Origin of the sequence: Halopelagius longus, assembly GCF_900100875.1 — an archaeon.
Taxonomy (GTDB): domain Archaea; phylum Halobacteriota; class Halobacteria; order Halobacteriales; family Haloferacaceae; genus Halopelagius; species Halopelagius longus.
The window spans coordinates 837,643-951,616 of the sequence record NZ_FNKQ01000002.1 but is presented as its reverse complement, the minus strand read 5'-3'; the positions used below and the strand labels follow the sequence as shown (position 1 = coordinate 951,616).

Genomic DNA, 113,974 nt, shown 5'->3' with positions numbered 1-113,974 from the left:
GAGTTCGTCGTGGTCGCTGTCCGCGTCGAGCGCCCACGTCATCTCGGCGGCGGCTCTGACCCCCGAGAACCCCTCGGCGGCCGCGTCCGCGAGCGTCTCCTTCCAGAACTCCATCATCGCGTCGCAGTCGAACTCGCCGGCTCGACGGTACACCTCCCCTTCCGTGTGCACCGAGAGCGCCCCCGATTCGAGCGCGTCGTCGACGTCGACGCCGCGCTCTCGCATCGCGTCGAGCACCTCGTCTACGGTGTTGTCGTCGGCGACGTACACGCACCGCTCGCCCCGTTCGAGACCGTCTCGGACGAACGGGACGACCGCCGCGAACTGCTCGGCTCGGTCCTCGTAGACGAGTGCGAGGTGGTCGTTGTCCTCCGCTCCGTCGAGCGATTCGACGGGGCCGCGGAGTGCGGAACTCGACTGCGAAGGGCTGTATCTCCCCTCGAAAACGGGTGTCGTGCGCTGGTCGGTGTGGGTCGGTATCTGCTTACTCATTGGACATCCTTCGGCCGCCCGGCGCGTCCGAATGACTTTCTTGACTACGTGTACTCGCGGACGCCTGTTAACGTCAGGGTTACCGAGGATAACGGCGAGGGAGAACAGAACCGAGACGGCGCACCTCGAACCGGCCTCTCGCGGTCGCACACCGACGCTCCTCTCTCTCCGCAGTACCCTAACTCGTGTCCTCGTCCGAAATATTCAGTACGGATGCCGTACGACGGATAGTCACATTAGTTTTAGGACCGCCTAAAATCCGCCAGATTTACGTTGTTTTAGGCTGGCCTAAAACATGGCATGCGCAAGATTCGGCAGTACGAGCGGCAACTCGGGGAGACAGACACACCGAATCGCGGAGGTGACCCGTAGTGAGCTATCTCGAAGGGGGGAACGAACGGATACTCACACAGCAGGCAGAGCGCGAGTCCAGCGCGCGAACGTATCCGCGCCACCTCCCGTTGGCCATCCGCGAGGCTCACGGCGTGACCGTGACCGACATGGACGGAAACGAGTACTACGACTGCCTCGCGGGGGCCGGCACCCTCGCGCTCGGGCACAACCACCCGCGGGTCGTCGAGGCGATGGAGCGGACCCTGAACGCGGACCGGCCGCTCCACACACTCGACATCAGCACGCCCGCCAAGGAGCGGTTCGTCGATTCGCTGTTCGACAGTCTCCCGTCGGCGTTCGCCGACTCGGCGAAGGTTCAGTTCTGCAGTCCGGCGGGGACCGACGCCGTCGAAGCGGCACTGAAGCTCGTGAAGACGGCGACCGGAAACGGGAGCGTGCTGGGGTTTCAGGGGGCCTACCACGGGATGACGAGCGGCGCGCTCAGCTTGATGGGCGACACCGACGCCAAAGAGCCCATCTCCGGGGTGACGAGCGACGTTCACCACCTCCCGTACCCCTACGACTACCGCTGTCCCTTCGGCGTCGGCGGCGAGGAGGGGCACCGCATCGCGAGCCGGTACGTCGAAAACCTCCTCGACGACCCCGAGAGCGGCATCACCGAGCCCGCGGGGATGATTCTCGAACCGGTCCAAGGCGAGGCGGGCGCGGTGCCAGCGCCGGACGAGTGGCTCCGCGAGATGCGCCGCATCACCCGCGAGCGCGACATCCCCCTGATTTTAGACGAGATTCAGGCGGGGCTCGGTCGCACGGGCGAGTTGTACGCCTTCGAACACGCGGACATCACGCCCGACGTGGTCACCCTCTCGAAGGCCGTCGGGGGCGGCCTCCCGTTGGCGGTGGTCGTCTACGACGAGTCGCTCGACGTCTGGGAACCGGGCGCCCACGCCGGCACCTTCCGGGGGAACCAACTCGCGATGGCCGCCGGCGAGGCGACCATCGACTACGTCCTCGAACACGACCTCGACGACCGCGCCGCCGAGGTCGGTGCGCGCCTGCGCGAGCGCCTCGAATCCACCGCCGACCGATTCGACGCCGTCGGCGACGTTCGCGGTCGGGGTCTCATGCTCGGCGTCGAGTTCGTCGCCGAGGACGACGACTGGCGGGGGCCGGGCCCGCACGCGCCGGACGGCGACTTCGCCGAGGCGGTCCAAGCGGAGTGCTTCGAGCGCGGACTCATCATCGAACTCGGCGGGCGCGGGAGCGCCACCGCGCGCTTCCTCCCGCCGTTGATACTCTCCGAGGAACAGGCGGACGACGTGGCGGCTATCTTCGACGAGGCCGTCGCGGCCGTCGCCGACGGACGGCGCTCGACGCGGGAGGTGACCGCATGAGCGCCGACGAACTGTTCCTCGGGAGCGACGGAGGCGACGCGGCGTACCGCGAGGCGATGGGCCGGGCGGTCGATGCCGTCCTCGACTCGTTCGCCGACGGCGACGACCCCTACTCGGGAGCGTCGCCGGACGCCCTCGCCGCGCAGTTCGACGACCCCGTCGTCCCCGAGGACGGGCGGGGTCTCGACGCGGCGATAGACGAGGTGTCGGAGCGCGTTCTGGCCCACTCCGTCGGCACGTCGAACCCCCGGTGTGCGGCCCACCTCCAGTGCCCGCCGATGATTCCCGGACTGGTCGCGGAGGCTCTTTTGACCGCGACGAACCAGTCGCTCGACTCCTTCGACCAAGCGCCCGCCGCGACGGTTCTCGAAGAGCGAGTCGTCGGCGCGCTCTGCGACCTGTTCGGCCTCCCGTCGGGCGCGGACGGCGTCTTCACGAGCGGCGGCACCCAGTCGAACTTTCAGGCCCTGCTTCTCGCCCGCGACCGCCACTGCGACCGGCGCTTCGGTCGGAACGTGCAGGCCGACGGCCTCCCGGCGGACGCCGAATCGCTCCGCATCCTCTGCTCTGAGGAGGCGCACTTCACCGGGAAGCAGGCCGCACACCACCTCGGACTCGGGGAACGTGCGGTGGTCACCGTCCCGACCGACGACGACCGCCGGATGGACCCGGACGCGCTCGATTCGACGCTCGCCGAACTCGACGACCGGGACGCCGACCCGTTCGCCCTCGTCGGCACCGCGGGGACCACCGACTTCGGCAGCGTCGACCCCCTCGCGGCCCTCGCCGACCGGGCCGCCGAGCGCGACCTGTGGTTCCACGTGGACGCGGCCTACGGCGGCGCCCTCGCCGTGAGCGACGACCACGGCCACCTCATCGACGGAATCGAGCGGGCCGACTCCGTCGCCGTCGACTTCCACAAGCTGTTCTACCAACCCATCAGTTGCGGGGCGTTCCTGCTCCGCGACGGCGACGACTTCGAGTGGATGGCCCGCAACGCCGCGTACCTCAACCCCGAAGAACACGACGAGGCCGGCGTCCCGAACCTCGTCGCGAAGTCGGTCCAGACGACGCGCCGCTTCGACGCCTTGAAACCCTACGTCGCGTTCCGCGCCCTCGGACGGAGCGGGCTCGCGACTCTCGTCGACCGGACCCTCGAACTGGCCGACGAGGCCGCGGAACTCGTGGCCGCGGCCGACGACTTCGAACTGCTGGCCGAGCCGACGCTGAACGCCGTCGTCTTCCGCTACCGGCCGCGGGAGGGGATGGACGACGCGGCCGTGAGTCGGCTGAACGCCGCAGTTCGGAGCGAACTCCTCCGAGACGGCCGCGCGGTCGTAGCGCGCACCGATGTCGGCGGAGTGACGAGCCTGAAGTTCACGCTCCTGAATCCGACCGCGACGCTCGACGACGTCGCCGCGATGCTCGACGCCGTCCGGGACTGCGGATCCGACGTCGCCGCCGAACGGGGGGTGGCGGCGTGAGCCTCGGCACCGAACGGCGCGAGGACAGCGACGTGGACCCGTCGGACCGAGCCGACGCCGCCACCGTCCACGCCTTCCTCAACTGCTACCTGCGCGAGACGGGCGACTACGACGTCGTCGGGACGGCCGTCGGCGGCGTCGAACCCGGCCCCGACGGACTCCTCCGGAAGACGCTCTCGGCGCAGGACATCGAACTGCTCGCTCCGCTCGCGCACCGTTCGCCGACCGAGCGCCACCTGTTCGAGACGCCCGTTCGCTACCGGTTCGCGGGCGGGACGGCGCACCCGGCCGACGCGGCCACGCTCGCGTCGCTCGTGGTGAAGGACCTCTCCCTCGCGAGCGACGGCGACGCCGTCCCGGACGAACTGTTGGAGCGCGTCCTCCGAAGCAAGCGGAGCGTCGAGTCGTTCGTCGCGGCGCGTAAGGGCGACGCGGAGCGACTCTACGCCGAACGGCTCTCGTTCCGCGACGCCGAGCAAGCGCTCGTCTTCGGCCACCACCGCCACCCGACGCCGAAGAGCCGGCGGGGCATCGCGGCGCGGAACCGGGCGACGTACGCGCCGGAACTGCGCGGGTCGTTCCCGCTGTACTACTTCCGGGCGACGCCGGACCTCGTCTCGGCGGACTCGGCGCTCGACCGGAGCGCCGCGGCGTGGGTGAAAGACGCCCTCCGCGAGGACCCGGCGGTGTCCGAGTCGTTCGTCGCCGAACACGTCGAGAGCGAGGACGCGCTCCTGCCCGTCCACCCGTGGCAGGCGGAGTATCTCCTCGAACGGGACCGCGTTCGGAACCGCCTCGGCGACGGACTCGAACACTTCGGAGCCGTCGGCCGGGAGTTCTACCCGACCACGTCGGTCCGGACGCTCTACAGCGAGGACGCTCCGTTCATGGTGAAGTCGTCGCTGAACGTGCAGATAACGAACTCCGTCCGGACGAACAAGCGCCCGGAACTCGAACGCGGCGTCGCCGTCGCCGAACTGCTCGACACCGACTTCGGCGACGAACTCGACGCGGCGTTCCCGGACTTCGACGTCGTGCGCGACCCCGCGTACCTCGCGCTCGACGTCGGCGACGGAGCCGAGTCCGGGTTGGAGACGGTTCTGCGGGCCAACCCGTTCCGAGGCGACGCCGCGGCGAACGCGACGCCGCTGGTCTCGCTCTGTCAGGACGCCGTCACCGGACGCTCGCGCCTCGGCCGACTCGTCGAGGCCATCGCCGACCGGGAGGGTCGGTCGACGGAGGCGGTGAGCGCGGAGTGGTTCCGCCGCTACCTCCGGATATCGGTCCGCCCCGTCGTCTGGCTCTACCTCGTGCAGGGGGTCGGCGTCGAGGCCCACCAGCAGAACTCCGTGCTCACCCTCGACGACGAGGGGTACCCCGCGGAGTTCCGCTACCGCGACAATCAGGGCTTCTACTTCCCCGAGTCGGTCTACCCCGAAGTCGAGGAGTACCTGCCGGGCGTCGGCGAACGCGCCGACACCGTCTGTGCGGACGCCGTCGCCGACGAGCGACTCCGCTACTACGTGATTCTCAACAACGCCCTCGGCGTCGTCAACGCGTTCGGCGCCGCCGGCCTCGTCGGGGAGCGACGCCTGCTCGGACTCCTCCGCGACGAACTCGAACGGGCGCGCGAACGGTACGACCGCCCCTCCTCGACGTTCCTCGACCCCCTCTTGGAGTCGCCGACCGTCCCCTGCAAGGCGAACCTGCTCACTCGCTTCCGGGGGTTGGACGAACTGGAGAACGACCTCGAAAACCAGTCCGTCTACGCGGACGTGAAGAACCCGCTCGTCACCGAACTCGACAGATGACAGGCCCAGACGCGACAATCTCGGCGGCGTACGACTACCAGACGTACGACAGAAGCATCGAGAAGACGATTTCGTTCCGTCGGGCCTCGCTGGAGCGCGACCTCGGCCGCCTCCACGCGTGGCTCGGGAGCGACCACGTGAAGCCGTACTGGCAGCTCGACCTGCCGTTGCCGGCGTTCCGCGACCGCCTCGCGGAGAAACTCGCGGACGACCACCTCACCCCCTACGTCGGCTGTCTCGACCACGTTCCGATGAGCTACTGGGAGTGCTACTGGGCGGCCGACGACGACGTGGCGAACCACTACGACGCCGACCCGGCCGACAGAGGGATCCACCTGCTCATCGGCCCCGAGGAGTACCTCGGAAACGGGTACGCGCTTCCGCTGATGCGGGCGGTCGTCGCCATGCAGTTCCGCCACCCCGAGACGGACCGCGTGATCGCGGAACCGGACGCCCGAAACGACCGCGTCGTCCGCGTCTTCGAGAAGTGCGGATTCGAACCGCGGACGGAGTTCTACTTCGAGGAAGCCGAGAAGGACGCCCTACTTTTGGTCTGCGACCGCGACCGGTTCGAGTCAGACGTGCTCGCGGACCCGACGACGGCGCGGACGCGGGGGGTGAGCGCCGAATGACCGACGACGCCTACGACGTGGTCGGCGTCGGTCTCGGCCCGTTCAACCTCGGCCTCGCGGCCATGCTGGACGGCGTCGAGGAGGACGTCGACGCCGCCTTCCTCGAACGCGACGCCGAGTTCAACTGGCACGAGGGCATGCTGTTGGAGGGGACGACGCTCGAAGTACCGTTCCTCGCGGACCTGGTGACGCTCGCGGACCCGACGAACCCCCACAGCTACCTCAACTACCTCAGGGAGACGGGCCGCATCTACGAGTTCTACTTCTACGAGACGTTCCAGATCCCCCGGCGGGAGTACAACGACTACCTCCGGTGGGTCGTCGCGAACCTCGACACCTGTCGGTTCGGTCGCGAGGTCACCGAGGTTCGGTGGGACGACGACCGCGACCACTACGTCGTCGCCGCGCGCCACCCCGACACCGGCGAACGGTTCGAGTACCGCGGCGAGAACCTCGCTCTCGGCATCGGCTCCCGGCCGACGATTCCCGAACACCTCCGGGGCCACCCCGAGGAGGACGTGTTCCACACGGCGACGTACCGCCACCACCGCGACCGAGCGCTGGAGGCGGAGTCGGTCACCGTCGTCGGGTCGGGACAGAGCGCCGCCGAGGTGTTCTACGACCTGCTCGAACGCCAGTCGGACCACGGCTACCGCCTCGATTGGTTGACCCGGTCGGACGGATTCTTCCCGATGGAGTACTCGAAACTCGGCCTCCAGCACTTCACGCCCGAGTACGACCGGTACGTCTACGACCTCCCGCAGGCGGTCAAAGACGACCTCATCCCGAATCAGGACCTGCTGTACAAGGGCGTCGACCCGGAGACGAGCGCCGAGATATACGACCTGCTCTACCGGCGCTCCATCGGCGACAGAGAACCCGACGTGGGTCTCTTCGCCATGACGGAGGTGCGGGATATCGAGTCGGTCGGCGGGGCGTACGCGCTCGACTGCCACCAGTGGCAGGTCGAGGAGTCGTTCGTCCACGAGAGCGACGTCGTCGTCCTCGGGACGGGCTACGAACGGCCCGTCCCGGACTTTCTCGAACCGCTCTCCGACGCCATCGGCTGGGACGAACGGGGCCGGTACGAGGTGACCGAGGACCACCGCCTGGAGATAGACGTGCCGGGGGACGTGTTCCTCCAGAACGCCGAACTCCACACCCACGGCGTCGGCGTCCCGGACCTCGGCCTCGGCTGTTACCGCAACGCGAAGTTCGTCAACCGGTTGGTCGGACGCGAGGCCTACCCCGAGGACACGGACACGGTGTATCAGGACTTCTCCGTCGAACAGTTCGTCGAACGCGCGCCCGGCGCCTCCCGCGAACGCGGGAGCGAACCGACCTCCACACCGACACAGGACGATTAACATGAATCCCAACGACCCGACGCTTCAGGACGCACTGGACGCAGACGTCTGGGAGACGGTCGAACGCCGCCTCCTGACGAAGATGCTCGAAGAGTTCGCCTACGAGGAGATAGTCGCGCCGCGGAAGGTGGACGCCGGCGACGAGCGGTCCACCTACCGCTTCGAACTCGGCGAGGCGGCGTACCGCTTCGAGGCCGAAGAGCGGATGATGGACAGCCTCCACGTCTACGGTGAGACCGTCGAACGCCGCGCGGACGACGAATGGGTGGAACTCGGCGACCCGCTCACCCTCCTGCGCGATATCGGCGCGACGACCGACCTCGACGGTCTCACCGAGGGCAACCTCGTCCGCGAGTACAAGCGAACCCTGCTCGCGGACGCGCACATCGAGGCCCGTCGGCGGGATCGAGAGGAGTTCGACCCGCTGGCACTCGACTACGCCCGCCTCGAAGGCGAGATGGACGGCCACCCGTGGATAACGTACAACAAGGGCCGCCTCGGGTGGGGCTACGACGACTACAAGCGGTACGCCCCGGAGCGGAAAGACCCCGTGACGCTCTCGTGGGTCGCCGTACGGAAGGAGAAGGCGACGTTCGTCGCTACCGAGGACGTCGAGCACGATTCGCTCGTGCGGAGCGAACTCGGCGACCGCTACGGGGAGTTCCGCGATAGACTCGACGCGCGGGGCCTCGACCCGGACGACTACTACCTCATGCCGGTCCACGACTGGCAGTGGGACAACAGCATCGTCCCCCTGTTCGCCGACGACATCGCCGCCGACGACATCGTCCCCCTCGGCGACGGCCCCGACGAGTACCTCCCTCAGCAGTCGGTGCGCACCTTCGTCAACGTCGACGACGACGAGAAACACCACGTGAAGGTGCCGATGCGCATCCTCAACACGCTCGTCTGGCGGGGGCTACCAGGCGAACGGACGGAACTCGCCCCGACGGTCACCGAGTACATCAAGGGCATCTACGAGCGAGACGAGTTCCTCCAAGAACAGGGGCTCGTCCTCCCGGGCGAGATAGCCGGCATCAACTACGACCACTCGGACTTCACCGACATCGACGGCTCGCCCTACCAGTACCACGAACTGATGGGCGTCGTCTGGCGGGAGTCCATCTACTCCTTCCTCGAAGACGACGAGCGGGCGATAACGCTCTCCTCGTTGATGCACGTCGACGGCGAGGGCGAACCCTACCTCTCGCGCCTCGTCGAGCGGTCCGGGCTCACGCTCGACGAGTGGCTGGCGGAGTTCTTCGACACGGTGCTCCCGCCGCTCCTGCACTTCCTCTACCGATACGGCACGGTGTTCTCCCCGCACGGGCAGAACACCATCCTCGTCGTCGAGGACGGAGTTCCGACGCGCCTCGCGGTGAAGGACTTCGTGGACGACGTGAACGTCAGCGACCGACCGCTCCCCGAACTGGAGGCGCTCCCCGACGAGATGCACGACGTGCTGCGGAAGGAACCCCCGGAGGGGCTCTGTCAGTTCGTGTTCTGCGGGCTGTTCGTCTGCGTCCTCAGGTACGTCGCGGATATCCTCGAAGAGCACGAAGGCTACCCCGAAGCGGAGTTCTGGGCGCACGCGCGGACGGCCATCCTCGACTACCAGGCGCAGTTCCCCGAACTCGAAGAGCGGTTCGAGCTGTTCGACCTGCTCCAACCGGAGTTCACGAAGCTCAGCCTCAACCGCAACCGCATCTTCGACTACGGCTACGACGACGCACCCGGCCGCCCGCACGCCTCGGAGCACGGTACCGTCGCGAACGCGCTCCACGAAGTCGCGGCGGAACGCCCCGACGACGCGAAGCGCCCGAACCCCGCCGACGACTGACGGGACGACGAGACGTCCCACGCGGCGGCTTCCGGCGGGAATGAGAGTGCGACTCGCGATGCCCTTTTCACCGATGCAGGCCTTCATCGAGGTGATGAATCAAACCCGGATCCGACTCTCGCCCCCCGTACGAACCGACGGTCGGACCGTGCCGACGGTTTCCGGGCGTCTGACGGGAGCGGGGTGGAGATGAGCAAGTACATCTCGAACCGAACCGACCGGCGCGACGCGCCCGCGCCCGGCAACGACTCCGGCGTCCTCCGGTCGAGCGCCGGCCTTTGCGGCCCCGCACGTTCCGTCGAGGAGTCGGACAACGCCGACCACTTCGCGCTCGTCTACGAGGACCGAGACGAGCAGTTCGAGACGGTCGTCCCCTTCGTCCGGGAGGGAATCGAAGCCGGCGAGCGCTGTCTGTACATCGCCGACGACAACTCCCGGGACGAGGTAGTCGCCGCGTTGCGGGACGGCGGCGTGGACGTGGACGCCGCGTTCGAGTCGGGGCAACTGTCGATTCGCACCGTCGAGGAGACGTACCTCCGCGGCGGCGAGTTCAACCTCAACGCGGTGCGGACCCTCCTCCGCACCGCGATGGAGGAGGGACTCACCGAGTACGAGGGGTTCCGCGTCACCGCCGAGGAGACGTGGCTCGTCGGCGACGAAGGGATGCAGGAGGCGTTCATGTCGTGCGAAGCGCACATCAACGAACTCCTCGACGAGCGAGCGATGGCGCTCTGTCAGTACGACCGCGGGAAACTCCCCCCGGCGGTCATCGAGGACGTCATCGAGACGCACCCGCTTCTCGTCTACGACAACACCGTCTGCCGCAACGTCTACTACACCCCGCCCGAGGAGTACTTCGGTCCCGAGCGACCCGAACGGGACAACGAGCGGAAACTGCAGACGCTCGTGGACCGAACCACCGCGAAGATAGCGCTCGAAACCCGCGAGCGGTACCAGCGCAGACTGTACGAGACGTTGGCCGACCCCGACGCGACGTTCGAGACGAAGATTCAGCGCCTCCTCCGACTCGGCCGCGAGCGGTTCGGCCTCGAAATCGGCTACTTCACGCGAACGCAGGAGACCACGTTCGAAATCGTCGAAGCGGTCGGCGACCACGACCTCATCGCGACGGGCGTCACGGACTCGCTGTGCGATACGTACTGCGAGAAGCTACTCGCGTCGCCCGGCCCCGTCTCCGTGGCGGACGCCGCCGACGTGGGATGGACGGACGACCCCGCCTACGAGCGGTTCGGGCTCGACGCGTTCTTCGCGACGACGGTTCGGGTGGGGGGAAGCGAGTACGGAACCCTCTGTTTCGCCTCCGAGACGCCGCGGGAACGCCCGTACACCGACGCCGAGCGAACGTTCCTCAACCTGATGGGCCAGTGGCTCGGCTACGAGTTAGAGCGACGGCACCGCGAGCAGTACCTCCGCGAGAGCTACGAGATAACCTCGGACCCGGCGCTCGACTTCGAGGAGAAGTTAGGGGCGCTGTTCGACCTCGGGTGCGAGCAGTTCGGCCTCGAACTCGGTGCGATGGCCAAGGTCGACCCCGACGAGAACCGGTTCGAAGTCGAGTACGTCAGCGGCGACCACGAGCACTTCGCGCCCGGCGTCGAACTTCCGCTGTCGGAGACGTACTGCACGGCGGCCGTCGACGCCGGCGGCGTCGAGAGCGTCGAAGAGCCCGTCGAAGCCGGGTACGACGACATCTCCGTCTACGAGGAGTTCGACGTGGAGGCGTACCTCGGAACGTACATCGAAGTCGAGGGCGACGACGACAGGACGTTCTTCTTCGTCTCCGAGCGCTCGCGGGACTCGCCGTTCACCGAGGACGACCGCACGTTCCAGCGACTGATGGGCCAGTGGGTGAAGTACGAACTCGAACGCCGGCAACGCGAGGAGTTCCTGCGACGGAGCTACGAGATAACCTCGGACCCGACGCTCTCGTTCGACGAGAAAGTCGAGCGGTTGCTCGAGATGGGCTGTGACTGGTTCGACCTCGAGATGGGCGGCCTCAATCACCTCCCGGCGTGGGACGGGGAGTTCCGGTTGGAGAGGGGCGTCGGCCTCGGCGTCGACGACGACGAGGTGCTGTGGGCCGACCCGGGGGACGGCTGTTTCTGTCGACGAACCATCGAGACGGACGCCCCCGTCTGCGTGGCGGACGTGCGAGAAACCGACTGGACCGAGGACCCGGTCTACCGAGAACTCCAGATGCAGAGCTACTTCGGCACAAAGGTGACGAGCGGTACTGCGCCGTACGGGACGCTCTGGTTCGGCGGGACGGAACCCCGCGACCGGGAGTTCTCCGACGTCGAGCGCACGCTCTTAGACATGATCGGCCAGTGGGTGAGCTACGAACTCGAACGCGAACAGCGCGAGCACTACCAACAGCGGTTGTGCGAGATAATGGCCGAACCCGACCGCTCGTTCGACGAGAAACTGCAGGACCTCTTCGAGTTGGGCTGTGAGCGCTTCGACCTCGAACTCGGCGGACTGGCCCGCGTCGACCCGACGACCGACACGTTCGAGGTGGACGCCGTCAGCGGCGACCACGAGCACCTCACGCCCGGCGCGAAGGCTCCGCTCTCGGAGACGTACTGTCAACTGACCGTCGAGGGCGGAAGAACCGCGGACCTCACCGACCCGGAGAACTACGGCTACGGGAGCTCCCTCGCTCACGATGTGTTCGGCGTCGAGACGTACCTCGGCACGCACATCGACCTCGACAACGAACCCGACCGGACGTTCTTCTTCGTCTCGTCTGAGCCCCGCGACCGGGAGTTCACGGAGGCCGAACGGACGTTCCACCACCTCATGGGCGAGTGGGTGAAGTACGAACTCGAACAGAGACAGCGCGAACGGGCACTCAAAGACTCGAACGAGCGCTTAGAGCAGTTCGCCTACGCGGCGTCGCACGACTTACAGGAACCCTTGCGGATGGTCACGAGCTACCTCCGGTTGCTCGAAAAGCGCTACGAGGACGCCCTCGACGAGGACGGCGAGGAGTTCCTCGAATACGCCGTCGACGGAGCCGAGCGGATGCGGAAGATGATAGACTGCCTCCTCGAGTACTCCCGCATCGAGACGCGCGGCGACCCCTTCGAACCGGTCGCGTTGGACGCGGTGCTCGACGACGTCCGCGAGGACCTCCAGATTCAAATCGAGGAGACGGACGCCGACATCGCCGCCGACCGACTCCCCACCGTCGTGGGCGACGCCAGCCAACTCCGTCAGGTGTTCCAGAACCTACTGGAGAACGCCATCACCTACAGCGGCGACGAACCGCCGCGGATTCACGTCGGTGCCGAACGGCGTGGGCAAGAGTTCGTGATATCGGTCCGCGACGAGGGCATCGGCATCGAACCGAAGAACCAAGACCGCGTGTTCGACGTGTTCGACCGGCTGCACAGCCGAGACGAGTACGAGGGTACCGGAATCGGGTTAGCGCTCTGTCAGCGAATCGTCGAGCGACACGGCGGCGACATCTGGGTCGACTCGGAACTCGGCGAGGGGTCGACGTTCTCCTTTACCCTCCCCGTGCCGGAGGAGGAGTGAGGACGCCCCGCCGCGGACTCACTCGGCGCTCCCGACCGAAGACGGCAACAGCGAGTCGAACACTTTCCTCTCGGCCGTTCGGAGGTGTTGATAGAACGTGGGCGGAGAGACGCCGAGCGTCTCGGCCATCTCCTGACCGGACGCCTCGCGGGGCCACTCGAAGAACCCCGCGTGGTAGGCGGCGCGGAGGGCGGCGCGTTGGCGGTCGGTCAACCCCTCGGCGAACGTCTCGTGGACGCGTTCGGCGTCGCGGTCCCCCGGTTCGACCTGCTTTCGCGTCACCATCTCCGCGGCCGGATAGCCGTCGCGGACGACTTCGATGAGTCGGCGCGCGTCGACGCTCGGAGAGATGTGTAGCGTCAGGTTCAGCGTCCCGTCCTCGAAGGCGGCCTCCTCGATCGACCCGCCGAGGGACGCGAGCGTCGAGAGTATCGGCGGGTCCGAGAGGCGTATCTCGAAGCGGCCGTCCTCGCGGAACGTCACCTCGTTCCAGTGGCCGTGCGCGTCGACGAACGCCGACACCGCGTCGGCCGCGCCCTCCTCGGTCCCGTAGAGGAGGTACTCGCCGTCCTTCAGGGGGACCGTCTCGTCGAGCGTGAACCGGCCGTCGGTCGAGACGTCGTAGCCGTCGAGGATGGCCGGAATGCGGAACTTGAGTTCGACGACTTCGTTGCTCATCAGCGCACGCTTGCGTTCGACGGCGGCGATGGCGTGGCCGACGATCTCGCCGAGTTGGGCGATGACCGCCCGCTCTTCCCCCTCGAACGCCCGCGGTCGGGCGGCGTAGACGTTCAACACCCCGTACACCGTGTCCTCGTGGACGACGGGTATCGCGGCCGAGGAGTGAAAGCCGTGTCTCTCGGCGGTGTCGTGCCACGGTTCGTACTGCGGGTCGTTCTGGACGTTCTGGAGGGTCTGGACCTCGCCGGTCCGAAGCACCTCGCTCGTGGGGTCCTCGCCGCGTTCGTCGCCCGGACCGACGGGCGCGGCGTCCCCGTCGAGGAACCCGTCGACGCCGGCCTCGGTTCGGAGACTCACCGTCTGAGAGGGGAGGTTGATGTCGCCTATCCACGCGAACAGGTACGAGTCCGTGTCGGCGAGGCGTTCACAGACGGTCTGCTCTATCTCCTCGCGGGTGGACTGCTCGATGACCGCCTCCGTCGTCTCCCGGACGACTTCGTTGAGACTGTTGAGGGCGGCGAGTCGGTCGGTGTCGCGTTCGCGTTCGAGTTCGTTGCCTACCCAGTTGCTGAGGACGTCGATGAACGTCACCTCCCAGTCGGAGAACTTCTCGGCGCGCGCGTCCATATCGTAGAAGCAGAACGTGCCGTACACCTCGCCGTCGACGAACACCGGCGCGCCGAGGTAACAGGAGATGCCCCACTCGGCGTTCCCCGCCCGGTCGGCCAGTTCGGGGGCGTCCTCGTCGACGTCCCGGAGGACGAGCGTTCGTTCGGTTTCGACGACGCGTTCGCAGTTCGTCGCCGACAGCGGTATCGAGTCGCCCACCCGCAGGTCGGCCTCCGACGGCGCGTCTATCGCCTCGAAGACGTACTCGTCGTCCTGCACCCGCGAGAGGGTCGCGTAGTCGGTTCCCACCGTCTTCCGGACGACGCTCAGCAGGCTGTCGATTCGCTCCGAGAGCGAAAGCGAGGGGTCCGCGATGATCTCGTACGCGTCGCGCAGCGTCCGTTCGCGTTCCTGCAGTTCCGTCCGGCGGGTGACCAACTCCCGTTCGTACGCCCGGCGGTTGATGGCCGTCGCGAGGATGTTCGCCACCGACCGGACGAAGTTCACGTCGTGTTCCGAAAAGCGGTTTTCGTCCGTGTCGTACGTGCCGAGGACGCCCCACGGTTCGGCGAGGGACCCGACGACGACGCTTATTCCGCTCTCGACGCCGTGGTCCGTGAGGAGGGACGGACCGTCGAATCGCGGTTCGGCGTCGAGGTCCTCCACGACGACGGGTCGATCCGACGTCAGCGTGTACGCCGCCTGCGACCCCTCTTCGACGGCCGAGAGCGTCGAACCGACGGCCTCCTCCTCCCACCCGACGCCGTGACTGAGGCGCAGTTCGTCGGCGTCGGCGTCGAAGTCGAGGACGGCGCAGTAGTCGTTGTCGAGCGTTTCGGCGACGAGAGCGGCCGCTTCGGAGACGAGGTCGTCGAGTTCCACCTCTCCGAGCGCTCGCTGTCCGAAGTCGGTTATCACCTCCTGTTGGCGGACCCGTCGCCGGAGTTCGCGCTTCTGCCGTATCCGCTCGGTCGCGTCCTCGACGATGCCGACGATTCGGAAGTCGTCGCCGTCCTCGCCGCCGACCGCGACCCCGCGGGCGTGAAGCCACCGAACCGTCCCGTCGGGGCGGACGATTCGGTACTCCGCCTCGTAGTCCTCCTCGGGGAGGTCGGTGTACGCCTCCCGAACCTGCTCTCTGTCCTCCGGATGGACCGCATCGAGGAAACTGAGGCCGTCCTCGTACAGGCTCTCTCGGTCGCGGCCCCACACCTCCTCGTACGCCGGGTTGACGTAGAGAAACTCCGTCGGGTCCTCGGCGGTCATCCAGACGACTTCCTCTAAGTTCTCCGCGAGCGTCCGGAACTTCTTCTCGCTGTCGCGGAGGTCCGACTCCATCTCCTTGCGTTCGGTCACGTCGCGGACGATTCCGGTGAAGTAGCGCTCGCCGTCGTGTTCGTACTCGCTGAACGAAATCGCCAGCGGAATCTCGCTCCCGTCGGCGCGGACGCCGGGGAGTTCGAGGTAGTCCCAATCGAGGTGGCGTTCGCCCGAATCGAGGTAGCGACGGACGGCGGTTCGGTGCACGTCAGACAGTCGGTCGGGCATCAGTTTCGTCAGCGACTCGCCCACGAGTTCCGTCGGTTCGTAGCCGAACACGTCTTCGACAGCCGAGTTCACGTCTCGGACGACGCTCCGTTCGTCCACCGTCACGATGACGTCCGACGCCGTCCGCGCGAGCGTCTCGTACTGTTCGAGTTCGCGTTCGCGGACCTTCCGTTCGGTCACGTCGCGGAAGTACACCGAGAGACCGGTCTCGGAGGGGTAGACGTTGGCCTCGACCCAGAAGTCCAGTCGGTCGTAGTACACCTCGTAACTCGTCGGCGTCTGCGTTTCGAGCGCGTCGTGGAAACTCTCCCACGCCTCCGTCTCCGTCGCCGAGGGGAACACGTCCCAGACGCTCTCGCCGAGCAGTTCCGCCTCGGAGTGTCGGAGCAGTTCCTCGGCGCGTTCGTTGACGTGCGTGAAGCGGAACTCCTCGTCGACGGCGTAGAACGCGTCGTCGATTCGCTCGAACACCTCGTCGATCTGCCGTTCGAAACGCCGGCTCTCGGCTTTCACCTCCGAGATGTCGGTTATCAACCCCTCGACGAGGACCGCCCCGCCGGACTCGCTCGCGGCGACGTGTCCGCGCTCCGACACCCAGCGCACGTCGCCCGCGGCCGTCAGAATCCGATACTGCACCGAGAAGCGCCCGTCGCCGTCGAGTCCAGCCCGGACCGCTTGGCGCACGTCGGCGGCGTCCTCGGGGTGGAGAACGTCGTCTTCCCAACTAACTGCGCCGGAGCGTATCGACTCCGCGGTGTGTCCGGTCAGACGCTCGCACTCCCCGCCGACGAACTCGACCGGTCGATCCGGTTCGTCCCGCCACCGGTAGACGACGCCCGGGAGATCGTCGACGAGTGCGGCGAGATCGTCGGTTCCGTCGTCGGTCCGCGGACGCCACCAGACCCGTCCCTTCGCTCCCACCTTCTTCGTGCCGAGGAACCCCCCGTCGGCCAACTTCTCCAGTCGGGCGTAGGTGCTCCGACGAGAGACGTCGAGGTGCCCCGTCACCTCGGCCGTCGTCATCGGCTCCCCGGGGTCTCCCCTCGACTCGAAGACGGCGAGAGTCTCCCGAAGAGCGTCGCTCAACGCGCCAGAAACCATATCCTGCGTAACGTCCCTTTCGTTCATTAACCCTCCGTTGTCGGAAGTAGGTATCGAAGACAGACATTCGTTCGAAGGTGAACGTATTCGACCGATAACATGACGGACCCGAACAGAATAAATCCGATAACTGACAGTTTATCGGCACGGAGTGACCTAACTCGTTAGGGGGTGCCGTTAACCGGGAAGAAGCACTCTTTCCGGTGTGAACGAGATGACGCGGAACGACGAGGAGGGAAGCCGATAATGGCCGTACCGACCCAGAGAATCACCGAGGAACTGATATCGCCCGCGGACCTCACCGAGGACGAGTACTACCGGCTCCTCTCGGACGAACGACGACGAATCGTCCTCCAGACGCTCACCGACCTCGAACTCCCCCTCTCCGTGAGCGAACTGGCCCGAGAAGTGGCCGAACGCGAAACGGAGTCCGACGCCGGCGCTTCCGTCCCCGAGATACGGAGCGTCGAAACCGACCTCCACCACGTCCACCTCCCCCTACTCGACGACCACGGAATCGTCGAGTACGACTGGCAGGCGAACCACATCCGACGGTCGTAGTCTCCCCTCGGCGGTGCGTCGCCGGGCGTCACCCGACGTGACCCCTCGCAGTCGGGTACCGACCCCCTCGTTTCTCCTCTCCTCCTCTCGTTCTCCGTCTTCCACGCGCCAGATAGTACGGAACGTAACGCCCAACCGTCGCTTCCCTTTCCTCGCAGTCCGTCCTTCTTCTCTCACCATCGGTTCGTCCTCCGTCATCGCCTCCTTCTCCCACGTCGGTCCGGCCACCGTCGCCGCCTCCTTCTCTCGGCGCTGACCCCTCCGCCGCCGTTTCACCCCCGTTGTCGCCCTCCCGGCGTTATCCGCCTCGTCCTCTCGTGTCCGCGCCCCTTACTCCGCCGAGTCGCGACGGTCTTCGGTCGGTAAAGCAGAACGTAGACGCCCGGTTCGGGGGACCCCCGGGCCGCCCGGCGAACAGTATCAGTTAACGGATCCTTTCGATCTATTTCGACCCGGCAGCCGCCTTCGTGCACGATTATGGAGTACCATAATTCTTCACAGACGGCGATCTGAGTGCCGTTATCTTTCGTTAAACAAGTTTACTCTGAACCGAGTAAGTTATATGCAGGGACGGCCTCGTATTGTTTGATGACTGGGACAAACTCGCTACGACTCGCTACGACGGGGGAAAGACGATGATTTGGCAGGACCTAATCTTCCTCGCCGGAAGCATATTCTCGCTGTTCGTGTTGGTGCCGGCCCTCCGCGACGCGACGACGAACATTCCGCTGGGCACCTCGTTGCCCTCCGCCACCATCGGCATCGTCTACGGGACGACGTTCTTCTCTCTCGGGATGACGATGTCCGCGGCGGGGTCGATACTCACGGGTCTCATGTGGAGCATCATCGCTATCCTCCGTTCGCCGCACCCCTTCGACGACGTTATCGGATCGAACGGCCACGGCCACGGCCAGCAAGCGACGCACTCGGCTCCGCAGAACGCGGACTGAACGTCTCTCACCCTCTGCGGTCTCTCGGTTCTTCCGGGCTCGCCGCGGGTATCTCTGCTCTCTTCGCTTTCCGTCTCTTTCTCTCTGCTCTCCTCTCTACGCTCTCGTTCTCTCGGCAGAAAGTCTCCGTTCGCGGACGACAGCCGAATTTATGCGGCCGTTATTTACACTGCCGTTCGGCCGTCGTCCGCCGCGCCGTCGTCGGGTCCGTCGGTCAACCACTCCGACAGGAGGGCGCGGGTTCGGTCGGAACGCAACGTCCCGATGTGGTTCGTCCACAACAGGACGTTCTCCGACGCGCCCTCGAGTTCCGGGCTCGTCGGGTCGCGCCAGTAGTAGTGGTCGTACGCGCCGCGAATCGTGTAGTACGTCACGTCGCCCGGCGTCTCGGTGCCGGCGTTCAACCGCTTGAGCGGATGGTTCGGTCGTTCGCGGTACCGGTAGCCGACGAAGCGACTCGGCCGCGCGTACTCGCCCAGCGTCTTCGGGTCCTCGTCGCCGCTACACACCGAGACGCCGTGGTTCGCTCCGGCGATCGAGACGACGGTATCGACCCACTCGTAGCGGTTCCGACGCTCCAACCAGTAGCGAACGCCCGTGACGCCGAGGCTGTGGGCGACTATCGAAACCGACTCCGAACCGGTGTACTCGCGCACGTTCCGGACGAACTCGTCGAGTTGGCTCGACATCTCGCGGTGCGTCGAACTCGGGTGCGCGAACGTTATCGCCCACAGTTCGTCGCCGGAGAACCCCTCGTCCAGAAGCGCTTCGGCGTGGTCCGTCCAGTCCTCGTGCGTTCGGCCGTTCCCGTGGACGAACACGACCGGACTGCGCGACGCCCCCGCGTCCGTGTCGAACCACTCGTGACCGCCGACGCCGCCGTACCGTCCGCGGGACGACCACGGGAGGCCCTCGTCGTCCGTCCGGCGCTCGCGGCGCTTCCGCTTTTTCCGTTCGCTCGGCGGATTTAACGCCTCCATAGCGTGGCTGAACATCCGCATCCCGAACGACGCGGTGTACAACGGAGCGACGGAGAGCCGATGTAACGGCGTCCCATCGGAACGTCGATGCCGGTCTTCGGATTTCACGGTGACTACTTGCGTCACGGCTATTTTTATTTTACTTAATACGAGTGTCAGTTGGTACTGACACTCACAGTGGTAAGGAATCACGTGCCGGGGAGAAAGAGACGCCGACGGACGGGAACCGCGGTCAGTACTCCGCCGGCGCGAGTTCGAGGAGTTCGTCCGCCAGTCGGCGCAGTTCGTCGCGTTCGGCGAGTTCGTTCGTCCACCGTTCCGGCACCGCGTCGACGCCGAACCGCGCGCCCGCGACGGCGCCCGTCACCGCGGCGACGGTGTCGGCGTCGTCGCCGTGGTTCACCGCCTCGACGACCGCCGCCTCGAAGGAGTCCGCCGAGAGTCCGTGGTACAGTCCGGATTCGAGCGTCGCCAACACGTACCCGCTGTATCCGAGCGTCTCCGGGTCGGTCTCCGCGGGGAGGCCCGCGACGCGCGTCCACAGTTCGTCGGGGACCGCACCGCTCCCGTCGACGAGCGCCAGCGATTCGCTGACGACGGACTCCGGATCGGACTCGTCGCAGACGAGGCGGCGAACCACCTCGTTCAACAAGGCGCATCCGGCGGTACACCGCGGGTCCGCGTGCGTAATTTCCGATGAGGCGCGACTCACCGCCGCGAGGACGCCCGGTTGGTCGCGGTACGCGAGTGCGTACGGCACGCAGCGCATCACGCTCCCGTTGCCGGCGTTGGCCCCTTCCGCGCGACTCTCCCAGACCTCCCGCCCGGCGTCCGACCACGCGACCCCCTCGCGGACCTGCGCGAGCGAGTCTGCGGTCATGAGGCCGACGTCGAACGGGCCGGACTGGAACCACTCGAGGAATCGCCGGGCCACGTCCTCGCCGTCGAACTCGCCGCGTTCGACCAGACTCCGGGCGATACACAGCGCCATCTCCGTGTCGTCCGTTATCGTCCCCGGGGGTCGGTCGTGGGTTCCGTATCCCTGCATCTCCGTCACGCGACCGTACTCCGACTCGATGCCCGCGGGCGTTCGGAACTCGACCGGTCTGCCGAGGGCGTCTCCGCACGCGAGGCCGAGGAGTGTCCCTCGCGCCCGCGAACGGACGGAGCAGTCCGTCATACGTCGCGTTCGGCTCCCGCGACACATCAACCCTCGGTCCGCCCGGTCCGACGGTCACGTTCGGACGACGAGCGTCGGTCCCGTTCGACGCACCGTTTTCCGCTCCCGACCGGTTCTAAACGTCGTAACGCCTAAGAGCGGAACAGCCATTAATTCGGGTAATGAACTCAAACGCGAACGTTCGAGCGCCCCCCTCTCCACGAACGTGGAGGTGGCACCGTGGGCGTTGAGATAAAGGAGTCCTCGGTCTCCGACGAGGAGTTCGAGGAGATGAAGCGGTTCGTGCGGGATTACCTCTCCGCGAGCGTCGAGAACGAAGACGACGGCGGCCGGATGCGCTGGTACCCCTGGCACAGTTCGGAGTACCGCTTCAACCACATCCTCAACGTCGTCGAACTCGCCTCGAAGATAGCCCGCCGCGAGGGTGCGGACGTGGACGTCGTCCGCGTCGCCGCCCTCTTTCACGACATCTCGAAGTTGGAGGCCGAACAGGAGGTCCACGCCGAAGAGGGCGCGCGCGTCGCCCGCGAGTATCTGGAGGCGCGCGCGGAGTTCCCCCAGTCGTTCGTCGAGCAGGTGTGCGACGTCGTCTCGACGCACTCGTATCAGGGTCCGTTGACGGACGTCTCCTTGGAGACGCGGTGTCTCATCGAGGCGGACATCCTCGATAAGGTGGGTGCCAACGGCACGGCGTTGATGCTCCTGCGGATGGGCTACGAGGCGCGCACCCACATGGAAGCCTCCGAGATGGTCGAACGCGTCCTCGAACGGGGGCGCGACGCCACGGACCGCATCGAGAGCGACGCCGCCGAGAGCATCGCCCACCAACGACTCAAGCGCGTCAAGTGGTTCCGCGAGTGGTTAGAGCAGGAGGTCCCCGGCATGGACCACGAGGAGTTCGGCGCCTGAGTCGGCCGAAGCGACCCCGACGAACCGATTTTTTCGGACCCGCAGTTCAGAGCGTGTCGAGTATCGAGAGCACCGACTCCTCGGCGTCGCGACCCGGGTCGTGTTCGGACCCGTCCCTGTCCGATCGGCGGTGTTCCTCGACGGTCCGGGCCATCGCCTCCTCGATCGGCGTCGAGTCCCACCCGAGGGCGGCGAGTTTGTTCGTATCGAGGACGTGCGGGTACTCCCGATAGAGGACGAAATCGTCCGGCGAGAGTCCGGCGGCGGCGAGTTCGCGTTCGCCCGCGTGGACGACTTCCACGTCCGTCCCCATCGCGTCGGCTATCGTTCGGACCGTCTCTTCGAGGGTGAGAACCCGCCTGTCGCCGACGTTGTACGCCTCGCCGGCCTCGCCCTCCTCGGCGACGACGCGCATCGCCGAGGCCACGTCCTCGACGTACGCGCGGTGCCAGATGTTCGTCCCGTCGCCGGGGACGACCACCCGGTCGTAGTTCTCGACGCGGTTCAGCCAGTAGTCGAGGCGTTCGGTGTAGTCGTACGGGCCGTAGACGATGGTGGGGCGGACGGACATCGCGTTCACGCCGCGCGTCGCCGCGTCGAACACCACCCTGTCGCCCTCGGCCTTCCGGGGGCCGTAACTCTCCGAGGAGTCGTCGGTCAACTGGTCGTCCGAACAGGGACACAGTTCCGTCACGCCCTCTCGCTTCGGAATCTCCTCTGCACCGTAGGCCGCACCGCTCGAAATGTACACGTACGCGTCCACGTCCGCGAAGATTTCCGTCGCGGAGACCACGTCTTTGGGCTGGTACGCCACGCAGTCGAAGACGGCGTCCGGTTCGGCGGCGGCCTTCGCCCGCCGGAGGGCGCCGTCGTCCTTCCTATCGCCCTCGATTCGCCGGACGCTCTCGTCCCCCTCGAAGGGGTTCTCGTGGTTGCCGCGGTTGAAGATGGTCACGTCGTAGCCGTTCTCTACGAGGTCGGAGACGAGGTGGCGACCGATGAAGCGGGTGCCGCCGACGACGAGTGCCGAGTCCATACCGTAGCCGAGGAGTGCGTCGGAGAAAAGCGTGGGAGATGCGGCGGCGGATTCCGGTAGCGGCGGTCACCGCGGGGCGCACGGGCGGAGAGCGCTCGGAGTCGCTCAGTCGTCGCTGGTCTGTGCGAGGCCGGTGTCGCCGTCGGCGGCGGCGGCCGTCGCGGACGCCGGCAGGTCGCGGCGCACGTCGGCCTCGGCGTTCTCGGCGATGACGTCGGCGTACGCGTCGGGCATCACCTTCACGAAGTCGCCCAGCACGTTCGCCCAGTCGTCGAGAAGCGCCGTCGCGCGGTCGCTGTCGGTGTACTCGACGTGGTTCTCCACGAGGCGGCGGAGCATCGCCTCGTCGCTCTCCTCCAGTTCCTCGGAGAGCGACACCATGCCGGTGTTGGCCTTCGCTTCGAGTTCGTCGTCGGGGTCGTAGACGTACGCGACGCCGCCGGACATCCCGGCGGCGAAGTTGCGCCCCGTCTCGCCGAGGACGGCGACGACGCCGCCGGTCATGTACTCACAGCCGTGGTCGCCGACGCCTTCGACGACGGCTTTCACGCCGGAGTTGCGGACGGCGAATCGCTCGCCCGCGACGCCGTTGACGTACGCCTCGCCCTGCGTCGCGCCGTAGAGGGCGACGTTGCCGATGAGGACGTTCTCGTCGGCGGCGTAGGCGGCGTCCTCGGGCGTCTTCACGACGATTCGACCGCCGGAGAGCCCCTTCCCGACGTAGTCGTTCGACGCGCCCGTGAGGCGCATCGTCACGCCGTTCGCGAGGAACGCGCCGAACGACTGCCCGGCGATGCCGGTGAACTCGCAGTCGACGGTGCCGTCCGCGAGGCCCTCGCCGCCGTACTCGTCGGAGATTCGGTTCGACAGCATCGCGCCGACGGCGCGGTCCACGTTCGAGACGTCCTCGCGTATCTGGACGGGTTCGCCGCGTTCGAGTGCGGGTCGCGCCTGCTCGATGAGTTTGTGGTCGAGTTGCGTCTCCAAGTCGGCGTGGGCCTGCTCTTCGGTCTTGTAGCGCGCGCCCTCTGCGGGTTCGGCGATGACCGACGCGAGGTCGAGGTGTTTCGCCTTCTCGTGGTCGGTCTCTCGCTGGCGGAGCAAAGAGGGGCGGCCGATCATCTCGTCCACCGTGCGGAAGCCGAGTTCGGCCATTATCTCGCGCAGTTCCTGCGCCATGAACGTCATGTAGTTGATGACGTGGTCGGGCTGGCCGGGGAAGCGCTTCCGGAGGTCCTCCCGTTGGGTGGCGACGCCGACCGGACAGGTGTTCTCGTGGCACTGGCGGGCCATCACGCAGCCGGAGGTGACGAGGGAGGCGGTCCCGAAGACGTACTCCTCGGCGCCCAGAAGCGCCGCCACGGCGATGTCGCGGCCGGTCTTCATGCCGCCGTCGGCGGTCACGCGGATGCGAGAGCGGAGGTTCGTCGCCCGCAGCATCTGGTTCGCCTCCGCGAGTCCGAGTTCCCACGGCAGGCCGGCGTTCTTGATGGACGTCTTCGGCGACGCGCCCGTCCCGCCGTCGTGGCCGGAGATGTGAACGACGTCCGCGTTCGCCTTCGCGACGCCCGCGGCGATGGTGCCGATTCCGGCCTCGGAGACGAGTTTCACGTTGATGTCGGCGTCCGGGTTCGCCGTCCTCAGGTCGTGGATGAGTTGCTTGAGGTCCTCGATGGAGTAGATGTCGTGGAGGGGCGGCGGCGAGATGAGGCCGACGCCCGGCGTCGCGTAGCGGACGTGCGCTATCATCTCGTTGACCTTCTTGCCGGGGAGGTGACCGCCCTCGCCGGGCTTCGACCCTTGCGCCATCTTGATCTGGAGTTCGTCGGCGCTGGAGAGGTAGTGGGAGGTGACGCCGAACCGGCCGGAGGCGACCTGTTTGACGTTACACTCCTTCTCCGTGCCGAACCGCTCCGGCGGTTCGCCGCCCTCGCCGGAGTTGGACTTCCCGCCGAGGCGGTTCATGGCGATGGAGTTGTTCTCGTGGGCCTCCGGCGACAGACTGCCCAGCGACATCGCGGCCGTCGAGAACCGCTCGACGATGTCCTCGACGGGTTCGACCTCTTCGACGGGAACCGGGTCGCGGTCGGAGTCGAACTCCAAGAGGCCGCGGAGCGTCTGCAGTTCCTCCGATTGGTCGTTGATGAGTTCGGCGAACTCCCGATACTTCTCGTAGTTGCCCGAGCGGACAGCCTGTTGGAGCGTCCCGACCGTCTTGGGGTTCCACTGGTGGTGGATGCCGTCGGAGCGGTGCTCGTACTCGCCGTGGCGTTCTAAGTCGGGGTCCGCGCCGAAGCCGACGGCGTGACGGGTGAGCGTGTCCTCCTCGATGACGTCGATACCGATGCCCTCGGTGCGAATCTCCGTCCCCTCGAAGTACTCGGCGACGAAGTCCGAATCGAGGCCGACGGCCTCGAAGATCTGTGCGCCCTGATAGGACTCCACGGTGGAGATGCCCATCTTGGCCATCGTCTTCAGCAGGCCGTCTTCGAGCGCTTTCTTGTACGCCGCGACGGCCTCGGACTCCTCGGCACCGTCGGGGCCGGCGACCAAGTCGCCGATGGTCTGGTAGGCGAGGTACGGGTTCACCGCGCCCGCGCCGTAGCCGACGAGGGTGGCGAGGTGGTGGACCTCGCGGGGGTCGCCCGACTCGACGACGAGTCCGGCGTGGTTCCGGAGGCCGTTCCGGACGAGACTGTGGTGGACCGCGCCCGTCGCCAGCAGACTCGGAATCGCGACGCGGTCCGGGCCGAGTTCGCGGTCCGAGAGGACGACGACGTTCGCCCCCTCTTCGATTGCCGCCTTCGCCTCCTCGCGGACGCGTTCGACGGCGTCGCGCATCTCCTCGTCCGTCTCGTAGGTGATGTCCACGACGGCCGAGGAGATGTCCTCGTCGTCGCCGAGGTTCTTGATCGCGTCCGTCTGGGCGTCCGTCAGGACGGGCGAGTCCAAGACGAGCTGTCTGGCGTGTTCCGGCGTCTCGTCTAAGAGGTTCCGCTGGTGGCCGAGTCGGGACTCCAAGGAGGTGACGAGTTCCTCGCGGATGTAGTCTAACGGCGGGTTCGTCACCTGCGCGAACAGCTGCTTGAAGTAGGTAAAGAGCGGCCGGTTGAAGTCCGAGAGGACGGAGAGCGGCGTGTCGTCGCCCATCGACCCGACGGGGTCTTTCCCGTCTTCCGCCATCGGCTTGATGAGGTGGTTCACCTGGTCGTGGGTGTAGCCGAACGCCGCCTGATGGGCGCGGAGGTGGTCCACCTCGCCGCGGGGTTCGTAGTCGTCATCTTCCGCGACGTCGTCGAGGTGTCTCTGTTCCTCCTCGACCCACTCGCCGTACTTCTCGTCGGTGAGGGAGTCGAACACCTCCTCGTCGGGGATGACGCGCCCCTCGACGGGGTCGGCCATGAACAGTTGCCCGGGTTGGAGGCGGCCGCGCTCCTCGATTTCGCTCGGGTCCGTATCGAGCGCGCCGACTTCCGAGGCCATGATGACTCGGTTGTCGGTGGTCACGTCGTAGCGACACGGGCGGAGGCCGTTGCGGTCGAGCACCGCCGCGACCCGGTCGCCGTCCGTCGCCGCCACGAGGGCGGGGCCGTCCCACGGTTCGACCAAGGAGGCGTGGTAGTCGTACCAGTCGCGCTTCTCTCGGGACATCGACTCGTCGCCGCGGTACGCCTCGGGGATGAGCATCCGCAGGACGTGCGGGAGTTCGCGGTCCGAGTGAAGCAGGAGTTCGACGGCGTTGTCTACTACCGCCGTGTCGGACTGGTCGGCCTTCGTGACGGGCTTGATGGTCTCTAAGTCGTCGCCGAACTCCGGGTGTTCGAGGTCCGTCTCCCGGGCGCGCATCCAGTTGATGTTGCCCCGGATGGTGTTTATCTCGCCGTTGTGGATGATGTGGCGGTACGGGTGCGCGAGGTGCCACGCCCCGAGCGTGTTCGTCGAGAAGCGCGCGTGGACGAGCGTCAGCGTCGTCTTCACGCGTTCGTCCGCGAGGTCGGGGTAGTATTCGAGCAGTTGGTCGCCCTTGAGCAAGCCCTTGTAGACGAGGGTCTTCCGCGAGAGCGAACAGACGTAGAAGCGGGCCGCGCCCGCCGACTCCAGTTCGCCGACGCGGTTCTCGGCCTCGCGGCGGGCGACGTACAGTTTCCGGTCGAACGTCTCGGCGTCCATCTCCGCGTCGGGACGGACGAACGCCTGCCAGACATCGGGTTCGGATTCGAGTGCGGTCTCGCCGAGCGAGGAGTTGTCCGTGGGGACGTTCCGCCAGTGGAACACCTCCAACCCGTGGGCTTCGAGCGAGCGCTCGAATATCGAGAACAGTCCCTCGCGCGCGGCGTCGTCCCGCGGCATGAACACCGAACCGACGGCGTACGTCTCCGGCAGGTCGGCCTCGACGACGGCCTCGAAGAACTCGTCGGGCCGTTGGATCATGATGCCGGCGCCGTCGCCGGTGTTCTCCTCGGCACCGGTCGTCCCGCGGTGTTCGAGGTTTGCTAACAGTTCTACACCGTCGACGACGGTCCGGTGGCTCCGACCGCCGTCGAGGTCGATGACGGCACCTACGCCGCAGTTCGAGCGCTGGTCGGTGGGGTCGGCGAGCCCCTCCGAAACGACAGGGGTGTCTCTCTGTGGCTTGGTCATGTGTGACGTGAAGTTTTACCCCCATAAGGCAGTTATCCTGAAAGCATAAGGGCAATATCAACACATATTATTCAATATAAGGTATTTCTACTTTACCGAATGTTCATCTAGGATACGCGGGTCGGGAGGGTATCTGTGAACGAACTGTGTACTCGGAACATGAATCGGAGGTGGACCGCAGTAGCGGCACTCGCACAGGCCCTCGTGTTCGGTATTTTTGTCTTCCGCTACGTCGAAGGCGAATCATCGTTGTTGGTTTCAGCCGTCGGTGTCGTCGCCTCGGCAATCGCTGCACTCTCGTTCGCGCTCAGTTATCGTCAACAGCGGAACGGAAAACCAACGTAGGAGGCTACGTATCGAGCGAATCTGCAGGCTGACGGAAGAGACCGAAAACGGGGCGAGCGTCGCTCAGTACGTCTTCGCGAAGTACGCAGTCTCGACGGCGTCGCCGTCGCAGATGGCGCAGGACTCGCCCTCGTGAATTTCGGCCTCCTCGTCGTCGAGGGGGACCATCACGATTTCGGCGGCTATCTGGTCTTTTATCTCGGCTTCGCAGTCCTCGTCGCCGCACCACGGCGCTTTCACGTACCCGCCGTGCTGTCCGATGGTGCCGAGGATGTCCGCGCGGGAGTCGGCCTCTCGAACGTTCGCTTCGAGGTTCTCCTCGGCCTTCGCGTACAGTTTCGCGTACACCTCGTCGAACTCCTCTCGGACCGTCTCGGCGACGTTCTCGCGGTCTATCTCCTTGCTCTCGCCGTCGGGGCGGTGGACGACGGTTATCACGTCGTCGTCCACCTCGTTCGGCCCGATCTCGAAGCGGACGGGGACGCCCTTCAGTTCCCACTCGTTGAACTTGAAGCCGGGATTGCGCTCGTCCCTGTCGTCCAGTTCGACGCGGACGCCCGCCTCCTCCAGTTCCTCGGTGATGCCCTCGGCGTACTCGAGCACTTTCTCCTTCGTGTCGGACTGCCAGATGGGGACGACGACGACCTGTTCGGGCGCGACGGTGTGCGGCAGGACGAGTCCTTGGTCGTCGGAGTGGGTCATGATGAGCGCACCCATCGACCGCCACGAGAGGCCCCACGAGGTGGTGTGGGCCACCTGACTCTCCTCGTCTTCGTCGGTGTAGGTGATGTCGAACGCCTCCGCGAAGGAGGTGCCGAGGTGGTGGGAGGTGCCGCTTTGGACGGACTTGCCGTCGGGCATCAACGCCTCCACCGTCGTCGTCGTGTCCGCGCCGGGGAACTTGTCGTGCTCCGGTTTCGCGCCCCGAAGGACGGGGATGGCGAGGAGGTCCTCGAAGACGGACTGGTACTGGTCGAGGCGGGTGAGCGTCTCCTCCCACGCGTCCTCCTCGGTGGCGTGGGCTGTGTGGCCCTCCTGCCAGAGGAACTCCTTCGTGCGGAAGAACGGCTTCGTCTCCGTCGCCTCCCACCGGACGACGGACGCCCACTGGTTCACGCGGAGGGGCAAGTCGCGGTGACTGCGCACCCACCGGGACATGTACGGCGCGATGATGGACTCGGAGGTGGGCCGGACGGCGAGGCGTTCCTCCAGTTCGTCGTGGCCCGCGTGGGTCACCCACGCGACTTCGGGGTCGAACCCCTCGACGATGTCCTTCTCCCGTTCGAGGTAGCTCTCGGGGATGAACATCGGGAAGTAGGCGTTCTGGACGCCGGTGTCCTTGAACATCCCGTCGAGGTAGCTTTGGATGCGCTCCCAGACGGCGTAGGCGCGCGGCCGCGTGACGATGAATCCGCTCATCCCCTCCGGGCCGTAGTTCGCCAAGTCCGCCTTCTGGACGACTTCGGCGTACCACTCGCCGGTGTTGTACTCCTTGGACTCGGTTATCCCGAGTTCCTGATCGTCGCTCATTACCCTCGCTTTGCCCCAGCGAACTCTTAAAGACCCCGAAGCGCCGGACTGCGGCGGCCCGTTCCGGGGACTCGCGGCCGTCCGTCGGCGACGCGCGCCGCGTTCGCGCCCGCCTCAGTCGCGTCGGACGGCGAACGGACTGTCGCCGTCTCGCCACGACCACCCCGGTAGCCGCGTCTGAAACCCCGCCGCGAGGGCGGCGTCTAAGTCGTCCGCGCCCGCGCGCCCCTCGGTGTGAGTGCGGACGTCCGCGAAGTGGAACGTCGCCTGCGCGAGAAGCGAGAGGGGGTGTCCGCCCGCGACGGTGGCGGCGAGTTCGCGCCCGAGAATCTCGTCCACGACGAATCCGGGGTAGTCGCCCTCCACGTCGAGTTCGCGGAGGATGCGGACGAACCCGGCGACGTTCACCGCCACCTCGCCGTCCTCGAACACGGCGTCTACCTCCTCGCGGTACGCCGCGGGCGTCACCTCGCCCACGTCGGTGCCGAACAGTTCGCCCAACCGCGTTCGAGTGTCGTTTATCAGGGGAACCACCGCGTCGCCGCGGTTCCGCACCCACTCCGCCTCGCGTTCGACGGCCTCCGGTGTCAGTTCCATACCACTGGTCTACACGTCCGAAGGCTTCCACTTTGCGAAGGCTTTTATACCGACGAGAAAGTACCTCCGAGTAAGCGGGTTTTCCCTGCCTCTTCCCGCAGTCAGGATAGCCAGAGATACCACCGTACTCGTTGACTATGCTCTCTCAATCGACGACCGGGCCCGACCGTCCCCCGATAGGCGTATCGGCACCGGTCGGCAGCTTTCGAGGCAGCGATTCTCCGACACCGCCCGTAACGCACCGGGCGAGGCCACTCAGTTATGAGTTCAGTAGATAAGCAACTTGAGGAATTGAAAGCAGAGATTACGAACGAACTGCCGTCCGACATCTCGGTGTCGGACGTGAAGTACGAAGGGCCGGAACTCGTCGTCTACACTCGGGACCCGAAGAAGTTCGCGCAGAACGGCGACCTCATCCGGAAACTCGCCAGTAAACTGCGGAAGCGAATCACGGTCCGTCCCGACCCCGAGGCGCTTTCGAGTCCCCGTAACGCGGAAGAACAGATCCTCGACGTCATCCCGGAGGAAGCGGGCGTCACGGACCTCGACTTCCACGCGGACACCGGCGAAGTCGTCATCGAGGCGTCGAAGCCCGGGATGGTCATCGGCCGCCACGGGTCGACGCTCCGGAAGATAACCCAGCAGGTCGGGTGGACGCCGGAAGTCGTCCGCACGCCGCCCATCGAGTCCTCGACGGTCTCGAACGTCCGGAACTTCCTGAAGCAGGAACGCGACGACCGGCGGCAGATTCTCGAACGGGTCGGCCGGCAGATTCACCGCGAACAGCTCTCCGACGACGAGTGGGTCCGCATCACGACGCTCGGATGCTGCCGCGAGGTCGGTCGCGCCTCGTTCATCGTCTCGACGCCCGAGACGCGCATCCTCGTGGACTGCGGCGACAAGCCGGGCTCGGACGACGTGCCGTACCTGCAGGTGCCGGAGGCCCTCGGCGCGGGCGCGAACTCGCTCGACGCCGTCGTCCTGACGCACGCCCACCTCGACCACTCCGCGCTCATCCCGCTTCTGTTCAAGTACGGGTACGACGGCCCCATCTACACGACCGAACCGACCCGCGACCTGATGGGACTGCTGACGCTGGACTACCTCGACGTGGCGGCCAAGGAGGGCCGGACGCCACCGTACGACTCCGAGATGGTCCGCGAAGCCATCAAACACTGCATCCCGCTCGAGTACGGCGACGTGACGGACATCGCGCCGGACGTGAAGCTCACGTTCCACAACGCGGGCCACATCCTCGGGTCCGCCGTCTCGCACTTCCACATCGGCGACGGCCTCTACAACGTCGCGTTCTCCGGCGACATCCACTACGACGACACGCGCCTGTTCAACGGCGCGGTCAACGACTTCCCGCGCGTCGAGACGCTCGTTCTCGAATCCACCTACGGCGGTCGGAACGACTACCAGACCGACCAGGAGGACTCCGAAGAGCACCTCATCGACATCATCAACGAGACGTACGAGGAGGGCGGGAAGATACTCATCCCCGCCTTCGCGGTCGGTCGCTCCCAGGAGATCATGCTCGTCCTCGAAGAGGCGATGCGGTCCGGGAAGATTCCCTCCATGCCCGTCCACCTCGACGGGATGATATGGGAGGCGACGGCCATCCACACGACGTACCCCGAGTACCTCCGCGACGAACTCCGCGACCGTATCTTCCACGAGGACGAGAACCCGTTCCTCGCCGACGAGTTCAACCACATCGACGGCGGCGAGGAGGAACGGCAGGAAGTCGCCGACGGCGACCAGTGCATCATCCTCTCCACCTCGGGGATGGTGACGGGCGGGCCCATCATGTCGTGGCTCCGCCACATCGGTCCCGAACCGGACTCCCGGCTCGTGTTCGTCGGGTACCAGGCCCAGGGGACCCTCGGCCGACGCATCCAGAACGGGTGGGACGAGATTCCCGTCAACGGCCGCGACGGCATGGGCCGTTCGGACACGCTCCAACTGAAGATGGACGTCGAAACCGTCGACGGGTTCTCCGGCCACGCCGACCGGCAGGGACTTGAGAACTTCGTGAAGACGATGAACCCCCGACCCGAGAAGGTGCTCTGCGTCCACGGCGACGAACGCTCCGTGCAGGACCTCTCGTCGGCGCTCTATCACAACTACAACATGCGGACGTTCGCGCCGAAGAACCTCGAAACGTTCCGCTTCAAGTGACCGCGTAGGCGTCGCGAGTGGTCGCGCCCGACTCGGTCGCGCTTCGTTTTCGCTCTCGTGTCTCGTCGCCCGCGTCGCGGCCAACATTCAAGCCCGCTCTCCCCCCAGACTGAGCCATGCGTCTCGCGCTCATCGCTCACGACGAGAAGAAGCCGGAACTCATCCAGTTCGCGAAGAACCGCAAGGAGGACCTCGAGCGGTTCGACCTGATGGCCACCGGGACGACGGGGAAGCGACTCCAAGAGGAGACGGGCCTCGACATCGAACGCAAGCAGTCCGGTCCCATCGGCGGCGACATGCAGATCGGGGCCGAAATCGCCGACGAGAACTGCGCGGGCGTCTTCTTCCTGCGGGACCCCCTGACCGCCCAACCGCACGAACCCGACATCACGGCGCTTCTCCGCATCGCCGACGTCCACTCCATTCCCCTCGCGACGAACCTCTCTAGCGCCGACGCCATCCTCGACGAACTGGTCAGACAGCTCGAATCGGAGTCGAAATCTCACCGCTGAGAATCGTAACCCGACGCTTAACACCTCCCCGCCGAACACCGGAGTATGCGACGCTCGATACGAACTGTTACCGCGGTAGTCGTTCTCTTGGCGACGTTGGGTGCGCCCGTCGTCGGTCCGGTCGCCGCCCAGTCGTCTAACTCCGGGGCGGCCTCGGACGCCGGCGAGAAGCGGTGCTTCCCGCCCGGCGGTCACGAACTCGGCGTCGGCACGGAGGGTCCGGGCATCTCGATGATCGTCCACACGTCGCTGTTCTCGAACCTCGGCGGCGAAGGAGCACTCGGCCTCGAAGCCCGCGGCACCGCGCTGAACGCCAGCATCATCTCGCTTCAGACGGGCGTCGTCTTCGACGGCGTCGGCGACGCCGGGGCGTTCCTCTCGAACCCGTTCTCTCGGTTCGCGATACTGTTCGACTACTCGTTCGACCTCCCGATGTTCTCGTCTCTCGGCGAGGACCGGTCGTCGTACGCCTCCGAGGAGTCGCCGGTGTCGGGCGTCGAGACGAGGGCGTGTTGACCCCGACCCGTCAGGGCGACGGTCCGGACGGGTAGTTCGCGTCGGCGCGTTCGACGACGATGCTCCCGTCGGCGTGGATGGTCACGTCGTAGCCGTCGAGCGAAAAGGAGAGCGTCCCGTTGCGTCCCGCCTTGTCGGTGAACAACGAGTCGAGCGCGTCGGGGTCGATGACCTCGTACAGCGGTTGTAACGCCTCGGGCTCCTTCCCCGCGAGCATCGACACCGCCCGGACGACGCTGAAACTCAGCGGTTCGTCGTCCGACCAGTCGTGCATCGCGTGGTACTCGTCCGCCGGTGCCGACGGGTCCCTCCCGCCGACTCCGTCCTCAACCATCGTCTCCCCCCCGGGGGCGTACTCGGTGTGGACTCATGTCTCCGAATACCATTGTTTTCTCACCGACCCGCTACTCTCTATCCCCACATAAAGTGCGATGACCGTTAATATGAGAAAATCCCTTACTGTCAGTACGTGCCGACGGTTAACCCTCCGATTATTGCGGCGTCGGGCTTCGGAGACGCGAGACGCCGCGATAATGTCTGACGTTACCGGGTCCCTCCGCCGAGTAAGGGAGCGACTTCTCGGGCGTCAGTCGGCGGGCGCCGCCTCCGCGGGGTCCACCACCTCGCCGGATTCGGGCTCTACGCCGACCCTATCGCAGAGCGCCGCCATCGGACACGCGTCGAGTCCGTCGAGGCAGGCGGGCTTTCTGGCGGAACAGTACTCGCGACCGAACTGAATCATCGCGGTGTGGCCGAACCCGCACTTCGCCGCGGGTACGTCGCGTTCGAGCGACTGACGCACCTCTTCGTGGTCGGCGTCCGGCGGCGCGACGCCCAATCGGCGCGAGATTCGGTGGACGTGCGTGTCCACGGGGAAGACGCCGCCCCGGCCGCCGGCGAAGAGCAAGACGCAGTCGGCCGTCTTCGGGCCGACGCCGTGAATCTCCAGTAACCGCTCGCGGACGGCGGCGGGGTCTTCCTCCCGGACGTAGGCGTCGAACCCCTCGGTGCCGCCGAACTCGGAGACGACTTCCCGCGCCGCGCCGCGTATCATCTTCGACTTCTGGTTGTACAGTCCCGCCGCGGAGATGGCGTCGGCTATCTCCTCCCTGTCGGCCTCCGCCAACGTCTCGGCGAGTTCCTCGGCCGGTCCGAACCGAGCCATCAGTTCGTCGTGGGCCGGTTGACTCGCCTTGTCGCTCGTGTTCTGGCTGAGAATCGTCCGGACGAGACACTCGAAGGCGTCCTGTCCGCCGTAGGCTTTCCGCCAGTACAGTCTGCCTAACTCGTCTACGACGGCCTCCGCGCGCGTCTCCGCGTCCCTCTCTTCGAACACCGCGGCGGTGCCGCCGCCGGCCTCGCCGCCGCTTATGTTCTCCGCGGGTTCCTCCGGCATGGGCGAGGGTTCGGCCGCCGCGGCGAAAAACCGCCCGGTCGCTCGGTTCCGGCGGTCGGCGGATCACTCGACGGTGAGCGTCAGCGTCAGGGACGCTCCGTCGGCGAGGGCGGCGACGAGTTCGCGGTCGAAGTCCGCGGCGGCCCCCTCGGCGCCGACGAGGACGGTTCGGTCGTCCACGTAGTCGCTCGTCCGCCCGACGTGACTCCGGTCGTTCTCGAACGTCAGGTCCGGGTGGCCCCGCCCCGTAACAGTCTGCTCGTACGTCTTTCCATCGTCTGTTTCGACTGTTACTTCCGCCGTAATCGTCGCGTCTTCGTCGCGGCACGCCTCGACGAACGCCTCGTCGAAGTCCGCGGGTACCCTGTCGGCTTCGACCGCGAGGATGCAGTCGCCCGCGGGCGTGAGCCAATCGTCCGACGTCACCTCGAACGTGCTCGCGTGTTCGGCCGAGACGTTCTCGTGTCCGCGCGCGCGGACGACTTCGCGTCGTTCGGTCATGGTTCGTCGTCGCCGTCGCCGCGGTAAAGCGAGTCCGGTTCGGCGCGAGACCCGGACGCGATACGGGCGTCGGGAGAACGGGAGCGACCGTTCCGCGGACGGGAACCGCGGGCGACCGAGTACGGTACGCTCAGTATTTTATATACACTCCCCCGGCGGTTGATACGGCGTAGCACGCCGCGTTCGAGGTGTGTGGTACCTCTTTTCACCCTCGAAATCACCGAAGGATTTATATGCGGACAGGGTCAAGTAGAGAGTACCAGAGCGCCTCCGGCGTTCCGGCGGAACCGCACGCAGAATGATCGGGAATTCTTATCCACGGTCGGCAGCATCACAAGGAGCGGCCGCCTTGTCCGGAGCGGTGATGGTATCGAGGTTTGATTACGCATGGTGACAAAGCAAGACGTTCTCCAAGAATACGACGTACAAGAGCTCGACGAATCCGACAACGTCGAACTCACAGACGACAAGCTCGAAGACGGTTCGAAAGGCGAGCTTATCAAACTCGCGGGGCAGCTCCGCGACCGTCGTAACGACCTGAATCAGATGGCCTCCGAGCGCGCGTCCAAGCGCGACGACCTGAACGCGAAGACTCGCGAGAAGGTCGACGAGGCACAAGAACACCGAGAGCAGCGAGACTCGCTCAACGAGCAGGTTCAGGAGCACAAGAACAAGCGCAACGAGCTCAACGCCGAGGCCAACGAACTCTTCGACAAAGTCGAGGAGATGAAGCAGGACCTCGAGCTCAACGACGGGAAGGACATCGACGAGCTCAAAGAGGAGATCGAGCAGCTCGAGTTCCGACAGCAGACCGAGGTCCTCTCGACGGAAGACGAGCGCGAACTCATCGAGAAGATCGAGGACAAGCGCGAGCAGCTCCGTCAGAAGAAGGACAAGGTCGAAGAGAGCGGTGAACTCGAAGAGCTCATCGAGGAGGCCGAGGAGGTTCGCTCCGAGGCGTCCCAGCACCACCAGAAGGTGACCGAGCTCGCCGACAAGGCCCAAGAGCACCACAACCAGATGATCGAGGCCTACCGAGAGGCCGACGACATCCGCGACAAGGCCGACGCGATGCACGAACTCTTCGTCGAAGCCCAAGAGGCGGCCGACCGCCACCACGAGGACTTCGTCCGCGTCCAAAAGCGCCTCCGCGAGCTCGACAAGCAGGAAGAGCAGGAGCGCGACGCCGAACGCGCCGAGGAGCGCGAAGCGGCCAAAGAGGAGGCCGAGGAGATCTACCAGAAGTTCAAGGAAGGCGAGACCCTCGACACCGAGGACCTGATGAAGCTCCAGAAGACGGGGCTCCTCTAAGCCGGCCGGTTCTTTCTCTCTCTACGTTTCGGAGACGTTTTTCACTCGTCCGAGAGGCATCGGTACGCCTCTGAGGGGGTGACGGTTGTGACGGCCGACGAACGGACCGCGGACTTTCGGTTTCGGTTCCGACCGCGCTCAGCCTTCGCTCGGTTCGACCACCGCTTCGGCCTCGATTTCGACCAGCAGTTCCGGGTCGACGAGTCGGCTCACCTCGACCATCGTCGAGGCGGGACGAACCGGCACGTCGCGGAAGAACGACCCGTGGGCCTCGCCGACGGCTTCCCACTCTTCGATGTCGACGACGTACATCCGGGTCCGCACCACGTCTTCGACTCCCCCGCCGAGTTCCTCGACGGCCGAGACGACGTTCGAGAGGGCCTGTCTCGTCTGTGCGCCCGCGTCGCCGACGCCGACCACGTCGCCGTCCTCGTCCGTCGCCGTCGTTCCGGAGACGCGAATCGTCTCGCCCGTCCGGACGGCGCGGGAGTACCCCACCTTCGGTTCCCACTCGGTACCGCTGGAGACGGCGTCTCGTCGCATGGCCGACTCGACGGACTCTCGCCCGATAACGGTTCGCCCGCGACGACCGGGAGCGTTTTAACTAAGTGAGACGTTCGCACGGTTGTGACCACGCTCGTCCTCTGCGTCGACCGGTCGAACGACATCGGGCGGAAGGCCGGCCTCCAGACGCCCGTGGTCGGGTGGGAGGCCGTCCAATCGCTCGTGACGGAGGTGGGGCTCGCGGACCCGGAGGACTCGAGCGTGAACTGCCTCTTGGAGTCGCTCCGCGTCGTCAGGGACCTGCGGGACGGCGACGAGGACGCCGTCGTCGCCGTCGTCTCCGGCGGGAGCGACTCGCTCGTCGGCGCGGACCGGTCGCTCGCCGCGCAGGTGGACCGACTCGTCGAGGAGTACGACCCCGAATCGACCATCGTCGTCATCGACAGCGCCGGCGACGAACGCGTCGTGCCGGTGATAGAGAGTCGCCTCCGCATCGACTCCGTCGACCGGGTGGTCGTCAGGCAGGCCCACGACATCGAATCGACGTACTACCTGCTGAAGCAGTTCCTCGCCGACGAGGAACTGCGGACGACGGTGTTGGTCCCCCTCGGGGCGACGTTGCTTTTGATGCCGCTTTTGCTCACGCAGTTCTCGCCCGCCGTCGCGCTCGCGGGTCTGGCGGCGGTGCTCGGGGCGGTGCTGCTGTACAAGGGGTTCGCCATCGACGAGTTCGTCGCGGACGTGCCCGACAGGGTTCGAGACGCCCTCTACTCGGGGCAGGTGTCCGTCGTAACGTACGCCGCCGCCGGCGGACTGTCGCTCGTCGGCATCTTCCTCGGCGCGCTCTCGGTGACGACGCCGACGGGGTCGGAGACGGTGGTACTGCCCGCGATGCAGTTCGTCTACAACGCGGTGCCGTGGTTGGCGCTCGCCGCGTTGACCGCAAGCGCCGGCCGACTCATCGACGAACTCATCGGCTCCGACGGCGTCCGGACGCCGTACCTGAACCTCCCGTTCGGCGTCGTCGCCCTCGGACTCGTCGTCCGGGGGTTCTCCGGGTGGTTCCTCCAACGCGAGGGCGTCCTCGCGAACGCGGTGCTGGTCGACGTCGCGCTGTCGGCCCGACAGCGACTGGCCCTGTTCATCGTCGGCGGCATCGTCGTCAGCATCGTCGGCGTCCGAATCGCCGCGAGCGTGACCGACGAGACGGTGGAGGACGCAGTCGAGCAGTGAGTCGGGCGCTCAGCGCGTTCCCCCGACGCGGTACTCGCCGTGTTTGACGCCGATGCCGAGACAGATCGCCCCGAACACCAACATCGCGGGGGCGACCATCATCAGTACCGTACTCGTCGCCATCACGCCCATCGCGAGGAGGGCGGCGACGCCCGCGGCGACGAGGACGAGAAACAGCACGGCCGTTCGCGTGCGGTCGAACTCCATACGCTGAGTCGTTCGGACGGGCGGAACTAATCGCTTGCTCTCCCGCCTCGACGTTCGACGCGCGAAAAACGGCGAAAACGGAGCGGAGAAGGGAGTTCGAGGCCCCGTTACCAGGGAGCGAAGCCGGGGTCGACCTGACGCTCGGTTCGGTCGATTCCGTCTATCTTCTCGACGTCCTCGTCGTCGAGTTCGACGCTCAGCGACGCCCAGTTGTCGCTGATGTGGTCTTCGCCCGTCGCCTTCGGGATGGCGGTGACGCCCTTCTCCCGAAGCCACGCCAGCGACACCTGCGCCTCGCTGACGCCGTGTTTCTCGGCGACGTCGGACAGTTCGGGCACGTCGAACACCTCGCCGCGGGCCAGCGGAGAGTACGCGACGATTTCGACGTCGCGGTCCGCGCAGTGCTCGCGGAGTTCCTTCTGCGGGAGGAGGGGGTGGAGCTCTATCTGGTTCGCGAAGATGGCGTTGTCCGCCGTCTCGACGGCCTCGTCCACCTGTTCGGGCTCGAAGTTGCTGATGCCGATGCGCTCTACTTTCCCGTCGTCGACGAGTTCGTCGAACGCGCGGAACGTCTCCTCGGGGTCGTACTCGCGGGACGGCCAGTGGACGTAGAGCAGGTCAACGTAGTCGACGCCGAGTTTGTCGAGGCTCTCCTCGGTCGTCGCGAGCACGTCGTCGTACGAGAGATTGTCGATCCACACCTTCGTTGCGAGGAACACGTCCTCGCGGTCGACGTCGGCGTTCTGGATGCCGCGACCGACGGCCTCCTCGTTGTCGTACGCCTGCGCCGTGTCGATGTGGCGGTACCCCATGTTCAGCGCCGTCTCCACCGCGTCGGCGCAGTCGTCCGGGTCGTCGTTCTGCCACGTGCCGAGTCCGAGCATCGGCATGGCGTCGGCCTCGGGGACGTCGTCACTATCGGGTACTTGGTGGGACATACGTTGTAACAACGAAGGGGAGTCGAGGGGAAAGACGTTGGGAAAGGGAGAACGGCGTGCCGGAAAGCGTGCGAAGCGTTACCGTCAGTACTTCTGGTCCGCGCCGCTGATTTCGTACAGTTCGTCCATGATGTCGTCGCGTCCCTCCCGCCACGACTCGAACCCGCGCGGCGAGGAGGGGTAGGCGTTGTACAGCGTCGAAATCTCCGACGCCTTCCGACTCACCTTGTAGAGGCCGTAGAGGGCGTCCCAGTGGCCGAACGTCTTCACGAGCGTCTCCAGTTTGAGCTTGAGACTCATCTCGGAGGTGCCGCTACTGAGGGCGTCGACCAGTTGCTGGCCCGGCAGCGACGAGACGATATCGACGAGTTCGTTCACCTCGTGGGCGGTGCCCCAGATGTTGTACAGGTCCACCGCGGCGAACCGCTTGCCGAAGTCCGTCATCACGTCGCGGTTGTACTCCCAGAGGTTCGCCTCGCTCACGTCGCCCTCGGAGATGGCCTTCACGGCGCGTTTCGCCGCCCAGTGGGCGGACTTCGCCGCGCCGGGGATGCCGCCGCCGGTGGTGGGATTGACGTGTCCCGCGGAGTCGCCCGCGGCGATGAAGCCGTCGGCCACCGCCGAGTCGTAGGGGCGGCGCGTCGGCAGGGCCGCGCCGAGTTTGTCCTTCACGGTGGCGTTCGCGAACTCCGGGCGGTTCCGCAGGTCGCGTTTCAGCGCGTCCACCAGTTCCATCGGCTTCTCGGTCATCTGGAAGCCAAGCCCTGCGTTTATCTCCGTCGAAGACCGGGGGAAGTACCAGAGGTACCCCAGTTCCTCGGTCGGTTTGAACACGATGGCGTCGTCGTACTCGACCGGTTCGGAGACGTCGATGACCTCGCGGTAGGCGGAACAGAACTGCGAGTACGAGACGTTCGTATCGAAGTACGTTCCGGAGAAGTCCGTCTTATCCTGCAGAATCGACAGCGCACCCGCGCCGTCGATGGTGACCTCCGCCTCGTACTCTACGACGCTCCCGTTTCGCTTCGCGCGGACGCCGGTGACGGTGCCGTCGTCGGCCTGCATCACGTCTTGGACGACGGTGTCGAACTGCAGTTCCGCGCCGAGACGCTCGGCCTCGTCTAAGATTATCTCCCCGTAGCGCCGCCGGTCGATGACCGCCCCCGAACTGCCGAACGGTATGTCCAGCGTCTCGCCGCGCGGATTCTCGAAGACGGCGCGGCGGATGTTCTGGTTGGTGAACGATTCCTCTTTGAGGCGGTCGAGGTCGATAACGTCCGGAAAGGTGCTCTTCCCCTTGATGGCGTCGCCACAGGCGATGTGGCCGGCCTCCTCCTCGGGCTTTCGTTCGAGGAGAACGACGTCGAGGCCCTCCGCCGCCCCGGTCGCCGCCGCGAAGGCTCCCGCCGTTCCTCCCCCGACGACGACCATGTCGTAAACTTCCGCGGGCATACGCTACTGATTTCGGCGCCCGTCATAAAAATAAACCGTATCTGCACCCGAACTTTGCGTACCGGTGGCAAATCGAACCGGCCGTCCCGGTCACCATCCGCCGTCAGTTTTACCGTGATAGACGTTGCCGTAGTAGTGGTGGCAATATATGCCTGAACTCTCCACGGAGAACACGAACGCGTTCGCCCACCGAATCGCCGGGGACACGTTAGTGTACGACTGTCCGGACTGCGAGTACGGCGAAGTCGTCATCACCGAACTCATCGAGTCCGACACGTCTCGGTGTCTCGACTGCGGCACGCCGTTCCGCCTGTACGTCGAACGGGCCGACGAGGGCGGCGACGCCTGACCGCGGACCGACGCCGCCCGTCCGCGGTTCGCCGACGCGGGGATGCCGCCGGACGGAACAGTACCGACGGTAGCGAGGCGTAAAAAAACGGGGACGAGCGGTCGTCGTCCGGAGTTAGTAGAACTCGCGGACGAGGTCCATCGCGCCCTCCGGCGCGCCGTCGTCGATTTCGGACATGTTGGAGTCGAGGTCGTGTTTCTGGTCGTACGGCACGGACTCGTCGTCCTGCCAGATGACGCCCTGGTACTCCTTGTCCGCGTCGAGAATCTTGTTCTTCGCGGCGTCGTAATCGGAGGGGTCGTGGTCCTCGTCGGCGACGTCCACGAGGTTGTCGCGGAAGTAGTCGTACGTGTCCACGTCGTTGAACGTGACGCACGGACTGAACACGTTGACGAAGCCGAAGCCGTCGTGTTCGATGGCTTGCTGGACGATCTCGGCGTGACGCTGCGCGTCCGTCGAGAACGACTGCGCGATGAACGTCCCGCCCGCCGCGAGTGCGAGTGCGAGGGGGTTCACCGGCGGTTGCTGCGGGCCCTCGGGCGTCGTGGACGTCTCGAAGTCCTCGCGCGAGGTGGGCGAGGCCTGCCCCTTCGTGAGGCCGTAGATGCGGTTGTCCATGACGACGTACGTCATATCGACGTTCCGCCGAACGGCGTGGACGAAGTGACCCGCGCCGATGGAGTAGCCGTCGCCGTCGCCGCCCGCGACCATCACTTCGAGGTCGGGGTTGGCGAGTTTGACGCCCGTGCCGACGGGGAGTGCGCGCCCGTGGACGCCGTGGAGGGCGTACGAGTGCATGTACGTCCCGATTTTCCCGGAACAGCCGATACCGGCGACGACGAAGGTGTTGTCGGGGTCGTTCCCCGTGTTCGCGAGTGCCTTCATCATGCCGTTCATCGTCCCGAAGTCCCCGCAACCGGGGCACCACGTGGGCTGCTTGTCGGATTTGAAGTCGGTGAATCGAATGTCGGAGCTCATTGGTTATGCGGTAGCCTCCTCTGCGAGGAGTTCTTTGATGTCGTCTGCGAGTTCGTCCGCCTTGAACCGGACACCGTTGTACTTGTTGAGGCGCTTGACCCGTGTAAGTGTGTCGTGCTCGACGACGTCGGCGAACTGACCGGTCGCGTTACACTCGACGACGATGACGTCGTCCGCCGCCTCGACGTCCTCGGTGAGGTCCGGGCGCGGGAAGATGTAGGGGACCGAGAGGAACCGCACGTCGATGCCCTCGTCTTCGAGGAACTCCATGGCTTCCTGCATCGCGCCCTCGTTCGAGCCCCACGAGATGACGAGCGTATCCGCGTCCTCGTCGCCGAACTCGCGCGGACTCCAGTCTTCTTCGGTGCGGGCCGTCTCGACCTTCTGTTCGCGCTTGTCCACCTGATCGACGCGCATCTCCGTGTCCTCGGTCCGGCGACCGAGTTCGTCGTGTTCGAGACCGGTGGACATGTGCGCGCCGCCCTCCGTGCCGGGGAAGGCGCGCGGCGAGACGCCGTCGTCGGTGAGCGCGTGGGGTTGGAACTGCCCCTTCTCGTTTTGCCACTCGTCGATGGTGTCGTCGTCGACGACCTTCCCGCGTTCGATTTCGACCTCGTCCATGTCGAACGTCTCCGGCGAGAACGTCTGTTCGGTGACGGCCAGAGAGAGGTCCGCGGTGAGGTACACCGGCGTCTGGTACTTCTCGGCCATGTTGAACGCCTCGACGGTCTTCCAGAAGCACTCCGAAATCGTCGTCGGCGCGAAGACGAAGCGCGGAATCTCGCCGTGGCCGCCGTACAGCAGCATGTTCAGGTCGCCCTGTTCCTGCTTCGTCGGCATCCCCGTCGAGGGACCGGAGCGCATCACGTCGACGATGACGAGGGGCGTCTCCGAGGTGGCGACGAGGCCGAACGTCTCGGTCATCAGGTCGATACCCGGACCGGACGTCGCCGTCATCGAACGCGCGCCGGCGCGCGCCGCGCCGAGTGCCACGTTGATGGCGGAGAGTTCGTCCTCCGCCTGGAGGACGTGGCCGCCGAACTGCTCGATGCGACCCTTGAGGTACTCCATCACGTCCGTCGCGGGCGTGATGGGGTAGCCGGCGTAGAACTTACAGCCGGCGGCGATTGCGCCCATCCCGATGGCTTCGTCGCCGTTCAGGAGGACGTAGTCTTCGTCCGTGGTGTCGAGGTCGTAGTCGAACTCGTGGTCGTAGTTGTCCTCGACGTAGTCCTGACCGCTACGGGCGGCCTCCTTGTTGTTGTCGACGAGCGACTGTCCCTTCGAACCGAAGCGCTTCTCTAAGGCGCTGTCGAGGTTCTCGATAGGGAAATTCGTTACTTCGCAGGCGGCGCCGAGTGCGACGACGTTTCGCATGATGGCACCGCCGGCCTCCTCCGCGAGGCGTTTGAGGGGAACGTCCAGCCCAATCATCCCCTCGGGTATCTCGATGTTCTCCATCGTGGTTCGCTCGCCATCGTAGATGATGACGGAACCCTCGTGGAGTTCTTCGAGGTTCTCCTCGATGGTACGAGGCGTCAGCGCGATGAGCACGTCGAGTCTATCGACGACGCTCTGCACCGGGTCGACCGACGTGCGGACCTTGTACGCCGTGTATCCGCCGCGGATACGAGACGCGAAGTCCTTGGAGGTGAACACGTGCCGTCCAGCCCGAGAGAGTGCCTGAGCGAATATCTTCCCCGTCGAATCGATACCATCGCCGGCTTCACCGCCGATGGCCCAGTTGAAGTCCGCAGGCATGTGGGTAAAGAGTTGCCATGGACCCATGAAAAGCCTTCTGAAAGCCATTGAAAACGATTACGAATTCGTTGACCGGAAATCCGCCTCGAACCGACGTATCCGGGCAGTTCTGCGCCGCCGTCCGGCCCCGTCTCTCGCACAAATCTTCGAGGAACTCCGTATTCGTCAACTTCGTTTCGCGGCTCGCGGTGCGCAGATATTACGGCAACAGAAAAGTGAAGGAACTTCCCGAACGGAGCCGTAATTTCGGGCGTCGACCACCGGCCGGTCGGACCGGAGAGCAAGGTCATTTATCCGGGGCCGTCGAACCCTCGTCCATGGACGCAACCGTCGCCGTCACCGCCGTTCGAGACGTGGGACCGAACACGGTGGCCATCGAGTTCGAGTCGCCCGAGGGGTTCGAGGCCGAACCCGGCCAGTTCGTGAAACTCTCCGGTACCGTCGAGGGCGAGGAGTACTCCCGGTTCTACACGCTCTCCTCCCCCGGCGTGGCCGAGACGTTCGAGGTGACCGTCGGCGTCGACCCCGAGGAAGTGGGGCCGTTCAGCCAACACCTCGTGGACCTCTCGGCGGGCGACGAACTCGATATGACCGGCCCGTTCGGTGACAACCACTACGAGGGCGAGTCGCGCGTCGTCGTCCTCGCGGGCGGACCGGGCGTCGGCCCCGCCGTCGCCATCGGCGAGTTAGCGGCCGAGGACGGCAACGAGGTTGCTATCGTCTACCGGACGGACGCGCCCGCCCACGAGGAGAGACTCGACGCCCTCCGCGACGCGGGTGCCTCCGTCGTCGTCACCGGCGGCGACGTCGAAGACGCCGTGGCGGACGCGGTGACCGCCGAGGAGGGCGAACAGGTGTTCGTCTACGGCTTCGCCGACTTCGTGGCGGAGGCGACGGACGCGGTGGAGGCCGCGGGCGGCGACCCCGACGCCGCGAAGGTCGAGAACTTCGGCTGAGTCGGTCGTTCGCCCGCGGACGCTCGTTTATTTGGACTCGCCTCGAACGGTCGGCGGACTCACCCGAATCCTTAATCATTAGCCCGGCAAAATTTGCGGCATGTACGACGAGGACGACCTCGCGGCGATACGCGAGGCCCGCGAGGAGTGGGAAGCGGAGACGCGCGACCCGGTTCGCGAACGGCACGGCGAACGGAAAGACCGGTTCGCGACCGTCTCGAACCTCGAAGTCGACGACCTGTACACGCCCGCGGACGTGGCCGACATCGACTACGAGGAGGACCTCGGGTTCCCCGGCGAGTACCCCTACACCCGCGGCGTCTACCCGACGATGTACCGCGGTCGGACGTGGACGATGCGGCAGTTCGCCGGGTTCGGCACCGCAGAAGAGACGAACGAACGGTTCCACTACCTCATCGAACACGGCCAGACGGGCCTCTCGACGGCGTTCGACATGCCCTCCCTGATGGGGAAGGATTCGGACGACCCCCTCTCGGACGGCGAAGTCGGCAAGGAGGGCGTCGCCGTCGACACCCTGCGCGACATGGAGATTCTGTTCGACGGCATCGACGTGGACGAGGTGTCCACCTCCTTCACCATCAACCCCTCCGCGCCCGTCATCTACGCGATGTACGTCGCCATCGCGGACCAACAGGGCGTCCCCCGCGAGGAACTCAGGGGAACCCTCCAGAACGACATGCTCAAGGAGTTCATCGCGCAGAAGGAGTGGGTCGTCCCGCCGGCACCCTCGCTGAAACTCGTCACCGACACGGTGGAGTTCTGCGCCGCGGAGACGCCGAAGTTCCACCCGATCTCGGTGTCGGGCTACCACATCCGCGAGGCGGGGTCGACGGCGGTGCAGGAACTCGCCTTCACCCTCGCGGACGGGTTCGCGTACGTCGAGGACGCCCTCGAACGCGGGATGGACGTCGACACCGTCGCGCCCCTCCTCTCTTTCTTCTTCAACTCGCACAACTCCATCTTCGAGGAGGTGGCGAAGTTCCGCGCCGCCCGGCGCATCTACGCGCGCGTGATGACGGAGTGGTACGACGCCGAAGCGGAGGCGTCCACGCGACTGAAGTTCCACACCCAGACCGCCGGGCAGTCGCTCACCGCCCAGCAACCCCTGAACAACGTCGTCCGCGTGACGATTCAGGCGCTGGCGGGCGTCCTCGGCGGCACGCAGAGTCTCCACACGAACAGTTACGACGAGGCGTTCGCGCTTCCCGGCGAGGAGGCCGTCCGCGTCGCCCTCCGCACCCAGCAGATAATCGCCGAGGAGTCCGGCGCGGCGGACGTCATCGACCCCCTCGGCGGGAGTTTCTTCGTCGAAGCCCTCACCGACGAGGTGGAGGCCGAAGCGATGGCGTACATCGAGGAACTGCGGGAGATGGGCGAGGGGTCGGTTCGGGACGGCATCCTCGCGGGCATCGAGGAGGGGTACTTCCACCGCGAGATACAGGGCGCGTCCTACGAGTACCAAGAACGCGTCGAGGAGGGCGAGGAAGTCGTCGTCGGCGTCAACAAGTACGTGATGGACGAGGACACCACGCCGGACCTCCTGCACGTCTCCGAGGAGACGCAGGACCGGCAACTCGCCCGACTGGAGTCGGTGAAGGAGGAACGCGACGACGAGGCGGTGGCGCGGTCGCTCGAACGCGTCCGCGAGGCCGTCGAGAGCGACGAGAACGTCATGCCCGCCCTCGTGGAGGCGGTGAAGGCGTACGCCACCATGGGCGAGATAATGGACGTGTTCGAAGAGGAGTGGGGGACGTACCGCGAGGAGATAGGCGTTATGTGAGCGGACTCGACGCGCGGTGAAACGTTTTGCCGACCCCCTGTGTGGCGCATGGATTTCGAACTGACGGCGGCGCTGACGTCCGTCGCCAGCGCACTCGGCCTCCATTTCGGCGTACGACGCCGTCGGCGCGTTGGGCCTCAGCGAGGCGGACGCGTCAGTCCTCGTTCGACGCCGGATTGGAGACGACGGTGGCCGCCGGTTCTCGTTCGCTCGCCCCCGACTGCGCGAGTGCGTCGTCGACGGCGTCGCGGAACGCCCGCTTGAACCGCCGCCGTCCGAAGCGACGCTCTATCTCGCGGGTGCTCATCCGCAGTTCTCGCTGGCGCGACTCGTCTTCGAGGACGTGCGCTATCTTCTCGACGGCGTCCTCGGGCGAGTCGTACATCAGCAGTTCCTCGTCGCGGACGATGGCGTGTTGCCCGCCGTTCGAGGGGATGAAGGGGACGGTGCCGCCCGCGGCGAGTTCCGCGACGGCCATGCCGAAGTGCTCGTACTCCTTCCCGTGGATGCCGTACTTGTGGGTGCAGATTCGCTCGACGAGTTCGCTCCGCGGGACTTCGCCCTCCAGTTCCACGTACTCCCGTTCTGCGGCCATCGCGGCCACCTCCTCGCGGTACTCCTCGTCCACCGTCGGCCCGATGACGTGGAAGTGCACGTCGTGGCCGCGTTCGCGCACGCCGTCTACGACGCGTATCATCTCCGCGATGCGCTTGCTCCGTTCGATGCGGCCGACGGTGACGAACCCGTCTTCGCGTTCCTCCCACGGCAGGTTGACGAACTCGCTGGTGTCGATGGGCGGGTGGAGGATTTCGGGCTTCGTTCCGTAGGCGTCCTCGACCACCTCGGCGGTCCACTCCGAGTTCGCAAAGAGGGTGTTCGCCTGGATGTCGCGGCGACTGACGCCCGCCACCCGCGTACAGAGGCGTTCGTACCACGAGTCGTCCTCGACGGTCGGGTGGAAGATGTGGTCCCTGTCGGCGCAACTCACCGTCCAGTCGAACGGGAAGTGGACGTACTGCACGGAGTCCGTCTCCAAGCCGAGTTCGTTTATCGTGCTCACGAGGAGGTCGAACTCGTCGGCGTGGCGGCGGGCGTACCGTCCCAACAAGGCGTTCTGGAGGACGTAGTACTTCAGTCCGAACGTCTCGTGTATCGTCGGCGCGAGGACGCCCGCCCGCCGCACCGTCAACGCCTCGGCGTCCACGCTCGTGTTGAAGAAGTCGTTGAGCGCCGGGATGTCGGGGTCGGTCAGCGTGATGAGCGTCACGTCGTACGCTGCTTGCAACGCCTCTAAGGCGTTCATCGCCACGGCCTCTCCGCCGCCCTTCGACATCAGATCCATGTGCACCACCGCGACGGAGGGAGAACTCGAATCGCCCGGTTCCGACGCCGTCTCGTCGCATCTCGCTACTTCCGTATTCGTCTCTCCGGGACTCATACAGTCCCCGTTCGAACGGTGACGGTCTAACCGAACAGGCTACTTTCGCAGGCAGGTTAAGTTCGTGTGAGGAAAATCGTCACACATCTCCGACCGGCGCGAACGTCGGCGTTCCGGGATCCCCGGTGTCGGCGTATCCGAGCGAACGGAGGGCGTAGCGCACGTCCGTCCGGGCGACGTCGGGGTTCGCGGTCACCGGTCTGCCGTCGTCCGTGAACGCCACGGTGCGTTCGACGAGGGCGTCGAGGGAGACGGGTTCCTCCGCCTCGTCTAGTGCGGCGGCCACCGCCTCCCGTTCGGGGCCGGCGTCCGACTCGTAGGCGTCGCGCTTCGATTCGACGCGGCGGCGCAGGTCGGCGTACGTCCGGCCGCCGACGGCGTCGGGACTCCGCGTCTCCCGGACGTGGTCGACGAGTCTCCGGTTCGCCGCGACGGCCGCCGCCCAGTTCTCGACGGCCCACGCCGCCCGGTCGGCGAGGCCGTCCAAATCCGCGAGGAGGCGGTAGCCGTCCGGAACGCACTCTCGAACCCACGGTTCGTCGCGCGCGACGAGGACCTGTCCGCTGGCGGCCTGTTCGAACCACGTCCGCGCCATCGTCTCGTACTCGCTCGCGCACACCGTCAGGTCGCCCTCGCGGAGGATTCGCTCGTACGTCCCCCGGTCGGCGTTCGGGAACGCCCGCACCCACTCGGGGCCGCGGTAGCAGTCGGGAATCGATTCCATGCTCGTCAGCGCCGTCTCGATTCCGAACTCCTCGTGCAACCGCTCTCCGATCGCGAGCAACCTGTCGGCGTTCTTCTTGTCCCAGAGCGACCCAGCGAGGTGGATCGTCCGCGGTTCCGCGGCGTAGGACTCCTCGAACCGCCCGACGCGAATCGGGCTCCCCGTCGTCACGGCGTCTTCGAGGGCGTCCTCGACGGCGCCGGAGTCGAGGAACTCCGTCGCCCGTTCGCGGAACTGGCGGCGGTCCACGCCCGCGGTGAACCACCGGCCGTCGGCGAACGCCGCCGCGCACATCTCGTGGACCATCTGGAAGTCGTTGCGGTGCGAGCAGTAGCGGTACTTGAACGGCACCTGCAGGTCGTGGACGTTCGCGATGACGTCGAACGGGCGGACGGACGCCGCCCACTGCTCGACGTGGTCGAGCAACCACTCGTAGAGCGCGAACCGACCGCCGCGGAGTTGGTCCACGACGGCGTCGAGGTACGCGCCCTCGGCGAATATCTCGTCGCGCAGGACCGCCAGTTGCGCCGTCGAGTACCCGCAGTCCGTCAGCACCTCGCGGTCCTCGACTCCCCCGAGCGTCCGCGCTTCGAGGAGGGTGACGCGCCGCCGGTCGGCGAGAACGTCCTCGGGGTCGTACCCGGCCTCCCCGCGCGGCGGGAGCAACCAGTAGACGTGCAGAGTCGGGTCGCGGTCCAACCACGCCCGGACCCACGTCGCCGCGTCGCGGAGCGTTCCGCACGCCCCGGCGTCCGCGCGGTACACCTCGGGGACGACCAGTACGCGCACGAAGTCCGGTACACGCGTTCCGCCACTAACGGGCCTGCTTGCACGGGACTGCAGTTTATCACCGTCGGGCCGTCGGGAGCGTCCCGCGCCGACTTACTCCTCGTTTCTCTCCCGATACGAGCGTATCCGCCGCATCGACTCCTCGGTGAAGTTCCGCTCCATCAGGGGGATGTCGCCCTCGGAGAGCCAGTACGACACCAACGACGGGTGGACCCCGCACAGGACGCCTATCCACCAGAGGGTCCGCTCTCGCTCCCAGAACAGTTCCGCGAGGCGTTCGTCGGTCGGACGGCAGTCCACAAGCGAACGGTACTCGCGTTCGGCGTCCCCGGGCGCGACGACGCCCCGTCTCTCCAGCAAGTACGCGGTGACGAACACTTCCCCGAGACCCGAGACGGTCCGACCCTCCTCTCCGAGGGTCGAACTCAACGCGTCGTGGACGGCTTTCACCGCCTCGTACGGGTCCTCTCCGCGCACCCGCGGAGCTATCTCTTCGACGTACTCCTCGATTTCCGCGCCGAAACGACCGAACACCGCGTCTCTCGTCTCCCACGAGACCGGATCGAACTCTCCCATGGGGGCGCAATCGCCGGGCGCGTGCAAAAATCGATAGTCGAACGCGGGCGGCACCGCCCGCGTTCGCGTCGGACGCTTCAGGCCACTCGCTCCGCGTACCGTCGCTCTCGCGCCTCCACCGTCCGGCCCCACGTGTACTGCTCGCGGACGTACCGGCGGCACGCCTCGCCGGCGCGTTCGCGTTCCGTCGCAGAGAGCGCGGACCACCGACCGAGGGCCGCGGCGAGTTCGTCCTCGTCCACGCCCGCCAGAAGCATCCGTTCGGGAATCTCCGGCGCGCGTTCGCACTCCGAGAGTATCTCGACGGTTCCGCCGACGGGCGTCCCGACGACGGGCGTTCCCGACGAAAGCGCCTCCAACGTGGCGAGTCCGAACCCCTCCAGTCGCGTCGTCGGGAGGACGAACGCGTCCGCACTCGCGTACGCCGACGGCAGGTCGGCGTCGGGGACGTACCCGAGGAAGGTCACCCGGTCGTCCACGCCGAGTCGGTCCGCCCGCGCCTCCAACTCCTCGCGGAGAGGGCCGTCGCCCGCGACGTACAGGCGGTCGTCGGGGTAGTCCGAGGCGTGGTCGGCGAAGGCGTCCAAGAGGAGTTCGTGGCCCATCCGCGGGGAGAGTCGCCGCACCGTGAGGAAGGCAGTGCCGTCTGCGTCGGCGTCGTCTCCCTCCATCCGGTCGTACGGCCCCGCGTCCGGGCGGTACGTCTCGGTGTCCACCCCGCCGGGGACGACGGCGGCGTCGTGGACCGGGCCGTAGACGCCGCACAGTTGGTCGTCCATGAACCGACTGAGGGTGACCACGTCGTCGGCGCGTTCGAGGAGGCGGCGTTCGAGTTGCCGGCGCAGACTCGCGTTCAGTTCCCGCCGCCACCGGGGGAGGCCGCCGTCGCGCGTCCGGAGGAGGTACTCCGTCGGCCACGGACTGTGGAAGGTACAGGACCGGGGCACGTCGTCGGGTACGGCGCGGTCGGCGAGTGCGCCCGTGACGGGGCCTTGGAGGCTCAGCACGTCCGGGTCGGTGTCCTCGCAGGCGGCCTCGACCGCGCGGGCGGCGTCCGGTAACTGCGGGAGGATGTCGGGGGCCGTTCGGTCGGCGATAGCGAGGTCGTAGCGGCGGACCTCCACCCCGTCCACCGTCTCGCGGGCGGGGACGCCCCCGCGCCGTCGGGTGACGACGGACACCTCGTGGCCACGGTCTGTGAGTCGCCGCGTCGTCTCGTAGACGTAGCGACCGCTTCCGCCGGACCCGGGGTCGGGATAGAAGTCGTGGGCGGCGACGAGAAGTCGCATTGTCGTACCGTCCTCCGCCGACGGAGAAAAGGGCTGTTGCCGTTCTCGGCGACCGTCGCCGCGTCTGAGCGCTCGACGCCGAAGGTGCAGGCAGAGGGGTGATAACGTAGCCGTCGGTGGTCGGCGGTATGGCCTCCTACGACTTCGACGGGAAAGTGGCGTTCGTCACCGGCGCGGCCCGCGGGCAGGGTCGGTCGCACGCGCTTCACTACGCCGAGAACGGCGCGGATGTCGTCGTGACGGACATCTGCGAGACAAAAGAGGAGTCGAAGTACGAACTCTCCGGCCGAGAGCAGATGGAGAAGACGGTCGAACTCGTCGAGGAACGGGGACGGGACGCCCTCGGCATCGAGGTGGACGTCTCCGACGAGGGCGACGTGGAGAACGCCGTCGGGGAGGCGGTCGAGGAGTTCGGCCGCATCGACATCTTGGCGAACAACGCGGGCGTCGCGCCCGTCTCGGGGCTGATGGAACTGGACGAACGGACGTGGGACCTCGCGCTCGACGTGAACCTCAAGGGGATGTGGCTCTGCGCGAAGCACGTCGGCGGTCACATGATCGAACGCGGCGAGGGCGGGCGTATCGTCAACACCTCCTCGACCGCCGGCCTCGGCGCGTCGCCCGGCCTCGGCCACTACACCGCCGCGAAGCACGGCGTCATCGGCCTCACGAAGACGCTGGCGATGGAGTTAGCGCCGCACGACATCACCGTCAACGCCGTCTGCCCGACGGCCGTGGACACGGAGATGACCTCCGGCATCGTCGAGACCATCGACGAGGACATCGCCGAAATCGCCGAACAGACGGGCCCGGACAACCTCTTCGAGGACATCCTCCAACCGGAGGACGTGAGCGCGGCGTTCATGTGGCTCTCAAGCGACGACGCTCGCTTCGTCACCGGCGTCGCGCTTCCGGTCGCCGCGGGCGCGACTGCCGTCTGACGCCGCCCCGATGGAAACGACCCGCAACGCCACGTATCGCCCGCGGCAAAATTCGCAGACGGGTCGGGAATCACCCCGCTTCTGATTGCCATAGATTTATCATGCAGGATTCGGTTTATTACCATGACCTATGTCAGATGGTGACGGTGAACTAGAGGCACGGCTGGTTGAACAGGAAGAATTCGAGCCCTCTGACGAGTTCGTCGAGCAAGCGAACGTTTCGGACCCCGACATCTACGAGGAGTTCGAGGAGAACTGGCCCGACTGTTGGGAACGGGCCGCCGACCTACTCGACTGGGAGGAGGAGTACGAGACGGTTCTGGACGACTCGAACGAACCGTTCTACGAGTGGTTCTCCGACGGGACGATCAACGCGTCGTACAACTGCGTGGACCGTCACGTCGAGAACGGCGACAAGAACCGCGTCGCCATCAAGTGGGAGGGCGAGTACGGCGAGACGCGGACGTACACCTATCAGGACCTCTACCGCGAGGTCAACGAGTTCGCGGCGGCGCTCCGCGACATGGGCGTCGAGGAGGACGAAGTCGTCACGCTGTACATGCCGATGGTGCCGGAACTGCCCATCGCCATGCTGGCGTGCGCCCGCATCGGCGCGCCCCACTCCGTCGTCTTCGCCGGGTTCTCCGCGGACGCGCTGGCGACGCGGATGAACTCCGCGGACTCCGATTACCTCGTCACCTGCGACGGCTACTACCGCCGCGGCGACGCCCTCGACCACTTAGAGAAGGCCAACGAGGGGCTCGAAGGCGTCGACCACGACGTCGAGGCCACCGTCGTCGTCGACCGTCTCGGCGACGACGGCTTCGGGCACGAGTTGGCGGAGAACCAGCACGACTGGGACGACCTGATGGACGAACAACGGGGCGAGCGCGTCGAACCCGTCGAACGCGACGCCGAGGACATGCTGTTTCTCATGTACACCTCCGGGACGACCGGAGAGCCGAAGGGGGTCAAACACACCACCGGCGGCTACCTCGCCTACACGGCGTGGACCTCTCACGCCGTCCTCGACCTGAAGCCCGAGGACACCTACTGGTGCTCCGCCGACATCGGCTGGATTACGGGCCACTCCTACATCGTCTACGGACCGCTGGCGCTCGGAACCACGACGGTCATGTACGAGGGGACGCCCGACTTCCCCGAACGGGACCGCCTGTGGGACATCGTCGAGAAGTACGCGGTCGACGTGTTCTACACCGCGCCGACGGCCATCCGCGCGTTCATGAAGTGGGGCTCGAAGTTCCCCGAACGCCGCGACCTGTCGTCGCTCCGCTTGCTCGGGACGGTGGGCGAACCCATCAACCCCCGCGCGTGGAAGTGGTACTACAAGCACATCGGCGACGAGGAGTGCCCCGTCGTGGACACGTGGTGGCAGACCGAGACGGGCGGGATGATGATAACGACCCTGCCCGGCGTGAAGAACATGAAGCCCGGGTCCGCCGGGCCGCCGCTTCCGGGCATCGACGCCCGCATCGTCGACACCGAGGGCGAGGAGATAGAGCCCGGCCGCGCGGGCTACCTGACGGTGAACAAGCCGTGGCCCGGCATGCTCCGAACCCTCTATAAGAACGACGAGCGGTTCATCGACGAGTACTGGGCCGAGTACTCCGACGAGGACGCCGACGAGTGGGTGTACTTCCCCGAGGACGGCGCGAAGATAGACGAGGACGGCTACATGACCATCCTCGGCCGCGTGGACGACGTCATCAACGTCTCCGGACACCGCCTCGGGACGATGGAGATAGAGTCCGCCATCGTCGGCGTCGAGGGCGTCGCGGAGGCGGCCGTCGTCGGCGGCAACCACGAGGTGAAAGGCGAGGCGGTGTACGCCTACGTCATCACCGAGGACGGCTACGAGGGCGACGACGAGATGCGTTCGCGCATCATCGAGGGCGTCGAGGACGCCATCGGCCCCATCGCCCGCCCCGAACAGGTCGTGTTCACGCCCGAACTGCCGAAGACGCGGTCCGGCAAGATAATGCGCCGCCTGCTGGAGGAGATAGCCAACGAGGAGGAACTCGGCGACACCACGACCCTCCGCAACCCCGAAATCGTCACCGACATCCAAGCGAAGGTGCAGGGCGACTGACGACGGGACGCCGCCGCAGAACCGCTCGACCGGGGTGATTCGACTCTCCGGACGCTTTTTTCGCGACGCCCGAACCGCCGAGCGGAGTCGCCGCCTCCGTCCGCCCGTGGTCCGTTCACTCGCCGTTCAGCCACGCCTCCAGAGACGACTCGTCGCGGACGTACTCGCGGACCCTGTCGCCGCCGACGTCGAGGACGACCAGCAGGTGCTTCTCCGAGAGCGGAATCTCCTCGCCGCTGTAGGCGCACGATTCGACCCGTTCGTCTCCCGGCCGCCACAGGCGGTGCGGGGCGACGCGCAACACCGTCGCGTCCTCCCGCCCGTTCGGCGAACGACCGGCGTAGTCTGAGAGGGCCATTGACCGGTCTCACGGGGCGAGCGGGTAAGTTACTTTCTGCAAACTGATAGGTAGGTAACCCGTCTCCGGGGGGAGAGAAAGAGCGGTACCCCTCGGTACGGTGACATCCATAGCAGTACCGAGAGCCGAGCGGACCGCAATTTTATACTGATAGATGATTATGTACGCTCGGTATGGAGAAACCACTCCTCGTCACCGACTTTTTGGACCGCGCGCGGCGGTACTACGGGTCGAAAGAGGCCGTCGTCGCGACGACCGGAGAGCGCTACACGTACGACGAACTCGGCGACAGGGCGGACCGGTTCTCGGCGGCGTTGCAGCGACAGGGCGTGGAGAAGGGCGACAGGGTCGCCGTCCTCGACCCGAACACGCACTACCACCTCGAAGCCGCCTACGGGTCGATGCAGGTCGGCGCGGTTCACACGCCGTTGAACTACCGACTCGTCCCCGCGGACTACGAGTACATCCTGAACGACGCAGGGGTGGACGTGGTGTACGCCGACTACGAGTACGCCGAGAAGATAGAGGCGATACGCGACGACGTGCCGACGGAGACGTTCGTGACGAACGACGCCGACGCGGTGGAGGGCGAGTGGCTCTCGTTCGACGAGTTGCTCGCGGAGTCGGCCGAGTACGACCGCCCGGAGATGGACGAAGGAGACGTGATCACCATCAACTACACCTCCGGGACGACGGGCGACCCGAAGGGCGTCTGCCGGACGCACCGGACGGAGACGCTCCACGCCTATCTGGTGTCGATGCATCAGGAACTCGCCGACGACGACGTGTACCTCTGGACGCTCCCGATGTTCCACGTCAACGGGTGGGGTCACATCTACGCCGTGACGGGCCACGGCGCGAAACACGTCTGCACCCGCGGCGTGGACGCGGCGGACGTCTTCGACGCCGTGCGCGAGGAGGGCGTCTCCTACATGTGCGCCGCGCCGACGGTGCTGAACATGCTGATGGACCACTACGACCGGGAGGGCGGCGTGGAGACGACGGGGGCGAACCCGGTTCGCGCCGCAACCGCGGGTGCGGCCCCGCCGGAGGCGACCATCCGCACCGTCGAGGAGGAGTTCGGCTGGGAACTCATGCACGTCTACGGCGCGACGGAGACGGGACCGCTCGTCACCACGTCGCACGCCCGGCGGTTCTTCGACGACGACGACCCGGCGCGGTTCGACCTGAAGAAGCGGCAGGGAATCGGTTACGTCGGGACGGACGTTCGCGTCGTGGACGAAGACGGCGAGGACGTGCCCCGCGACGGCAAGACCGTCGGGGAGATAGTCGTCCGCGGCAATCAGGTGATGGACCGCTACTGGAACAAACCCGAGGAGACGGAGGCGGCGTTCTCGGAGCGTCTGGAGGGGTACTACCACATGGGCGATTTGGCCGTCGTCGACGAGAACGGGTTCGTGACGATTCAGGACAGGAAGAAGGACATCATCATCTCCGGCGGCGAGAACATCTCCAGCATCGAGTTGGAGGACACCCTCTTCGACCACGAGGCGGTGGGCGACGTGGCGGTCATCCCCGCGCCCTCCGAGGAGTGGGGCGAGTCGCCGAAGGCGTTCGTCGTGCCCGGAAACGGCGACCCCGCGGACCCGGGCGTCACCGAGTCGGACCTGCTCGACTACTGCCGCGAACGCATCGCGACGTTCAAAGTCCCGAAGGAGGTGGAGTTCGTCGCCGAGTTACCGAAGACGGCGACCGGGAAGGTCCAGAAGTACGAACTGCGGGAGCAGGAGTGGGCCGACGAGGACCGGATGGTCGGGCAGGGTTAGAGGTACGAGGCGTCCCAGCGGGTGGCTTTCCGCTTGTTGCCGCAGGAGTTGCACTGGATGCGCCCCATCGTGTCCATCGCCAAGTCGAAGCTGTCGTCGTTCGTGCACATCCAGCCGTACCGGCTCTCGCGACTCTCGTCCGAGTACGTCGCCACGAACGGCGATTCAGACCCCCGAGCGGCCTCGTCGAAGGCGACGAAGACGCGTTCGCCGTCGTGCGTCTCTCGCGGTTCCAACGCCGGCCCGTCGTCGATGGCTTTCGTGTATATCCGCTCGACGAACGTCTCCTCGCCGATGTCGAGTTCTCGGTCGTGCGCCTCGGAGAATCCGTGGTCCTCGTAGAACGTCGTCCCGGCCTCGTTCTCGGTCAGCACGCGGCCTTGGATGCGAGCGACGCCCTCGTCTACGAGTCGTTGCTCGACCTCTCGAAGCAACCGCGTCCCGTGTCCCTCCCCCCGGTAGTCGGGGAGAACGTGGAGCCAATCTATCTCGCCGACGGACACCTCCCCCTCGGAGACGTAACTCTCGGCGAACGCCACCACGTCCCCGTCGTCCTCCCCGACGACGAGTACCGCGTCGTCGTCGCTCACCGTGGCGGTCACCTGCTCTCGGTCGTACCACTCCGCGACCGCCTGCGATAGCGTCTCCTCCTCGAAGGCGTGCCCGTACGAGGCGAGAAGCGACTGGTGAGCGACGGAGCGTATCTGTTCCGCGTCATCCTTGTTAGCATTCCTCACGTCCATGGGTTCCCTACGGAGGTTCTTCACTTTACGCCCGTGAGGTTTTCACGGATTGGGTTCGGTTATCACAGCGTGCGACGGGCGTTTGATGGTTGTCTGTGAATTACGCGGGCTTTCTCCCGCCGCGTTCGGCGACTCCTCCGTCGGGAGAGCGCACTCGCCCGTCTACGGGGCCGGTTATCCAAATAGGAACTTCGACCGGAAATTCACCTAATACTACCTATAGGGATTTGTGTATGTTTGCTCTATAATAACCTCAATTAAGGAAATATATACAAAACAATTATTAACAATCTTGTCAGGGGTAGTGTCATGGCACGCGATAGCAATCCTCTCCATCGGAGGGACTTGTTGAAGGCTGCTGGCGCGAGTACCGCGGGAATAACTGCGCTCGCCGGCTGTTCCGGCGGGGGCGGCGGTGACGACGGAACCGACGGCTCCGGCGGCGACGGCGGGACCGACGGCGGAGGCGGGGGCGACGGCGGAAATCAGGACGACTACCCGGCGCTGGGTAACTTCCCCGTGGAGGGCGACAAGGCCATCTTCGGGTTCAACGTCCCGCAGTCCGGTCCGTACGCCTCGGAGGGGCAGGACGAACTCCGCGCCTACGAACTCGCCGTCAAGCACCTGAACGAGGGCGGCGGGTGGGTGGACTCCCAGTTCGACGACCTGTCGGGCGACGGCGTCCTCGGCTACGAAATCGACTACGTGGACGGCGACACCAACACCGACGCGGACACGGCCCGTAACTCCGCGAAGCGCATGATAGAGCGCGACGGCGTGATAATGGTGTCCGGGGGGTCCTCTTCCGCCGTCGCCATCGCGGTGCAGGGGCTCTGTCAGCGGGAGAAGGTCATGTTCATGGCCTGCCTGACGCACTCGAACGACACCACCGGGAAGGACTGCGCCCGATACGGGTTCCGCGAGGTGTTCAACGCGTACATGACCGGCCAAGCGCTGGCACCCGTCGTCAAGGAGGAGTACGGCGAGGGCTTGAAGTTCTACCAACTGTACGCCGACTACAGTTGGGGGCAGACCCAGCAGGCGTCGATGGAGAAGTTCATGACCGAGGAGGCGGGCTGGGAGCAGGTAGACAGCGTCGCGACGCCGCTCGGTACCTCCGACTACTCGACGTACCTCTCGCAGGCGGCCAACTCCGGCGCGGACGTGCTCATCCTGAACCACTACGGGCTCGATGGGTCGAACTCCGTCCAGCAGGCGGTGGACGCGGGCATCGACCAGGACATGGAGATCATCGTTCCGCTGTACAACCGGCCGATGGCGGAAGCCGCGGGCGGGGCCATCGAGGGCATCTACGGCACCGTCGCGTGGGACTCCCAGATAGACAACGAACCCTCGAACCAGTTCACGGAGGCGTTCCGATCGGAGTACGACCGCCTCCCCTCGGGGGTGGCGCAACTGGCGTACGCCCAGACGCTCCAGTACGCCGCCGCCGTCGAGCGTGCGGGGACGTTCTACCCGCCGGAGGTCATCAAGCAACTCGAAGGCTACGAGTACGACAACGTCGGCATGGGGCCGGAGACGATGCGCAAGTGCGACCACCAAGCGCAACGCGCCGTCCCCGTCGTGAAGGGCCTCTCCGCGTCCGACCAGTCCGACGGCCAGTACTACGAGATTGTGAACCTCACGAGTCGCGACGACCTCGGCTACGCCTGCGACGAGGGGCCCGCCGCGGAGTGTGAACTCGGGTCCTACGAATAACGCGCGCTTCGGCGCACACGCACCATATTTAGACAACAACTCGCATCCGATACTCTCATGCTAAAACTACACACGAACGGTGTCGCACGGATACCGCGGCGGGCCGCGGAGGGAAAGCGATGAGCCTCCTCGCCGACGTCGTAACCATCCTCTTGAACGGCCTCCAACAGGGCGCGATATACGTCCTCTTGGCGGTCGGCCTCTCCATCATCCTCGGTACGCTCAAGTTCGTCAACTTCGCGCACGGAGCCCTGTACGTCGTCGGGACGTACGCGGGCCTGTTCGTCGCGTTGGAAGTGAACCTCACCTCCGGGAAGCTCTCGGAGTGGGGCTACTCGACGCTCGGGCTGGAGTGGGGCTTTCTGGCCGCGTTGCTGTTGGTACCGCTCATCGTCTTCTGCGTCGGTCTGTTGATGGAGCGCTACGTCGCGCGCGCCTTCTACGACCGACCGGACACCGACCAGATTCTCGTCACCTTCGGCCTCGCCATCGTCCTGCAGGAACTGTTCCGCGTGCTGTTCGGCAGCAACAGCCTGCCGTTCGAGCAACCCGCGCGCATCCTCTCGTTCGGCGGGTTCGCGGGCATCCCCGTCTCGGGGCCGGTTGCGCTCCCCGTCGTCGGGAACTTCCCGCGGTGGCGACTGTGGGTCATCGCCATCACGGCGGTGCTGGTCGCCATCGTCTACGTCCTCGTCGAGTACACCGACTTCGGACTCGTGGTGAGGGCGGGGACGAGAGACGCCGAGATGGTCCGGCTCCTCGGCATCAAGATAAGCCGCCCGTACCTCGTCGTCTTCGGCATCGGCTCCGCGCTGGCGGGCGTCGCCGGCGTCGTGGGTGGACCGCTGAACGTCGTCAACCCCACCGTGGGGATGGACATCCTCGTCCCGGCGTTTCTCACCGTCGTCATCGGCGGCGTCGGCAGCATCGCCGGCGCGGTCGTCGGCGGCATCCTGTTCGGCCTCACGACGGCCGCACTCGTCGCGTTCGTCCCGGCGTGGTCGCAGGTGGGCCTGTACGCCATCGCGGCCATCGTCCTCCTGACCCGGCCGCAGGGTATCCTCGGTACCGAGGAGGTGGCCCCGTGAGCGACTCCGAAGCCGAACCGTCGCCGACGGGCGAGGGCGGAACCGTCCTCGAGGGGCCGGGACTGCTCGCGCGGTGGGAGCGGATACGCGAACGCGAGGCGACGGTTATCGGAATCACCGCTATCGTCGTCGCGGTGTTCCCGTGGCTGTTCGCCCGCGCGCCGTTCGTCAGCGACGTGCTCCTCGGCTACCAGAGCCTCGCGACGCTCATCCTCATCTGGGGCATCTTCGCCGTGGGCTTCGACCTGTTGCTCGGCTACACCGGACTGCTCTCGTTCGGACACGCGGCGTTCTGGGGCGGGGCGGCCTACGCGGCGGGCATCTTCTCGAAGAGCGTCTCGGCGGACCCCATCGCGATGGTCGTCGTCGGCACCGTCTTCGCGGTGCTGTTCGCGTGGCTACTGGGGTTCCTGTCGCTCCGACGCGGCGGCATCTACTTCAGCATCCTGACGCTGGCGTTCGCGCAGATGGTGTACTACATGGCCACCGCGCCGCTTTCGGAGTGGACCAACGGCGAGAACGGCCTGACCGGCATCGAGGTGGCTCCCCTGTTAGGGACGTTCCGCCTCGAATCCGAACTGCCGGGCGTCGCGGGCGAACTGATGGGCACGTGGCTCTACCTGTTCGTCGGCGTCGTCACCGTCCTCTCCGTCGCCGCGGCGTACCGCATCCTCAACTCGCCGTACGGGATGGTGTTCCGCGCCGTCCGCGAGAACGAACAGCGCGCGCAGTTCGTCGGGCTCGACGTCTGGCGCTACAAACTGATGGCGTTCGTCATCTCCGGCGCGTTCGCCGGAATCGCCGGCAGCCTGTTCACCATCCACGGGTCGTACGTCCCGTTGCAGTCGCTGTACTGGACCGAATCCGGCGAGATAGTCATCATCGCCGTCCTCGGCGGCACCGCGTCGCTGTTCGGCCCGATTCTCGGCGCGGCCGTCTACCTCTACGTCGAGAACATCGTCAGCGGCATCCAGACGCTCCAGATACCGTTCACGGATATCGTCCTCGTAGACGACTTCGGGACGTACTGGCACCTCCTCTTGGGACTGGTGTTCGTCGTCGTCATCTGGTTCGCCCCGCGGGGCATCTGGGGGGCGATACGCGACGTTCGCGCGTTCGTCTCCGACAACGCCGACGACGTCTATTCGTTCGTCTCCGACCGACTCGGAGGTGAGCGACTGTGAGCGAAACTCCGCTGTTGGAGACGGACGGACTCCTCAAGGAGTTCGGCGGCCTCGTGGCCACCGACGACGTGGACCTGTCCGTCGAGTCGGGCGAGCGCGTCTCGATAATCGGCCCGAACGGCGCAGGGAAGTCGACGCTCATCAACCTCATCACGCGCCGACTCGACCCGACCGACGGCGACATCCGGTTCAAAGGCGAGTCCATCGTCGGGTTGAAGCCGCATCAGGTGGTCCAACGCGGCGTCTCGAAGTCGTTCCAGACCGCCTCCATCTTCCCGGACCTCACGGTCCGAGAGAACGCCGAGATTGCCGCCCTCGCCGCTGAACACGGCGAGTTCGGACTCAACTTCCTCACCCACCGCAACGACCTCTCTTCGGTCCGCGAACTGGCCGAGGAGACGCTGGCGGACGTCGGCCTGTTGGATCGCGCCGACACCGAGGCGGTGGACCTGCCGTACGGCGACAAGCGCCGCCTCGAAATCGGCATCGCACTCGCGGCGGAACCTGACCTCCTCCTCATGGACGAACCCACCGCGGGGATGTCCCCGGAGGAGACCCAGTCGACGGTAGACCTCATCGAACGGGTCAAAGCGGAACGCGGCCTCACGTTCGTCCTCGTGGAACACGACATGGAAATCGTCTTCAGCATCTCCGACCGCATCGTCGTCCTCAACCGAGGACGAGTCATCGCCGAGGGCACGCCCGACGAGATTCGGGGCAACCCCGACGTCCAAGAGGCGTACCTCGGGGGGGTGGAGCTGTGACCCCCGCCGTACGGTCCGTCGGCCCTCGACGGCGGCGCCACGCCGACCGGAGGTGGTCGGCGTGAGCCTCCTCGACGTGGAGGCGATAGACGCCTACTACGGCGAGAGCCACATCCTCCGGGACCTCTCGCTGTCCGTCGAGGAGGGCGAGATATGCGCCTTGCTCGGACGCAACGGCGCGGGGAAGACGACGACGCTCCGGTCTATCGCCGGCGCGACGCCGCCGGACGTGCGCGACGGCGTCGTCCGATTCAAAGGCGAGGACGTCACCGGCCTCGCCGCGGAGGACGTCTCCGGGCGGGGCATCTCCTTGGTGCCCGAGGAACGGCGCATCTTCCCGAACCTCACCGTCGCGGAGAACCTCCACCTCGCAGAGGTGGCCAGAAACACGTCCAACACGTGGGGGCGGTCGGTGTCCGTCGGCCACGAGGGCCTCTCGACCGACGAGGTGTACGCGCAGTTCCCTCGACTCGACGAACGGCGGACCCAACGGGCGGGGACGCTCTCCGGCGGCGAACAGCAGATGCTCGCCATCGCGCGGGCGTTGAAGCAGAACACCGACCTGCTCCTGTTGGACGAACCGTACGAGGGCCTCGCGCCCAAGATCATCGAGGACGTGGAGGACGCCGTCCGTCGCATCAGCGACGACGGCACCACCATCCTCCTGGTCGAACAGAACGCCGCGGCGGCGATACAGCTAGCCGACCGCGCCTACGTCATCGACCACGGGGGAATCGTGTTCGACGGGAGCGCCGAGGAACTCCGCGAGGACGAGGAGACCCGCGAGCGGTATCTGGGGGTGTGACAGTGAGCGCAGACTCCCCGCCGGCGGACGGCGGCCTCCCCGACCCGGAAGCGGTCCTCGACGAACTCCTCGAACTCGGCGCGGTGACCGAGGGCGACGACGGGTCGCTCTCGACCACCTCGGCGTTCGAGGACGTCCGGCGCGTCTACCACGACACGTACGCGCGGATGGACGACGGCGGCGTCGAGTCGACGGTGGCCGACCTCTTCGGCGTAGACCGGACGGAGGCGGCCGCTTTGCTCGATTCGGGCGAGGTGACGCGGGCGGACGTGACGGCCTACCTGTCGGTTCGGTCGTTCGCAGACGGCGCACTCGACTCGCCGACCCTCGCCGTCGCGGCGAACCTCCTCGTCCGACTCGGCCCGGGGACGCCCGTCCCCGAGGCGTTCGAGGAACTCGACGACGGGACCTACCGGTCGTTCCTCGACTCGAACGCCGAGGCGGTGCTGACCGTCTGGCGGAACTACTGCGACCCCTGCGAGGCGATGAAGGAGGACCTGCCGGCGATTCTCGATGCGGTCCCCGACGGCGTCGCGACCGCAGGCGTGGACGGCGAGGCGGTGCCCGAGTTCCGTCGCGAGTTCGGCGTCGAGAGCGCCCCGGCGGTGCTCATCTTCCGCGACGGCGAACTGCGGGAGACGCTGACGGGACGCCGCCGCCCCGAAACGCTCGCCGACCGATTCGCGGACGCGTTCGGCGCGGACGCCTAGGCCCGTCGCCGTCGTCTCTTTTCGCCGTCGCTCGGTCCGGGTCCGAACGTCTCCCGAAAAACCGACACCGTACTTCGACCGCTCACTCGACGCCGGTGACCATCACCGGTCGCTCTGCGCCGAGGATGACCGACTGCGTGACGCTCCCGAACAGCGCCTTCCCCGCGGGCGACCGCTTTCGCCCGCCGACGAGGATGAGGTTCGCGTCTTCCCGGTCGGCGGTGGTCACGATGGCGTCGGCCGGGTCGCCGCTGGACTCTTCGATTTGGTACTCGATGCCGTTCTCTTCGAGGTAGTCCGCCGCCTCGCGAACCGACTGCACCTGCGTCGCCGACGCGCCGTTCGGGTTGTCGACGAACGCGTGGATGAGCGTCACCGACTTCTCCTCGGGTCCGCCGGGGAGTCCGACGACCTCTTCGGCGCACCGGAGCGCGCGTTCCGTCTCGTCGTCGACACCGACTACCACGTGATACATACGCACAGATGAATGGTCGCGCGGCTTAGTCCTTTGGGGGACGGCGGCGGGATTCGGCCGTCACACCTCCCGACGCGTCCGCTCACCCCTCGACGACGTTCTCCGAGACGTAGACGACGAGGAGGAGCGGAATCCCCAACACGACGGCGATAGTCAGCGCACCGTAGGCCGCAAAGCCGAACGGCGTCGGCGGCAACGGTATCAGAAAGAGAAAGCGCGGCGCTTCGAGGTTCTCGACGAACGTGCCGACGAGGAACCCGGCGACGCCGGTGAAGCAGACGAGAATCACGTAGAGGTAGCCGACGAACCGCGACCCCTCGACGCCCGAACCGTCGGACTGGGAGACGGACTGACTCACGTTCGAACCTACGACCCGTCGGGGTTAGGGATTCCGCTCTCCTCGTCGGAACACCGACGAGTCTTTGCCCCTCGGCACTAACGGTCGAGTATGTCCGACAAGGACCTCCTCGGCATCGTTCTCGCCGCGGTGGCGGCGTTGATGTTCCTGACCGGTATCGTCCTCGTGTTCTGACCGCCGGCCGCGTCGGGCCGCACCCTCGGACGCACGGCGCGTCGCGACCGCACGCGCCCGTTCGACGTTCTCAGTTCTCGCCAGCGAGGGCGCTCGGAGACGATTCAGGGACGCGAAAACGAAAATGCCGAACCGCAGTACCGCGATTACTCGTCGGCGTCGGACTGCCGGCCGCCGTCGGTGAGGGCCTCCTCTTCCTCGCCGCCGTCGGCGATGGCGGTTTCGAGCTTTCGGCTGAACCAGTCCCACTCGGAGGTGTAGAGGTTCTCCTCCTTGAGGTTCCACGGGTCGCCGTCCGTGACGCGGGGGCCTTCGAGCCACGACTGGGCGATGTTACCGACGAAGATTATCTGACCGACGAGCAGGATGAACGCTCCGACGGTCGCAAGCAGGTGCAGGTCGGTGAACTGCGGGAGGTACGTCGCGTAGCGACGCGGCATGCCGCCGTAGCCGAGCAGAATCATCGCGAAGAACGTGATGTTCGTCCCGACCATCGAGAGCCAGAAGTGCGCCTTCCCGAGGGTGCGCTGGTACATCCGGCCCGTGTAGAGGGGGAACCAGTAGTAGATGCCCGCAAAGCCCGCGAAGGCGATGGCGCCCATGACGATGTAGTGGAAGTGACCCACGACGTAGTAGGTGTCGTGGAGGACGAGGTCGACCGGAATCGACGCGAGGAAGACGCCGGTGACGCCGCCGATGATGAAGTTGGAGATGAACCCGATGCAGAACAGCATCGGCGTGGTGAGTCGAACGTTGCCGTTCCACATCGTCGTTATCCAGTTGAACGTCTTCACCGCCGAGGGGATGGCGATGGCCAACGAGACGGCCATGAACGAGGCGCGGAGACGGGGGTCGATGCCCGTCGCGAACATGTGGTGCGCCCAGACGCCGAACGAGAGGACGCCGATGGCGAGCGTCGAGTAGACGACGAACTTGAACCCGAACAGCCGACGGCCCGCGAAGCGCGGTAACACGAGGCTGACGATGCCCATCGGCGGCAGCACCAACACGTACACTTCGGGGTGTCCGAAGAACCAGAAGATGTGCTGCCAGAGTATCGCTCCGCCGCCGTCGTTGACGAAGAACGATGTAGCGAAGTTACGGTCGAAAAGCAGCATCAGAAGCGCGCTCCCAAGCAGGGGGAACGCGAAGAGGATGAGCCCCGACTGGGTGAGTATCGTCCACGAGAAGATGTCGAGGTTCGCCCACGTAACTTCCTTCGCGCGTTCGGTGAAGATGGTCGCGATGAAGTTGATAGCGCCCATCGTCGCGGAGACACCGGTGAGGTGCAGTCCGAGGAGCATCAGGTCGACGCCGGCGTTGGCCTGATTGCCGTTCCCGACGCCCGCCGAGAGCGGCGTGTACATCGTCCAGCCCGTCTGCGCCGGAATGACCTCCGGGAGGGGGAAGAAGCCGGCCCAGATGAGAAGCGCGCCAGGCGGCAGAAGCCAGAACGCGATGGCGTTGATGCGCGGGAACGCCATGTCGTCGGCACCGATGAGAAGCGGGATGAAGTAGTTCGCGAACGCCGCGATTATCGGCGTCCCGAACAGGAACAGCATCGTGATGCCGTGGCTCGTCATCAGCGAGTTGTAGAAGGTGTTCGACATCAGGGTCGCGTTCGGGTCCGCGAGTTCGGCCCGCATCAACACGACCATCAACCCGCCGACGGCGAACGCGGTGAGCCCGTACGTGCCGTACAGAATGCCGATGTCCTTGTGGTCTACCGTCGTCAACCACCGGATGAGCCCGGACGGTTTCTCTCGGTGGACCTCCTGTCCGTACCCGCCAGCGCCACCACCGCCGGCAAGCGGCGTGTAGGTGCGCCAGTTTTCGATCCGCGCGAGCCACGCGGCGACGGCCACGAGGAAGACCCCCATGAGGACCGTCAGCGCCAACTGTCCGTTGATCTCCATGCGTGCTTCTCAGGAACGGAGGGTAATGAAAGGTACGGGTATGAGTCGACGCGAGGTCGCTACTGTCCGTCGGAGTCGGCCGATTTGGCGTCTACCGCACCGGATTCTTCGCCGGTCTCCGCCGGGACGTTTTCGGCTTCGTGCTCCGACTCGTGGAGGGGTTCGACCCCCGGGACGGTCGCCTGTCCGGCGGGGTAGACGGTCGACGTCTTTTCGGCGGTGGAGACGGCCTTCCCCGAGAGGTACGTCAGGACCGTCAGCATGACGAAGGGGACGACGAGCAAGCCGAACTGAAGCGCGGACGGGAGGAGGTCTGTTCCGAACGCCGGGTACACCGCGAACCCGACGATGAAGAAGACGATGATGAACAACGGGATGAAGTTGACCGTCAGGTCCAACACCGTATCCCTGTCGAAGATTTTGTTCGCCATGGTAGTGTCTTCTCGGCCGGAATCAAATAGGTTGTTGGTTCGCTACCGGTCGTCGCGTGCGAACGTCGTACTTCAGTACGGCTCCGTCCCCTCGCCGACGACCAACTCGCCGACGACGCCGCCGACGAGGAGTATCGCTCCCGCGGCGGCGATGGCGTACCCGCGGGTGAGGAGACCCACGTCGGCGAACACCACCGCGCCCCCGGCGACGAGCAGAATCGCCGCGAGGACGACCAGCGCCCGCCACGGCGTCTTCGCGTACCCCGACTCGTGGGACATCCCGGCGACGCTTCCGGAGAAGAGGAGCAGTCCGCCGACCGCCACGGGGAAGAGGTCGAACAGGATGCCGATCTCGGAGATGGGGATCCCGAGCGCAACGAACAGGGGCCACGGGCTGGCCATCCGGTACTGGTCGGAGAGTCCCGGCGTTTCGTCCATACCGGAAGATGGTCGCGCGGGGTACAAAGCGCTTCGGAACGAATCAGCGGACGGTGACGCCGCGGTTCGTGAGAAACTGCTCGACGGCCCGTATCTCCACCGGACTGGCGATGATGCGGCAGATTCCGTCCTTCGGGAAGACGGTGACGGTGAACTCCGATTCGAGTTCGTCTCGAACGTCGCTCAACGACTCGCACGGAACCGTTATCTCCGTCCTATCCCGAAACGTGGAAGCGTCCGGCATCTCGTCTAGTTCCTCGGTCACGAGTGCTCGATATAACGCTATCGAAGCGTTTCTCGCGCGCTCCCGCGTACGCGAAACAACAACCGATGCCGAGACGAAGGAACAGGTTTTTCGACGCACGTGGCCGACGTGTACCCGATGGGACTGGAGGAAGAGATCGAAGAACTCCGCGAGGAGATCGCGAACACGCCCTACAACAAGTCGACGGAGTCACACATCGGGCGTCTGAAGGCGAAGCTCGCGGAAAAGAAGGAGAAACTCGAGAAACAGTCCTCCAGCGGTGGCGGCCACGGCTACGCGGTCGAGAAGACCGGCGACGTGACCGTCGCACTCGTCGGATTCCCGAGCGTCGGCAAATCGACGCTCATCAACGCCCTGACGAACGCCGACAGCGAAGTCGGCGAGTACGAGTTCACGACGCTGAACGTCAACCCGGGGATGCTCAAGTACAACGGAGCGAACATCCAGATCCTCGACGTTCCGGGTCTCATCGAGGGCGCGGCGGGCGGCCGCGGCGGCGGCAAGGAGGTGCTCTCGGTCGTCCGAACCGCCGACCTCGTGGTGTTCATGCTCTCGGTGTTCGAAATCGAGCGCTACGAACGCCTCCGCCACGAACTGTACGAGAACAAGATTCGACTCGACGCCGAACCGCCGAGCCTCACCATCTCGAAGACGGGGAAGGGCGGGCTTCAGGTCACCACCACGGACGACGTCTCCCTCGACGAGGAGACGATCAAGGACGTCCTCAGAGAGCACGGGTACGTCAACGCCGACGTGACCGTCCGCGGCGACCTGACGATAGACGAACTCATCGACGGCATCATGGACAACCGCGTCTACCTGCCCTCGATGGTCACGGTCAACAAAGCCGACCTCATCGACCGCGACTACCTGCCGACAGTCGAGGAGAACCTCAGGGAGGTCGGTATCGACCCCGAGGAGGCCGTCTTCATCAGCGCGGAGGCCGAGAAGGGCCTCGACGCCCTGAAGGAGAAGATGTGGGAGGAACTCGGCCTCATCCGCATCTACATGGACAAGCCGGGCCGCGGCGTCGATTACGAGGAACCGCTCGTCCTCACGGAGGAGGAGAACACCGTCGACGACGCACTCGACAGACTCGGCGGGACGTTGGACGAACGGTTCCGGTTCGCGCGCGTCACCGGACCGAGCGCGAAACACGACGAACAACAGGTCGGCCGCGACCACGAACTGCAGGACGAAGACATCCTCCGCATCGTCGCGCGGAAGTAAGCCGGCAGTGGCCCGACGTACCGACCGACAGGAGTCTCCCTCCGACGACCGCACCGTCCTCGTTCTCCTCGCGCTTCTGGCGGTTCCGTGGTCGATTCAACGCTACGCCGACGGCGGGACGACGCTCCTGTTCGCGTGGGGGCTCCTGAACACCGCGCCGTTCGGAGTGACAACGCTCAGCGACTTCCTATTCGTCTACACCCGGGGACTCCCGGAGTACATCTTCTCGTGGCCGCTCTCGGTCGCCTGCTACGCCGGTGCGGTCGCAAGCGCCGTCGTCGGGTGGCGGCGGGGGCGCGAGGACTCGCGCGTGACGGGCGGACTCCTCGCAGTCGCCGGCGTCGCGCAACTCTCGCTGGCGCAGGGGTTCTCCGTGCAACCCGGTCGGACGGCGTGGCCCCTCGGAACGCTCGCTCTGTGGGCCGTCGCGTGGTGGGCGTACTGGCCGCGGGCGAAGCGCCGGCGGACGTGACGCGACGGCGCGAGAGAGCGTCCCAAACTGCCGTGGGAACGGGCGTCGGTGGGTTCCGCGTTCGGTACCCTTTTCGACGCGCCGGCCGAAAATCGGCGTGTATGTCCGGAGTACTTGACCACGTGATGATGCGCGTCGAGGACCTCGATGAATCGCTCGAGTGGTACCAGACGCACTTCGACTACGAGGAGAAGGGTCGCTGGGAGGCCGACACGTTCACGAACGTCTACCTCGGGCCGGAGGACGTCCACGAGGACGGCGCGGTCCTCGAACTGACGTACAACCACGACGACCGGACGTACGAGATGGGCGACGCGTGGGGCCACATCGCCGTCCGCGTCCCCGAGGGCGAACTCGAAGAGCACTACCAGCAGTTGATGGACGAGGGCGTCGAGGATTACCGCGACCCCGAGTCCTGCGGCGGACGCTACGCGTTCGTGAAGGACCCCGACGGCCACGAGGTCGAAATCGTCCAACGCGACCACGGCGCGAAGTGGAGCATCGACCACACGATGATGCGCGTCGAGGACGCCGACGAGGCCATCGGCTTCTGGACGCGGAAGTTCGAGTACGAACACACCGGTCGCTGGGAGTCCGACACGTTCGCGAACTACTTCATGAAGCCCGAGGACGCCGCCGAAGAGGCGATGGCCGTCGAACTCACGTACAATTACGACGGCCGAACGTACACGATGGGCGACGCGTGGGGGCACGTCTGCGTCCGCGCCGACGACCTGAACGAGTACTGGGACACCCTGATGGAACGGGAGGCGGAGGACTACCGCGATCCCGAGTCCTGCGACCAACGCTACGCGTTCACGAAGGACCCCGACGGTCACGAAATCGAGGTTCTCAACCCCAGCGACGACTGAGCGCCGGCCGCCCCTCGCTTTTCGTCTCCCCGTCTCGACCAGATTCGCCGCTCGCACAGTCACAACAACGAGAATCGCGGATGAGCGTAACAGGTACCGGATACAGGTAGCACGCTGAACCGTCGTGTTGTTATCTGGTAGACATTAACTTCGATTGAGTGGTCCCATATCTTCATTTTCGCTGTGAAAACAATTTCCAGAACAGAAGACATATATAACACTGGGAGAAGTTTCGACCTGTACCCCTACCCAAGGTGACATCAGCGAGTACCGTCGTCCAAGTCCGCTTCGGCGGGCGTCTGGATATCGAGGGCGACCGAAAGGTGCTGTTGCCGACTAGCGACCTACCCAACTAAACATGACACGGAAATCTAAGCAGATCCGCGCCGTCGCGCTCGCCGCGCTGATGGTTCTGTCGGTCTTCGCCGGCACCATCGCGTTCACGGGCACGGCTGCTGCGGCAGCAAATTCCGTCACAGTCGAATCTGGTTCCGAGGTAGTTTCCTCGGGCAGTGACGTGGCGTTTACCGTCACGAACAACACTTCGACTACTGGCGATATTCAGTATTGGATCGACCTGAACAACGACGGCTTCTACAACGATTCGGAGCCTAGCGGATCGACGGCGGCTGATTCCAGTGGCGAGTACACTGGTCAGACGCTTACGGTCCCCTCGGGCGCATCCGAAGGCAGCTACCAAGTTGCTGCCTACCAGAACGCCTCGCTCTCCGTTGGAGATGAGGCAGAAGCAACGGCTTCCTTCGAGGTAGACAACTCGAAGCCTACGCTCAAGTCCGCAATCCACTACGACAACGACACGGCGTCGGGGTCGGACAACGTGGACGCTGAGCTTGAACTGGCGTTCAACAAGAACGTTGATGCGAGCAGCGCGACCGTGACTCTCCTCAACAGCGACGAAGAGGAGATCACCACGCTCTCGAACGCTGACACCGCCGCCAGCGAAGGTGGCCGTGTTGTCTTCGACCTGAGCAAGGTCTACACGGACGACATCTCGATCACCTACAGCGTCGACGACACCGCGGGCAACACCGTCAGTGTCTCCGATACTGACGACGCGAAGTCCGTGACCTTCGCCTCTACGACGATTCGCTCCAACGACGCGAATGCGTACAAGGGCTCGAAGGTTGCAGTCGTCTCGAACAGCACGGATTCGTCTGTCGAGATCGAAGGCGAGGACAACTACGCGTTCTCCGGTTCCACGGGCGACCACAGCAAGGTGTTCGTCTTCAACACGGAGAACCGCGCACTCGGCGAATACAACGTGACGTTCGATAGTGCGACGCGCACGATCGACCTTCGCGACCTCGGTCTTTCCCTCGACGTCGATGACCAGAACATCACGACGTCCGACACCGTCTCTGGTACGGTCTCCGCCAACGCGGGTAACCGTCCGGTCTCGCTTCAGCTCTACGAGTCTGACGGCGACGAGTTCGGTGCGGAAGTCAACGACTCCCTGAACGGTCAGGGTGAATACGAGTTCGACATCGACGCCTTCAGTGACACCGACAACGGCGAATACACGCTCGAAGTCCGCGACGACTACTCGGGTGTGACGGTCGAATCCTCGACCATCAAGGTTGCTAAGGCCTCCGACGGCTCGGCCAGCTTCAGCAACTCGATCATTACCGAACAGCGCGGTGACACGGTCGAAATCCCCGTCACCGTCTCGAACAACGACTACGCGACGGTCAACATCGGTAGCACGGACGTCGGTTTCCTTGCTAACGTGACCGTCGAAGACGAGAACAACGACGGCAAAGTCGTCATCCGCTTCAACACGTGGGAAGCGATCGGCGCCTCCGGTTCGACGACCGGTAGCTCCGACGTCTTCACCGTGAAGAACGACGACGACGCGATCGTCAAGTCCGACATCCAGTCGGAGAACTCCGTCGAATCGCTCCTCGACGCTGGCGAGTACGACCTCGAAGTCCGCGCGAACCAGGACGCGAGCTCGAGCTCCCAGAACGTCGGCACGCTCGTCCTCGAAGAGCGCAGCACGGAATCGCTCCAGACGTGGACCGCTTCCGACCGCACCGACCTCAGCGACCTCAGCGCACTGAACGAGGCCGCCGAGAACGGTAACCTCACGCAGGACAGCAAGATCGCTGACGGCGACTACGTCGTCACCCAGATCGTCGCATCCGGCATCGGCGGCATCGTCGATGGCGCGAACGACAACGCTTCGGCGCTCCTCAACAACAGCAAGTTCAGCCTCACGTTCAACCAGAGCGAAGCTCCGACCAACCGCGAGGCGTACTCGCTCAACGTGAGCGAGGACAACGTCCAGAGCGTCGTCGCTGACACCGAGAACGACACGTACTACGTCGTGTTCGACTCGGACGCAGGCGACATCGGCGCGTTCCGCCCGAGCGGCGAAGTCGACTTCGGTGACGGTGACAGCCTCACGGCTAACTTCACCGTCGCGAAGGACAAGGGCAACCTCTCCAGCGAGGAGACCAGCACGACGGCTAACTTCGACCTCATCGAGGGCGAACACAGCCTCGACGACCCGTACAACGTTGCGAACGCTGCGGGTCAGACCATCGAAGGCACGTCCAACGTCGCCCCGGGTACGGAACTTCAGCTCCGTGTCCGCAGTGACTCGGACGTCCGCCCGAGCTTCCTGAAGACCGCGACGGTCCACGTCACCGAGAACAACACGTTCTCTGCTGACTTCGACTTCAGCGGTCAGAACGTCAACGACACGTTCACCGTGAAAGTGAGTGGCAGCAACGCTGCCTCTGACGAAACGGTTGACGGCGAAGTCGTCGAAGGCTCCCAGGTCACCGAAACCGTGACGGACAACGGTACGGCGACGACGGACGAGCCTGTCGACACGACGACCGACGCGCCGGCCACCACGACGGCCGTGACGACGACGTCGACCGGCGAGACCGCAACCGAAGGGCCGACGGAGACTGACACGAGCACGCCCGGATTCGGCGTGGTCGTCGCTGTCACCGCGCTCCTCGCTGCGGCGCTCCTCGCCGTCCGCCGCGACTAACTAACTGAGTCCCGGAGGGTTTCCCTCCGACTCGGTCCCGAACTTCCTTTCTTTCGGACTCGATCGGTGAGCGACAGCGTCGTCTCACCCTGCCGTACCGCCCGCAGTCGTCCGTTCACGGTCCGACTCGGACGGCGCACAGAACGACAAGGGATTTAATCCGAACGCCGTATCGTTCGTCTATGCCCGGAGTTCTTTCCGACGCCCTCGCGTGGGTCGTCATCCTGACGTTCGTCGTCGGCGCGGTACTCGAACGCCGCGACGAGCGGTACGCGCGATACGTCACCCTGGCCGCGTGGGCCGGTTTCGCGCTCTTTTGGCTGCAGTTGGTCCCTCACTTCGCGTTCGTCCACAAGAGCTACATCGAGGGGTTCCTCTCTTTGGCCGCCGTCCCGGCGTGTCTCTACGCGGGGTATCTCCTCTACTCCGGCCGAAGTTCGCTGTTCGTCCTCTCCCGCGCCGTCGCCGTGATGGGGGCCGTCTACCTCCCGTTCGAGACGATACCAGCGTTCACGCTCCTCGGACTCCACGTGCCCGCCCCGAGGGGCGTCCTGATGGAGACGGTCGCCGCTCAGACGGGGTTCTTGGTCAACGCCCTCGGCTACCACCCCGAACTCGTCGTCGGCGAGCAGGGCTATCTGAACACGTTCCGCTTCTGGGCGGGCGACCACCGCCTCGAAGTGTCCGTCGTCCTCGCGTGCACCGGTCTGGGAAGCATGACCATCTTCGCGGGCCTCATCGCCGCGGTGAAGGCTCCGCTCCGGCGGAAACTCCGCGCGCTGGCTATCGCCATCCCCATCATCTACGCGCTCAATCTGCTTCGGACGACGTTCATCACCATCGCCTTCGGAAAGCAGTACTTCCAGTTCTTCGTCGACGAGATACTGCTTCTGTTCGGGTCGAGCGACCCCTACATGGTCTCGTTTTTCATCTCGGATCGGATAATCAGCCAACTGCTCGCGGTCGTCGCTCTCGTCGGCATCACCTACCTCGTCGTCCGCGAACTGCCGGAACTCCTCACGGTCGTCGAGGACGTGTTGTACATGCTCACCGGCGACGAGTACGACTTAGCCGACGCCCTCGACGTAGAGGACGTACAGGGGACGAACCGCGGCGGAAGCGTCTGAACGGTCGAACGGTCGAGGGAGTTACAGTTCGTTCTCCGCGACCACGTCGTCCGGCGCACCGCCGAGCGTCCGCACCGCGTCGGCCTCGACGTGGTGGAGGTCACCGGGAACGAGGAGCATGTGAAGCGGGTCGCCGAACTCGCGGTCCGCGAGTGCGGAGAGTCGGTCCGCCGCCACGACGGGGTCCGGACTCCCGGCGCGGGCGACGACGACGCCGAGGACGTCCTTCCAGTCGGACGCCAGTTCCCCGGCGGCGAACTGCGCCGTCATGTACTCGTCGCGGTCGGCCTTGATGTCGAGGTACACCAGCGTGTGGAGTCCTCGCTCTCGGTTCGCCTCGATGGAGTCGACGACGCTCTGCGGGACGCCCTCCGCACCGTGCGCGTACGGGAACGGGAGCGTCACGGCCTTTCCGAACCGGTAGTTCTGAAGCCCGCTGAGACCGCTCGCGGCCGACTGGGCGGTTACGCCGTGGACGACGCGCGTCTCGATACCGCGCTCTACCGCCCGGAGTCGCAGGTCCACGTGCGTCGTCGATATCATCGTGTCGCCGGCGGTGAGGAACGCGACGTCCTCGGTCTCGGCGGCGTCGAGCATCTCCTCGGGACGCTGTTCGACGCCTTCCCGACCGAGAACCTCAATATCGACGCCGTGGTGCGACTCCAGTTCGTCGACGGTCGCACCGAGCAGTTTGCTCGTGTAGAACTCCGCGTACGCGCGGTCCGCCTCTCGAAGCGCGTCTCTCCCCTCGACGGTTATCGAACGCTCGTCGTACAGACCGAGACCGATGAACGTGAGCATATCCCTCCTCCGCCGCGGCGGATGATAAAGTGCCTGAAGCGACGGAAGACGACCAACTCGTGTCAATACAGTACAAATTTAAGCAGTGAGGATATACTACCAGTGGGCGTACGAACGCCCTGGTTTGTTCGGACGACGCCCCCGTGAATCCGGTGCGACTGGTGACCGCACTGGAGGGGGTCGTCGAGAGAACCAAAGAGAGGAGCGACGGCCTCGAAACCGCTTGCTTCGAGGAGACAGGAACTGTCGTCATAGCGACATAGTGCGCCGACGGAGCAATTCGGAAGTCGGCGCGCACGGACGGCGGGTGTCGCCGACGAGACAGGGGTTTCGAACTTCGATACACATTTGACTGTGTGTCTCCAGCGGAGACAAGTCAGTATCTGATTCAGTATCTATGAGAGAACATACACCACCGAACGGAAGTCTCCGCTCCACCACCGACCCCGCGAACGCGTCCCGCTCCGCCGAGGAGGGGGACGCGGGCGAGACGCCCGTGACGGTTCTCTGGACCGACGACCGCTCCGAGGTCACGTTGAACGACACCCAAGTCATCGACGCAGTCATCTGGGGGACGACCGACCACGAGGAGTTCACCGTCTCGAAGACGTACGACGTCGTCGTCGGCACCTCGATGGAACCCGCGCGACTCCAGACGGTCACGGAACGCACGAACGGGGACTACCGGCTTCGGTTCGCGCGGGAGTAACTCTCGCCGACGGTTCTCGACCGACGGCGTTAGAGTCAGCAAACCGTGTGAACGTTGGAACCTAGCAGCTGAGTTTAGTGGGACATCGTCTCCACGGAGGGAAGATGCGCTGCTATCGCTTGGTGAAATCCGAGATCTATCGTAATCGAAACGAGAGCCAATTTCGCTCCGATAGTTGACATTATTACCACTGAGCTAGACTCCATTGGAATGTACCTCTTCTCAATCGACGTATACCACATATTTTGGCCGGTAGAGGGAACACAAGGGGAGAATACATCTGTTTGTCAAATTAAATTGAAAACTCTCAGCAGGCTACGGGTGCGGAACGAATAGAGTAAGGTGTCAGCGGGGAAGCATATATGTGATCCAACTGTGATACCGAAGGTATGTACGGGAAAGGGAGGGGATGGCGTGACGGATAGTATTGGCGTCGTTATTCCGGCATACGAACCGGATATTCTCACGCTCGAACGGTACATCGAATCGGTCCGACGCGTTCTCGATCCGGTGGTTATTCGTATCGAGATCGACGCACCGAAGCAGGCCACCGTCAGCCGACTCGAAGAGGTCGCGGACGTCAACGTCTCGAACACCCAACGTGGAAAGGGGGCTGCGATTATGGAAGGTTTCGACGCGCTGGATACGGATGTTATCGCGTTCGCCGACGCCGACGGGTCCGTTCCCGCCACGTCGCTTTCGGACGTTGTCCGACAGGTTAGCGAGGGCACCGCCGAGGTAGGAATCGCGTCTCGTCGACATCCGTCCTCGCGCATCGTCGCTCACCAGACGGTTGTTCGTCGACTTCTCGGAGACGTTTTCGCGTTCGCGGCGCGGAAGATGCTCCCGACGCAGTGTCGAGACTACCAGTGCGGTGCGAAGGCCGTCCGGGCGGATGCGTGGGAAACTATCGGGCACCACTGCTACGAACCTGAGTTCGCGTGGGATCTAGAGTTCGTGAGCGTGGCCGGTTCGCTCGGCTACGAAATCGCGGAGGTCCCCGTCGATTGGGAAGACCACCCCGACTCGACGGTCAATCCTATCTCGACGTCGATCGAGCTCGCCACGGCGCTCGTAGACGTGAAGCGTCGCACTGATGCGATCGCGACTAGCCCTCGATTCCGAGACGTAACGAAGACAGACCGCTCGAAGCTGATGAAAACTGGTAGCAATGGTGAGTAGCTCGAATCATACCGCTCGGTTCCCGTCTGCCCGCGAGGGGAGGTAGAGTGAACGATGCCCGATATAGATCTACGAGAGATTCAATCGGTCTCTGGCGTCGAGAAACAGAGGTCGGAGACAATAAACGAGTATCTGACCCGCGTTGCTGATCGAGCTAATGTCGGTGAGGAAACCGCCAGGCTGACGAAGTCTTACTTCTCGAAGGTGGCGGGGTTTTCGCCCAGTTCGACTGTCTCCGATGACGAGGCGAAAGCCGTCGAATCGTTCGTTGCTGCAGTTCGCGAGCAGTCTCACGGCGCAGAGGACACGGACCGACCGGATTCGAAAGAAAGGGAATCAGTAGAGACAGAACTCGAACCGCAGTCGGCTGGTTCGACAGGAGACGCTACGGATACATCATCGGGGGCCTCACCGTCGGGCCCTCCTCGACTCGCGACGGGACAACCGTCGGAATCGACCGGCTCATCTGGCAGTCCGTCCCCGACGATACGCTCGTCGGTCGGATCTGAGCGGACCGTCTCGAATCGAGGGAAGTTCGGCCGACTCCGCTCGTTGCAGGCCCAAATCGCGCTGACGGCGATGGACAAGGCGTTACTGGTCGCTCTCGTGGTCGCCGGTGCGATAATCTACTATCGGGGTCTCGGGTCGTACCCGCTGATCGCCTGGGATGAGGCGATCTATGCGAACGCGGCTCAACATGCGGTCCACCGTGGCCACTGGCTCTTCCCGCACGTCAACTGGATGGTCGGAAGCGGACAGATACGGGAGGCTGCGTTCCTCGAAAAACCTCCCCTCGCGCTTTGGGTAGAGGCGGTTTCTATGCTCGTGTTCGGGACGACGGCTTTCGGGGCTCGCTTTCCCTCTGCGACCGCGACGATCGCCGCGTCGGTGCTGATATTCTTCTTCGGGAAAGAACTCCACGGTCGGGAAGTCGGATACTTCTCTGGATTAATTTTCTTGGTAGTCCCGTACATCTGTGCCGGCAATAACGCTGGCCGTACCGGCGGGACGGACATGCTCAATACGTTGCTCGGTGCGGCCTTCGTCTACCTTGTGTTGAAAGCGGTGAGAGAGGATCGTTCAGGGTTGTTCCCCGCAGTCGGTCTCGTCGGCGCTCTCACGGTTCTCGTCAAGGGGTTCGGTGCGGGGATTTTCGCGATAGCAGTTCTTCCGCTCGTTTTCGTGAACTATCGCGTGTTCCTGACGAAGGATTTCGTTCGTGGGCTCGGAGTCGGCGGTGCAGTTCTACTCCCGTGGCCAATTCTCGCTTGGGCGACTTACGGTGAGCAGTTCATCCGGGAGATATTCATCGAACAGGTTCTCACTCGTGCGACCGAGTCCAGTATGTACACTGTAGAGGGCGCGATGTTCGGATTCATGAAGTACCCCTACTTCAAGAACTTCTTAGTCCATTTCGACCCGTGGGTGTACTTCCTGATTCCCGCTGCCTTGGTCACGAGAGATCTCTCCACCGACCGGGACGACATGACCTCTCTTACCCCTCTCTTCCTCTGTTGGTGGGGCGTCTCGACGATGCTCTTCTTCGTCTATACCGGCAACCACCAATGGTACATCATTCCCGCCTACGTACCCTTCTCGCTCCTCGTGGGCTGGCTATTCTCACTGGCCCTGCGCCGAGAACCGACCGCGATCGTCGGTGTTCTGGTCGGAACAGCACTCACGCTCTTGTTCTCGTTCCGAATGGCGGAGTTTTCACCGTTTGCAGAACCGAGAACACAACATCTACTTTCGGGAGAGCTCGTAACTGGCGTCCAATTTTTGCTCGGAATCGCCGTCGTAGTCGGCGCAATCCTGCTTTTTCCCACCGTCAAACGAATCTTCACAGATGGGATGAGCGACGGAGGTTATCACATCGCGTCGAACATCGTTCCGGTAGCACTTGCTGTATTTGTTGTAGTCGCGTTTGTCGGGGCACCCCCATCGCTCTCAAAGGAAAGGATGCAGGAACAGAAGGCGGCGGGTAACCTCGTCGACTCCGGGGTGCCAGCCGAAGAACGAGTGTATGTCGGCCGCCACGCGGTCGGGTCGGTGCACTTTACGTGGGCGTTTTACGCGGACCACAGTCTCGAATCGATCGAACTGAGCGAGGTGGACGGTAGCGTTCAGTACTTGGTCCTTCATCGGGACCGGGTAGAGTCTCTCGACCGACCGTACCGAAAGATCGGACAGAGACCGCTCGAAGACAAGACGATCGTCCTCGTGAAGCTACAGAACTCGTCGTAACTCCCGCATCGAATCAGGCGAGACGACCTGTCGGAGTTCGTGTCGGGATATGGCTATCTTCTGAACGACAGTCGCTCACAGGTACGCTCCTTCGTTGGCTCCACCAATCACCCGTTCGACGCTCACGGACTCGTCGCTACGCACCCCGTGAAGTTCGTCGCAGAATAAAGCCGGTGGAGGGATTTGAACCCTCGGCCTATTCCTTACGAAGGAATCGCTCTGCCAGCTGAGCTACACCGGCGCTCACGTCGTCGTGCACTCTCAGGTAGCCCGATGAACAAGAAAAGGCTTCCGAATTATCGCGAGGTGAGCCTGACATCCACGCACACGTTCAGTTCGTGCGGCGCGTACGACCGTACGGTGTGTTCGGCCAGCACCTCCACGTCGTACGTCGGTTCCGCGGCGTCGCGAATCGCCGAGATTCCGGGGCCGTACGGGTCGTCTTCGTGTTGGATGTCGTAGTAGTGAATCACGCAGTCGTCGCCGGCGAGTCGGACTGCGGTGTCGAGGAAGTCGTCGGCGCTGTGGGGGAGGTTCATCACGATTCGGTCGGCCCACCCCTCGTACTCTTCGGCCACCTCGCGAACGTCGCCGTGGACGGCGGTCACTCGGTCTTCGACGCCGTTGCGTCGGGCGTTCTCGCGGAGGTACCGAATCGCCGCCTCGTTCAGGTCGCACCCGACCACCGCCGCGCCTCGCTTGGCGAACGGGACGACGAACGGACCGACGCCGGCGAACATGTCGAAGGCGTTCTCGCCGGACTCGACCTGTTCGGCCACGCGGTGTCGCTCCGTCGCCAGTCGCGGCGAGAAGTACACCTCAGCGATGTCCAAGAGGAACTCACAGCCGTACTCGCGGTGGACGACTTCCGTGTCCTCGCCCGCGAGCACGTCCCAATCGCGGACGCGCAGTTCGCCCTTGACCTTCGAGGCCCGGTTGACGACGGTGTCTGCGGGGAGGTCGGATTCGACGACGGCGTCGGCTATCTCGCGGGCGCGTTCGTCGTCGTCCTCGTCTACGATGACGATGTCGCCCAGTCGTTCGTACGTCGGTTCGAAGCCGAGGACGTCGGCGGGCGTCCGTTGCTGACTCCGGGCCTCGGCGTCGAACTCGACCACCTCGAACTCCTCGGGAACCGCCGCGGCGTCGGTCACGGGGATGTGGAGGTGTCCGTCTTTGACCGCAATCTCGAAGTCCCGGTCGATACAGTCCGCCTCCGCGAGGGCGCGGCGCGTCGCCTCGCCGTCGGTTCGCGGGACGCGGACGCAGGGGACGTTCATACCGAAACCTGCCGGCGGGGGAGAGTAAGCGTGACGCTTCGGTGGCCCGGGGGCGGGGTGCCGGCGGGTGGTCCGAAGCAGCGACGCGCCGTCGAAGAAACGCCTATCCGTCCGCCGCGCCACGGTTTCGCCGAGGTGACCCACCAGTGACCGTACCGTCGCTCTCGGAGACGCTCGAACTCGACGACGACTCGGTCGTCGCCGCCGTCGGCGCGGGCGGTAAGAAGACGACGCTCTACCGCCTCGCCGCGGAGACGGACGGCGTCGTCACCGCCACCGTCCGAATCCCGATATTCGACGAGGAGGTCGAACGGGTCGTCGTGACGACGGATCCCGAGGCGGCGGCCGATGCGGAGGCGCGGCGGCCGTTGGGTCTCGTCCCCGAACGCGAACGCGAGGACCGCTACTTCGGCTACGACCCCGGCGTCGTGGACGGACTCGCCGCCGCGGGCGTCGGCCCCCTCCTGGTGAAGGCCGACGGCGCGCGGAACCGCCTGCTGAAGGCCCCGAACGACCGCGAACCGCAGATACCGTCGGCGGCCACGCACGTCCTCCCCGTCGCGTCGGCGCGCGTCGTCGGCGAACCCCTCTCCGAACGGGCGGTCCACCGCCCCGAGAGGGTGAGCGGACTCGCGGACGTCGAGGAGGGCGAGGAGATTCGCCCGTCGCACGTCGCGGCGGTCCTCGCCCACGAGGACGGCGGCCTGAAAGGCGTCCCGGAGGGAGCGCGCGCGGTTCCGGTGATCAACATGGTCGATACGCCCGAACTCGCCGAGACGGGCCGGAAGATAGCGCGCGGCGTCCTCGACGGTACGTCGGCGTCGGCGGTGGACCGCGTGCTCCTCACGCGGATGATCGCCGACGACCCCGTCGTCGATACCGTCGAGCGCTGACCGTCACTCGTCTCGGAGTTTCCGCTCCGCCGCGGCCAACTCCTCGCGGGTGTTGACGTTCTCGAAGGTGTCGGCGGCGGCGTGCGCTTCGATGTCCGCCTCGCCGACCGTCGCCCAGTCTAACTCCTCGAGTGCGGCCAGTATCTTCCCCTCGCCGCGTTCGAGTGCGCGTTCGCAGGCGTCGGCCATCGCCGCCGCGCTGTAGACGGCCTGCGTCGTCTGGTACCACTCGTCCTCGCGTTGCGGGACGGCGGCGTCGCGCCCCTCGGCGCGCCGGCGGAGGTAGCGGAGGAACTCCGGGTCGAGAAACGGCATGTCGCAGGCGACGACGGCGGCGTACTCCGCTTCGACGGCGCGGAGTCCGGCGGCGATGCCGGCCATCGGACCGCGGTCCGGTTCCGGGTCCACGGCGACGGCGACGGGCACGTCGCAGTTCTCGACGGCCGCGCGGTGCGACTCGGCCTGTTCCTCGCGGCAGTTGAGGACGACCCGGTCGCAGACCCTCCCCAGTCGGGAGACGACGTGCGCGAGGAGGGGACGCCCCCGCAGTTCCGCGAGGGCCTTGTCCTCGTCGCCGAAGCGAGTCGAGTACCCGCCGCCGAGGACGACTCCCTCGAACGCGCCGTCGGCCACCTCGCCCGCCCGGTTCGCGTCGGACACCGGCGTCACGCCCCTCGTTCGCCGCCGTCGCCGGGGACGGTGAGGACCGGAACCGGTGAGCGGCGGACGACGTTCTCGGCGACGCTCCCGATGACGGCGTGCTTCAGGCCCGTCCGGCCGTGGGTCCCCATCACCACGAGGTCGCCGCCCGCCGCATCGGAGTAGGCGATAATCTCCTCGGCGGGGTCGCCGCGTTCGACAGCGCTAACCGCCGCCGCGTCCGCCCGTTCGGCCCGTTCGAGGACCTCTTCGACCGCCGCCTCCGCGGAATCCTCCTCGCCCGCGCCCCCGCCGGAGATCCCTGAGGACCCGACGACCGAGAGGGCGTGGACCTCCGCGTCGAACGCCGCCGCGACGCCCACGCCCCACACCTCGGCGGGGTCGTTCGCCTCGCTTCCGTCCGTCGGGACGACCACCTCCCGGTACGGTAGTTCGCCGGGCGCGTCGATTCTGACCGTCAACACCGGAACCGGCGAGTGGCGGACGACTTTCTCGGCGACGCTTCCGACCACGTATCGCTCGACGCCGCGTCGCCCGTGCGTCCCCATCGCCACCACGTCGGAGTCCGTCCGGTCTACCGTCTCCAGTATCTGTTTACTCGGCTCTCCCGTCTCGACGGCCCAGTCGGCGTCTACGCCCTCCTCGCGGGCTCTCTCGGCGGCGGCGGTCACCACGTCCTCGGCGCGCGACTCCGCCTCCGTTCGGTCGGCCACCGTCGACATGCCGTAGGGGTTCACGACCGACAGAACGTACAGTTCGGCGTCGCACCGGCGGGCGATTTCGACGGCGTGGTCTAAGGCGACCACGTCGTCGTCGCGGTCGGTGGGAACGAGAACGCGGTCGCAGGAGTCGAGTCCGTCCATGGCGCGCGGTAGGGGGCCGAGAGAGAAAAAAGCGGAGGCAGTTTCCGATTCCGTCCGAATCGGCGGTGGCTACACGGACCTGCGGCGCGTACGACCCCGTATGTACCGGACGATTCTCGTCCCCACCGACGGAAGCGACCCGGCGGACGCCGCCCTCGACCGGGCGATAGACCTCGCGCGGACGTACGACGCGACGCTCCGCATCCTCTCGGTCGTTGACGTGGGCGACGTGGGCATGCTGTCGCCCGAGAGCGTACCGCTCGACGGCGTGCGCAGTTCGCTCCGCGCGCGGGCGGAACGGGTGGTCGGCGACGCCGCCGAACGCGCCGAGGAGGCGGGCGTCCGCGCGGAGACGGAGGTGCTGATAGGCATCCCGCACGTCGAGATTCTCGACGCCGCGGCGGACGCGGGGGCTGACCTCGTGGTGATGGGGACGCACGGCCGGACGGGCCTGCGGCGCGCCCTCATCGGGAGCGTCACCGAACGGGTCGTCCGGCGGTGCGACGCCCCGGTGTTGACCGTCCGCGAAGAAGAGTAGCGGCGTGGGACTCAGTCCGCCGCCGTCCCCGTCCCTGCGGGGTCCGCGGGGTCCGACCCGCGTCGCTCGGCTTCGGTGAGGTAACACTGCGGGTCGGGGGCGAACACGTCGCCCTCGGTGGCGATGGCGCGGAGGCGGGATGCGCCGCGGCAGATGTCCCGATACCGGCAGTCGGCGCACCGCCCCGTCAAGTGTTCCTCTCGCTCCCGGAGGGCGGTCAGGAGGGGGTTCGACTCGTCCTCCCAGATGGCTCCGAACGGCCTGTCGCGGACGTTTCCGAGGCTGTACCCCTGCCAGAACTGCGTGGGGTGGACGTTGCCGCAGTAGTCCACGTCGGCGACGCGTTCGCCCGTCGGGTCGCCGCCGTTGACTTCGAGGTACCGACGGACCGCGTTCGCCTTCTTCTCGCCCAACTCCTCGCGGGCGTACTCGACGAGGAACGCGGCGTCGCAGTAGTTGCCGACCAGAAGCGTCTCTATCTCCTCGCCGCGGGCGTGGTACTCCCGCGTCATCTCGCAGAGGCGGCGGACGGCGCGCCGCCGGGCGTCCGTCGAGAGGTCGGCGTCCGCGATGTCGCCGCCGCGCCCGCCGTAGTCGAGGTGATAGAAGCAGAAGCGGTCCACCCCCACGTCCGTCAGGAGGTTCACCACGTCCTCCATGTCCGGGGCGTTCTTCTGGGTGATGGTGTAGCGCAGTCCGGTCTTCAGGCCGGCGTCGAGGCAGTTCTCGATGCCGCGGACGGCGGCGTCGAACGCCCCCTCCTTCCCGCGGAAGTCGTCGTTTCGCTCCCGGAGGCCGTCCACCGAGACGCCCGCGTACGAGAGGCCCGCGTCCCGGAGGTTCCGGGCGCGGTCGGCCGTCAGAAGCGTCCCGTTGGTCGAGAGGACGGGCCGGATTCCCCGGTCCGAGGCGTGCGCCACCAGCGCCTCCAAGTCGTCGCGCACGAGGGGTTCGCCGCCCGAGAACAGCAACACTGGCACGCCGTACTCCGCGAGTTCGTCGATGAACTGCTTGGCCTCGGCGGTCGAGAACTCGCCGGGGGCGGCGTCGACGTCCGCCCCGGCGTAGCAGTGGTCGCAGTAGAGGTTACACCGCCGCGTGGCGTTCCAGACGACGACCGGTCGGCGCTGCCTCTCCTCGGTTATCTGCGCCTCGTTCGTCTCGCCCGCGGCGTCGTACCGGAGGCCGTCGCCCGCCGCGCCGAGGCCGCAGAGCAGTTTGCTGACGGATATCATCCCGGCACCTCCGTCTCCGCGGCGTCGTCGCGGGCGTTCCCGTCTCCGCGACACTCTCCGTCCTCGCGGCTCTCCCCGTTCTCGCGACCATCCCCGCCGTCGCTCTCTCCGTCGCCCGCGTACGCCGCGCCGTCGAGGGACCGCCCGCCGACGCGCCGCACCTCGTCGGCCGGGCAGAGCCACATCGCTTCCGCGGTCCACCCGAACAGCGACTCGCCTTGCTCGCGCGCGACGGCGGCGGTTCTCCCGGTCACGCTGCCGACGTGCCGGAGGGGGCCGGCCGCCTCCTCGCGGACGAACAGTTCCCACTCTCTGCCCGCGTCGGGGCGCGCCCGCCGCGGTTCGCGGTTCTCGGTGCCTCGTGCGTCCGGCGCGGTGCGTCCCGCGCCCGCGTTCGCGTCTGCGCTCTCGTCGTCCCCGTTCATACGTCGGCCTACGGCCGACCCCCCCACGTTTCGCTCGGTCGTTCCCAGTCGCCGGGAACGGACCGAACCGGTTTTCCCGACCTGCGACGACGGGGAGACGATGCACGGAGACAGTCGCTCGCGGCGTGCGTTCGTCGGTTCCGCGGCGGTAGCGACGCTGACCGCTCTCGCGGGCTGTTCCGGCGGCGGCACCACGCCGTCGCAGGAGTCCTCCGGCGGGGCGGAGTCCGCCGACGCCGCGGCGTCGAAGCGCGACTTCGGGGGATGGCTCGGCGCGACGACGAACTACGACGGCGTGGTCGAGGAGACGGACGCCTCCGAGGTGGAGGTGACGGTGGGGTCGCAGGCCAACGGCGGAGCGTACGGCTTCTCTCCCGCCGCGGTTCGCGTCTCGTCCGGCACGACGGTCGTCTGGACGTGGACCGGGAAGGGAAACGCCCACGACGTCGTCTCGACGGACGGCTCGTTCGCGTCCGAACGCACCGGCAAGAAGGGACACACGTTCTCCCGGGCGTTGGAGGATGCGGGGACGTACAAGTACTACTGCTCCCCCCACCGGGCGATGGGAATGAAGGGCGTCGTAGTCGTGGAGTGAGACGCTCGAACGTTCAAGCAAATCGAGCGCGTACCGCCGCCCATGACGTACCGCGCCGTCACCCGGAACCGCGACGTGGTCTGTGACCGCTACGAACTGGGCGAACACGGTGTCGAACTGTACGCGGTCGACGAGCACCCCTCGTCGGCCCGACGGACGGCGTCCGACGGAGAGGAGACGTTTCTCGCGTTCGTTCCGTACGAGAACCTCCTGTCGATTCTGAACGAGGACGCCGCGCGCGCACCCGACCCGTCCATCCTCTGACCGTCCGTCGGGGGTCGGCCCCTCGGGCTCAGAGGCTCTGCGGGGCCGGGTTCGGACCGTCGAAGGCGGACTCCTCGCGCGCGTCGAGGAGTTCCTGATAGCGGTTGCGAATCGTCACCTCGGAGATGTCGCTCACGTCGGCAATCATCGTCTGCGTGACGTGGACGTTCGTCAGGCGGACGGCGGCGTACAGTGCGGCGGCGGCCAGACCGACCGGCGATTTCCCCGAGTGGAGGTTCGCCTCCTTGGCGTCTTCGAGCAGTTCGCGGGCGGTTCGCTCCGTCTCCGCCGGCACGTCGAGTTCCGAGGCGAACCGCGGGAGGTACTCCGTCGGGTCCGCGGGTTCGATTTCGAGGGCGAGTTCGCGGACGACGTACCTGTAGGCCCCTTGGAACTCCCGTTCGTCCACGCGCGAGACCCTCGCGAGTTCGTCGAGCGAACGCGGGACGTGCGCCATCCGCGCGGCGGCGTACAGCGACGCCGTGGCGATGCCCTCGATGGAGCGCCCGGGTAGGAGGCCGTCGTCGAGTGCGCGGCGGTAGATGACCGAGGCGGTCTCGCGGACGTTCTCCGGCAGGCCCAACGCGGAGGCCATGCGGTCTATCTCGCCGAGCGCTTGCTTCAGGTTGCGCTCCTTGGAGTCGCGGGTGCGGAAGCGTTCGTTCCACGTCCGGAGGCGGTGCATCCGCTTCCGTTGCCTCGACGACAGGGAGTTGCCCTTGCTGTCTCTGTTCTCCCGGCCGATGTTGGTCGAGAGGCCCTTGTCGTGCATCGTGTTCGTCGTCGGCGCGCCGACGCGGGACTTCTCGTCGCGTTCGGCGGCGTCGAAGGCGCGCCACTCGGGGCCGCGGTCAACGGAGTCCTCCTCGACGACGAGTCCGCAGTCGTCGCAGACCGTCTCCCCGTGTTCCTCGTCGGCGACGAGTGCGGACGACGCACACTCCGGGCACCGCAGTTTCTCGTCCCCGTCTCTCCGTTCGGGGCGTTCTGTTCGCGTCTCGTCCGTCTCACCGCGTCGGTGCGCGGTGACCGAGGAGGTATCGCTCATAGATTTGGTTTCGGACCGGCGAGAACTGACGCCGGTCCCGAATCGGTTTGACGTAACGAAGGGTCGAGGCAAAACCGTGGTGGCGGATTACTTACGAGATTGTTGTCGTCGCCGTCGATTCGGAACCGCTCGGCGTCGACGCTCAAAACAGGGGTTCGATGGACTCCTCGTCGCCGTCGTCTCCGTCGCCGCCGGACGCCCGAATCAGACTCCGGTAGCGGTGGCCGCTCACGGAGTCCTTCTCGAGGATGTCGCGGCGCATCTCGACGGCCGTCCGACGGAGTTCGTTCAGTCGCGGCACGTCGTCCAGGCCGGAGAGGAGTACCGCCGCCGCGACGGACTCGGAGTTCATCGGGCAGTCGCCGCCGCGAATCTCCGTCGTCTCCGTCTCCTCGCGGACCCACTCCCGGCCGCGTTCTACCCCCTGCCGGGACACTTCCGCCCGCGGCCCGGCGACGACGACCACGCCCCGGTCCGCGCTCTCGATATCGCAGGGGACGGTGAGGCGACTCAGCGCCGCCCGCCGGACGAGCGACGTCACCCTGTTCGTCACCTTCCCCTCGTCGCGGTCCGGCGTCGAACCGAGGAGTCGCGCGACGAGTCCGCGCTTCGGCCGCCGCACCTCCACGCTCGCGTACCCGATGGTGGAGACGCCGCCGGCGTTGAGGGTGCGGCGCACGTCCGCCGTTTCGACGGCCCCGTCGTCGCCCGTCCCGTCCGCCTCCCCGGCGCTCAACACGACGCCGAGGCGTCGGGCCAGTTCCCGGTTGAGGCTCTCGTAGCCCGTCGAGACGTTCTCGCCGGACTGCCGCCACGCGTCGTTGTCGAAGAGGACGAGGTTCTCCACCTCGCGGACGAACGTCGGGAGCGAACGCGCGGCGTTGAGCGTGTTGATGCCGTCCTCGTCGCGTCCGGGGAGGACGCCGAGTCCGAACACCGGTTCGGCGTACACCCGGCCGAGTTCCTCGGCGACGACCGGACCCCCGCCGCTTCCGGTGCCGCCGCCGAGTCCGGCGACGACGAGGAAGGCGTCCACCTCGTGCGTCGAGAACTCGTCCACCACCGAGAGGACGTCCCCGATGTCCTCCCTCGTCACCTCCGCGCCGAGTTCGTTGTCCGCGCCGACGCCGTGGCCCTTCACCCGCGATTGTCCGACGAGGACGCGGCGGTCCTCCGGGAGGCGTTCCAGTTCCACGAGGTCGGCGCGGGCCGTGTTCACCGCGAGCGCGTCCGTCACGAAATCGACGCCCGCGTCCGACTCGTACGCCAAGAGCGACTCGACGATTCTCCCGCCGGCCAGTCCGACCCCGATGAGTGCGACGTTCATGTGAGACACCTGAGACGAGCCAGTCGCCCCAACACACGCGCCGTGAACGTATCAATACAACGCCGTTACCGAACAGTTAGGCGACCGAATGTCCGCTTAACGGACGATTGAACTGACTCGAGACCCGAATAAGGCGTAATGAGTCGAGGCGCCGACGAGGAGTTCCCAACGCCGGACCCCGGCCGCGAACCGAACCGACTGCTCCTCCGGGCGGTCTGTACCGTCGTCCTTGCCGCCGCCCTCGCGGCGTGGAACTACGAGTTCCTGCTCCGCCTGCGCCCGTTGCTGTGGCCGCCGACGGACCCCCTCTCGCGGTGGGTGGGCTTCGTCCTCCTGCAGGCGGGGGCGTACCTCCTCCTCCCCGCCGTCGTCGGGTCGTTCGCGGCCGACCGACTGTACGCTCGCTACGTCGCCGACGAGTCCGACTGACTCGCCTCTCTCGCCTCCGTTCGTTCTTCACTCGTCGCATCCGTCGCCTCGCCTTCGACGGCCGCCGTGACGGCGGCCAGTACGTCGCCCGCCGAGACGACGGTTCCGCGCGCGCGCAGTCGTTCGTAGGCGCGTTCGCCCTCCGTACCGGCGTAGTTTCGCTCCGCGAACGGTCGCTCCTCGACGAGGACGAGGCTGTCGGCGTCGGCGGCCGCGCGGAGGTTCGCCAGATTCCCCCGCCCGACTTCCACGTCCGCGACGACGACGCAGTCGGCGCGTTCGATGCGGTCGGCGACGGCGTCGCGCGCGGCGGAATCGACCGAAGAGAAGGGGGGAACGGTCACCGCGTCCACGCCGAGACTCCGCGCCGTCTCGGTGTCGGTGTCGCCCTCGTTCAGTGCGCCGACGGAGACGTCGTACCCCGCCGCAGAGAGGAGATACAGGTGCCTCGCGGCGGTGCCGCCCCCGCCGACGACGTGGACGCGCCCCTCGGCGTCGCCCGCCCGCGTCTCCGGCAACGCCGTGACGTACACCGACCCGGTGACGGGGTGGCGCGACACCACCGCGTTCGCGTCGAACGCCCCCTCCAGATTCGCCTCGGTGAGAACCTCGGCGGGCGGGCCGGCGGCGACGACGCCTCCGCCGGAGAGGAGGACGAGTTCGTCGCAGTAGTGCGCAGCGAGGTTCAGGTCGTGGATGGCCGCGACGGCCGTCTTCCCCTCGGCGACGAGTTCGGAGACGAGTTCGAGCGTCCGGACTTGGTGGTTGATATCGAGGCTTGCGGTCGGTTCGTCCAAGAGGAGAAGCGGCGTCGCCTGCGCGAGTGCGCGAGCGATGAGGACTCGCTGGCGTTCGCCGCCCGAGAGGCCCGTGACGGCGCGGTCCGCGAGGCCGGTCACGTCCGTTCGCTCCATCGCGCGTTCGACGGCCGCCGAGTCCTCGTCGCTCCACCCGCCGAACCGCGAGAGGTGCGGCGTCCGCCCCATCCGCACCGTCTCGCGGGCGTCGAAGTCGAAGGAGACGGAGGTGTCCTGCGGGACGGTGGCGACGAGTCTGCTGGCGGCCTTCGATCCGAGGCGGTCGATTCGCTCGCCCGCCACCTCGACGCGCCCGAGCGCGGGCGTGAGCGCGCCGTTCAGCGCCCTGAGCAGGGTCGTCTTCCCCGCGCCGTTCGGGCCGATGAGACCGACGAACGTCCCCGTGTCCACGTCGAGGGAGACGCCGTCCAGGATGGTCGTCCCCCCGAGGTCGATGCGGAGGTCCGACGCCCGGACGAGGGGGTCGCCGTCGGGCGGCGTCCCCCCGCGGGCGCTCCCGTTTCCGCGGGTCACAGTTCGTGCACCTCCCGCGTCCGCAGGAGGTAGAGGAAGAACGGCGCGCCCAGCGCCGCCGTCACGATGCCGACGGGAATCTCCGCCGCGCCGGACCGCGCGAGGGTGTCGGTGGCGACCAGAAACGACGCCCCGGCCAGCGCGCTCGTCGGCAGGAGTATCCGGTGGTCCGGGCCGACGACGAGGCGGACGCCGTGCGGGACGATGAGGCCGACGAAGCCGATGACGCCCGTGACGGCGACGGCGACGGCGGTGACTATGCTCGACGCCGCGAGCAGGATGCGCTTCGTCCGTTCGACTTCGATGCCGAGGCTGTGGGCGTCCTCCTCGCCGAGGAGCAGGACGTTCAGGTCCCGGCCGTAGGAGAGAAGCAGGACGAAAAGCGGCGGCAGGACGAGGGCGACGGTCCGCACCTCGTCCCACGTCGCGCCGCCGAGGTGGCCCATCAGCCAGTAGACGACGCGGCGGAGGCTCTCACCGCTGTGGAGCAGCATGAAGGAGATGACCGCGCCGAGGAACGTCTGGACCGCCACGCCCGCCAAGAGGAGCGTCGCCGTCGGCGTGCGGCCGCCCTCCGAGGCGAGCAGGTAGACGCCGAACGCCGTCAGAAGCGCCGTCGCGAACGCCGCACTCTGGAGTTGCAGGCCGAACGGGAGCGCGAAGGGGAGGACGATGGAGGCGACTGCGCCGACGGCCGCGCCCGAAGAGACGCCGATGATGGAGGGGTCGGCCATCGGATTCCGGAAGAAGCCCTGCATGACGACGCCCGCGGTGGCGAGTGCGAAGCCGACGAGGGCCGCGAGGACGATGCGCGGGAGGCGGACGCTGCGGACGATGACGGTGTGGGTCCGTTCGACCGGGAAGCGAAACACCGGCGAGAACGTCAGGTGCGGCGCGAGGACGTTCGCGCGGCCGACCACCGGGAGCGACACCGCGGCGGGCGAGAGCGTGAGTCCCGACGGCACCGCGACGGCGTTCAGCACCACCTTCGCCACGGTTCCGGCGGGGATGGACACCGGCCCGATGCCGGCGCTGACGAGAACGACGGCGACGAGGAGGCCGGTCAGTCCCCCCGACCACGCGAGGGTGCGGGCGCGAACGTCCATGTGTTCGTAACCCAATCGCAGTTGGTTTAGGTAAATACTTGTTGCGATGGGGGAGACGGGAGGACACATGAGACACAGAGCAGTCGTTCTCGCCCTCGTCCTCGTCGTCGCCGCGGTGGCGCCGACGGCTGGACTGGCGGCGGCACAGACCGAGGACGGTACGTCCACGGCGCAAGAATCGTGCACCTTCCCCTACTCCGCGACGGACGCGACGGGGGCGAACGTAACGCTCGAAGAGGACCCCGAACGGATCGTGACGCTCAACCCGAGCGCCGCCCAGACGATGTGGGAGATAGGCGCGCGCGAGGAAGTCGTCGGCGTCTCGCAGTACGCCTCCTACTTGGAGGGGGCCGACGAGAAAGCGAACGTCTCCGGGGCGAACGGCCCGAGCGTCGAGAAGGTCCTCGATGCCGACCCCGACCTCGTCCTCGTGCCGAACTCGACGTACGGGCTGGCGAAGGACCGCGTCGAGCAGATTCGCGACCAAGGCATCCCCGTGTACGTCTTCGGGACGGGCACCTCCTTGGAGTTCGTCGCCAACAAGACCGAGACGATCGGTCGCCTGACCGGTAACTGCGAGGCCGGACAGCGGACCGCAGACGACATCCGCGAGTCCGTCCGCCTGATGCAGGAGGCTCTCGCCGACGAGGAGAAACCCGTCGGACTCAACGTCTTCTACGGCTACACCTCCGGGAACAACACGTTCATCGGCGACGTGATGACCACGGCCGGGCTCCGGAACGGGGCCGCCGAGGCCGGGGTCTCCGGGTTCGCCCAACTCAACGACGAGACGGTCGTCCAGATGGACCCGGCGTGGATAGTCGCGCCCGAGGGGTCGCCGATTCCGAGCAACGAGGCGTACAACAGCACCACCGCGATACAGAAGGGGAACGTCGTCCGGGTAGACGAGAACAACCTCCAGCAACCCGCGCCGCGGTCGGTTGACGCCGCAGAGACCATCATGCAGGCGGTCCACCCCGAGGCGTACGAGGAGTACCAGTCGATGAAACAGCAGGCGAACCAGACGGAGACGACCGCGGCGACCGAAACGGCCGACACGACCGCTCAGACGACCGCGACTGCGACGACTGAGGAGACGGGGACCGGCGCGCCCGGATTCGGCGTCGTCGCGTCCGTCGTCGCCCTCCTCGGCGCGTCGCTTCTGGCGCGCCGGCGGTAACGCGGAACCGGACGACCGCACCCTCTTTCTCTCGGACGCGGACCACAACCGTATTACGGCCGCGCCGCACCCCTTTCGGTATGGCCGTCGAGAACGTCATCTGGCCCGTCTACATCGATGCGTCGAAGTCGCGGTCCGAGGGGCGTCGGGTCCCCCTCGACACCGCGGTCGAGGAACCGACGGTTGACGAAATCGCGGAAGCCGTCCAGCAGGTCGGCTACGACGCGGTCATCGAACGCGACGTGACGCACCCCCGCGAGTGGGACTCCCGCGGGCGCGTCCTCGTGAAAGGCGCGGAGGACTCCACGAAGAACGACCTCGTGCAGGCCGTCGCCGCGTACGTCGGCATCCTCCGGGGCTGATGGCGATGCAACGCGTCGGCACCGTCTCCCGGACCGCACAGAACCTCGCCATCGCGCGGGCAGACGACGAGAGTCACCCCGACATCGGCCGCGACGTGGTCGACGAGTCGCTGTCGAGCGTCGGGCGCGTGGTCGATATCTTCGGCCCCGTCGAGCGACCGTACGTCGCCATCACGCCGACCGAGGGCACGTCGCCGGCGTCGCTCGTCGGGAAGAAGCTGTACGCTCGGTAGCGGACGAAGCACAATCCCCATACCGCACCGGCCGAAACGGGGCGACATGCGAAAGCGCGTGTACCTCGGCGTGGCCATCGCCGCGCTCGTCTTCCTCCTCGTGCAGTTGGGCGCACTCGCGCTCGTCCCCACCTTCTACGAGCAGGGCTACCAGACCGTCGAGGACCCGACGGATCCGACGAACAGCCTCGTCTACATCGGAGCCATCCTCGTGGCGACGGCCGTGATGCTCGCGGCGTTCAAGTACGACTTCGACTGGGCCGTCCGCGCGCTCATCGTCTTCACCAGCGGGTGGCTCTCGTGGTACGTCTTCGCCGCCGTCCTCCCGACGGTTCCGGCCGCCGTCGCCGCCGTCGTCGTCGCCGGGGCACTCGTGGCGTACCCCGAGTGGTACGTCATCGACACCGCGGGGGTGTTGATGGGCGCGGGCGCGGCCGGACTGTTCGGCATCAGCTTCGGACTGCTGCCCGCGATAGTCCTCCTGACTGCGTTGGCTATCTACGACGCCGTCAGCGTCTACGGTACGAAGCACATGCTCGATCTGGCGGAGGGCGTGATGGACCTCCGCATCCCCGTCGTCCTCGTCATGCCGACGACGCTGTCGTACTCGCTCTTGGACGACGACTTCTCCGGCGCGAACGACGTCCACGAGGAGACGGACGCGACGGAGGCGGACGGCGAGGCGGCGGCCGCAAACGGTGGCGCGGCAGACGAGCAACCGGAACCCGACGCGGTATCCGAAGCCGACTCCGACGACGGCGTTCGGGACGCCCTCTTCATCGGCCTCGGCGACGCCGTCATGCCGACGGTGATGGTAGCGTCCGCGGCGTTCTTCTCGCCGGCGAACTCGCTCGGCGTCGGGTTCCTCCCGGCGCTGAACCTCCCGGCGCTGACGTCGATGGTCGGGACGTTCGCCGGATTGTTCGTTCTCCTGTGGATGGTGCTGAAGGGGCGGGCCCACGCCGGACTGCCGCTTCTGAACGGCGGCGCGATAGGCGGCTACCTCGTCGGGTCGCTCGCCGCCGGAGTTCCGATTCTGACCGCGCTCGGCCTCTGAGACCGCATCTCCGTCGCCGGAGTCGTCTCCTTCCGACCGCCGCCGTCGCCGCGTTCCTCACTCCTCGTTCGGTCCCGCGCCCTCGCGGACGTGCACCGCCATCCCCGTCTCGAAGTCGAGCATCGCGTCGGCGGACAACTCCGCGCGGCCGGTCGCGACGACGGTGTCGTCGGGCGTCACGACGGCGACTTCGTCGCCGGGGCGAACGTCCGGGTCGACGTCGGTGACGAACTTCGCGAACGCGTTCTTGCCCTCGCGGACGAACGGTTCGCTCTCGTCGCCGACGACGACTCGGTTCTCGGGCGGTTCCGACGCCGCCGCGAGGCGAACGCCGCCCGCGTGTCCCAGCGTGAACCGACCGTCCGTCCCGTACGAGACGAGTCGCCCCTCCGGCGCGCGTATCTGTCTGGGCCGACCGCTGGTGGAGCGAGTCACCGTCAACTCGTCTTCGGCGTCGCTCGGAAAGAGTACCTCGCCCGCGCCGGCGCCGAACTGGTAGTCGGCCACCGTCCGCAGATCGGCGAGCGTCCGGTCCCCGCCGGCTTCCTCGCTGTCGTCGCTCATGGTCGTCGTTCCCGCCGGTCCGTGAAGTCAGTCGCGGTCCGCTCTCGAACTGTGCCATTTGTTCACACTGTAGGTTTCGAAGAAAAACTCTAAGTAGTGACTGTCTGTCGATTCGGGGTATGTCCGTGGACATGCGGCAAGTCGCGCTCGGGGCGATGCTCCTCCTCGCGAGCAGCGCCTTCCTCCTCGAAACGGACGTCGACGGGCGCGTTCCCGCCGTCATCGCTGCGTTCGCCGCCGCCTGCACCGTCGTCGCGTCCCTCCGCGCCGGACGGGACGCCGACGGCGCGGCGGCCTGACTCGCGGTAGCGCGGTAGTGGCGCGGCGGCCCGCCGACAGAACGTGACAACAGTTCTGTTCATTCATCTTTAAGGAACGCTACGTCGAAACGGATAGTATGGCCGCAATCGAAGCCCTCCGTTCGGCCCTCTCCGCACTGGGCCGAAATCCGGTATTGTTCCTCGTAGGACTGCTGTACGGGGTCATAACCCTCCCGCAGTCTGCGTTGCAGTTAGCCGGCATCCCCATGGTGCCGACGCTCCTCCAGATACTCACGTTCTTCGTGACGCCGTTCGTCATCGCGGGCCTCCTCGGCATGGCGTCGGAGTCGCTAGACGGGAAGACGTCGTTCTCGACGCTCACCCGCGTCGGGAAGGACCGCTACGTCCCGCTTCTCGTCGGGTCGATAATCGAGTTCGCCATCTTCCTCGTGTTCGGCATCGTCGCCGCTATCGTCGGCATCGTCGCCGCCTTCGGCGTCTTCAGCGCCGGGGGCGGGGGTGCGGGCGGCGGTGCGATGCTCGCCGTCGGCGCCCTCGTCCTCGTCGTCGTCCTCGTGGGGATGCTCCTGGTCTTCTTCATCCAGTTTTACTCCGTCGCCATCGTCGTCGGCGGAACGGGAGCGATCGACGGCTTCCGCGAGAGCTACCGCCTCGTGCGTAACAACCTCGTCAGCGCCCTCGGGTACTCCGTCATCAACTTCGTCGTCTCGCTCGTGACGACCATCCCCATCTCGGGGTTCCTCTTCTGGCGGACGTTCCAGAACTTCTCGCAGTTCGAGAACGGCGGCGCGGGCGCGGGTGCCGGCGCGGCCGCGGGCGGTGCGGCCCCGATGCAGGCGCTCGGCTTCTCGACGCAGGAAGTGATCCTCATCTCGGTCATCTCGCTTGCGACGACGATGCTTCTGTTTACGTTCCAGCGCACGTACGCGACGGCGTTCTACCGGGCGCACGAACCGCGCTCGCGGCCCGAGGAGTTCGCCGAGACTGCCGACTTCGAGAACGAGAGCGAGGAGTCGGCGCTCTGAGAGACTACAGCAGGAAGGTGTCGGTTCGTTCCGACATGTCGAGGAAGGCGTCCGCCTCGCGGATGAGTTCCTCGGCGGTGGACTCCTTGAACGCCATCACCTCCACGCGGACGCCCTCGTGACGCAGGTGCGAACAGAGTCGGGAGAAGTCGCCGTCGCCCGTACAGAGCACGACCGTATCGACGTGATTCGCGAGCGTCACGGCGTCTAACGCCATCCCGACGTCCCAATCCGCTTTCTTCGACCCGTCGCCGAACGTCTTGATGTCCTTTATCTTCGTCTCGAAGCCGATGTCGACGAGTGCCTCGAAGAACCGCTCCTCGTCGGGGGAGTCCGCCCGGACGACGTAGGCGATGGCGCGCGTGAGCGCTCGGTCGGAGACGGCCTTCTCCAACAGCGACGAGTAGTCGATGTTTCGCGAGTAGAGGCTCTGTGCCGTATGATAGAGGTTCTGCGCGTCGGCCAGAACGGCGACGCGTTGGCCCGGATGAATCTCGGTCATACCTCACTGGGGGGGACGACACCTAATGAATTGTGGGGCGATTCCCGGTTCTCGCGCCCGCCCGGCCGCGCGCGTACGGTGTCTGCGCCCCGGCCGCCGCCGTCGGCGCTCTCGTCCGGTCGGCGGATGTTGCGTACGACGCAAGTTATATCTGGCAACGGTCCAGTTTCTCGCGTGTGACGCGACCCACGTCGTCCCGGTCGGGTGTCCGCCTGCCGACAGCGACGCGTGGGGCTCTTCTGAAACCGAAAAAACGCGCACCGTAACGCTCGTGGCGGGAGTAGCGACCCCGTCTCGGGCGACTTTCGGCGCGGTGCGCACCGGCGTTCGACCACACGCGACGCAGACACACAGACACGACACCACATGACGGAACTCGACTTGACGGGAGTCTTCCCGGCGATGACGACGCCGTTCGCCTCGGACGGCAGTATCGACCACGAAACGCTCGCGGAGAACGCGCGACGCCTCGAAGCGGCGGGCGTCGCCGGCCTCGTCCCCGTCGGTTCGACGGGCGAGAGCGCCACCCTCACCCACGACGAACACATCGAAGTCGTCGAGACGGTGGTCGAGGCGGTGGAGGAGGTGCCCGTAATCGCGGGGTCGGGGTCGAACTCCACCCGCGAGGCGTTGGAGTTGTCTCGACGCTCCGCCGACGTGGGCGCGGACGGGCTCCTCCTCATCTCGCCGTACTACAACAAGCCCGAACAGGCCGGTCTGCTGGAGCACTTCCGGACCGTCGCAGACGAAGTGGACGTCCCGCAGATAGCGTACAACGTCCCCTCGCGGACGGGCCGAAACGTCGAACCGGAGACGGCCGCCGCACTCGCCGAACACGAGAACATCGTCGGCTACAAGGCCGCGAGCGGCGACCTCGGGCAGATATCCGAAGTCGTCGAGCGCACGCGCGGCGAGGAGTTCGCGGTGCTGTCGGGCGACGACGCACTCACGCTCCCCGTCCTCTCCGTCGGCGGCGTCGGCACCATCTCCGTCACCGCGAACGTCGAACCCGAACGGACGGTGGCGATGGTGGAGGCGGCCCTCGACGGCGACTACGGCCGGGCGCGGGAACTCCACCACGAACTCGGACCGCTCAACCGCCACCTGTTCGTCGAGACGAACCCGATTCCGGTGAAGAAGGCGGTGGAGATGCGGGGACACGCACCGGGGACGCTCCGCCCGCCGTTGACCGAACTGCGCGAGGAGAACGCCGAGGAACTGCGGCGCATCCTCGACGAACTCGACGCGGCGCGCGAGGAGTCTTTGGGCGCGGCGGGGGCCGAGTAGATGTCCGAGCCGGTTCGCCTCGCCGTCACGGGCGCGGCCGGACGCATGGGCCGGGAGGTTCTGGACGCCGCCACCGACCGCGACGACGTGGACGTGGTGCTCGCGGTCAACCGGTCGCCGGTCGAGGAGATTTCGGGCGTCCCGGTCCGCGACGCCGCGGAGATAGACGAACTGCTGGAGGTGGAGATGCCGGACGTCCTCGTGGACTTCACCGGCCCCGACTCCAGCGCCGACTACGTGGCCGCCTGCGCGGACGCGGGCGTCGCCGCCGTCGTCGGCACGACCGGATTCGACGAGGCGGGCCGCGCGGCGCTTGAGTCGGCCGCCGAGTCCGTCCCCGTCCTGAAGGCGGCGAACTTCTCTCGGGGGGTCGCGGCCCTCCGCCGCGCCGTCCGCGAGGCGGTGGCGGCGCTTCCCGGCTACGACATCGAGGTGACGGAGACGCACCACAACGGGAAGCGCGACGCCCCCTCGGGCACGGCGAACACCATCTTAGACGACATAGAAGAGGTCCGCGGCGAGGCCGAACGCGTCCACGGACGCGTCGGCGACCAACCGCGCGAGGACGGCGAAATCGGCGTCCACGCGCGGCGCGCGGGCGACGTGACGGGCGAACACGAAGTCCTCCTCGCCGGCAACCACGAACTCCTCTCGCTGACGCACAGAGCGGGTGCCCGCGGCGTCTTCGCCGCCGGCGCACTCGACGCCGCCGTCTGGGTCGCGGGACGCGACGCCGGGCGGTACGACTTCGACGACGTACTCGACCAACGATGAGCATACAATCCGAAATCGACGACCTGTGGCAGCGATACCAAGACGACGCCCTCTCGGTCACGACGGCCGGAAGCGAGGAACTGGCGACGCTCGATGCGTTCCTCGAAGCCCTCGAAGGCGGAGAGGTCCGCGCGGCCGAACAGACCGGCGGGTCCGGCCCCGACGGCTGGGAGGTCAACGAGTGGGTCAAGCGGGGTATCCTGCTGAACTTCGGCCTCCGGGAGACGGAGGGCCGCGAACACGGCGACGTGACCTACTACGACGTGCTCCCCCTCCGCGAGACGGCCGACCTCGGCGAACGCGGGACGCGGAACACGCCGGACGGGACCGTCATCCGCCGCGGCGCGTACCTCGGCCGCGACTGCATCATGATGTCGCCCTCGTTCGTCAACGTGGGCGCGCACGTGGGCGACGGAACGCTGGTCGACTCCTGCGACACCGTCGGCTCCTGCGCGCAGATCGGCGAGAACGTGAAACTCGGCGCGAACACCCTCATCGGCGGCGTCCTCGAACCCGTCGAGGACGCGCCCGTCATCGTCGAGGACGACGTCTCCCTCGGCGCGGGATGCCGCGTCACCTCCGGCTTCCACGTCGGCGAGAACACCGTCGTCGGCGAGAACACGCTGCTGTCGCCGCGCATCCCGGTCTACGACCTCGTGGAGGAAGAGGTCCTCTACGGACACCTGCCCGCGAACCGCCGGGCGTTCACCCGCTACGTCGAGTCGTCCATCGGCGACCACGACCTGTTCGCCGGCGGCGCGTTCAAGCCCGCCGTCGTCGCCCTCGACATCGAGGAGGAGACGCTGGACAAGACCCGCAGGGAGGAAGCGCTCCGAGAGTGAGCGTCCACTGACACCGACTCCCACGACCATCGGTCGTGGCAACGAATGTCATCGTCACCAGAACATATATAGGGGGGAGACATAGTGGGCTCCGATGAACGGCACGGGAGCATCCGCGAACGCTCGACCCTCTCTCTTTCGCGCGACTCCCGTGTCCGGCCACTCGCGGCCACGCCGGAATCTGACCGAGCCACCGCGTTAGCACCACCCATGAACGTATCCGACCGAACCATCTCGTACGAATCGTACCGAAGCGAAAACCACAACTGCCGACTTCTCGCCGTCGACGCGGCCCAGGCCGTCCCCGACCGACGGGCGTTCGTCCGCGCCGCCTGCGAGTCCGAGGACGACGCCGAGGGCGTCCTCTTTCTCGCACTCGAACAGAGCTACGCCGAACCGCGCGTCGTCACGACGTTCGTGAACCCCGAGGGGACCGTCGAACGCGTCACGCCCGCCGCCGCGGGGTGCGCCGCCGCGTGGGCCCTCGACCGAATCGGCGAGGAAACCGTCTTACTCGACACGCAGACGGGCACGTACCGCGCCGTGGCCGACGGCGACGGCGTCCGCGTCGAAGCGCTCTCCTCCGAGGACGAGGGGACGAACGCCGCCGTCGTCCGCGAACGCGAGTCCGAAGCGTCGCTGGCCGCGCCCGCGCCCGCACCGGATGGCGGCCGCTTGGGTCGTTCTCCTCGGACCGAAACCGAATCAGTCGTGTCCGAGGAGCCCCGACCGGCGGACGATGACTGACCCGACTCCGACGACAGACTCCGACTCCGACCCGGCGGTTCGTCGCCTCGGCGACTGGGACGCGGTTCGACTCCGCAGTCTCGCCGAGCAGTACGACACGCCCGCGTACGTAATCGACTTAGACCGCATCCGGCAGAACTACCGGCGACTCTCCGCCGCCTTCGAGGCGGCGTTCGACGACCCGACGGTGATGTTCGCGGTGAAGGCCCACTCCGGGCGCGCCGTCATCGAGACGCTCTTAGACGAGGGCGTCCCGATGGAGTGCGCCGCCGCGGGCGAGGTGTTCCGCGCCCTCCGCGCCGGTGCGGACCCCGACGAGATACAGTACACCGGCGTCAACCCCCCGGACGGCGACTTGGACTACGTCGTCGGCGTCTGGGAGGACGCGCCGGGCATGACGTTCAACGTCGGCGCGGAGGACAGCGTCGAACGCCTCGCGGAACGCGGATTCGACGGCCGCCTCTGCCTCCGCGTCAACCCCGGCATCGCCGCCGGTCACCACGAGAAGGTCAAGACCGGCGCGCACCCGAAGTTCGGAATTCCGTACGACAGCGTCCCGGAAGTCGCCGAACGCGTCCGCGAGGAGTACGACATGGACCTCGTGGGCCTCCACGCCCACGCCGGAAGCGGCATGCTCGACGAGGATATGGACGCCCACGCCGAGTACGTCGCGAAGATGGGCGAGTTAGCCCGCGAGGTGGGCGACCTCGAATTCCTCGACATCGGCGGCGGGTTCGGCGTCCCGTACCGCGACGACGAGGACCCCCTCGACATCGATGCGGTCGCCGAACGCACCGCCGAGGCACTCGGTGACCTCGACGCGACGCTGAAGATAGAGCCCGGTCGTTACCTCTTGGCCGACGCCGGGTGTCTGCTCGCGACCGTCAACACCGTCAAGGACACGCCGGAGACGACCGTCGTCGGCATCGACGCCAGCATGACGACGCTGATTCGACCGGCGATGTACGACGCCTACCACGGCATCCGCAACCTCACGAACCCCGACGCGCCGGTCGAACCGCTGACGGTCGGCGGTCCGGTCTGCGAGAGTTCGGACACGTTCTGCCGCGACCGACCGCTCCCGCGCCCCGACCGCGGCGACGTCGTCGCCATCGGCCACACCGGCGCGTACGGCTACGCGATGGCGAGTCAGTTCCACTCCCAGCCCCGGCCGGTCGAAATCGCCCTCGAAGGCGGCGAGGCGCGCGTCGCACGCCGCAGGGAGACGTTCGACGACTTGGTGCGCTTAGAGGAGTAACGGACGGTCCGGGTCTTTTTATATCGAACCGAGGGAACGTCTTCGCATGAACTCCGATTCGGACGCCGCCTCGGCGTTCGACCCCATCGACTTCCTCGAACGCGCGGTGCCCGTCGCCTCGAACGACGGCGTCGAGGAGATGCGCGACCTGCTGGTCGAGACGCTCGAAGACGCCGGGTTCGACCCCGAAATCGACGAGGCGGGCAACACCGTCGCCTCGAAGGGGGCCGCAGAGCCCGACCGGCACCTCGTGTTGAACACCCACATCGACACCGTCTCGCCGCACGTCCCGTTCCGCCGCGACGACGACGTGATTCGCGGACGAGGTTCGTGCGACGCCAAGGGACCGCTCGCGGCGCTTCTCGCGGCGTTCGTCGCCGTCGAACCCGCGGCGGACGCCCGACTCACCCTCGCGGTGACGCCCGACGAGGAACTGCTCTCGACGGGCGCGCACGCACTGGACGTCGACGGCGACATGTACGTCGTCGGCGAACCGACGAACCTCGACGTCTGCACCGCCGCGAAGGGGCGGTTTCAGGGGACGCTGACGCTCTCGGGCGTCGCCTCCCACGCCGCCGAACCGGAGTCGGGCGTCAACGCGGTCTTCGCACTCGAAGCGGCGTTGGCGGCGATTCGCTCCTACGACGAGGGGCGGGCGGCGCACCCCTCCCTCGGGTCCGCGACGCTGACGCCGACGACGGTGGCTGGCGGCGACGCGACGAATCAGGTGCCCGCCGGGTGCCGACTCGTCTTAGACCGGCGGAGCGTCCCGCCGGAGTCGGCCGCGGAGTTCCGCGACGGCCTCGAATCCGCCGTTCGGGAGGCCGTCCCCGACGACGTTGGCGTCTCGTTCGACCTGACGGACCGCCCGACGCCGTTCTTGGAGGCGTTCGCCACCGACGAGGACCACGAACTCGTCGAAACCGTCGCCGAGGCGTCCCGTCGGGCGGGCGGGTCCGGCGACGTGCGCCCGTTCACCGCGGCGACGGAGGCGTCGTACTTCTCGCCCGCGCCCGTCGTCGTCTTCGGGCCGGGCGTCCTCGCCGACGAGGAGGGGGCCGTCGCCCACGCCGAACGCGAGTACGTCCGCGTCGAGGACGTTCGGACGGCGGCGGCGGCGGTGACCGACGCGGCGGCCGAACTCGTCGGAGAGTAAACTCGTCGTTTTAGTTACCGTTGGTGACTTTTCACCGCTCCTCATAGAGGGGGACGCATGTTCAAACGCCCTCTATCGACTGACTCGTCTAGACGGCTCTCTCTCGCGGTGACGGCTCTCCTCGCGGTTCTCGCGGGGAGCGTCGTTCTCACCGGCGGCGTCGCCGCCGCGGAGAACGCCACGTTCACACCGCACGACGAGAACGCGACGTTCCTCCCCGAGACGAACCAAACCGTCTCCGGGAACACGACGCTCGACGCGGGCACTACCGTGCAGGTCTACCTGCAGTCCTCGGGAGAAGGCCAAGTGCAGTTCATCAAGACGGCGACGACGAACGTGACCGACGAGGGGACGTACGAAGCCTCGTTTAACTTCTCGTCTATGCCGAACGGTTCGGGCGGGCCGGTGACGGTGACCGTCCGCGCGCAGAGCGAGTCGAACGCCTCCGTCGAGTACGAACGGCGGTTCGTAGACTCGACGCCGTTCGACCCCCGCGACGAGAACCGAACGCTCGAAGCGGGGTCGAACGCGACGCTCTCGGGGTACGCGACGTACGACGAGGGGACCGAACTCACCGTTCGAGTGCAGGCCGCCGACGAGAACGCGACGCAGTACCTCAAACAGACGACGACGAACGTCACCGCAAACGGCACGTACGCCGCGACGTTCGACCTCCGCAACGTCACGAACGCGACGGACTCCGTCGCCGTGACCGTCGCGCGGGCGAACGGAAGCGACAACGAGTCCTACGAGTACGAACTGCCCGTTCGGTCGGTGACGAACGAGACGACGACCGAGAACGGGACGACCACTCCGTTGTTGACCGCGACGGAAACGGAGACGCCCGTCACCGAGACGCCGACGGAAACCGCCGCCCCGACGACCGAACCGGAGACGGACGAACCGACGAGTGAGACCGGCGCGACGACCGAACCGGAGACGGAGACGACGACGCCCGGATTCGGCGTCGGCACCGCAGTCGTCGCCTTCGTCTCCCTCGTCGTCGCAGTCGCCCTCGCCCGGCGACCCTGACGCGGCGACGACCGCTTTTTTCGACGCTCGCCTTTCGCCGACGGCGAAACCGTAACGACGAAACCCCGTCTCGGCGTCCGGACACCCATGTACGAGGCGGTCTACGCGCACCCCGACGGCGACGCCACGGTGTCTCGATTCGCTGCGACGGCGGAGAGACACGGGTACGACGGACTCGTCGTCCGCGCCGTGGACGCGAGACCCGACTACGAGGCCCTCCGCGAGGAGGTGAACGTCGATATCGTGGACGCCGCCGAGGTGGTCGCGCCGCACCCGCGGAACGCGAGCGGTGCGGTCGGTAACTTCCGCCCGGACCGCACCCTCGTCGTCGTCCGCGGCGGGACGAACGAACTCAACCGCTTCGCGGTCGAACAGGCGCGGGTGGACGTTCTCGCCCGCCCGTTCGGCGACGACGGCGACGTGAACCACGTCCTCGCGAAGGCCGCCCGCGACAACGGCGTCGCCATCGAGGTGAACTTCGGCCCCGTCCTGCGGCGAACGGGAGGGACGCGCGTCCAACACCTGCGGAAACTCCGGAAACTGTCGCAGTTGATAGACCACTACGACGCGCCGCACGTCGTCAGCGTCGGCGCGGAGTCGCACCTGCAGGTGCGCGCGCCGCGGGAACTGGCGGCCGTCGGCGAGGAAGTCGGCCTCGGCGCCGAGTTCGTCCGCGAGGGACTGGCCGCGTGGGGCGACATCGCCGCGCGGAACCGCGAGCGGATGTCCGAGTCGTTCATAGCCCCCGGCGTCAAACGTGACGGATATGAAGAAGACGATTGAGGAACACGCCGACCGGTTCTCGAAGGCCGCCGCCGAGTACGACGACTCGCAGGACTCCGAGGAGTATCTCGCCTGCGCGAACCTCGTCGTCGAACACGCCGCGCCGACGGCCGACGACGTAGTGCTCGATTTAGGAACGGGGACGGGCGCTATCGCGTTGGCCCTCGCGCCGGACGCGAAGCGAGTCGTCGGCCGCGACATCAGCGAAGGGATGCTCGAACAGGCGCGGCAGAAGGCCGAAGACGCCGGGATAGGGAACGTGGAGTTCGGCGAGGGGCGGTTCCGCGACCCGAACTACGACGGCCCCGTCGATATAGTGACGTCGAACTTCGCGATGCATCACCTCTCCGACGAGGAGAAACGCGAGGCCATCGGCGTCATCGCGGAGCTGAACCCCGACCGGTTCGTCCTCGGGGACGTGATGTTCTTCGGGGCGCCCGACCCCGAGGAACCGTTCTACAGTCCCGAGGTGGACGACCCCGCGACGGTGGGGGTCCTCGTGGACGCGTTGACCGACGAGGGGTTCGTCCTCACCGCCGTCGAACGGGTCCACGAACAGGTGGGCGTCCTCGTGGCCGAACGGTTCGGTTCGGCGGGCGAGAGAGTCGAACTCGACGAGGCCGACGAGGAGTAGATGAAGCACCTCCCGAAGCACATCCGCCCGCGGTGGCGGTATCTCGCGGTCGAAATCGAGGCGTGGCCCGACGCGGACTTCGACCGCGGCGACTTCCAACGCGACCTGTGGTACGCCGCGCAGAATCTCTACGGCGACGCCGGGAGCGCCGACGCCGACCTGACCGTCCTCTCGTTTCGCCTCGAAGACGGCGAGGGCGAGACGATAGTCCGCGCCCACCGGGGGAAGACCGACCGCGCCCGCGCCGCAGTCGCCTGCGTCAGTCGCGTCGGCGGCGACCCCGTGGGACTCCGAATCCGCGGGATTTCGGGCACCGTGCGTGCCTGTGAGGAAAGTTATTTGAACGGGCGGGCCGGAGACTGTGAACAGAGAAACGTCGTGTTCGAGAACGACTCTCGGCCCGCCGTCGTCCGCGATTCGCGGGTGGACGTCCGCGGTGCCGACGGGTTCGCGGGCGCGACGAAACTCGATTTCGAGTGATACTATATGCAGGGACAAGCCCAACAGCAGGCATACGACCGCGGGATAACGATTTTCTCGCCTGATGGCCGCCTCTATCAGGTCGAATACGCCCGCGAGGCGGTGAAGCGAGGGACGGCGAGCGTCGGCGTTCGAACGCCGGAAGGCGTCGTTCTCGCCGCGGACAAGCGCTCTCGCTCTCCCCTCATGGAACCGACGAGCGTCGAGAAGTTACACAAGGCGGACACCCACATCGGCCTGGCCTCCGCGGGACACGTCGCCGACGCCCGGCAACTCATCGACTTCGCCCGCCGGCAGGCGCAGGTGAACCGACTCCGCTACGGCGAACCGATCGGCATCGAGACGCTGACGAAGAACGTCACCGACCACATCCAGCAGTACACGCAGGTCGGCGGCGCGCGCCCGTTCGGCGTCGCCCTCCTCATCGGCGGCGTCGAGAACGGCACGCCGCGTCTCTACGAGACGGACCCCTCGGGGACGCCGTACGAGTGGAAGGCCGTCTCCATCGGCGAGGACCGGGGCGACCTTCAGGAGTACCTCGAAGAGAACTACTCCGAGGAGATGACCTTAGACGAGGGCCTCGGACTCGCACTCCGCGCCATCGCCTCCACGAACGACGACCAACTCGACGCCGCGGGCGTCGACGTCGCCACCGTCTCCGCGGAGACGGAGGAGTACGTCCAACTGACGAACGACGAGGTGGAGTCGTACATCACGGAGAACGACCTCGAACCCACGGACGAGGACGACGAAGACGCGGCCGAAGAAGAAGAGTAAGCCCGCGTCGAGTCCTCAGGCCGTCCCGCAGTCGAAATCGCTCACACTCGGCTATCTTTCCTCTCCGGTTCGTACGCGCCGAGCCGTTGCGCCCGATTAGCCGTTAGCGACCGGTCCGAGCGGTTACCGGCGGTGCTGGACGGCGTCGGACTCCAAAAAAAACGGCGGAGAACGGAGCGTTCAGTACTCCTCGTAGGCGAGGTTCATCAGCCACTGCGAGAACGCGTTGCTGTTTGCGTTTATCTCCTCCTCGCCGATGAACGGCGACAGCATGTCGCCGGCCATAAGCAGGGAGAACTCGAGGTCCTTCGCGGCGGGTTCGAGGTAGTAGGTGTTGTGTCCGTTGTACACCGTGTCCTCGCGTTTGATGAGGCCGAGCGACGCGAGACGCTCGGCGACGCGACTTCCCTTTCGGGAGGAGATGTCGAGCTCCTTCCAGAAGTCGCTCTGGTGGATACCTCCGCTCTCGCGGATGAGTTCCAGTCCCGCGCGTTCGGCTTCCGAAAGGTCGGGTTCGGCCTCGCCTGCGCTCATGGTACGAGAGTCGCCCGCGACGGGTTTAAACTTGACTTTCGACCCGCCGGTACGCCGTCCGACAGGGCGGTCCGGGCGCGAACTCGTACTCCGCCTCCCCGCCTGCGAACAGCGTGATGAGCGACGAGGAGACGGTACCGAAGCGACCCTCGGGGTCGTGGACGCAGACGCCGTACTCGTGGTCGCCGAGGACCGCGGCGGCGCGTTCGCGCCACTCCGCCGCGGACTCGCCGGGTTCGGGTTCCAGCGCCGACCGAACCGCGCGCGCGTTTTCGGCCTGCTGGCGGCCCGCTTCGGGTCTCGCCGGCGGTTCGAAGAACTCCTCGTCCGTCCCCACGTTCACGACGACGTGGACGCCGGGGTCGAACGCCGTCGTCCGGAGTTCGCCGTCCCACTCGAAGAGGTACGCCGCCTCGGAGTCGGCGACGACGAGGTTGAACCCGTCGTAGACCGCTTCGGAAACCGCCTCCTCGACCGTCGCCTTCGCCGCCTCGGCCGACTCGCATCGGAGGGCGTCGCGGACCAACTGACCGCGGGAGCGTTCGCCGCCGCCCTCGACCGAAATCCAGCGGTTGGTGATGCCGACGAACAGGCCGCGGTCGTTGTAGCCGACCCACGTGCCGCCGGCCTCCGCGTCCCTCGGCGCGATGAACGCGGGGTTGCCCTCGGCGACGGCGGGCGGTTCGGACGGTCGGTCCAACGCCTCGTCGCGGTTCGCCGCGACGACGACCGGTGCGTCGTCGAACACTCGCCACGCTATCGTCAGAGTGCACACGCGAACGTCTACGCGAGGGGTCGGGAAAACGATTCGGCGGTCGATCGGCGGCGCACACGACCGGGCAGGGAAGGTGAGGAGATGAGGCCGAGAGAACAGAGCGAGTCGTTCACTCGCCGCCGTCGGCGAACCGACTCGGGTCGCGCGTCGCGAGGGCGACGTTCACCGCCGCGACGTTCTCGCGCACGTCGTGGACGCGGACGATGTCGGCCCCGCGGTCCGCGGCGATGGTCGTGGCGGCGATAGTCGCTTCGAGGTTGTCGCCCGCCTCCTCGCCGACGAGTTCGAACATCGACTTGTGGGAGTGACCGACGAGAACCGGGCAGCCGAGCGACTCGAACTCGCCGATCCGGTCCAGCATCTCGAAGTCCTCGGCGGCGGTCTTGCCGAACCCGAGGCCGGGGTCGACGATGACGTTCTCGCGGGGGACGCCCGCCTGTTCGGCCAGCAGGATCCGCTCTTTCAGTTCGTCTATCACGTCCTCGACCACGTCGTCGTACGCGACGTCCTTGCCGGGGACGACGGGCGCGTCGATGCTGTGCATGACGATGACCGGAACGTCGCGCTCGGCTGCGAGAAAGCGCATCTCGGGGTCTTCGAGGCCGGTCACGTCGTTGAGGATGTCGGCCCCGGCGTCGAGTGCCGCGCGGGCGACGTCCGCCTTCCGCGTGTCCACGGAGACGAGGGCGTCCGTCTCCGCGAGGGATTCGATGACCGGGACGATGCGCTCTATCTCCTCTTCGACCGGCACCACGTCCGCGCCGGGGCGGGTGGACTCGCCGCCGATGTCGATGATGTCCGCGCCCGCCTCGGCCATCGCCTCGGCGCGTTCGAGGGCGTCCTCGACGTCGCGGTACTCGCCGCCGTCGTGGAAGCTGTCCGGCGTGACGTTCAGGATGCCCATGACGGCGGTACCGTCGCTCCACGGGTACTCCGGTTCGTCCGCCGGGTCGGACGCCGCGGGTCGGGACGGCGGCCCGTCGAGGGCGGCGTCGAGCGCTCCGGCGAACTCCGAGAGGCCGTACTCGTCGGCGTACGCGAGGTTCTCCCGGACGCGTTCGAACTGCGTTCGCGTCCCCGTCAGCACCACGTCCACCTGTTCGCCCTCGCCGCGGTGCCCCGAGACGGCGCAGTCGCCGCCGACGGCCAGCATCTCCTCGCGGAGGCGGCGGGCCTGTCTCCGCTGTGCGGTCGTTCGGTAGACGCGGTGGACGGCGTCCCCGCGCGTCCGTTCGGCGTCCTCGGCCGGGACGTTCGCCCGCGAGAGGAGGCGGTCGGCGTCCGAGAGCGTCTCCACGCGCTTCGAGACCACCGTCCGCGTCCACGTCGTCCGCGCCTCCGCGACGAGAAACAGAGACCCGGCGACGAGGACGCAGTCGTCCGGTCCGGCGCGTTCCCGCGCCGTCCGAAGCGCCGCGGAGACGGTGGTTCCGGCGGTCACGTCGCCCGCGCCCTCGTCTTCGAACACGCGGGCCAGCGTCTCGGGGTCCTCAGAGCGGGCGTTGTTCGGCCTGCACGTCACGACGGACGCCGGGCGCGGGAGTTCGGCCGCCATCTCGCGGTGGTCCTTGTCGTGCATCGCGCCGAAGACGAGGTGGAGGCTCTCGAAGTCGAACTCCTCGATTACGGACGCCAGTTCCGCGCACGCGCCGGGGTTGTGCGCGCCGTCCAAGACGACGTGGGGGTTCCGCTCCATCACCTCGAACCGCCCCGGCCAGTTCGCCCGCCTGAGGCCGCGTTCGAGCGTCGTCGCGTCGATGGTCGTCCCCGCCTCGTCGGCGGCCTGTTCGGCGACGACGCAGGCGATACCGGCGTTGACCGCCTGATACGAACCGAGGAGCGGGATGTTCGCCTCGACGCCCCACGAGGGGCCGGAGACGACGACGGCCGACTCCTGGTGGTTCACCCGGCCGTCGTAGCGGACGGTCACGTTCGGCCTGGGTTCCATCGCCGCGTCCGCCGTCCCGACGGTTATCAACTCGTCCTCGTGGTCGCGAATCGCGTCGAGGGCGTCGCCCGTCGCGCCGGTGACGAGGGGCCGCCCGTCGGGCGCGACGGCGACTTTCTTCTCCGCAATCTCCTCGACGGTGTCGCCGAGGACGGCCGTGTGTTCGAGCGTCACGTTCGTCACCGCGCTGGCGACGGGGTCGACGACGCTCGTCGCGTCGAGTTCTCCGCCCATGCCGACTTCGAGGACGGCAACGTCCACGTCGGCGTCGGCGAAGCGCCAGATGGCCATCGCCGTCATCACCTCGAAGAACGTCAGCGGTTCGCCCGAGGCGGCGCGTTCGACCAGCCACGGTTTCGCCGCCGCGACGAACTCCGCCAGCGCGGACTCCGGAATCTTCCGGCCGTCCACGCGGATGCGCTCGCGGATGTCCTCGAAGTGCGGCGACGTGTAGAGGCCGACCGTGAGGCCGGCTTCGCGGAGGACCGACTCCGCCATCCGGGCGGTGCTTCCCTTTCCGTTCGACCCGGCTATCTGCACGAACGACACGTCGTCCTGCGGGTCGTCGAACTCGGCGAGGAGCGACCGGACCGACGCAGTCCCGGGCTTCACCTGAAACCTGCGGAGGTCGAAGAGGAAGTTCACCGCCTCGTGGTACTCCATATACTCCGAGGTGACGCGGGCCGCGCTTAGGACTGTCGGACCTGCGTGCGCGGGCCGAACGCCGGGGGTGTCGGCCTCCCTCCCCCCGCGACCCACCGTATCGCTTCAAGCACGTACGCGCCGAACGGTGAGGCATGTACGACTCGATACTCGTCCCGACGGACGGAAGCGAGGGCACCGCCGTCGCACTCGAACACGCCCTCGACATCGCCAAAACGCGGGATGCGACCGTCCACGCCCTCTCGGTGGTGGACCGGCGCATCCGCATGGCGGCCGGGGTGGAACAGCGAGAAGCGGTCGCGAACTCGCTGCACGACAGGGCGATAGAAGCCGTCGAGGCGGTGGCCGACGCCGCCCGCGACGCCGACGTGCAGGCGACGACGGCCGTCCGGAAGGGCGTCCCGTACCGCTGTATCCTCGATTACGCCGACGAACACGACGTGGACTTAGTGGTGATGGGAACCCACGGCCGCACCGGGCGCGACAAACTCGCCAGTCTCGGCAGCGTCACTGAACGCGTCGTCCAGAACACGAACCGGCCGGTTCTCGTCGTGAGCATCTGAGTCAGTGACGGAAGGGGTCGGTCACTCGCTCGTAGCCAGCCCGCTCTCACGGAGGATGCGGCGACCGGACCGCTCTAGGCGGTCGAGGTTGTTCTGTGCCGTGCGGTTGTAGACGAGGCCGTCGCGTTTGACGACGTTCCCGTCGACGAGTACGGTGTCGACGTTCTCGATGCCGGCTTGGAGGACGACGGTCTCGACGGGGTTGTGGACCGGCGCAGTGTTGAGGTCGTCGCCGGCGATGATGGTGATGTCCGCGCGCTTGCCGGGCGTGAGCGAACCGATTTCGTCCTCCAGACCGAGCGCGCGGGCGCCCTCGATGGTGGCGAACTCCAGCGCCCGGTGGGCGGTCGGCGTGACGTCTTGAATCTGTTCGTTCGCCTCGACGGCGGACTGGTTACGGATGCCCCGCTCGACCTGTAGGGCCATCCGGAGTTGGGTGAACAGGTCGTCGCTGACGTTCGAGACGATGTCGACGCCGACAGAGGGGACGGCGCCGGCTTCGAGCGCGTCGCCGAGCGCGGGCATCCCCATCCCCATCTGGAGTTCGACCTCGGGGGTCGTCGAGAGCGACCCGCCGGACTGTCCCACGAGTTCGAACTCCTCCTCGGTGAGGCGGTTTCCGTGGACGTAGTTGAGGTCGTCGCCGAGGAGGCCGAGTTCGTCGAGTTTCTTCACGCCGCCCGGGCCGAGCGAGCCGATGTGCATGGACACCGGAATCCCGAGTTCGCGGGCGAGTTCGATGTCCTTCCGGGTGACTTCGTCCGTCGAGTAGTCGGGGCCGCGGGCGCCCATGGCGAGGGTGAGCAGGCCGTCGTCGCTCGGGAATCGCTCGCGGGCCAGCCGTCGGATGTCGTCGGGGTGGGTCACCGAACTGTTCTCCCACCACTTCGCGCTGTCGTCGCCAGGCGGGCCGTGAGCGAACAGTGCGCGGATGCCCGCGTCCTCAAGCCCTTCGATGGCGCGGTTCGTGTGCCCCGGCGAATTGGCGATGTGGAACCAGTCGAGGACGGTCGTCGTCCCCGCGTTGAGTTGCTGAACCGCGCCGAACAGGTTGCCGAGGTAGGCGTCCTGCGGGCGGTACTGGCTGCTGATGTTGCCGAGCATCTTCTCCAGATACTCCATGAACGTCCAGTTGCCCGCGATGCCGCGGACGCCGGACTCCCACGTGTGGAGGTGGGCGTTGACGAATCCGGGTACGACGATGGAGTCGCTCGCGTCGATGACGTCGGCCGACGGCGCGCTGATGTCTTTCTCGATGGCCCGGATCTCGCCGTTCTTCACGTAGACGTCCGTGTCGTACCGAATCCCGTGGTCGGGGTCGACCGTGACAACTGTCCCGTCCTTGATGAGAGTCGGGTTACTTCCGCCGGACGTGCCACCCGAACTGTCGGATTCCTGTTCGTCGGCCGCCGCGTTCGACGCGAACGCGACCGACGCGAGGGCGGCCGCCCCCGTTTGGAGGTAGTTGCGGCGCGACATGCCCGTTTCGGAGGTCTCAGTCTCGTCTACCATGTGCAACGCCAGCTTACAGCGAGAAGAAAATAGGTGTTCGTTCGTAATATTCCAACCTTCCTCTCAACTATCTTACCATCCGTTCCGACCGTAGTGAGATACTGGTAATTTGGGTATCGATTCTGACCTGATCGCGGTATCGTGACGATGCGCTACCGCGAAGAAACGGCGCGGAGTGTGGACAGAGAGAGGCGCGGGAGAGGAGAGTGCGCTGGTCGTGTCGGCGATGTCGCCGGCGTCGGCGCTACTGGGACAGCGCCGACACGGGGACCGACGGTCCGGTGGGCGCGGAGTCGCCGAGGAACGCCTTGACGACGCGTTGCTCGGCGCTCGTAATGCGGTATTGGAGCGTCGAGGTGGGGATTCCTTCCTGCTCTGCAATCTCCTGCAGGGAGTTGCGTCGGGGCCGTTCGTAGTAGCCGCGTTCGACGGCGAGTTCGAGCGCCTCGCGCTGTTTCGGCGGGAGGCTGGCGTCGTCGGTCCGGCGGTTCGACCAGTCGGGTGCGCTCTCGACGTAGTCGAAGGTGAGCGAAAGCCCCTCGCGGAGGTTGTCGGCGAGTCGCTCGTACACCTCGCTCATCGCGGTGTCGTCGTCGGCGACGACGCGCCAGACGTAGTTGTGGCGGTGCTGTTCGGCGTGGAGCAGGACGCCGTCGCCGAGGTGGTTCGCGACCAAGTAGGGGATAGAGCGACAGCCGGGACTCTCCGACTGCTGGGAGTAAACGACGCGACTCGTCGGGGTTTCTTCCAGCACCTCGTGGCGCCAGTCGAGGGCACACCCGCCCATCCCGCGGAGGCTCGAACAACGGGTGAGCCGCGCGAGGACGTCGTCGTAGGCGTCGAGGGTGTCCTCGGGACCCGTGACTTCGTCGACGCGCCACATCGTATCCTCGGAGACGTGGCAGGAGACGGTGTGCGAAGAGAGCCCCGGATTCCGGATGAAAACGTCCATCAGGTCGTCCGCACCCTCCTCGTAGGTGACGGTGAAGGCGAACTCGCGCATTAGGAGTACGGTGGCCCGCGACCCACAAGAGCGCTCGGTTGGTATGTTCCAAACCCAGCGGCGACCCGTGTCCCCGGGAACGTGCGGAACGCACCCCACAGCGAAAACGTATGTCTCTCTCTTGACGACGTACTCTCGAAGATACTGCTCGTACTACTCCCTGGTGCGAGCGGACGCGTCAGCCGACGAACCGCAGATGACTGTCTGCGGAGGACGAGGTGGAGCATCGCCGTCGCTCCGACGGACCGAACGCTCGCCCGGCCGGCCGTAGCGGGGGTTAATGTATCAGAGCGTACATGTACTGTTATGAATCAGTCGCTGTGGACGCGGTTCCTACTCGTCTCCGTCACGCTCGTAACTCTCGGCTTCGTCGTGAGCGCCTTCCTCACCCCACCGGACCCGTACACGCAGATACTCACGGTACCGGTGATTCTGTTGGTGGCGATTCCCCTCTCGTACTGGATAGTGTACAAAAGGGGGCTTCCGGTCTGACGTCCTCGCTCACGCTCGGCCACGAGTTTCCGCCGCTAGTCGTGGCGGAAACCGCACGAGACTCACTCCGTTCGTCTCGCTGGCTTTAGACGGTCCTTCGCTCCGCTCAGTCGTGACGGAAGCACCGACGCCCGGTGAACACCATCGCGATGTCCCGTTCGTCGCAGGCGTCGATGACGTCCTCGTCGTTGACGGAGCCGCCGGGTTGGATGACCGCCTCGATTCCGGCCTCGGCGGCCTCTTCGATGCCGTCCGGGAACGGGAAGAACGCGTCCGACGCCATCACGGCACCCTCCGCGCCCTTGCCCTCGGCGTGTTCCTCGGCTTTCATCGCGGCGAGGCGGACGGCGTCCACGCGGGACACCTGCCCCATGCCGACGCCCACCGTCTCCGTGCCGGAGGCGAAGAGGATGCCGTTCGATTTCACGTGCTTCAGCACCTTCCACGCGAACAGCATCGTCTCCAGTTGCTCGTCGGTGGGTTCCGTCTCCGTGACGACGTCCACGTCCTCGGCCGTGGGTGCCCACAGGTCGCGTTCCTGCACGAGTCGCCCGCCGACGAGGGGTTTCTCGG

106 protein-coding genes and 1 tRNA gene (2 of these 107 running past the window's edge) are annotated in these 113,974 nt (G+C 66.4%); 59 read left to right on the top strand and 48 right to left on the bottom strand.

Annotated elements, in window-relative coordinates:
• A protein-coding gene (locus tag BLS11_RS10530) for an MEDS domain-containing protein (RefSeq protein ID WP_092537070.1) crosses the window boundary here: on the bottom strand, window positions 1–492 show its 5' portion. The gene continues 3,198 nt to the left of window position 1, outside the view; the window shows 492 of its 3,690 coding nt (coding positions 1–492); the start codon lies at window positions 490–492; its stop codon lies off the left edge, out of view.
• Between the two features lie 371 nt (window positions 493–863).
• Between BLS11_RS10530 and BLS11_RS10525 the strand changes: the two genes are divergently transcribed.
• The 7 genes from BLS11_RS10525 to BLS11_RS10495 all read left to right on the top strand — a co-directional run bounded on the left by BLS11_RS10525 (window position 864) and on the right by BLS11_RS10495 (window position 12,932).
• The gene (locus BLS11_RS10525) at window positions 864–2,237 is read left to right on the top strand and encodes a diaminobutyrate--2-oxoglutarate transaminase (protein ID WP_092537067.1); all 1,374 of its coding nucleotides are present in this window, start codon (window positions 864–866) and stop codon (window positions 2,235–2,237) included.
• Window positions 2,234–3,721 carry a pyridoxal phosphate-dependent decarboxylase family protein gene (locus tag BLS11_RS10520; RefSeq protein WP_092537065.1) on the top strand — a complete coding sequence of 496 codons (1,488 nt, stop codon included), beginning with the start codon at window positions 2,234–2,236 and terminating at the stop codon, window positions 3,719–3,721. The genes BLS11_RS10525 and BLS11_RS10520 overlap by 4 nt, the downstream gene beginning before the upstream one ends.
• Window positions 3,718–5,532, top strand: a complete 1,815-nt coding sequence (locus tag BLS11_RS10515; protein ID WP_092537062.1) for an IucA/IucC family protein — start codon at window positions 3,718–3,720, stop codon at window positions 5,530–5,532. Before BLS11_RS10520 ends, BLS11_RS10515 begins: the two co-directional genes overlap by 4 nt.
• Entirely contained in the window at window positions 5,529–6,164 is a 636-nt protein-coding gene (locus tag BLS11_RS10510) for a GNAT family N-acetyltransferase (RefSeq protein WP_092537059.1), read from the top strand. The genes BLS11_RS10515 and BLS11_RS10510 overlap by 4 nt, the downstream gene beginning before the upstream one ends.
• Window positions 6,161–7,531 (top strand): lysine N(6)-hydroxylase/L-ornithine N(5)-oxygenase family protein, encoded by a 1,371-nt coding sequence (locus BLS11_RS10505; RefSeq protein WP_092537056.1) that lies wholly within the window; start codon window positions 6,161–6,163, stop codon window positions 7,529–7,531. Before BLS11_RS10510 ends, BLS11_RS10505 begins: the two co-directional genes overlap by 4 nt.
• A 1-nt stretch (window position 7,532) precedes the next feature.
• Window positions 7,533–9,371 (top strand): IucA/IucC family protein, encoded by a 1,839-nt coding sequence (locus BLS11_RS10500; protein ID WP_092537053.1) that lies wholly within the window; start codon window positions 7,533–7,535, stop codon window positions 9,369–9,371.
• A gap of 189 nt (window positions 9,372–9,560) precedes the next feature.
• Complete coding sequence (locus tag BLS11_RS10495) at window positions 9,561–12,932, top strand: MEDS domain-containing protein (RefSeq protein WP_092537050.1); 3,372 nt, start codon at window positions 9,561–9,563, stop codon at window positions 12,930–12,932.
• A gap of 18 nt (window positions 12,933–12,950) precedes the next feature.
• Here BLS11_RS10495 and BLS11_RS10490 read toward each other — a convergent pair whose 3' ends face one another.
• Window positions 12,951–16,871 (bottom strand): PAS domain S-box protein, encoded by a 3,921-nt coding sequence (locus BLS11_RS10490; protein ID WP_114936167.1) that lies wholly within the window; start codon window positions 16,869–16,871, stop codon window positions 12,951–12,953.
• 246 nt (window positions 16,872–17,117) lie between these two features.
• Here BLS11_RS10490 and BLS11_RS10485 point away from each other — a divergent pair, with 246 nt between their 5' ends.
• Together BLS11_RS10485 and BLS11_RS10480 are read left to right on the top strand one after the other, a co-directional pair.
• The gene (locus BLS11_RS10485) at window positions 17,118–17,432 is read left to right on the top strand and encodes a DUF7344 domain-containing protein (RefSeq protein ID WP_092537044.1); all 315 of its coding nucleotides are present in this window, start codon (window positions 17,118–17,120) and stop codon (window positions 17,430–17,432) included.
• Window positions 17,433–18,067: 635 nt separating this feature from the next.
• Window positions 18,068–18,382 (top strand): hypothetical protein, encoded by a 315-nt coding sequence (locus BLS11_RS10480; protein ID WP_217628996.1) that lies wholly within the window; start codon window positions 18,068–18,070, stop codon window positions 18,380–18,382.
• A 164-nt stretch (window positions 18,383–18,546) separates the two neighbouring features.
• Here the strand turns inward: BLS11_RS10480 and BLS11_RS10475 are convergent, their stop codons facing one another.
• Both BLS11_RS10475 and BLS11_RS10470 read right to left on the bottom strand, forming a co-directional pair.
• Entirely contained in the window at window positions 18,547–19,377 is an 831-nt protein-coding gene (locus BLS11_RS10475) for an esterase/lipase family protein (RefSeq protein WP_175454426.1), read from the bottom strand.
• Window positions 19,378–19,594: 217 nt separating this feature from the next.
• Window positions 19,595–20,542, bottom strand: a complete 948-nt coding sequence (locus tag BLS11_RS10470) for an ADP-ribosylglycohydrolase family protein (RefSeq protein ID WP_092537038.1) — start codon at window positions 20,540–20,542, stop codon at window positions 19,595–19,597.
• 219 nt (window positions 20,543–20,761) lie between these two features.
• On the opposite strand from BLS11_RS10470, the gene BLS11_RS10465 reads away from it, so the two are divergent.
• Entirely contained in the window at window positions 20,762–21,451 is a 690-nt protein-coding gene (locus tag BLS11_RS10465; RefSeq protein WP_092537035.1) for an HD domain-containing protein, read from the top strand.
• A gap of 46 nt (window positions 21,452–21,497) precedes the next feature.
• Here BLS11_RS10465 and BLS11_RS10460 read toward each other — a convergent pair whose 3' ends face one another.
• The 4 genes from BLS11_RS10460 to BLS11_RS10445 form a co-directional block, all read right to left on the bottom strand.
• Complete coding sequence (locus BLS11_RS10460; RefSeq protein ID WP_092537032.1) at window positions 21,498–22,487, bottom strand: NAD-dependent epimerase/dehydratase family protein; 990 nt, start codon at window positions 22,485–22,487, stop codon at window positions 21,498–21,500.
• 105 nt (window positions 22,488–22,592) lie between these two features.
• Window positions 22,593–27,128: a glutamate synthase large subunit gene (gene gltB, locus BLS11_RS10455; protein ID WP_092537029.1), complete on the bottom strand. Its 4,536-nt coding sequence runs from the start codon at window positions 27,126–27,128 to the stop codon at window positions 22,593–22,595.
• A gap of 408 nt (window positions 27,129–27,536) precedes the next feature.
• On the bottom strand, window positions 27,537–29,003 hold the full coding sequence (proS, locus tag BLS11_RS10450; protein ID WP_092537027.1) for a proline--tRNA ligase: 1,467 nt from the start codon (window positions 29,001–29,003) through the stop codon (window positions 27,537–27,539).
• A gap of 114 nt (window positions 29,004–29,117) precedes the next feature.
• Window positions 29,118–29,600, bottom strand: coding sequence for a DUF7984 family protein (locus tag BLS11_RS10445; protein WP_092537025.1), 483 nt, complete (start codon window positions 29,598–29,600; stop codon window positions 29,118–29,120).
• 261 nt (window positions 29,601–29,861) lie between these two features.
• Between BLS11_RS10445 and BLS11_RS10440 the strand changes: the two genes are divergently transcribed.
• The 3 genes from BLS11_RS10440 to BLS11_RS10430 all read left to right on the top strand — a co-directional run bounded on the left by BLS11_RS10440 (window position 29,862) and on the right by BLS11_RS10430 (window position 32,812).
• Window positions 29,862–31,784 (top strand): beta-CASP ribonuclease aCPSF1, encoded by a 1,923-nt coding sequence (locus BLS11_RS10440; protein WP_092537022.1) that lies wholly within the window; start codon window positions 29,862–29,864, stop codon window positions 31,782–31,784.
• Window positions 31,785–31,900: 116 nt separating this feature from the next.
• On the top strand, window positions 31,901–32,296 hold the full coding sequence (locus BLS11_RS10435) for a methylglyoxal synthase (RefSeq protein ID WP_092537019.1): 396 nt from the start codon (window positions 31,901–31,903) through the stop codon (window positions 32,294–32,296).
• Between the two features lie 45 nt (window positions 32,297–32,341).
• On the top strand, window positions 32,342–32,812 hold the full coding sequence (locus tag BLS11_RS10430) for a DUF7332 family protein (protein ID WP_092537016.1): 471 nt from the start codon (window positions 32,342–32,344) through the stop codon (window positions 32,810–32,812).
• Between the two features lie 10 nt (window positions 32,813–32,822).
• Here BLS11_RS10430 and BLS11_RS10425 read toward each other — a convergent pair whose 3' ends face one another.
• The 3 genes from BLS11_RS10425 to BLS11_RS10415 all read right to left on the bottom strand — a co-directional run bounded on the left by BLS11_RS10425 (window position 32,823) and on the right by BLS11_RS10415 (window position 34,709).
• Entirely contained in the window at window positions 32,823–33,146 is a 324-nt protein-coding gene (locus tag BLS11_RS10425) for a HalOD1 output domain-containing protein (protein ID WP_092537012.1), read from the bottom strand.
• 252 nt (window positions 33,147–33,398) lie between these two features.
• Complete coding sequence (locus tag BLS11_RS10420) at window positions 33,399–34,208, bottom strand: endonuclease III domain-containing protein (RefSeq protein WP_092537009.1); 810 nt, start codon at window positions 34,206–34,208, stop codon at window positions 33,399–33,401.
• Between the two features lie 63 nt (window positions 34,209–34,271).
• On the bottom strand, window positions 34,272–34,709 hold the full coding sequence (locus tag BLS11_RS10415; RefSeq protein WP_092537006.1) for a DUF371 domain-containing protein: 438 nt from the start codon (window positions 34,707–34,709) through the stop codon (window positions 34,272–34,274).
• Window positions 34,710–35,096: 387 nt separating this feature from the next.
• Between BLS11_RS10415 and BLS11_RS10410 the strand changes: the two genes are divergently transcribed.
• Window positions 35,097–36,020: a coiled-coil protein gene (locus BLS11_RS10410; RefSeq protein WP_092537003.1), complete on the top strand. Its 924-nt coding sequence runs from the start codon at window positions 35,097–35,099 to the stop codon at window positions 36,018–36,020.
• A gap of 138 nt (window positions 36,021–36,158) precedes the next feature.
• On the opposite strand, the gene BLS11_RS10405 is transcribed toward BLS11_RS10410, so the two are convergent.
• A complete protein-coding gene (locus BLS11_RS10405; protein WP_092537000.1) occupies window positions 36,159–36,563 on the bottom strand; it encodes a RidA family protein in 405 nt (134 codons plus the stop codon).
• Window positions 36,564–36,647: 84 nt separating this feature from the next.
• Between BLS11_RS10405 and BLS11_RS10400 the strand changes: the two genes are divergently transcribed.
• Entirely contained in the window at window positions 36,648–37,757 is a 1,110-nt protein-coding gene (locus BLS11_RS10400) for a DUF373 family protein (protein WP_092536997.1), read from the top strand.
• A gap of 9 nt (window positions 37,758–37,766) precedes the next feature.
• Here BLS11_RS10400 and BLS11_RS10395 read toward each other — a convergent pair whose 3' ends face one another.
• The 3 genes from BLS11_RS10395 to BLS11_RS10385 all read right to left on the bottom strand — a co-directional run bounded on the left by BLS11_RS10395 (window position 37,767) and on the right by BLS11_RS10385 (window position 40,354).
• Window positions 37,767–37,964, bottom strand: a complete 198-nt coding sequence (locus BLS11_RS10395; RefSeq protein WP_092536994.1) for a DUF7333 family protein — start codon at window positions 37,962–37,964, stop codon at window positions 37,767–37,769.
• A gap of 107 nt (window positions 37,965–38,071) precedes the next feature.
• Window positions 38,072–38,902 (bottom strand): aldo/keto reductase, encoded by an 831-nt coding sequence (locus BLS11_RS10390; protein WP_092536991.1) that lies wholly within the window; start codon window positions 38,900–38,902, stop codon window positions 38,072–38,074.
• 84 nt (window positions 38,903–38,986) lie between these two features.
• A complete protein-coding gene (locus tag BLS11_RS10385; RefSeq protein ID WP_092536988.1) occupies window positions 38,987–40,354 on the bottom strand; it encodes a geranylgeranyl reductase family protein in 1,368 nt (455 codons plus the stop codon).
• A gap of 148 nt (window positions 40,355–40,502) precedes the next feature.
• Between BLS11_RS10385 and BLS11_RS10380 the strand changes: the two genes are divergently transcribed.
• Window positions 40,503–40,703, top strand: a complete 201-nt coding sequence (locus BLS11_RS10380) for a hypothetical protein (protein WP_092536985.1) — start codon at window positions 40,503–40,505, stop codon at window positions 40,701–40,703.
• A gap of 114 nt (window positions 40,704–40,817) precedes the next feature.
• On the opposite strand, the gene BLS11_RS10375 is transcribed toward BLS11_RS10380, so the two are convergent.
• Entirely contained in the window at window positions 40,818–41,681 is an 864-nt protein-coding gene (locus BLS11_RS10375; protein ID WP_092536982.1) for a 2-oxoacid:ferredoxin oxidoreductase subunit beta, read from the bottom strand.
• Window positions 41,682–41,684: 3 nt separating this feature from the next.
• The gene (locus BLS11_RS10370; RefSeq protein WP_092536979.1) at window positions 41,685–43,442 is read right to left on the bottom strand and encodes a 2-oxoacid:acceptor oxidoreductase subunit alpha; all 1,758 of its coding nucleotides are present in this window, start codon (window positions 43,440–43,442) and stop codon (window positions 41,685–41,687) included.
• Between the two features lie 317 nt (window positions 43,443–43,759).
• Between BLS11_RS10370 and BLS11_RS10365 the strand changes: the two genes are divergently transcribed.
• Window positions 43,760–44,398 carry an FAD-dependent oxidoreductase gene (locus BLS11_RS10365; protein WP_092536976.1) on the top strand — a complete coding sequence of 213 codons (639 nt, stop codon included), beginning with the start codon at window positions 43,760–43,762 and terminating at the stop codon, window positions 44,396–44,398.
• Window positions 44,399–44,498: 100 nt separating this feature from the next.
• Window positions 44,499–46,199, top strand: coding sequence for an acyl-CoA mutase large subunit family protein (locus tag BLS11_RS10360; protein WP_092536973.1), 1,701 nt, complete (start codon window positions 44,499–44,501; stop codon window positions 46,197–46,199).
• 154 nt (window positions 46,200–46,353) lie between these two features.
• Here BLS11_RS10360 and BLS11_RS10355 read toward each other — a convergent pair whose 3' ends face one another.
• The 4 genes from BLS11_RS10355 to BLS11_RS10340 all read right to left on the bottom strand — a co-directional run bounded on the left by BLS11_RS10355 (window position 46,354) and on the right by BLS11_RS10340 (window position 51,015).
• Window positions 46,354–47,541, bottom strand: coding sequence for a glycosyltransferase family 4 protein (locus BLS11_RS10355; protein ID WP_175454425.1), 1,188 nt, complete (start codon window positions 47,539–47,541; stop codon window positions 46,354–46,356).
• Between the two features lie 175 nt (window positions 47,542–47,716).
• Entirely contained in the window at window positions 47,717–49,150 is a 1,434-nt protein-coding gene (locus BLS11_RS10350) for a glycosyltransferase (RefSeq protein ID WP_092536968.1), read from the bottom strand.
• Window positions 49,151–49,243: 93 nt separating this feature from the next.
• Window positions 49,244–49,726: a hypothetical protein gene (locus tag BLS11_RS10345; RefSeq protein ID WP_092536965.1), complete on the bottom strand. Its 483-nt coding sequence runs from the start codon at window positions 49,724–49,726 to the stop codon at window positions 49,244–49,246.
• Between the two features lie 77 nt (window positions 49,727–49,803).
• A complete protein-coding gene (locus tag BLS11_RS10340) occupies window positions 49,804–51,015 on the bottom strand; it encodes a glycosyltransferase family 4 protein (protein WP_092536962.1) in 1,212 nt (403 codons plus the stop codon).
• Between the two features lie 128 nt (window positions 51,016–51,143).
• Here BLS11_RS10340 and BLS11_RS10335 point away from each other — a divergent pair, with 128 nt between their 5' ends.
• Together BLS11_RS10335 and acs are read left to right on the top strand one after the other, a co-directional pair.
• Window positions 51,144–51,956, top strand: coding sequence for a mycofactocin-coupled SDR family oxidoreductase (locus BLS11_RS10335; RefSeq protein ID WP_092536959.1), 813 nt, complete (start codon window positions 51,144–51,146; stop codon window positions 51,954–51,956).
• 130 nt (window positions 51,957–52,086) lie between these two features.
• On the top strand, window positions 52,087–54,066 hold the full coding sequence (acs, locus tag BLS11_RS10330) for an acetate--CoA ligase (protein WP_092536956.1): 1,980 nt from the start codon (window positions 52,087–52,089) through the stop codon (window positions 54,064–54,066).
• A 115-nt stretch (window positions 54,067–54,181) separates the two neighbouring features.
• Here acs and BLS11_RS10325 read toward each other — a convergent pair whose 3' ends face one another.
• On the bottom strand, window positions 54,182–54,424 hold the full coding sequence (locus BLS11_RS10325) for a hypothetical protein (protein ID WP_092536953.1): 243 nt from the start codon (window positions 54,422–54,424) through the stop codon (window positions 54,182–54,184).
• 173 nt (window positions 54,425–54,597) lie between these two features.
• Here BLS11_RS10325 and BLS11_RS10320 point away from each other — a divergent pair, with 173 nt between their 5' ends.
• Window positions 54,598–56,211, top strand: coding sequence for a long-chain-fatty-acid--CoA ligase (locus BLS11_RS10320; protein ID WP_092536950.1), 1,614 nt, complete (start codon window positions 54,598–54,600; stop codon window positions 56,209–56,211).
• Here BLS11_RS10320 and BLS11_RS10315 read toward each other — a convergent pair.
• Entirely contained in the window at window positions 56,208–56,954 is a 747-nt protein-coding gene (locus BLS11_RS10315; RefSeq protein WP_092536947.1) for a GNAT family N-acetyltransferase, read from the bottom strand. The two genes, BLS11_RS10320 and BLS11_RS10315, sit on opposite strands and share 4 nt — an antisense overlap.
• A 309-nt stretch (window positions 56,955–57,263) precedes the next feature.
• Between BLS11_RS10315 and BLS11_RS10310 the strand changes: the two genes are divergently transcribed.
• The 6 genes from BLS11_RS10310 (at window position 57,264) to BLS11_RS10285 (ending at window position 63,224) form a co-directional block, all read left to right on the top strand.
• Complete coding sequence (locus BLS11_RS10310; RefSeq protein WP_092536944.1) at window positions 57,264–58,673, top strand: ABC transporter substrate-binding protein; 1,410 nt, start codon at window positions 57,264–57,266, stop codon at window positions 58,671–58,673.
• A gap of 119 nt (window positions 58,674–58,792) precedes the next feature.
• On the top strand, window positions 58,793–59,761 hold the full coding sequence (locus tag BLS11_RS10305) for a branched-chain amino acid ABC transporter permease (protein WP_092536940.1): 969 nt from the start codon (window positions 58,793–58,795) through the stop codon (window positions 59,759–59,761).
• Window positions 59,758–60,945: a branched-chain amino acid ABC transporter permease gene (locus tag BLS11_RS10300; RefSeq protein ID WP_092536937.1), complete on the top strand. Its 1,188-nt coding sequence runs from the start codon at window positions 59,758–59,760 to the stop codon at window positions 60,943–60,945. Before BLS11_RS10305 ends, BLS11_RS10300 begins: the two co-directional genes overlap by 4 nt.
• Before the next feature lie 11 nt (window positions 60,946–60,956).
• Window positions 60,957–61,709, top strand: a complete 753-nt coding sequence (locus BLS11_RS10295; protein WP_092537266.1) for an ABC transporter ATP-binding protein — start codon at window positions 60,957–60,959, stop codon at window positions 61,707–61,709.
• A 61-nt stretch (window positions 61,710–61,770) separates the two neighbouring features.
• A complete protein-coding gene (locus BLS11_RS10290; protein WP_092537264.1) occupies window positions 61,771–62,514 on the top strand; it encodes an ABC transporter ATP-binding protein in 744 nt (247 codons plus the stop codon).
• Between the two features lie 2 nt (window positions 62,515–62,516).
• Window positions 62,517–63,224, top strand: a complete 708-nt coding sequence (locus tag BLS11_RS10285; RefSeq protein ID WP_245698845.1) for a thioredoxin family protein — start codon at window positions 62,517–62,519, stop codon at window positions 63,222–63,224.
• Window positions 63,225–63,306: 82 nt separating this feature from the next.
• Here BLS11_RS10285 and BLS11_RS10280 read toward each other — a convergent pair whose 3' ends face one another.
• The 6 genes from BLS11_RS10280 to BLS11_RS10255 all read right to left on the bottom strand — a co-directional run bounded on the left by BLS11_RS10280 (window position 63,307) and on the right by BLS11_RS10255 (window position 67,260).
• On the bottom strand, window positions 63,307–63,699 hold the full coding sequence (locus BLS11_RS10280) for a universal stress protein (RefSeq protein ID WP_092536931.1): 393 nt from the start codon (window positions 63,697–63,699) through the stop codon (window positions 63,307–63,309).
• A gap of 82 nt (window positions 63,700–63,781) precedes the next feature.
• Window positions 63,782–64,057 carry a DUF7520 family protein gene (locus tag BLS11_RS10275; protein WP_092536928.1) on the bottom strand — a complete coding sequence of 92 codons (276 nt, stop codon included), beginning with the start codon at window positions 64,055–64,057 and terminating at the stop codon, window positions 63,782–63,784.
• Between the two features lie 320 nt (window positions 64,058–64,377).
• Window positions 64,378–66,147 (bottom strand): cytochrome c oxidase subunit I, encoded by a 1,770-nt coding sequence (ctaD, locus tag BLS11_RS10270; RefSeq protein WP_092536925.1) that lies wholly within the window; start codon window positions 66,145–66,147, stop codon window positions 64,378–64,380.
• A gap of 59 nt (window positions 66,148–66,206) precedes the next feature.
• Window positions 66,207–66,578, bottom strand: coding sequence for a DUF6684 family protein (locus BLS11_RS10265; protein WP_092536922.1), 372 nt, complete (start codon window positions 66,576–66,578; stop codon window positions 66,207–66,209).
• Between the two features lie 72 nt (window positions 66,579–66,650).
• Complete coding sequence (locus tag BLS11_RS10260) at window positions 66,651–67,016, bottom strand: DUF7541 family protein (protein WP_092536919.1); 366 nt, start codon at window positions 67,014–67,016, stop codon at window positions 66,651–66,653.
• Window positions 67,017–67,059: 43 nt separating this feature from the next.
• Window positions 67,060–67,260 (bottom strand): VNG_1110C family protein, encoded by a 201-nt coding sequence (locus BLS11_RS10255; RefSeq protein ID WP_092537262.1) that lies wholly within the window; start codon window positions 67,258–67,260, stop codon window positions 67,060–67,062.
• A gap of 138 nt (window positions 67,261–67,398) precedes the next feature.
• Here BLS11_RS10255 and BLS11_RS10250 point away from each other — a divergent pair, with 138 nt between their 5' ends.
• From BLS11_RS10250 to artA, 5 genes are all read left to right on the top strand, one after another.
• Window positions 67,399–68,511 (top strand): OBG GTPase family GTP-binding protein, encoded by a 1,113-nt coding sequence (locus tag BLS11_RS10250; RefSeq protein ID WP_092536916.1) that lies wholly within the window; start codon window positions 67,399–67,401, stop codon window positions 68,509–68,511.
• Window positions 68,512–68,518: 7 nt separating this feature from the next.
• Window positions 68,519–68,983 (top strand): TIGR04206 family protein, encoded by a 465-nt coding sequence (locus tag BLS11_RS10245; protein WP_092536913.1) that lies wholly within the window; start codon window positions 68,519–68,521, stop codon window positions 68,981–68,983.
• 101 nt (window positions 68,984–69,084) lie between these two features.
• Window positions 69,085–69,855 carry a VOC family protein gene (locus tag BLS11_RS10240; RefSeq protein ID WP_092536910.1) on the top strand — a complete coding sequence of 257 codons (771 nt, stop codon included), beginning with the start codon at window positions 69,085–69,087 and terminating at the stop codon, window positions 69,853–69,855.
• Window positions 69,856–70,213: 358 nt separating this feature from the next.
• On the top strand, window positions 70,214–72,880 hold the full coding sequence (locus BLS11_RS10235; RefSeq protein ID WP_092536907.1) for a DUF7827 domain-containing protein: 2,667 nt from the start codon (window positions 70,214–70,216) through the stop codon (window positions 72,878–72,880).
• 182 nt (window positions 72,881–73,062) lie between these two features.
• Window positions 73,063–74,007 carry an archaeosortase A gene (gene artA / locus BLS11_RS10230; RefSeq protein ID WP_092536904.1) on the top strand — a complete coding sequence of 315 codons (945 nt, stop codon included), beginning with the start codon at window positions 73,063–73,065 and terminating at the stop codon, window positions 74,005–74,007.
• A gap of 21 nt (window positions 74,008–74,028) precedes the next feature.
• Here artA and dph5 read toward each other — a convergent pair whose 3' ends face one another.
• Window positions 74,029–74,808: a diphthine synthase gene (gene dph5, locus BLS11_RS10225; RefSeq protein ID WP_092536901.1), complete on the bottom strand. Its 780-nt coding sequence runs from the start codon at window positions 74,806–74,808 to the stop codon at window positions 74,029–74,031.
• Window positions 74,809–75,205: 397 nt separating this feature from the next.
• On the opposite strand from dph5, the gene BLS11_RS10220 reads away from it, so the two are divergent.
• The 3 genes from BLS11_RS10220 to BLS11_RS10210 all read left to right on the top strand — a co-directional run bounded on the left by BLS11_RS10220 (window position 75,206) and on the right by BLS11_RS10210 (window position 78,943).
• Window positions 75,206–75,517, top strand: coding sequence for a hypothetical protein (locus BLS11_RS10220; protein ID WP_092536898.1), 312 nt, complete (start codon window positions 75,206–75,208; stop codon window positions 75,515–75,517).
• A gap of 414 nt (window positions 75,518–75,931) precedes the next feature.
• Window positions 75,932–76,699, top strand: coding sequence for a glycosyltransferase (locus tag BLS11_RS10215; RefSeq protein ID WP_092536895.1), 768 nt, complete (start codon window positions 75,932–75,934; stop codon window positions 76,697–76,699).
• A 54-nt stretch (window positions 76,700–76,753) separates the two neighbouring features.
• Complete coding sequence (locus tag BLS11_RS10210) at window positions 76,754–78,943, top strand: ArnT family glycosyltransferase (protein ID WP_092536892.1); 2,190 nt, start codon at window positions 76,754–76,756, stop codon at window positions 78,941–78,943.
• A 168-nt stretch (window positions 78,944–79,111) separates the two neighbouring features.
• Here BLS11_RS10210 and BLS11_RS10205 read toward each other — a convergent pair.
• Window positions 79,112–79,184, bottom strand: a tRNA-Thr gene (locus tag BLS11_RS10205).
• Window positions 79,185–79,239: 55 nt separating this feature from the next.
• Window positions 79,240–80,223: a class I SAM-dependent methyltransferase gene (locus BLS11_RS10200; protein WP_092536889.1), complete on the bottom strand. Its 984-nt coding sequence runs from the start codon at window positions 80,221–80,223 to the stop codon at window positions 79,240–79,242.
• A gap of 146 nt (window positions 80,224–80,369) precedes the next feature.
• Between BLS11_RS10200 and yqeC the strand changes: the two genes are divergently transcribed.
• A complete protein-coding gene (gene yqeC, locus BLS11_RS10195) occupies window positions 80,370–81,116 on the top strand; it encodes a selenium cofactor biosynthesis protein YqeC (RefSeq protein WP_092536886.1) in 747 nt (248 codons plus the stop codon).
• 3 nt (window positions 81,117–81,119) lie between these two features.
• Here the strand turns inward: yqeC and mobA are convergent, their stop codons facing one another.
• Both mobA and BLS11_RS10185 read right to left on the bottom strand, forming a co-directional pair.
• Complete coding sequence (gene mobA / locus BLS11_RS10190) at window positions 81,120–81,776, bottom strand: molybdenum cofactor guanylyltransferase (RefSeq protein WP_245698842.1); 657 nt, start codon at window positions 81,774–81,776, stop codon at window positions 81,120–81,122.
• 5 nt (window positions 81,777–81,781) lie between these two features.
• A complete protein-coding gene (locus BLS11_RS10185) occupies window positions 81,782–82,639 on the bottom strand; it encodes a universal stress protein (RefSeq protein ID WP_092536883.1) in 858 nt (285 codons plus the stop codon).
• A gap of 100 nt (window positions 82,640–82,739) precedes the next feature.
• On the opposite strand from BLS11_RS10185, the gene BLS11_RS10180 reads away from it, so the two are divergent.
• The gene (locus BLS11_RS10180) at window positions 82,740–83,177 is read left to right on the top strand and encodes a universal stress protein (protein WP_092536880.1); all 438 of its coding nucleotides are present in this window, start codon (window positions 82,740–82,742) and stop codon (window positions 83,175–83,177) included.
• 11 nt (window positions 83,178–83,188) lie between these two features.
• Here the strand turns inward: BLS11_RS10180 and BLS11_RS10175 are convergent, their stop codons facing one another.
• Window positions 83,189–84,412: a TIGR04347 family pseudo-SAM/SPASM protein gene (locus tag BLS11_RS10175; protein ID WP_092536877.1), complete on the bottom strand. Its 1,224-nt coding sequence runs from the start codon at window positions 84,410–84,412 to the stop codon at window positions 83,189–83,191.
• Entirely contained in the window at window positions 84,409–84,837 is a 429-nt protein-coding gene (locus BLS11_RS10170; protein WP_092536874.1) for an Htur_1727 family rSAM-partnered candidate RiPP, read from the bottom strand. Before BLS11_RS10170 ends, BLS11_RS10175 begins: the two co-directional genes overlap by 4 nt.
• A gap of 100 nt (window positions 84,838–84,937) precedes the next feature.
• Between BLS11_RS10170 and BLS11_RS10165 the strand changes: the two genes are divergently transcribed.
• Together BLS11_RS10165 and BLS11_RS10160 are read left to right on the top strand one after the other, a co-directional pair.
• Window positions 84,938–85,432, top strand: coding sequence for a halocyanin domain-containing protein (locus tag BLS11_RS10165; protein WP_092536871.1), 495 nt, complete (start codon window positions 84,938–84,940; stop codon window positions 85,430–85,432).
• Between the two features lie 42 nt (window positions 85,433–85,474).
• On the top strand, window positions 85,475–85,696 hold the full coding sequence (locus BLS11_RS10160; protein WP_092536868.1) for a hypothetical protein: 222 nt from the start codon (window positions 85,475–85,477) through the stop codon (window positions 85,694–85,696).
• Window positions 85,697–85,724: 28 nt separating this feature from the next.
• Here the strand turns inward: BLS11_RS10160 and BLS11_RS10155 are convergent, their stop codons facing one another.
• Both BLS11_RS10155 and BLS11_RS10150 read right to left on the bottom strand, forming a co-directional pair.
• Window positions 85,725–86,744, bottom strand: a complete 1,020-nt coding sequence (locus tag BLS11_RS10155; protein ID WP_092536865.1) for a transcription initiation factor IIB — start codon at window positions 86,742–86,744, stop codon at window positions 85,725–85,727.
• A gap of 142 nt (window positions 86,745–86,886) precedes the next feature.
• Window positions 86,887–88,071: a tubulin/FtsZ family protein gene (locus tag BLS11_RS10150; RefSeq protein WP_092536862.1), complete on the bottom strand. Its 1,185-nt coding sequence runs from the start codon at window positions 88,069–88,071 to the stop codon at window positions 86,887–86,889.
• Window positions 88,072–88,209: 138 nt separating this feature from the next.
• Between BLS11_RS10150 and BLS11_RS10145 the strand changes: the two genes are divergently transcribed.
• Window positions 88,210–88,500: a hypothetical protein gene (locus BLS11_RS10145; RefSeq protein ID WP_092536859.1), complete on the top strand. Its 291-nt coding sequence runs from the start codon at window positions 88,210–88,212 to the stop codon at window positions 88,498–88,500.
• On the opposite strand, the gene BLS11_RS10140 is transcribed toward BLS11_RS10145, so the two are convergent.
• On the bottom strand, window positions 88,476–89,831 hold the full coding sequence (locus BLS11_RS10140) for an ATP-binding cassette domain-containing protein (RefSeq protein WP_092536856.1): 1,356 nt from the start codon (window positions 89,829–89,831) through the stop codon (window positions 88,476–88,478). The two genes, BLS11_RS10145 and BLS11_RS10140, sit on opposite strands and share 25 nt — an antisense overlap.
• Entirely contained in the window at window positions 89,828–90,937 is a 1,110-nt protein-coding gene (btuC, locus tag BLS11_RS10135; RefSeq protein ID WP_092536853.1) for a vitamin B12 ABC transporter permease BtuC, read from the bottom strand. Before btuC ends, BLS11_RS10140 begins: the two co-directional genes overlap by 4 nt.
• A 67-nt stretch (window positions 90,938–91,004) precedes the next feature.
• Between btuC and BLS11_RS10130 the strand changes: the two genes are divergently transcribed.
• The 4 genes from BLS11_RS10130 (at window position 91,005) to BLS11_RS10115 (ending at window position 93,769) form a co-directional block, all read left to right on the top strand.
• Window positions 91,005–92,117 carry a PGF-CTERM-anchored ABC transporter substrate-binding protein gene (locus BLS11_RS10130; RefSeq protein ID WP_092536850.1) on the top strand — a complete coding sequence of 371 codons (1,113 nt, stop codon included), beginning with the start codon at window positions 91,005–91,007 and terminating at the stop codon, window positions 92,115–92,117.
• An 80-nt stretch (window positions 92,118–92,197) separates the two neighbouring features.
• A complete protein-coding gene (gene srp19 / locus BLS11_RS10125) occupies window positions 92,198–92,479 on the top strand; it encodes a signal recognition particle subunit SRP19 (protein ID WP_092536847.1) in 282 nt (93 codons plus the stop codon).
• 5 nt (window positions 92,480–92,484) lie between these two features.
• Complete coding sequence (locus tag BLS11_RS10120; protein WP_092537256.1) at window positions 92,485–92,712, top strand: H/ACA ribonucleoprotein complex subunit GAR1; 228 nt, start codon at window positions 92,485–92,487, stop codon at window positions 92,710–92,712.
• Between the two features lie 46 nt (window positions 92,713–92,758).
• Complete coding sequence (locus BLS11_RS10115) at window positions 92,759–93,769, top strand: presenilin family intramembrane aspartyl protease PSH (RefSeq protein WP_092536844.1); 1,011 nt, start codon at window positions 92,759–92,761, stop codon at window positions 93,767–93,769.
• Window positions 93,770–93,826: 57 nt separating this feature from the next.
• On the opposite strand, the gene BLS11_RS10110 is transcribed toward BLS11_RS10115, so the two are convergent.
• Window positions 93,827–94,333 carry a PUA domain-containing protein gene (locus tag BLS11_RS10110; RefSeq protein ID WP_092536841.1) on the bottom strand — a complete coding sequence of 169 codons (507 nt, stop codon included), beginning with the start codon at window positions 94,331–94,333 and terminating at the stop codon, window positions 93,827–93,829.
• Between the two features lie 119 nt (window positions 94,334–94,452).
• On the opposite strand from BLS11_RS10110, the gene BLS11_RS10105 reads away from it, so the two are divergent.
• Together BLS11_RS10105 and BLS11_RS10100 are read left to right on the top strand one after the other, a co-directional pair.
• Window positions 94,453–94,632, top strand: a complete 180-nt coding sequence (locus BLS11_RS10105) for a hypothetical protein (RefSeq protein ID WP_092536838.1) — start codon at window positions 94,453–94,455, stop codon at window positions 94,630–94,632.
• A gap of 98 nt (window positions 94,633–94,730) precedes the next feature.
• Entirely contained in the window at window positions 94,731–95,639 is a 909-nt protein-coding gene (locus BLS11_RS10100; protein ID WP_092536835.1) for a DUF7847 domain-containing protein, read from the top strand.
• Window positions 95,640–95,643: 4 nt separating this feature from the next.
• On the opposite strand, the gene BLS11_RS10095 is transcribed toward BLS11_RS10100, so the two are convergent.
• A complete protein-coding gene (locus tag BLS11_RS10095; RefSeq protein ID WP_092536832.1) occupies window positions 95,644–96,141 on the bottom strand; it encodes a LabA-like NYN domain-containing protein in 498 nt (165 codons plus the stop codon).
• Window positions 96,142–96,507: 366 nt separating this feature from the next.
• Here BLS11_RS10095 and dapA point away from each other — a divergent pair, with 366 nt between their 5' ends.
• The 11 genes from dapA (at window position 96,508) to psmA (ending at window position 105,911) form a co-directional block, all read left to right on the top strand.
• On the top strand, window positions 96,508–97,428 hold the full coding sequence (gene dapA, locus BLS11_RS10090) for a 4-hydroxy-tetrahydrodipicolinate synthase (protein WP_092536828.1): 921 nt from the start codon (window positions 96,508–96,510) through the stop codon (window positions 97,426–97,428).
• On the top strand, window positions 97,429–98,202 hold the full coding sequence (gene dapB, locus BLS11_RS10085; RefSeq protein WP_092536825.1) for a 4-hydroxy-tetrahydrodipicolinate reductase: 774 nt from the start codon (window positions 97,429–97,431) through the stop codon (window positions 98,200–98,202).
• A complete protein-coding gene (locus BLS11_RS10080) occupies window positions 98,199–99,044 on the top strand; it encodes a 2,3,4,5-tetrahydropyridine-2,6-dicarboxylate N-succinyltransferase (protein ID WP_092536822.1) in 846 nt (281 codons plus the stop codon). Before dapB ends, BLS11_RS10080 begins: the two co-directional genes overlap by 4 nt.
• A 210-nt stretch (window positions 99,045–99,254) precedes the next feature.
• Complete coding sequence (locus BLS11_RS10075) at window positions 99,255–99,791, top strand: hypothetical protein (RefSeq protein ID WP_092536819.1); 537 nt, start codon at window positions 99,255–99,257, stop codon at window positions 99,789–99,791.
• Window positions 99,784–101,049, top strand: a complete 1,266-nt coding sequence (lysA, locus tag BLS11_RS10070; RefSeq protein ID WP_092536816.1) for a diaminopimelate decarboxylase — start codon at window positions 99,784–99,786, stop codon at window positions 101,047–101,049. Before BLS11_RS10075 ends, lysA begins: the two co-directional genes overlap by 8 nt.
• 46 nt (window positions 101,050–101,095) lie before the next feature.
• Window positions 101,096–102,205, top strand: coding sequence for a M20 family metallopeptidase (locus tag BLS11_RS10065; RefSeq protein ID WP_092536813.1), 1,110 nt, complete (start codon window positions 101,096–101,098; stop codon window positions 102,203–102,205).
• A 57-nt stretch (window positions 102,206–102,262) separates the two neighbouring features.
• Complete coding sequence (locus BLS11_RS10060) at window positions 102,263–103,237, top strand: BGTF surface domain-containing protein (protein WP_139172791.1); 975 nt, start codon at window positions 102,263–102,265, stop codon at window positions 103,235–103,237.
• Window positions 103,238–103,324: 87 nt separating this feature from the next.
• Entirely contained in the window at window positions 103,325–104,020 is a 696-nt protein-coding gene (locus BLS11_RS10055; protein ID WP_092536807.1) for an RNase P subunit p30 family protein, read from the top strand.
• On the top strand, window positions 104,004–104,654 hold the full coding sequence (locus tag BLS11_RS10050) for a class I SAM-dependent methyltransferase (RefSeq protein ID WP_092536804.1): 651 nt from the start codon (window positions 104,004–104,006) through the stop codon (window positions 104,652–104,654). The genes BLS11_RS10055 and BLS11_RS10050 overlap by 17 nt, the downstream gene beginning before the upstream one ends.
• Window positions 104,655–105,134, top strand: a complete 480-nt coding sequence (locus BLS11_RS10045) for an Rpp14/Pop5 family protein (protein ID WP_092536801.1) — start codon at window positions 104,655–104,657, stop codon at window positions 105,132–105,134.
• Window positions 105,135–105,140: 6 nt separating this feature from the next.
• The gene (gene psmA / locus BLS11_RS10040) at window positions 105,141–105,911 is read left to right on the top strand and encodes an archaeal proteasome endopeptidase complex subunit alpha (protein WP_092536798.1); all 771 of its coding nucleotides are present in this window, start codon (window positions 105,141–105,143) and stop codon (window positions 105,909–105,911) included.
• Between the two features lie 180 nt (window positions 105,912–106,091).
• Here the strand turns inward: psmA and BLS11_RS10035 are convergent, their stop codons facing one another.
• From BLS11_RS10035 to folP, 3 genes are all read right to left on the bottom strand, one after another.
• A complete protein-coding gene (locus BLS11_RS10035) occupies window positions 106,092–106,445 on the bottom strand; it encodes a helix-turn-helix transcriptional regulator (RefSeq protein ID WP_092536795.1) in 354 nt (117 codons plus the stop codon).
• A 25-nt stretch (window positions 106,446–106,470) separates the two neighbouring features.
• On the bottom strand, window positions 106,471–107,220 hold the full coding sequence (locus BLS11_RS10030) for an NRDE family protein (protein ID WP_092536792.1): 750 nt from the start codon (window positions 107,218–107,220) through the stop codon (window positions 106,471–106,473).
• 109 nt (window positions 107,221–107,329) lie between these two features.
• The gene (gene folP, locus BLS11_RS10025) at window positions 107,330–109,831 is read right to left on the bottom strand and encodes a dihydropteroate synthase (protein WP_092536789.1); all 2,502 of its coding nucleotides are present in this window, start codon (window positions 109,829–109,831) and stop codon (window positions 107,330–107,332) included.
• 134 nt (window positions 109,832–109,965) lie between these two features.
• Here folP and BLS11_RS10020 point away from each other — a divergent pair, with 134 nt between their 5' ends.
• Window positions 109,966–110,394: a universal stress protein gene (locus BLS11_RS10020; RefSeq protein ID WP_092536786.1), complete on the top strand. Its 429-nt coding sequence runs from the start codon at window positions 109,966–109,968 to the stop codon at window positions 110,392–110,394.
• A gap of 21 nt (window positions 110,395–110,415) precedes the next feature.
• Here BLS11_RS10020 and BLS11_RS10015 read toward each other — a convergent pair whose 3' ends face one another.
• Window positions 110,416–111,906, bottom strand: a complete 1,491-nt coding sequence (locus BLS11_RS10015; protein WP_092536783.1) for an amidohydrolase family protein — start codon at window positions 111,904–111,906, stop codon at window positions 110,416–110,418.
• A gap of 244 nt (window positions 111,907–112,150) precedes the next feature.
• A complete protein-coding gene (locus tag BLS11_RS10010) occupies window positions 112,151–112,909 on the bottom strand; it encodes a helix-turn-helix domain-containing protein (protein ID WP_092536780.1) in 759 nt (252 codons plus the stop codon).
• A gap of 306 nt (window positions 112,910–113,215) precedes the next feature.
• Here BLS11_RS10010 and BLS11_RS10005 point away from each other — a divergent pair, with 306 nt between their 5' ends.
• Window positions 113,216–113,401 carry a DUF7534 family protein gene (locus BLS11_RS10005; RefSeq protein ID WP_092536777.1) on the top strand — a complete coding sequence of 62 codons (186 nt, stop codon included), beginning with the start codon at window positions 113,216–113,218 and terminating at the stop codon, window positions 113,399–113,401.
• 106 nt (window positions 113,402–113,507) lie between these two features.
• Here BLS11_RS10005 and purH read toward each other — a convergent pair whose 3' ends face one another.
• Window positions 113,508–113,974 carry the final stretch of a bifunctional phosphoribosylaminoimidazolecarboxamide formyltransferase/IMP cyclohydrolase gene (purH, locus tag BLS11_RS10000; RefSeq protein ID WP_092536774.1) on the bottom strand. The gene runs 1,111 nt beyond the window's last position, so the window shows 467 of its 1,578 coding nt (coding positions 1,112–1,578); the start codon falls outside the window, past its right edge; it ends in the stop codon at window positions 113,508–113,510.

Bases quoted from the DNA above. Each gene is read 5' to 3' on its own strand.
- BLS11_RS10520 (WP_092537065.1), top strand. From the start codon at position 2,234: ATGAGCGCCGACGAACTGTTCCTCGGGAGCGACGGAGGCGACGCGGCG.
- BLS11_RS10510 (WP_092537059.1), top strand. From the start codon at position 5,529: ATGACAGGCCCAGACGCGACAATCTCGGCGGCGTACGACTACCAGACG.
- BLS11_RS10505 (WP_092537056.1), top strand. From the start codon at position 6,161: ATGACCGACGACGCCTACGACGTGGTCGGCGTCGGTCTCGGCCCGTTC.
- BLS11_RS10500 (WP_092537053.1), top strand. From the start codon at position 7,533: ATGAATCCCAACGACCCGACGCTTCAGGACGCACTGGACGCAGACGTC.
- BLS11_RS10495 (WP_092537050.1), top strand. From the start codon at position 9,561: ATGAGCAAGTACATCTCGAACCGAACCGACCGGCGCGACGCGCCCGCG.
- BLS11_RS10490 (WP_114936167.1), bottom strand. From the start codon at position 16,871: ATGGTTTCTGGCGCGTTGAGCGACGCTCTTCGGGAGACTCTCGCCGTC.
- BLS11_RS10485 (WP_092537044.1), top strand. From the start codon at position 17,118: ATGGCCGTACCGACCCAGAGAATCACCGAGGAACTGATATCGCCCGCG.
- BLS11_RS10480 (WP_217628996.1), top strand. From the start codon at position 18,068: ATGATTTGGCAGGACCTAATCTTCCTCGCCGGAAGCATATTCTCGCTG.
- BLS11_RS10475 (WP_175454426.1), bottom strand. From the start codon at position 19,377: ATGTTCAGCCACGCTATGGAGGCGTTAAATCCGCCGAGCGAACGGAAA.
- BLS11_RS10470 (WP_092537038.1), bottom strand. From the start codon at position 20,542: ATGACGGACTGCTCCGTCCGTTCGCGGGCGCGAGGGACACTCCTCGGC.
- BLS11_RS10460 (WP_092537032.1), bottom strand. From the start codon at position 22,487: ATGGACTCGGCACTCGTCGTCGGCGGCACCCGCTTCATCGGTCGCCAC.
- gltB (WP_092537029.1), bottom strand. From the start codon at position 27,128: ATGACCAAGCCACAGAGAGACACCCCTGTCGTTTCGGAGGGGCTCGCC.
- proS (WP_092537027.1), bottom strand. From the start codon at position 29,003: ATGAGCGACGATCAGGAACTCGGGATAACCGAGTCCAAGGAGTACAAC.
- BLS11_RS10445 (WP_092537025.1), bottom strand. From the start codon at position 29,600: ATGGAACTGACACCGGAGGCCGTCGAACGCGAGGCGGAGTGGGTGCGG.
- BLS11_RS10440 (WP_092537022.1), top strand. From the start codon at position 29,862: ATGAGTTCAGTAGATAAGCAACTTGAGGAATTGAAAGCAGAGATTACG.
- BLS11_RS10435 (WP_092537019.1), top strand. From the start codon at position 31,901: ATGCGTCTCGCGCTCATCGCTCACGACGAGAAGAAGCCGGAACTCATC.
- BLS11_RS10430 (WP_092537016.1), top strand. From the start codon at position 32,342: ATGCGACGCTCGATACGAACTGTTACCGCGGTAGTCGTTCTCTTGGCG.
- BLS11_RS10425 (WP_092537012.1), bottom strand. From the start codon at position 33,146: ATGGTTGAGGACGGAGTCGGCGGGAGGGACCCGTCGGCACCGGCGGAC.
- BLS11_RS10420 (WP_092537009.1), bottom strand. From the start codon at position 34,208: ATGCCGGAGGAACCCGCGGAGAACATAAGCGGCGGCGAGGCCGGCGGC.
- BLS11_RS10415 (WP_092537006.1), bottom strand. From the start codon at position 34,709: ATGACCGAACGACGCGAAGTCGTCCGCGCGCGCGGACACGAGAACGTC.
- BLS11_RS10410 (WP_092537003.1), top strand. From the start codon at position 35,097: ATGGTGACAAAGCAAGACGTTCTCCAAGAATACGACGTACAAGAGCTC.
- BLS11_RS10405 (WP_092537000.1), bottom strand. From the start codon at position 36,563: ATGCGACGAGACGCCGTCTCCAGCGGTACCGAGTGGGAACCGAAGGTG.
- BLS11_RS10395 (WP_092536994.1), bottom strand. From the start codon at position 37,964: ATGGAGTTCGACCGCACGCGAACGGCCGTGCTGTTTCTCGTCCTCGTC.
- BLS11_RS10390 (WP_092536991.1), bottom strand. From the start codon at position 38,902: ATGTCCCACCAAGTACCCGATAGTGACGACGTCCCCGAGGCCGACGCC.
- BLS11_RS10385 (WP_092536988.1), bottom strand. From the start codon at position 40,354: ATGCCCGCGGAAGTTTACGACATGGTCGTCGTCGGGGGAGGAACGGCG.
- BLS11_RS10380 (WP_092536985.1), top strand. From the start codon at position 40,503: ATGCCTGAACTCTCCACGGAGAACACGAACGCGTTCGCCCACCGAATC.
- BLS11_RS10375 (WP_092536982.1), bottom strand. From the start codon at position 41,681: ATGAGCTCCGACATTCGATTCACCGACTTCAAATCCGACAAGCAGCCC.
- BLS11_RS10370 (WP_092536979.1), bottom strand. From the start codon at position 43,442: ATGCCTGCGGACTTCAACTGGGCCATCGGCGGTGAAGCCGGCGATGGT.
- BLS11_RS10365 (WP_092536976.1), top strand. From the start codon at position 43,760: ATGGACGCAACCGTCGCCGTCACCGCCGTTCGAGACGTGGGACCGAAC.
- BLS11_RS10360 (WP_092536973.1), top strand. From the start codon at position 44,499: ATGTACGACGAGGACGACCTCGCGGCGATACGCGAGGCCCGCGAGGAG.
- BLS11_RS10355 (WP_175454425.1), bottom strand. From the start codon at position 47,541: ATGGATCTGATGTCGAAGGGCGGCGGAGAGGCCGTGGCGATGAACGCC.
- BLS11_RS10345 (WP_092536965.1), bottom strand. From the start codon at position 49,726: ATGGGAGAGTTCGATCCGGTCTCGTGGGAGACGAGAGACGCGGTGTTC.
- BLS11_RS10340 (WP_092536962.1), bottom strand. From the start codon at position 51,015: ATGCGACTTCTCGTCGCCGCCCACGACTTCTATCCCGACCCCGGGTCC.
- BLS11_RS10335 (WP_092536959.1), top strand. From the start codon at position 51,144: ATGGCCTCCTACGACTTCGACGGGAAAGTGGCGTTCGTCACCGGCGCG.
- acs (WP_092536956.1), top strand. From the start codon at position 52,087: ATGTCAGATGGTGACGGTGAACTAGAGGCACGGCTGGTTGAACAGGAA.
- BLS11_RS10325 (WP_092536953.1), bottom strand. From the start codon at position 54,424: ATGGCCCTCTCAGACTACGCCGGTCGTTCGCCGAACGGGCGGGAGGAC.
- BLS11_RS10320 (WP_092536950.1), top strand. From the start codon at position 54,598: ATGGAGAAACCACTCCTCGTCACCGACTTTTTGGACCGCGCGCGGCGG.
- BLS11_RS10315 (WP_092536947.1), bottom strand. From the start codon at position 56,954: ATGGACGTGAGGAATGCTAACAAGGATGACGCGGAACAGATACGCTCC.
- BLS11_RS10310 (WP_092536944.1), top strand. From the start codon at position 57,264: ATGGCACGCGATAGCAATCCTCTCCATCGGAGGGACTTGTTGAAGGCT.
- BLS11_RS10305 (WP_092536940.1), top strand. From the start codon at position 58,793: ATGAGCCTCCTCGCCGACGTCGTAACCATCCTCTTGAACGGCCTCCAA.
- BLS11_RS10280 (WP_092536931.1), bottom strand. From the start codon at position 63,699: ATGTATCACGTGGTAGTCGGTGTCGACGACGAGACGGAACGCGCGCTC.
- ctaD (WP_092536925.1), bottom strand. From the start codon at position 66,147: ATGGAGATCAACGGACAGTTGGCGCTGACGGTCCTCATGGGGGTCTTC.
- BLS11_RS10265 (WP_092536922.1), bottom strand. From the start codon at position 66,578: ATGGCGAACAAAATCTTCGACAGGGATACGGTGTTGGACCTGACGGTC.
- BLS11_RS10260 (WP_092536919.1), bottom strand. From the start codon at position 67,016: ATGGACGAAACGCCGGGACTCTCCGACCAGTACCGGATGGCCAGCCCG.
- BLS11_RS10255 (WP_092537262.1), bottom strand. From the start codon at position 67,260: ATGCCGGACGCTTCCACGTTTCGGGATAGGACGGAGATAACGGTTCCG.
- BLS11_RS10250 (WP_092536916.1), top strand. From the start codon at position 67,399: ATGGGACTGGAGGAAGAGATCGAAGAACTCCGCGAGGAGATCGCGAAC.
- BLS11_RS10240 (WP_092536910.1), top strand. From the start codon at position 69,085: ATGTCCGGAGTACTTGACCACGTGATGATGCGCGTCGAGGACCTCGAT.
- BLS11_RS10235 (WP_092536907.1), top strand. From the start codon at position 70,214: ATGACACGGAAATCTAAGCAGATCCGCGCCGTCGCGCTCGCCGCGCTG.
- artA (WP_092536904.1), top strand. From the start codon at position 73,063: ATGCCCGGAGTTCTTTCCGACGCCCTCGCGTGGGTCGTCATCCTGACG.
- dph5 (WP_092536901.1), bottom strand. From the start codon at position 74,808: ATGCTCACGTTCATCGGTCTCGGTCTGTACGACGAGCGTTCGATAACC.
- BLS11_RS10220 (WP_092536898.1), top strand. From the start codon at position 75,206: ATGAGAGAACATACACCACCGAACGGAAGTCTCCGCTCCACCACCGAC.
- BLS11_RS10210 (WP_092536892.1), top strand. From the start codon at position 76,754: ATGCCCGATATAGATCTACGAGAGATTCAATCGGTCTCTGGCGTCGAG.
- BLS11_RS10200 (WP_092536889.1), bottom strand. From the start codon at position 80,223: ATGAACGTCCCCTGCGTCCGCGTCCCGCGAACCGACGGCGAGGCGACG.
- BLS11_RS10185 (WP_092536883.1), bottom strand. From the start codon at position 82,639: ATGGACGGACTCGACTCCTGCGACCGCGTTCTCGTTCCCACCGACCGC.
- BLS11_RS10180 (WP_092536880.1), top strand. From the start codon at position 82,740: ATGTACCGGACGATTCTCGTCCCCACCGACGGAAGCGACCCGGCGGAC.
- BLS11_RS10175 (WP_092536877.1), bottom strand. From the start codon at position 84,412: ATGATATCCGTCAGCAAACTGCTCTGCGGCCTCGGCGCGGCGGGCGAC.
- BLS11_RS10170 (WP_092536874.1), bottom strand. From the start codon at position 84,837: ATGAACGGGGACGACGAGAGCGCAGACGCGAACGCGGGCGCGGGACGC.
- BLS11_RS10165 (WP_092536871.1), top strand. From the start codon at position 84,938: ATGCACGGAGACAGTCGCTCGCGGCGTGCGTTCGTCGGTTCCGCGGCG.
- BLS11_RS10160 (WP_092536868.1), top strand. From the start codon at position 85,475: ATGACGTACCGCGCCGTCACCCGGAACCGCGACGTGGTCTGTGACCGC.
- BLS11_RS10155 (WP_092536865.1), bottom strand. From the start codon at position 86,744: ATGAGCGATACCTCCTCGGTCACCGCGCACCGACGCGGTGAGACGGAC.
- BLS11_RS10150 (WP_092536862.1), bottom strand. From the start codon at position 88,071: ATGAACGTCGCACTCATCGGGGTCGGACTGGCCGGCGGGAGAATCGTC.
- BLS11_RS10145 (WP_092536859.1), top strand. From the start codon at position 88,210: ATGAGTCGAGGCGCCGACGAGGAGTTCCCAACGCCGGACCCCGGCCGC.
- btuC (WP_092536853.1), bottom strand. From the start codon at position 90,937: ATGGACGTTCGCGCCCGCACCCTCGCGTGGTCGGGGGGACTGACCGGC.
- BLS11_RS10130 (WP_092536850.1), top strand. From the start codon at position 91,005: ATGAGACACAGAGCAGTCGTTCTCGCCCTCGTCCTCGTCGTCGCCGCG.
- srp19 (WP_092536847.1), top strand. From the start codon at position 92,198: ATGGCCGTCGAGAACGTCATCTGGCCCGTCTACATCGATGCGTCGAAG.
- BLS11_RS10120 (WP_092537256.1), top strand. From the start codon at position 92,485: ATGCAACGCGTCGGCACCGTCTCCCGGACCGCACAGAACCTCGCCATC.
- BLS11_RS10115 (WP_092536844.1), top strand. From the start codon at position 92,759: ATGCGAAAGCGCGTGTACCTCGGCGTGGCCATCGCCGCGCTCGTCTTC.
- BLS11_RS10110 (WP_092536841.1), bottom strand. From the start codon at position 94,333: ATGAGCGACGACAGCGAGGAAGCCGGCGGGGACCGGACGCTCGCCGAT.
- BLS11_RS10105 (WP_092536838.1), top strand. From the start codon at position 94,453: ATGTCCGTGGACATGCGGCAAGTCGCGCTCGGGGCGATGCTCCTCCTC.
- BLS11_RS10100 (WP_092536835.1), top strand. From the start codon at position 94,731: ATGGCCGCAATCGAAGCCCTCCGTTCGGCCCTCTCCGCACTGGGCCGA.
- BLS11_RS10095 (WP_092536832.1), bottom strand. From the start codon at position 96,141: ATGACCGAGATTCATCCGGGCCAACGCGTCGCCGTTCTGGCCGACGCG.
- dapA (WP_092536828.1), top strand. From the start codon at position 96,508: ATGACGGAACTCGACTTGACGGGAGTCTTCCCGGCGATGACGACGCCG.
- dapB (WP_092536825.1), top strand. From the start codon at position 97,429: ATGTCCGAGCCGGTTCGCCTCGCCGTCACGGGCGCGGCCGGACGCATG.
- BLS11_RS10080 (WP_092536822.1), top strand. From the start codon at position 98,199: ATGAGCATACAATCCGAAATCGACGACCTGTGGCAGCGATACCAAGAC.
- BLS11_RS10075 (WP_092536819.1), top strand. From the start codon at position 99,255: ATGAACGTATCCGACCGAACCATCTCGTACGAATCGTACCGAAGCGAA.
- lysA (WP_092536816.1), top strand. From the start codon at position 99,784: ATGACTGACCCGACTCCGACGACAGACTCCGACTCCGACCCGGCGGTT.
- BLS11_RS10065 (WP_092536813.1), top strand. From the start codon at position 101,096: ATGAACTCCGATTCGGACGCCGCCTCGGCGTTCGACCCCATCGACTTC.
- BLS11_RS10060 (WP_139172791.1), top strand. From the start codon at position 102,263: ATGTTCAAACGCCCTCTATCGACTGACTCGTCTAGACGGCTCTCTCTC.
- BLS11_RS10055 (WP_092536807.1), top strand. From the start codon at position 103,325: ATGTACGAGGCGGTCTACGCGCACCCCGACGGCGACGCCACGGTGTCT.
- BLS11_RS10050 (WP_092536804.1), top strand. From the start codon at position 104,004: ATGAAGAAGACGATTGAGGAACACGCCGACCGGTTCTCGAAGGCCGCC.
- BLS11_RS10045 (WP_092536801.1), top strand. From the start codon at position 104,655: ATGAAGCACCTCCCGAAGCACATCCGCCCGCGGTGGCGGTATCTCGCG.
- psmA (WP_092536798.1), top strand. From the start codon at position 105,141: ATGCAGGGACAAGCCCAACAGCAGGCATACGACCGCGGGATAACGATT.
- BLS11_RS10035 (WP_092536795.1), bottom strand. From the start codon at position 106,445: ATGAGCGCAGGCGAGGCCGAACCCGACCTTTCGGAAGCCGAACGCGCG.
- folP (WP_092536789.1), bottom strand. From the start codon at position 109,831: ATGGAGTACCACGAGGCGGTGAACTTCCTCTTCGACCTCCGCAGGTTT.
- BLS11_RS10020 (WP_092536786.1), top strand. From the start codon at position 109,966: ATGTACGACTCGATACTCGTCCCGACGGACGGAAGCGAGGGCACCGCC.
- BLS11_RS10015 (WP_092536783.1), bottom strand. From the start codon at position 111,906: ATGGTAGACGAGACTGAGACCTCCGAAACGGGCATGTCGCGCCGCAAC.
- BLS11_RS10010 (WP_092536780.1), bottom strand. From the start codon at position 112,909: ATGCGCGAGTTCGCCTTCACCGTCACCTACGAGGAGGGTGCGGACGAC.
- BLS11_RS10005 (WP_092536777.1), top strand. From the start codon at position 113,216: ATGAATCAGTCGCTGTGGACGCGGTTCCTACTCGTCTCCGTCACGCTC.